The sequence below is a fragment of the Massilia atriviolacea genome (genome assembly GCF_003953935.1).
Classification (GTDB): domain Bacteria; phylum Pseudomonadota; class Gammaproteobacteria; order Burkholderiales; family Burkholderiaceae_D; genus Telluria_A; species Telluria_A atriviolacea.
Window position 1 is genome coordinate 109507 of sequence record NZ_RXLQ01000008.1, and the last position, 112663, is coordinate 222169.

Genomic DNA, 112663 nt, shown 5'->3' on the forward strand with positions numbered 1-112663 from the left:
GCGCAAGCGGCACTAATCGACGAGGAGGGGGCATGGATCCGCATCTGACAGAAACATGCATCGACAGCGAAGTGGCCTACGAGGGCAGCTTCCTCAAGGTCTCGCGCGACCATGTGAGCCTGCCCAACGGCGCTGTCGCCACCCGCGAGTACATCCGCCATCCGGGCGCCGTGGTCATCCTGCCGATCCTCGACGATGGCCGCGTGCTGCTCGAACGCCAGTTCCGCTATCCGATGGGGCGCGTCTTCATCGAATTCCCGGCCGGGAAAATCGATCAGGGCGAGGCGCCGCTGGCCTGCGCCAGGCGCGAGCTGCAGGAAGAAACCGGCTACACGGCGACCGACTGGCGTTTTGTCACCACCATCCACAACGCGATCGCCTATTCGGACGAACACCTCGAGCTGTTCGTCGCGCGCGGTCTGACCGCCGGTCCGGCGCGCCTGGACGAGGAGGAATTCCTCGAGACCTTCAGCGCCACCGTGCCCGAACTGCTGGAGATGGTGCGCAGCGGCCAGGTGACGGACGTGAAAACCGTCATCGGCGCCTTCTGGCTCGAAAAACTGGCCGCCGGAAGCTGGACCCCGGGCTGAGCGGCGATGAAATTCCTGGCGTTCGCGCTGGCCATGGTCTGCTCCCACAGCTGCTGGGCCGCGCGCACGCCGTTCCAGGTGCGCTGCGAAGATTCGATCACCAGGGCGGTCTCCGTATTGACGTCGACCCAGAACGGCTACTCCATCAATAACAGCATTTCCTTGCACGGCCTGACGGCCATGAAGCCGGGCGGCGGACCCTACGCCGGGCGCCCAAACTCGTTCGTGCTGGGACTGACCCGCACCGAGTCGCGCATGTCGATCGGCCTGAACGGTCCGATGCTGTCCGATCCGGTCAGCGGCTACGAGTGCGTGGCGCCGAAAATCACGGTCTCGCTGTACTACAGCCCCATCGTGGTGTATGTCGGGCGCGAGTTTCCACCCGGTTCTTGTGCTTATCAGGAGATTCTTGCGCATGAGATGCGCCACCTCAAGACCTATCTCGACCATTTGCCGAAAGTGGAAGTCACGGTGCGCGCGGCCTTGTCGAAACGCTTCGACAACAAGCCGCTCTACGCGCCGGCGGGCCGCGCCCGCGCCTTGTTGCAGCAGGAAATCAATACTGGCTGGATGACGTACATAAAGAACGAGATGGCGAAAGTGGAGCTTCAGCAGGCCGCCATCGATACGCCGCAAGAGTATGCGCGCCTGAGCAAAGTTTGCAAAGGTGAGGTACAGTCCCTTATAAGACCGGCTAAACGAACACGATGACGACAGCCATGAAGCATTCCGCAGCGCGCTATTTCGCCCTGATCCCCGCCGCCGGCATTGGCGCGCGGATGGCATCCGGCTGCCCCAAGCAATACCTTCCCATCGGCGACAAGCCGATGCTGCGTCACACCCTCGATGCATTTTTGTCGAGCGGATCGATCGCCCATACCTACGTCGTGGTCAGCGCGCGCGACGCGTATATCGATGCCATCGTGCCTTGCGGCGCCGCCAGCGTATTGCGCTGCGGCGGCGCGAGCCGCCTGGAGTCGGTCCGCAACGCCCTGCGGGCGTTGGAGGGCGAGCTGCACGAGCACGATTGGGTGCTGGTGCACGACGCTGCGCGGCCTGGCCTGAATGCCGCGCTGATCGACAAGCTGATCGCCACGGTGGGCGACGATCCGGTCGGGGGCCTGCTGGCCCTGCCGGTGGTCGACACCGTCAAGCGCAGCGGCGCCCATGTGCACACTGTCGCGCGCGACGGTTTGTGGCTGGCGCAGACGCCGCAGATGTTTCGCTACAAGCTGCTGTGCGACGCACTCGCAGCGGCCACCGACGCCAGCGTCATTACCGATGACGCCAGTGCGGTCGAGGCCCTGGGCTTGTCGCCCAAGCTGGTCGAAGGACATCCCCGTAATCTAAAAGTGACGCTGCCGGCGGACATCCGCATCGCCGAGATGTACCTGGCCGCGCCTTAACCTGAAGTGAATGAGATCATGGCACTGGCTTCCTACAATCCCGCACCACCGTTCCGCATCGGAACAGGCTACGACTGCCACGCCCTCGTCGAGGGCCGCAAACTGATTATCGGCGGGGTCGCAATCCCGCACCGCATGGGCCTTCTCGGCCATTCGGACGCCGACGTCCTGCTGCACGCGATCATCGATTCGATGCTCGGCGCGGCCGGCCTCGGTGACATCGGCAAGCACTTCCCGGACACCGATCCGATGTTCGCCGGCGCCGATTCGCGCACCCTGCTGCGCGAAGTGGCGCACCGGGTGGTCGCCACCGGCTACACGATCGGCAATATCGACGCCACCATCATCGCCCAGGCGCCGAAGATGGCGCCGCACATCGCGCAGATGGTCTCGCGCATCGCCGAAGACATCGGCGTGTCGCCCCAGCAGGTCAACATCAAGGCCAAGACCAACGAAAAGCTGGGCTACCTGGGGCGCGAAGAAGGCATGGCCGCCGAGGCCATCTGCCTGCTGCTCAAGTCGGCCGCCGCGTAAGCGCCGCCTGCAAGGCCCGCCCGGTCCGGCGACCGGGAAGCTTGATCGCCGTCAGGCGGGCCTGAAAACCCGGCCCTACACTTGGACCTGATTCGTCAAGTTCAACGACAGGGAGAGCGATCATGACATCCGCATTCAGGGCCCTCGGCGCCGCCATGGCATTGGCCAGCGGCGAGGCGCCGGCGCAAGTGCTTGTCGACACCGTCCAGCAGGGCAGCGGCAACAGGACGCATGTCGAGCAGCGCGACAGCAGCGATGACGCGCAGGTCGGCGTGGCGCAGACCGGTAGCGACAACCTGATCGGCGACCCGGGCATGCGCCAGGGCGGCATCGTCCAGATTGCGACTGTCGGGCGGGTCGATGCGCGCCAGGAAGGCAGTGCCAACCAGGCCAGCATCGTGCAGGACCACGCCGACCGCAGCGACAACCTCCTGCTCCAGGCAGGCAAGGGCAATGCGGCCTCGTTCAGGCAGGACAGGGTGAACAGTTCGCGGCTGGACCTGCGGCAGCGCGGCAGTGCCAATGCTGCTTCGCTCAGGCAAAAAGACCTCCCCACTTTCTCGGTCGCGGCGCGCCAGGCCGGCTCGGATAACCGCATCGTGGTGGACCAGTTCTTCTCGGGCTACGGCGGACCCGAAATCGACCAGAACGGCAGCTTCAACACGGTATTGATCGAGCAGAGCGACGCCGCCTATTCCTTCGTCACGGTCGACCAGGCCGGCAAGCTGAACGCCGCCTGGGTGCGCCAGAACAGCACCATCTTCACCGTCGGCCAGTCCATCGTGCAGCGGGGCGAGCGCAACGTCGCCCGCGCCGATGAAAGCGGGCAGGTCAATGGCTCAACGATCGTCCAGACCGGGAACGAGAACCTTGCCTGCGCCACATCGACCCTGAACGGCAGCGTGTCCGAGATCATCCAGACCGGCAACGGCAACCGCGCCAGCGCCGTGCAGAACGGGGCGCTCCAATGGACGACCGGCAATTTCTCGCGCATCAGCCAGACCGGCAAGGCCTTCACGGCCAGCGTGCGGCAAGACGGCAGCGGCAACGTCTCCCTGATCACGCAGCACTGATATCGAACACCAGGCAGGTTGTCGTCGCAAAGGCGTACAGCTTGCCGTTCGCATCGGTGATGCGCGCCTCGGCCACGCCGACCTGTCCACCCACGCTGACCACGGTCGCCTCGGCCCGCACCGGCCCGGTCTTGTCGGTCATGGCGCGCAGATAGTTCACCTTCAGCTCCAGGGTCGTGTAGCCTTTTCCGGCCGGCAGCATCGTGTGGATCGCGCAGCCGAGCGCGGTATCGAGCATGGTGGCCGCGTAGCCGCCGTGCACCACGCCGCTCGGGTTGTAATGCGCCAGCGCCGGGGTTCCCTGGAAGACCGTGCGGCCGGGCTCCACCGAAATCGGCAGGATCCCCATCAGGTCGGCGATCGGCGCCGGGGGCAGGGCGCCGCTGCCGATTCCCTGCAAGAATTCCATGCCGCTACTGCTGCGCAAGATGGCGCGGTCCGCCACGCCCGGCGCGGCCAGCCCGGCGCGCATGGCGGCGGCCTCGTCCAGCCACTGCTGGCGTTTGTCTTGTGGTTCCATGATCGTCCTTTTTCTCGATGGTTAAAAAGTTGCGGCAGGTGCACACGGCCACCGAATTGTAATATACTTCAAACAATCAGTGTACCTGCACCTATTTCCGCAAAATCATAAAATGAGCGATCCGACCGACAAGCCGCTGGGCTGTACCTGCTTCAAGCTGCGCAAACTCACGCGCGCCATGTCGCGCGTGTACGACCACCACATGGCGGCCGTGGGCCTGAAGACCACCCAGTACAGCGTGCTGGCCAACGTGGCGCGCAAGGCGCTGCCGGTGGCCGAACTGGCCGAACGCCTCGGCATGGAACGCACCACGCTCACGCGCAACCTCAAGCCGCTGATGGACGCCGGCTGGGTCGCCTCGCGTCCCGGCGCCGACAGCCGCCAGCGCATCGTCACCATCACCGAGGCCGGCCAGCAAAAGCTGGCCGACTCCTTTCCCGTCTGGTGCGGCGCCCAGCGCGCCTTCGAACAACTGGTGGGTCGCGACGCCGTGCGCGCCCTGCACACCCAGCTTGACTCCACGCTTGCCCAACTAACGCCACTGATCGAGGACCTGCCCCATGCCCACCCAGAATGAGATGACGCCGCGCGCCGCGTGGCTGCTGATCCTCGCCGCCTCGGCGATCCTGATGATCACCATGGGCGCGCGCCTGACCACCGGCCTGTTCATGTCGCCGATTAACACCTCGACCGGGCTGGGCATCGCCTCGATCAGCTTCGCGATGGCGATCGGGCAGTTCGTGTGGGGCGCGGCGCAGCCGGTGTTCGGCGCGGTGGCCGACAAATGGGGCTCGGCCAAGGTGATCGTCGCGGGCGCCTTCATGCTGGCCGGCGGCATGGCGCTCACGCCCTTCGTGTCCTCGCAGTGGGGCCTGATCTTCGCCATGGGATTGCTGAGCGCGGCGGGAGCGGGGGCGGGCAGCTTCTCGATCCTGATCGGCGCCACCGCGCAGCGCCTGCCGGCCGCGCGGCGGCCGTTCGCGGCGGGCTTCATCAATGCCGGCGGCTCCTTCGGCCAGTTCGTGTTCGCCCCGCTGATGCAGGCGATGATCGGCAGCGCCGGCTGGGTGATGGCGATGCTGACCATGGCGGCCACCACCTTGCTGACGATTCCGCTGGCCTGGCCGCTGCGCAAGGGGGCCGGCCTGGCCAAGGCCGATCCGGCCGCGCCGGTCCCGCCCAGGCCGGCCGAAGCGCCCGGCATCGGCCTGGGCGCGCAGGTCAGGATCGCGCTGCGCGACCGCAGCTACCTGTGCCTGCACGCCGGATTTTTTACCTGCGGCTTCCATATCGCCTTCCTGGTCACGCACCTGCCGGGCGAGGTCGCCCTGTGCAACCTGTCGCCGGGGGTGTCGGCCACCGCGCTCGCCCTGATCGGCTTATTCAATATCGCCGGCAGCCTCTGCGCCGGCGCGCTGTCGACCCGCTACCGCATGAAGTCCCTGCTGGCCCTGATGTACGCCAGCCGCGCGCTGATCATCATCGTCTTTCTGCTGGCGCCGAAGACGCCGATGACCTTCTATGTGTTCGCCGGCGCGCTCGGCTTCACCTGGCTGGCGACCGTGCCGCCGACGGCGGGCCTGGTCGGCAAACTGTTCGGCATGCGCTACCTGTCCACGCTGTTCGGCCTGACGCTCCTGTCGCACCAGGTGGGCGGCTTCTTCGGCGCCTGGCTCGGCGGACTGTCCTTCGTGACCTATGGCGACTACGCCTGGATGTGGTACGCCGACATCGTGCTGGCGCTGGCGGCCGCCCTGGTCAACCTGCCGATCCGCGAGGCGCATGTCGTGCGCGGGCCGGCACTGGCAGTGAAGGCATAAGTATGGCGCGCGATACCTGGGCTTACCGCGACGTGGCGGTCGAATCGTTCGAAGATGCGCGCAGCGGGGCCTTGCGCATCCGCCCGATGGCGGGGCAGGCCTTTGCTCCCAGCCTGCGCGTGCAGTGCGCACGCGCACTGGCGGACCCGGCAATCCATCCGGCCGGCACGCGCTTCCTGCTGTCGGCCAAGCTGACCGACCGCCTGGGCGGCACGCCGTTTCTGTATGCCTACCATGGCGATCCGGTGGTGGTGCTCACTGCCGCGCAGGCGAAGAAATTCCTGGCCGAGTTCAGGCGCGGCAGGATTTAGCGCGCCAGATAGTCCCGGTAAAAGTCGATAAAGGCGCGCACCCGCGCCGGCGCCTGGCGCCCCGGCGGCAGCACGGCGTACATGCCGCCGCGCGGCAGCGTCCATTGCGGCAGCAGCTCGACCACGCTGCCGGCTTCGAAACCGGCGCGCAGGGTTTGCCCCTCCATCACCGTCACCCCCGCCCCATGCTCGATCAGCGCGAGCAGGGCGGCGGGCGAATCGACCTGCAGGCGCGAAGTCGTCTGCACCACGGCCTCCAGGCCATCGGCGCCGGTAAACGTCCAGGTCAGCGGGGTGCGCATCAGCGACAGCGCCACCCAGTCGTGCCGCGCCAGGTCCTGCGGCGCGAGCGGATGGCCGCGCCGCTGCAGGTATCCCGGCGACGCCACCACATGCTGCGTAAATTCGCCCAGCTTGATCGCGCGCTGGGTCGAGTCGCGCAGCCAGCCCATGCGAAACGACAGGTCGATGCCTTCGGCCACCATGTCGGCCACCTTGTCGCCGGTGCGCACGTCGGCCGTGATGCGCGGGTGCAGCGCCATGAAGGCCACCAGCGCCGGCCCGATGGAATGCTGTACCTGCAGCGCCGTGGTGGAGATGCGCAGCATGCCGGACAGCTCGCCCGCATCGCTGCCGGCCTGCGCCAGCGCGTCGGACAGTGAGCGCAGCAAGGGCTGGCACTGGGCATGCAGCGCGCGTCCGGCCTCGGTGGGCGCCACCTGGCGCGTGGTGCGGGTAAACAGCGACACCCCCAGCTGGCGTTCCAGGCGCGCGATCTGCACGCTGATCCTGGCCTTGGCCACGCCCAGCCGCTCGGCCGCCGCCGTAAAGCTGCCCGCCTCGGCGACGGCGTCGAAGATGGTCAGGCTGTTCAGGTCGATCTGGTCCAAGGGCGCCATGGCGATGGTGAAGGATGGGTAACAAGCCATTATCGTCCATGAGGCCGCCCCTGTCAGCGGGATTGATAAGAAATCGATAACAATGAAATGCATCAAACACTGTTTATCCGATCAATTCCAGATGGCATGATGCTTTCCATACCAACCCACCAGCAGGAGCATTGCAATGAACATCGTGTTGATCGGCGCTACCGGATTCATCGGCACAGCCTTATTGAATGAAGCGCTCAATCGCGGCCATGCGGTCGCCGCCCTCGCGACGCGGCCCGACAAACTGGCTGCGCGCGCAGGCCTGACAGCGCACAAGGCGGACGTGATGGACGTCGCCGCGCTGAGCGCGCAACTGGCCGGCGCCGACGCCGTGCTGTCGGCCTTCAGCGGCCACGCCCAGGGCGACGTGCAGGCGTATTACCTGGCCGGCGTGCGCAACATCATCGCCGCAACGAAGCAAGCGCGCGTCCCGCGCCTGCTGGTCGTCGGCGGCGCCGGCTCGCTCGACGTCGCCCCGGGCGTGCAACTGCTCGACACCCCGGGCTTTCCGCAAGCCTACCGCGCCAGCGCGGAAGGCGCGCGCCAGGCGCTCGGCCTGCTGCGCGCCGAAGCGTCGCTCGACTGGACCATGCTCAGCCCGGCGGCGATGATCTCGCCGGGCCAGCGCACCGGCGTGTTCCGCCTCGGCGGCGACCAGCTGCTGGCCGATGGCGCCGGCAACAGCGCGATCTCGGTGGAAGACTACGCGCTCGCCCTGATCGACGAACTGGAAAAGCCGGCGCACCGCCGCCAGCGCTTCACGATCGCTTACTGACCGGCCTGCGGGGGTGATCGGAAAAGCGCGCGTGCCACTGTAAAAATTGTTAAGATTTACAAATCACGCATCGCCCACCAACCGACTACCCCCGAAAGGACCCCCATGGCTTCACGAAAAATCGCCGTCATCATTGGCAGCCTGCGCAAGGAATCATTCAACCGCAAGGTCGCCAAGACCCTGATGCTGCTGGCCCCGCCGACCCTGGAGATGGAGATCGTCGAGATCGGCCAGCTGCCGCTCTATAACCAGGACGAGGACGCCGCACCGCCGCCGGTCTACACCGAGTTCCGCGACAAGCTCAAGGAATTCGACGGCGTCCTGTTCTGCACGCCCGAATACAACCGCTCGGTGCCGGCCGCGCTGAAAAACGCGATCGACGTCGGCTCGCGCCCGTACGGCCAGAGCGCCTGGGGCAGCAAGCCGTGCGCGATCGTCAGCGTGACCCCCGGCGCGCTCGGCGCGTTCGGCGCCAATCACCACCTGCGCCAGTCGCTGGTGTTCCTGAACATGCCCGCCATGCAGCAGCCGGAAGGCTACCTGTCGAATATCGCCAGCCAGTACGACGGCGACAACCTGACCAACGACAGCACCAGGGCCTTCCTGCAAAAGTTCGTCGACGCTTTCGCGGTCTGGGTCGAGCGCCACGCCGATTGAGTCCGCAGGGGGGGCGTTTCCCTGCGCCCCCATCCGTGCTACCCTGCCGCACCATGCGTAAAAACTCCACCCCCGCGCCGTCGGACATCGCGCCGCAGACCCCGCCGGTGTTCGGCAAACCCGATGCCGGCCTGCGCCGGCGCATCTACACCATCATTTTCGAAGCCGATACCAGCGCCGGCCGCCATTTCGACGTGCTGCTGGTGGCGCTCATCCTGCTCAGCATCGCGGTGGTGATCCTGGACAGCGTGCCGGCGGTGTCGAGCAACTTCAAGCGCCCGCTGACCGTGATGGAATGGACCTTCACGCTGCTGTTTACGGCCGAATACATCGCGCGCCTGTACTGCGTGCGCCATCCGTGGCGCTACGCGACCAGTTTTTTCGGGGTGATCGACCTGATCTCGGTGCTGCCGACCTACTTTGCGCTGCTGGTGCCGGAAGCGTCGGCCTTCCTCGACATCCGCATCCTGCGCCTGCTGCGCATCTTCCGCATCTTCAAACTGACGCTGTACATCGCCGAGTACATCCGGCTCGGACGCGCCCTGCGCGCGAGCGGGCGCAAGATCCTCGTGTTCCTGTCGGTGGTGCTGATGGCGGTGCTGATCCTGGGCACCGTGATGTACGTGGTCGAAGGGCCGGAGCACGGTTTCACCAGCATCCCGATGGCGATGTACTGGGCTACCGTGACCATGACCACGGTCGGCTACGGCGACCTGACCCCGCAGACGACCCTGGGCCGCTTCATTGCCTCGTTCATGATGCTGCTGGGGTGGGGCGTGCTGGCGGTGCCGACCGGGATCGTGACGGCGGAGATGACCTCGCAGCGCATGAACTGGAAGCCGACCACCCGCACCTGCCCGTCGTGCCTGAGCGAAGGACACGAGCCGGAGGCGAAGTTCTGCAAGGATTGCGGCGATTCGCTGCCGGCCTACGCGGTCGACAATACCGGCTGAAGCGCCGCACCATGCCGGCGCGGCGCCCGGGTTTTACGCCGGGGCGTTTGTCGCGGGCGCGTCCTTTTCGATCCAGTAGTTGAACTGGCCGAAGGTCGGCAGCCGGTCCGCCTCGCGCGGGTCGAAGAAATCCTCGATCATCTGGCGGTAGGCGCCGCGCCGCGAAAACTGCGCGTGCGTGGCGCTGTAGCGCGCCACGGCGGCGTGAAAGGTGCGGCGGATGCCGTCGTCGGCGTTCAGTCCCGGCGGGCTGCCGGCCTTGCGCGGGCGTCCGCGCTTGACGCCGGCGCTGGAGCCGCGCGTCTTGCCCGGCGCGCCCGAGTTCTGATAATCCGGCAGCAGCGTGTCCGGATGCTGGCCGCGCTCCCAGTAGCGCCGCAGGTAGCGGTAGATGGACGGATGCGACACGCCGTGCAGCGCGCTTTGCGCCATCACCATGCGGCCCCGATGGCGCGCCTGGTAGATGGCCGGTTCGTCGGCCACCAGCGCCTGCACCACGCTCCACGCGCGGTCGCGCACCTGGCGGTGGCGCGCCGGCAGCAGGGAGGCATCGGCGCGCGCCGCATACGGATCGGCCAGCAGCAGCTGCGCGCGCCGCGCACCGAGGTCGGCATGCAGCGCATTGAGCGGCGCGGCCTCGGGATGGGCGCCCTTCGCGCCGACATCGAAGGTGTAGGCCAGGCTGGCGGCGCTGTCGATCCAGAGGATGCGGACCGTGCGCTCCTGCGCCGGATAATAGAGCAAATCGTTTTTAAGCAGCATGTGAAACGCTCCCATGTATGGTGATAAACGCTTGGAAGCAAGTTTTGCGCCATGTCCGCGCAGGCTGCCCAGCCCGTGCCGCGTCCTGCGGGAGGGCTGGCGCCGGCATGATTTTGGTGCGATGCAGCACAAATGCACCGTTTCAAGACAGAAAGCGGATGAGCGCGTTGCCGACTCGAACACGTTTGATATATATCAAACCCGCAAGGTCCTGGTCCCCTAGCCTAGTGACTCGTGCCGAAGACTGCAAAGCGCACCGTCTTTGATTCGCCGCAAACAGTCTTCACAGAATTGCGCCGCGCTTCGCGTGCGGCGCAAACCGTTCTTCCCGACTCACTACTTCATAGAGGACTACATGTTTCCATATTCCCAATCGGTCACTCCCGCCGTGCGCAGCCACCTGGACGCGCAGGTTTCCTTCCTCAACGATATGTCGAAGTCCCTGTTCAATTCGTTCCAGCAACTCGTTGCCTTGAATATCCAGCTGACCCAGACCTTGCTGGAAGAAACCGCCATGACCAGCCAGCAAATGATGACGGCCGACCGCCAGACCGACCTGATCAGCGCGGCCGCCTCGCGCGCCCAGCCCGCCACCGAAAAACTGCGTGCCTATCAACAGCATATTTCGCGCGTGGCGGCCGATGCGCAGGTCGAACTGGCCCGCGTCACCGAGCAGCACGTACAGGAAACCACGCGCACGGCGCGCGCCCTGGCCGATGAAGTGGCCCGCGTCGCCTCGGAAGAAACCGAGCGCAGCATGCACAAGCAACAGGAGAGCATGCGCAAATTCAGCGATCCGTTCATGCAACAGGGCGCGGCATGGCGCGGCGGCAACGGCAGCACCGAAGTGCGCGGCAGCACCAGCATGCAGAGCGGCCAGAACGGCAGCGTCCAGGGCGGTTCGGCCGGCAGCAGCCAGAGCGACCAGGGCGCCAGCATGCAGGGCACGGGGCAGGGCGCGAGCGCCACGTCGGCCGGGCAGTCGTCCAGCGGCGCCGCTACGGGCAAATCTGGCGGCGCCGGCAAGAATGCCTGAATAGCAGGGCAGCGCTGACATCCGCGGGAGGGGAGGGGCCGACCGGCATCGCGCCGGCCGGCCCTGGACGCGGACGGCCTTCAGCTGATCGCAGGACGCGCAGCGTGCCGGGCGGCGGCGTCCGCTTTGACAGGGGCGATGCCGAACAGCGGCCGCAGCAGCGCCGAGCGCCGCGCCAGGTTGGCCATGGCAAAGCTGAGGCACAAGGTGAGCACGATCAGCACCGGCGCTTCGAGCCAGGGGGCCAGCCTGGCCGGCTGGATCGCATGCGCGATGATCACGATCAAGCTCTGGTGCAGGATATAGACGGGGAACACCGCTTGCGCCAGGTAGCGCCGGTGGGCGCTGTCGCGGTTGAGGTGGCGGTGCGCAAAGCCCAGCGCGGCCACCATCGCGCTCCAGGCGAACAGGCAGTACACGATGCGCTGCAGGTGCATCAGCGGTATCTGTACCTGCGCCGCCAGCATCGTGTCCGGCAGGGCGTAGTAGACGGTCAATGCGGCCCAGCCGGCCGCTGCCAGTCCCAGTCCGTGCCAGCGCAATTGCTCCAGGCGCGGCCAGATGCGCGGCGTGCGCGCCAGCATGGCGCCGAGCAGGAACAGGAACAGGTACACCGCGTGGTTGAACCAGTCGTCCACCAGCGCATGCGTGGTCGGAAAGCGCGACAGCATGCTCATGCGCGCGACCGACAGCAGCGCGACCGGCAACACGACGATCTTCCAGCCCACGAGTACGCTGGCGACGCGCCCCGCCAGCTTGTCGAAACGCTCGCCGAGCGCCAGCGCCAGGCCGCCGAGCAGCAGGGTGTAGACCCACAGGTAAGCGACGAACCAGAGGTGGTTCCAGGTCGGCATGACCAGGCAGTCGCCGCCCTTGCAAAAGCCAGCGTAGCGGCCCAGGTACAGCCGCATGAAATCGCCATAAGCGCCCTGGTAGGCGAGCTTCTCCACCACTTCGAGGTAAGCCTGCGGCGGCACGATCACCAGCATGCCGAAGATCAGCGGCACCAGCAGGCGCACGCTGCGCCGGCCCATGAAGCGGGCGGCGCCCGCTTTCGCCAGCATCAGGCTCGACGCCACGCCCGAGACCAGGAACAGCAGGCCGAGGCGCCACGGGGACGAAAGCAGCATCAGCGGTTCGATGGTGTTGCTGGCGAACGGGCTTTTGACGTGCCAGTCCCATGTCACGTAATACATGCCGACGTGATAAAGAATCAGGACGAAAAAGGCGATGATGCGGACCCAGTCGAGGAACCAGAGTCGGGTGGGGGAGGTCGTCATGGCGCGCTGTGCAAGTGGAAAACCCCAGCCTGCATGATGGCGGGCCGGCGCGCCAGCGCAATGGGGCGAAGCGGGATGGCGCCGGGGTGAAACGGCCTTACAGGCGTTCCATCAGTGCCGCCCGGTACTGGCGGCTGCACGGCACCCGCGCGCCGTCGCGCAGCACCAGTTCGCAGTCGCCCTTGTCGAGCGCCTCGACCCGCTCGATCCATGCCAGCTGCACCGCCGCGCGCCGGTGGCAGCGCATGAAGCCCGGCCCCAGCTTCTCCAGCAGGCCGGCCAGGGTCTGGCGCATCAGCGGTGCGCCCGCCGTGTGCAGCACCACGTAATTGTCGGCCGTTTCGATCCACCCGATCCGGTCGACGCGGATCACGCGCGTGACGCCGCGTTCGGCGACCAGCAATTGCCGCAGCGGTTCCTGGCCCGCGAACGGCGGCAGGGCTTGCGCGCTGCGGGCGTCGACGCGCTCGCGCAGGCGCTGCAAGGCGCGCCGCAGGCGGGCCTGGTCGTAGGGCTTGAGCAGGTAGTCGATGGCGTTGGCGTCGAAGGCCTTGAGCGCGTACTGGTCGAAGGCGGTCGCGAACACGATCAGCGGCGCCGGCGCGGGCAGCGAGGCGGCCAGTTCGAGGCCGCTCACCTCGGGCATCTGGATATCCAAAAACAGCGCATCCGGCGCGAACGCGGCGATCTGCTGCATCGCATCGACCCCGTCGCGCGCTTCGGCAATGGCGCTGATGCCGCTCTCCTGCGCCAGCAGGCGGCGCAGCTTGTCGCGCGCGGGGCGCTCGTCGTCGACGATCAGGATGCGCATGGCACGCTCATGGTGGCGCGCACGCCGGCGGGATCGCGTGGCGACAGCGTCACGCCGGCGCGCTCCCCATACAGCGCCGCCATGCGCTCGCGCAGGTTGGACAGGCCGATGCCGGCCGGCGCATGCGGCGCCAGCGTGCCGATGTCGTCATCGAGCGTCACCACCAGCAGCCCATCGCGGCGGCGCGCCGAGATGACGATCTGCGCCGTCTCGCGGCGCTGCTCCACGGTGTGCTTGAAGATGTTTTCCAGCAGCGGCTGGATGCTCATCACCGGCAGCGGGCAGGCCAGCGCATCGTCGTCGATCTGCCATGCGATGGCCACGCGCCCGGCGTAGCGTTCTTCCATCACGCGCGCGTAGCCGCGCACCAGCCGCAGTTCGGTCGACAGCGGTGCGACCTGCAGTTCGCCCACGTCGAGCGTGGCGCGCAGCACGTCGGCCAGTTCGACCAGGGTGGCGTCGGCGCGCGCGACGTCGCTGTGCATCAGGGATGAAATGGTGTTGAGCGCATTGAACAGGAAGTGCGGCTGCATCTGCTGGCGCAGGCGTTGCAGGTGGGCCTGGCGCAGCAGGGCATTGGCCTGTTCGGCGCGCAGTTTTTGTTCCAGCAGCTGCTGGTACGAGAGGATGCCGAACACGATCACCACGAACAGGCCGACGAACACCGACAGCTTGAGCGACTCGTACAAGAAGGTCGGTCCCCACGCCTCGTGCTCGTAGGCCAGGCCGGCCAGCCCGTACACGCCATGGCGGATGCCGAACGCGATCGGCACGAACGCCATCCAGTACATCGGCAAGAACAGGGCCTGCAGGCCGAACCAGCGCCATGGCGTCGCCAGCAGATGGTCGTGGCGGCGCGTGAGATGGCGCTGGAGCGCCAGCAGGATTGTCGCGGCCAGCATCGACGAGCTCTCCCAGAGCACCGGCTGCCACAGCCTGTCGCCGCCGTCGCGCAGGTAATCCTCGACGGCCACCGAGACCATGAGGGCCCAGAACAGCAGCCAGGCGACGCCGATGACGATGGTGGTGCGTTGCAGTCGCATGAGTGAACGGGGGGCTGGTCGAAGCTGCGATGATTGCGTATTCTCTCCATCATGTCAAAATCAGTTGAACGAAACGGGAGAATCAGGATGCAGACACCGCTGGCGCAGGACGACACCCCGCGCGCATTTGCCTCGCAAGCCGCCTGGGCGCAGTGGCTGGCCGAACACCACGCCGGCTCGCGCGGCCTGTGGCTGCGGCATGCGAAGAAAGGCGCGCCCGAGCCCAGCGTGTCCTACCAGGAGGCGCTGGAAGTGGCGCTGTGTTTCGGCTGGATCGACGGCCAGAAGAAGGCCCATGACCAGCACTACTGGCTGCAACGCTGGACCCCGCGTTCCGCGCGCAGCATCTGGTCGCAGGTAAACCGCGACAAGGCGTTGCGCTACATCGCCGAGGGCAAGATGCAGGCGGCCGGCCTGGCCGAAGTCGAACGCGCGCGACAGGATGGCCGCTGGGACGCCGCCTACGCGCCGGCCAGCTCCGCCCAGATACCGCCCGAGCTGGAGGCCGCCTTCGACCTGCACCCCGGCGCGCGCGAATTCTTCGCCACCCTCAATTCGCAGAACCGCTACGCCATGCTGTTTCGCATCCAGACCGCCAAAAAGCCCGAAACGCGCGCGCGCCACGTGGCCAATTTCGCGGCCATGCTGGCGCGCGGCGAGATGCTGCATCCGCCGATGGCCAAGAAGTCCTGAGGCGCCATCAATCCTCGTCGTCGGCGCCGTCGCCCTTGATCTTTTTTGCGCGCTGCGCGTCGAGCCTGGCCTTCATGGCGCCGACGTCGCTCATGAATTCGTCGACGCTGTGGTCGGGACTGATGCGGGTCGACGGCGGCATCAGCACCGACATGAACAATTCGTCGGCCACGCGGCCGTAGCGCAGCTGGTTGCTGATCAGGACCAGGCCCGAGCCGATCATGGCCATGATCAGGCAGGCCAGGGTGAAGCGCCGCGACTGGTGCGGCTTGACCGTTCCCAGGTGAAAGAAGATCACGCCGGCCGCGATGGCGATCGCCACGTGCGCGCTGTAGGCGGTCAGCGCTTCGAGCGAAAAGGCGTAGGCGATGCTGCTGGCCACCAGTTTGTAGGCCAGCACCGCCGCCAGGCCGCAGCCGACAATGAACAGGTGGCGCCCCAGCCGCGCGTGGCGCCCGAACAGGCGGTTGGCGAAGGCCCAGGCGCCGCCCCACACCAGTCCCGCGCCGATCCCGAACGCCAGCGGCAGCAGGTAGCGGATCAGCTGGAAGGCCTGGGTGTCGGACAGCCAGGTGGTGATCAGCGCAAAGGCGCCGATCAGCAGCATGCCGACGATGCCGGGAATGGCGCCCTCCCAGCCGTGCATGGTGCGGTCGACCATCTCCGGCCCCACCGGAAAATCGGCCCCGCGCACGCGCAGGCTGGTGTGGCCGATGCGGATCACGGTGTCGCCGGTCATCACCAGGCTGGTCTTGCGCTTGCCCAGGTGGACCACGCCGTTCTTCGTGCCCAGGTCGCGCAGCACGGCCTGGCCGTCCTCGCCCGCTTCCAGCACCGCGTGGCGCGGCGCGGCGAAGGCGTCGTCGAGAATGAAGTCGTTGTCGTAGCCGCGCCCGAAGCGGATCGGGAGCGCGTCGACCTGGTGCCGGTGCAGCACGTCGCCATTGCGCGCCAGCGTTTCGATGAAGTAGGGCGCGTTCATTTGGCGTTCCCGCGCGCCAGCGCTTCGAGGAAGGCGCGCGTGGTGCGCAGGCCGTTCTCGTACGAGACGCCCGACACGTCCAGCCGGCTTTGCAAGGTGGCGCGCGCATCGTCGGTGCTGGCCGTGAGCAGGGTAAAGTTATACAAGCCCGCGAACTTGCGGTAGGCGCGCACGCAGGTCACCGCGCGCAGCGGCAGCGACTTGGTCTTGACGAATTTTTCGGTGCACATCGGACCGGTCATGCGCGTGTCCTTGGCGCTGCCCAGGTTGTCGGTCTTGAACAGGGTCGACGCCAGCACGGCAAAGCGCACCGGGTCCAGGATGGCCGAGCGCACGTACTGGTGCGTCATCGACACGTGCCCGGTCTGCTGCGTGTCCGAGACAAAAATGGCCGACTCCATCGCGCAGGCCATGGTGTCGGCATTGAAGGTCGCTTCCGCCTTGACGTTCGAGCGTCCCCAGCAGCGTACCTGTTCCGACTCGCGCACCGGCACCTGGTACGGCCCCATGGTCTTGAGCGAGAGCGGCGCATCGAGCAGGCGGTCGATCATGGCGCGCTGGTGCGCCAGCAACTGCTCGCCGATCAGGGGATTGAAATCCTTGGGCGTGCTGGTCTGTTTCTTCACCTTGTTCAGCAATTCCTGGGCGTAGCGCACCGGCACCAGAAAGCTGATCAGTTCGCCGTCACGGCGCTTCGACACGTTGACGCCGGCCACGTCGCCGCCCACGGTCACGCTGGGTCCGCCGCTCATGCCCGAGTTGATCGGGCCGGTGAACATCAGCTGGTCGTAGAAGCTGCGCGAAATGATGCCGTTGTAGGAGCCTTCCGAAATGGCGAAGCCGAGGTCGAGAGGATTGCCCAGCGAATACAGATACTGGCCCTGGGTCAGCTTCGCCAGTTTCTCGGGGATATTAAAAAAACCGCTGCCGTTGCGGTTGATGCGCACCACGGCCAGGTCGTGCAGCACGTCCACGGCCAGCAGCTCGACCGGGCCGCTCTTGCCGTCGGTATCGATGTATTCGGCGACGTAGACGTCCGGATCGATCGCCATCTGCGACACCACGTGATAATTGGTCAGCACCAGGTTGCTGGTGCCCACCATGAAGCCCGAGCCCACGGTCGACTGGCTGCGCCCGTTCTTGAGCAGCATGCGGATTTGCAACAGGTCGGCCTTGGCCGCGGAATACACTTTTTGCGCCGCCGAGGAGGGCGGCGGCAGGGCGGCATTGTCGTCGACCTCGGGGACTGCCGCAGGATCGGCCGGCGGCTGGGCGCCGGGCGGGATCACGGCCGGGGCAGTGGGCGGGACGACGGCGGGAATGGCAAGCGATGCGGGCGGACGGGCAGGCGCCGCAGGTTTGGCGGGCGGCGCCGCCGCGATGGCATGCGCCGCAAAGCAATAGGCGATGACTGCAGTATTGACAAATTTCATGCAAACCTTCGGTGGCAAGAACGGTTTCCGCTATCTTGCCACCAGCTTAGCGCATTTGCGCGCTTTGCGGCTGCTACAGTTCGCCGTCCTGCGCGACCGGCTCGGCCAGCGGGGTCATCATGTGGCCGAGTTTGGCTTCCTTGGTGTTCAGGTAGCCGTTATTGAAGGCGTTGCGGTTCACCAGCAGGGGCACGCGCTCGCTGACCGTGACGCCGAGTTTTTCCATGGCGGCGATCTTGCGCGGGTTGTTGGTCATCAGGCGCAGGGAATGGATGCCGAAATGGGCCAGCATCGGCTGGCACAGCTCGTAATTGCGGGCGTCGGCGTGGAAGCCCAGGGCCAGGTTGGCCTCGACCGTATCGGCGCCGGCTTCCTGCAGGCGGTAGGCGCGCATCTTGTTGACCAGGCCGATGCCGCGCCCTTCCTGGCGCAGGTACAGCAGGATCCCGCGCCCTTCTTCGGCGATGCGCTTGAGTGCGCCTTCGAGCTGGGCGCCGCAGTCGCAGCGTTGCGAGAACAGCACGTCGCCGGTCAGGCATTCCGAATGGACGCGCGCCAGCACCGGTTCGCCGTCGCCGATGTCGCCCAGGGTCATCGCCAGGTGCTCCTTGCCCGTTGCGTGCTCGACAAAGGCGTGCAGCGTGAACTGCGCCCAGGGGGTGGGCAGCGCGCAGGAAGTGGTGTAATCGAGCAGTTCTTCAGTGACTGGGGCGGGCATGGCGTTGTTCTCAAATCTATTGCTGTAGCCGCAAGTGTAGCGGAAAACGGGTGGGGCCGTTGGGGGAGGGGCTCTAAACCCCGTTCCCGGGCCGGCGCCCGGGAACGGTCTTGAGCACCCTGATTTAGTAAGGCAAATCGAACACCAGCACCTCGGCCGCCTCGGCGTTCTCGATCCTGACCGCGCTTTCCTGCGTCATTTTCAGGGCATCGCCGCCGTTCAGGCGCACGCCGTTGACCGTCAGCGCACCCCGGATCAGGTGCACATACGCCGTGCGTCCCTCGGCCAGCTTGTGCTCGATCGCCTCGGCGCCGTTCAGGATCCCCGCATAGATCGCGGCATCCTGGTGAATCAGCACCGAACCCTGGCGGCCGTCGCTGGAGGCGATCAGGCGCAATTGCCCGATTTTGCTTTCCGGCGTGAAGTGCTTTTCCTCATAGCTCGGCGCAATGCCGGTGACGTTCGGCTGGATCCAGATCTGCAGGAAATGCACGGGTTCCGTCGCCGAGCCGTTGAACTCGCTGTGGCGCACGCCGCTGCCGGCGCTCATCCGCTGCACATCGCCGTAATGCAGGACCGAGCCGGTGCCCATGCTGTCCTTGTGTTCGAGCGCCCCTTCCAGCACGTAGGAAATAATCTCCATATCGCGGTGGCCGTGGGTGCCGAAACCTTGCGACGGCGCCACTTTGTCTTCGTTAATCACCAGCAGGGGACCGAAGCCCGTGTGTTTCGGATCGTGATAGTGACCGAAAGAAAACGTATGTTTCGATTGCAGCCAGCCATGATTTGCATTGCCACGTTCTGCGCCTTGACGAATTTCCAACATGATATGCTCCGTTTCTTTTAAGTTAATGTGCAATAATTTCGAATCCACTTTCTCGGTGGATATCTGTTTCGCTGCACCGATGAAGCTAGTGTACGCCGCGCCAGGCGAATCAAAAAACGGAAAGATTTGTCCGCTATGATCGAAAAATTCGAATGTTAAAACTGAGCCTGGAAGCCCTGCTGATCATCGACGCCATCGACCGCCGCGGTTCCTTCTCCAAGGCGGGGCAGGAGTTGCACCGCGTGCCCTCGACCATTTCCTACACGGTCGGCAAGCTGGAAGACGACCTGGGCGTGCAGGTGTTCGAACGCAAGGGGCCGCGCATCCTGCTGACCCCGGCCGGACGCGAACTGCTGACCGAAGGGCGCTACCTGCTCAAGGCCGCGCACGACCTGGAACACCGGGTGCGCCGGGTGGCCTCCGGCTGGGAGACCGAACTGGGCATCGGCATCGATTCCATGTTTTCGGCGCAGGCGCTGAGCGGCGACATCCGCGCCTTCTATCAGGTGGCCGAGCAGACCCGCCTGCGCGTGGTGCAGGAAACCCTGTCCGGCCCATGGGAAGCCTTGCTCGACCGCCGGGTCGACCTGCTGGTCGGCGTGGCCGGGGACGGCCCGGCCGGCGGCGGCTACGTGGCGCGCCCGATCGGGACCATGCTGTTCGTCTTCGCGGTCGCGCCGCAGCACCCGCTGGCCGGCCTGCCGGAGCCGCTCTCGCGCAACCAGCTGCAAAACCACCGCGCCATCGTGGTGGCCGACTCGGCCCGCAACATGCCGGCGCGCACGGTCGGCCTGCTGCTGGGCCAGGACGCGCTGACCGTGCCGACCATGCAAGCCAAGTTCGACCTGCAACTGGCCGGCCTCGGCTTCGGCTTCCTGCCCGAATCCTGCGCCCGCCCCGCCATCGAACGCGGCCTGCTGGTCGAAAAACAGGTCGAGGAAGTGCGCAGCGCCGAAACCTTTTATGTGGCCTGGCGCGTGGGCGAGGAGGGCGCCGCCCTGCGCTGGTGGCGCGAGCGCATGCAGCGCGCCGGCCTGTTCGCGCAACTGTCCGGTTTTCTGCCGGGCGTTTGCGCAACAGCGGCTTAGGACAGGGCGTATTTTTTCCGTGAATCACGATGGTTGTTGATCTAAACCTTGGTGGGACTGAATTACCCGGGGGTAACATGAAATTCATTGCCACCCAACCACTCGATCCCCATGAGCTGTTCGAGCCCGGCCCCCCTGCTTGTTTTCCGCGTCCTGGCCGACCGCCGCGGCCTGCCGTCGGGCTTGCTGATCGAGATCGGCGCGCGCAACGGCGACGCCAGCCCGGCGCCGTCCGTCGTGGCCGACCTGGGCGCCCTGTGCCGTGACTTTCCCTGCCTGTACCGCGCCGCCGCCGACCCGCAGTGGAAGGCGGCGCTGGCCGGCCACGGCTGGACCGAACTGGCCGAGCGCAGCCTGTTCCGCGCCGCCGAGCGCTTCACCAGCCTGCCGCTGCCGCCCGAGGCGCGCTGGATCGACGGCGACTGGTGCCTGGCCGCGCCGGCCAAGGTGCCGGCCAGCCAGGCCGCGCCGCGCACCTTTGCCCTGCAACTGGTGCAACTGGTCGCCGCCGACGCCGACACCCACGAGATCGAAGCGCTGCTGCGGCTCGACCCGACCATGTCCTACCAGCTGCTGCGCCTGGTCAATTCGCTCGGGATGGGCGCGGTGCGGCGCATCACCAGCTTCGGCCAGGCGCTCCTGATCCTCGGACGCCAGCAACTGCGGCGCTGGCTCAACCTGATGCTGTTCGCCGCCCGCCAGGGCGACATCCGCTCGCCCATGCTGCTGGCGCGCGTGGCGGTGCGCGCGCGCGCGCTGGAACTGCTGGCGCGCACGCGCGGCCTGGACAAGCTCACCCAGGAGCAAGCCTTCATGACCGGCATGTTCTCCCTGCTCGGCATCCTGTTCGGCATGCCGCTCGCCAGCTTGCTGGCGCCGCTGTCGATCAGCGAGGCGGTGCAGGGCGCGCTGCTGCAGCACGACGGCGAACTGGGCGCGCTGCTGGAGCTGGTGGAACTGGCCGAACGGGGCGAGCCCGATGCGCTGGCGCCGCGCCTGGCGGCACTGCAGATTGCGCCGGCCGACTTCAACGGCGCCATCCTGGAAGCGCAGCGCTGGATGCTGGGGGCGCTGCGCGACAGCGGCGCGAGCGGCCATGGCTGAATCGGCGCTCGACCGCAGCCTGGACCTGGTGCGCACCGCGCGCGCCATGGAAGGCAACGCCCTGGCCGAGATGCTGGTGCGGCTCGAAGCCGAACTGCTGCTGGCCAAACAGGCGCAGCTGCCCCTGGCGCGGCGCCTGCTGCGGCACCACGCCGACACCTACGAGCAGTCCGACGAGGCCGTGATCGTGCTCGATCTGTCGGGCTACCTCACCAGCTGGAACCGCGGCGCCGAAGCGGTGTTCGGCTACACCAGCGAGGAAGCGATCGGCCAGCACGTGCTGTTCCTGTATGCGGACGATGCCGGCGTGGACGATCCCGGCATCGCCGAACTGTTCCTCGAACACGGCAGCTGCCTGGTCGAAGTGCGGCGCCGCCGCAAGAGCGGCGACGTGATCTGGGTGCGGCTGGCGCTCTCGCTGATCAACGACGGCGACGGCGAGGCGATCGGCATGCTGGTGCACCTGTCGCCGCTGGCCGAACACCTGAGCGAGGAAGACAAGATCCGCCTGTACGCGCGCATCATCGAAGACAGCGAGCAGGGCGTGCTCATTACCGACGCCAGCGAGCGGATCGTGTCGATCAACAGTTCGTTCACCCGCATCACCGGCTACTCCGCCGCCGAATCGATCGGCCAGACGCCCGACCTGCTGCGCTCCGGCGTGCACGACGCCGACTTCCGCGCCAAGGTGCGCGCCGCCATGCAGGGCAACGGCCCGTTTCGCGGCGAGATCGTCGGCAAGCGCAAGAACGGCGAGCTGTTTCCGCAATCGGTCACCATCAGCGTGGTGCGCAATGGCGAGGGCCGCATCACGCATACCTTCTCGCTGTTTTCCGATATCAGCGTGCACAAGGACGCCGAGGCGCGCATGCAGCGCATGACCAATTACGACGGCCTGACCGGCCTGCCGAACCGCTCCCTGTTCAACCACCTGGTGGGGCAGATGCTGACCGAAGCGCGGCGCGGCAGCGAGTACGGCGCGCTGATGGTGGTCGAAGTCAACCGCATCGGCGCCATCAGCGACACGCTCGGGCACGACGTCGCCAGCGATGTCATTTGCATGGTCGGGCGCCAGTTCCGCAGCGTGCTGCGCGAGCCGGACATCCTGGCCCGCATCGACGGCAGCAAGTTTGCCGTGGCGCTGCCGTCCATCGGCCAGCGCGAGCACGCCGGCATCGTCGCGCAAAAGCTGCTCGCGACCCTGGCCGCGCCGCTGCGGGTGGCCGGCCACGGCTTGCAGGTGAGCGCCAATATCGGCATCGCGCTGTACCTCGACGACAGCATGGATACCGCCTCGCTGCTGCGTTTTGCGGAGGTGGCGCTGGCCAAGGCGGGCGAATTCGGCGCCGGCGGCTTCCTGTTCTACCGCGACGAGATGGACCAGCGCGCGCGCGAACGCCTGCGCCTGGAGACCGAATTGCGCACCGCCCTGGCCGAGAACCAGTTCGCGCTGCATTACCAGCCCAAGGTCAGCCTGCGCAGCGGGCGCATCGTGGGCGCGGAAGCGCTGATCCGCTGGCGCCATCCGGAGCGCGGCCTGGTGTCGCCGGGCGTGTTCATTGCGCTGGCCGAAGAAACGGGCCTGATTGTCGATATCGGCAACTGGGTCATGAACGAAGCCTGCCGCCAGATCCGCGCCTGGAACGACGCGGGCCTGGCGATGCCGCCGGTTGCCGTCAATGTCTCGGCGCGCCAGTTCGACCGCAGCCTGCCGGGCCGCATGAGCGAGGTGCTGGACCGGCACGGCGTCGAGCCGGCTCAGATCATGCTCGAGATTACGGAGAGCCTGCTGGTGCGCGGCAGCGACGGCGTGATCGCCATCATGAACGAGCTGGTGGCCATGGGCCTGGCGCTGGCGCTGGACGACTTCGGCACCGGTTATTCGAGCCTGGCCTACCTGAAAAAATTCCCGATCAGCACACTCAAGATCGACCGCTCCTTCGTGATCGGCCTGCCGTACGAAGACAACGACTGCGCCATCGCGCGCGCGATCGTCACCATGGCCCAGCAACTGCGCCAGGAAATCGTGGCCGAGGGCGTGGAGACGCCCGAGCAGATGGCCTTCCTGCGCGACCTCGGCTGCGACCAGCTGCAAGGCTATCTGTTCAGCCCGGCTGTCAGCGGCGACGCGTTCGCCCGCATGCAGCGCGAAGGCGCGCGCCTGATCGTGCACCGTTAGCGCCGGCGCAATCGCGCGCACGCCTGTCCGGCATCAAACACGGCGCGTATTTTTCGCGCATGCTTTCTTCACAGGTCAACCATCCTTTGAAGAGCTCGCTGTGACTACCACCTCCCTTACCGTCCCGCAGGTCAGCGTGCTGATGCCGACCTACGGCCAGTCCCATTTCATCGGCCGCGCGCTCGACAGCCTGCTGGCCCAGTCGCTCGGCGCCTGGGAAGCCATCGTCATCGACGACGGCTCGCCCGACGACACGCGCGGCGCCGTCGACGCCTTCCTGCCCGATCCGCGCGTGCGCTACCAGCGCCTGCCGCACAATACGGGCCTGGGCAACGCCCTCAACTGCGCGCTCGACCTGGCGCGCGCGCCGCTGGTCGCCTGCCTGCCCAGCGACGACCTGTTCTACCGCGACCACCTGGCGTCCCTGCGCGCGGCGCTGCAGGATGCGCCGCATGCCGTGCTGGCGTTTTCCGGCATGCGCCACCATTACAACCGCGAGACCGAGGGCCAGCTTGCCGGCGTCGCGCTGCAGCTGGTCCAGTGCATGTTCCGGCGCAGCGGCCTGCGCTGGACCGCGCGCGACGAGATCGAATCCGACGACCTCGACCGCCTGTTCTGGGGCCGCCTGCGCGCGCGCGGGGCGTTCACCGGCACCGGGCTGGTCAGCTGCGAATGGACCAGCCACCCGGCCCAGCGTCACAAGCTGATGCAGGAGCCGGTGGGCGGCATCAATCCTTTCCGCCAGCATTACGGGGTGAGCGCAGCGCTGCGCTTCCACACCACGGTGGGCAACGCCATCGACGAGGTGGCGCAGTATCGCGACCTGCGCGAGCGCGCGCCCACGCCGCCGGCGGCGGACGGCCTGGACATCCTGCTGGCCGGCGAACTGGCCTACAACGCCGAGCGCGTGCTGGCGCTGGAAGAGCGCGGCCACACGCTGCACGGGCTGTGGATGCGCGCGCCGTACTGGTACAACACGGTCGGGCCGCTGCCGTTCGGGCATGTGCGCGAGCTGCCGTTCGCGCAGTGGCGCGAGGCGGTCCGGGCGCTGCGGCCGGACATCATCCACGCCCAGCTGAACTGGCAGGCGGTGCCGTTCTGCCATGAGCTGATGCTGGCCACGCCGGGCCTGCCCTTCGTGTGGCACTTCAAGGAAGGTCCCTTCATCTGCCTCGAAAAAGGCAGCTGGCCGCAGCTGGTGGAGCTGTTCGAATACGCCGACGGCTGCATCTTCAGCAGCCCCGAGCTGCGCGACTGGTTCGACACCGTGCTGCCGGGATTGTCGTCGTCGAAGCCTTGCCACGTGCTCGATGGCGACCTGCCCAGGGCCGGCTGGTTCGGCGATGCGCGCGCGCCCCTGCTGTCCGCCGGCGGCGATGGCGACATCCATACGGTGGTGCCGGGCCGCCCCATCGGCCTGCATCCCCACACGGTGGGCGAGCTGGCCGCGCAGGGCATCCATGTGCATTTTTATGGCGACTTTACCCACGGCCAGTGGCGCCAATGGATCGGGGACGCGCTGCGCCTGGCGCCGCATCACCTGCACCTGCACGCCAACGTCGAGCAGGCGCGCTGGGTCGAGGAGTTTTCGCGCTACGACGCCGGCTGGCTGCACGCCTTTGCCAGCACTAACCAGGGCGAACTGCGGCGCGCCAACTGGGACGACCTGAATTATCCGGCGCGCATGGCGACCCTGGCCGCCGCCGGCCTGCCCATGATCCAGCGCAGGAACGAGGGCGCCATCGTCGCCGCGCAAGCCTTGTCGCACCGCCTGGGCACCGGCCTGTTCTACGAGGCGATCGCCGATCTGGGACCGTTGCTGCGCGACCGGCCGGCGATGGACGCGCTGCGCGAACGGGTGTGGGCGCAGCGCGCGCAATTCACCTTCGACGCCCATGTGCCGGAACTGGTCGCGTTCTTCCGGCGCGTGATCGCGCAAGCGGGGCAGGGCGGCGGCCAGGCGGGACGGCCGCCGCCGGGATCGTAAGGCAAGCGCTCAACGCCGCTGGCGCAGCGGATCGAGCAGGCTGCGCAGGTCGTTGTGATCGAGTTCGTACATCAGCGCCAGCAGTTCGCCGATCTCGCCGCGCGGAAAACCCTCGCGCGCGAACCAGCCCAGGTAGTGGCCGGGCAGGTCGGCGATGACGCGGCCCTTGTATTTGCCGTAAGGCATCTCACGGGTCAGCAGCAGCTGGAGGTGTTCTGGTTTCATGATGGCGCTACTGTAGCAAAAACCATGGCCCCGGTCAGTCGCGCCGTCGCGCCGGTGCACGGCTTGACTTTGCGATTTAACGTAACTATCATTGTTACGTTAAGAATCGGCCATCCGGCCGCTTCGCCCTGCCAAAGGAAGAACACAATGAACAAGCAGATGGATACCGACTTCATCGTCGTCGGCGGCAGCTTCGCCGGCATGGCCGCCGCCATGCAGCTGGCGCGCGCCAACCGCCCGGTGCGCGTGATCGACGCCGGCCAGCCGCGCAACCGCTTCGCCGCCGCCGCCCACGGCTTCGTCGGCCACGACGGGCGCGCCCCGCATGCCATCATGGCCGACGCCCGCCGCCAGCTGCTCGCCTATCCCAGCGCCAGGGTGATCGATGCCACGGTCGAGAGCGCGGTGCGCATCGACGGCGGCTTCGACCTCGTTCTGGCGGGAGGAGAGCGCATGAGCGCGAGGCGCCTGATCCTGGCGAGCGGCGTGGTCGACCAGTTCCCGCCGATTCCCGGCGTGCGCGAACGCTGGGGCACCTCGATCCTGCATTGTCCTTACTGCCACGGCTACGAATTTTTGGGGCGCCGGCTCGCGGTGATCGGCATGATGCCGATGTCGGCCCACATGGCGCAGCTGATCGCCGAATGGTCGCCGCATGTCACCTACTGCGCCAACGGCATCGCGCTCGACCCGGAGCAGGAGAAGGTCCTCGCGGCGCGCGGCATCCGCATCGAACACAGTAAGGTCGCCGCGCTCGGCGGGGTGGCGCCGGCGCTGGACGGCATCGTCCTCGACGACGGCACGCGCGTGCCGGCCGACGCCGCGTTCCTGGCCACCCAGGTCTCCGCGAGTCCGCTCGCGCAGCAGCTCGGCTGCGCATTCGACGAAGGCCCCCTCGGCCTCTACGTGCGCACCAACGAGTTCCAGGAGACCACCGTCGCCGGCGTGTTTGCCGCCGGCGACGTGGCGCGCATGCCGCACAACGCCACCTGGGCCGCCGCCGACGGCGTGACGGCCGGCGCGGCGGCGCATCGCTCGCTGGTCTTTGCCTGACGCGCTTCGCCGTGCTATCGTCTGGCAGATCACAAGGAGCTGAAATTGACCTGCCTGCGCCACCTGTCCTGCCTTTTCGCGCTCACCATGCTGGCCGCCTGCGCGGGGCCGGGCGGCCCGGGTTCGCCGGCGGCGCAGGTCGAGCGCCTCGACATCGTCAGCCGCGCGCCCGCCTTCGACGGCAAGGTCTTCGACGAGGCCGGCGCGTACGAGAAAATCGTCGCCATCGCGCGCCTGCGCATCGACCCGCATCATCCGGCCAACCGCGCCATCGTCGACCTGGACAAGGCCCCGGCCAGCGGCGGCTGGGTCAGGTACGACACCGACGTCATCCTGCTGCGCCCGCGCGACGCGGCCAGGGCCTCGCGCGTGCTGGTGGTCGACATCCCCAACCGGGGCGGCAAGCTGGCCCTCGACATGTTCAACGACGCCGGCGCGCGCGACGCCGGCAACGGCTTCCTGATGCGGCGCGGGCACACGCTGGCGTGGATCGGCTGGCAGGGCAATATCGGCCTGGCGGCCAATGGCGATGTGGCCGGCACCGCGTTTCCGACCGCGCTTGAGGATGGCCGGCCGATCACCGGGGCCAGCGTGGAAGAACGCGTGTTCGACGACATCAAGCCGCTCGGCACCATCGACCTGGCGTATGCCGCTGCCTCCGCCAGCGCCGAGGGCACGGCGCTGAGCGTGCGCGCGCACGCCAGCGCGGCGCCGCTGATCCTGCCGGCCAGCGCGTGGCGCTACACCAGCCCGACGCAGATCGAGATCGCGCGCCCGCGCGGCGTCGACGCCGGCGCGATCTACCAGTTCCAGTACCAGGCGCGCGACCCGGTCGTCATGGGCCTGGGCATGGCGGCCCTGCGCGACGTCACCAGCCACCTCAAATCGGGCCTGGCCGACGGCGCCGGGCAGCCCAATCCGCTGGCCGATATCAAGCCGGACGTCGCGCTGGCGCTGGGCGTGTCGCAGCCGGGGCGTTTTCTGCGCGACTTGATCTGGGAGGGCTTCAATGCCGATCCGCGCGGCGGCAAGGTGTTCGACGGCGCCATGCCGCTCATCGCCGGCAGCCGCAAGAGTTTTGTCAACCGCCGCTTCGGCCGGCCGGAACGCTATTCCACCCAGCACCTGAACCACTGGACCTACGGCGACCAGTTCCCGTTCAGCTACGCGGTCACCAAAGACCCGGTGGGCGGCACGACCGACGGCATCTTCGCGCGCTGCCAGGCCAGCGCCACCTGCCCGAAGCTGATGCACGTCGACAGCAGCCTGGAATTCTGGCAGGGCCGCGCCTCGCTGGTGGCGACCGACGGCGCCGGCAAGGATATCGCGCTGCCGGCCGGCGTGCGCGCCTACCTGATGTCCTCGACCCAGCACATGGCGGCCGAGCGGGCCACGGTCGGCATCTGCAAATGGGCCAGCAACACGGCGCAGCAGGGGCCGACCGTGCGCGTGCTGCTCGATCATCTGGTGGCATGGACGCGTAACGGCAGGGAGCCGCCGGCCAGCCGCTTTCCGCAGATCGGCAATGCCATGCTGACGCTGCCGCAGCGCGACGCGGTCGGTTTCCCCGACCTGCGCGCGCTCGGCGTCGGCTATCCGGAAGGCTTGAACGAGCTGACGGTGGTCGATTACGCCAGCCTGCCGCCCAGGCCGGCGCCGGACAAGCGCTACCAGGTGCTGGTGCCCATGGCCGACGTGGACGGGCACGATATCGCGGGCGTTCGCCTGCCCGATGTGGAGGTGCCGCTGGCGACCTACGCCGGCTGGAACCTGCGCCGGCGCGGCTTTGCGGAGGACCAGCTGTGCGGCCTGAACGGGCTGTCGGTGCCGTTTGCGGCGACCCCGCGCGCCGGCGATCCGCGCCGCGCGCTGTCGCAGCGCTACAGGACGCGGCTGGAATACGCCAAGGCGGTGGCGATCGCCGCGCGGGCCTTGCGCGACGACGGCCTGCTGCTCGACGAAGACGTCACCCGCTTCATCGAGCGCGCCAAAGCCGAGCAGCGGCTTGGGCCCTGAACCCTCCGGATGCATCCGCTACGACCGCCGCCAAGTTCAATGAGTTCCCCCTGTTCGCCGCTTTTTGCCGGCCTTGGTCACCAAAGCCGATCTGGCTGCAGGCCGAACTGAGCGACGAGATGAGCAAGCTGCGTGTCGGGGTCCACGGCGGTTTGACGAGGACGATGAGGTGGTGCCTCGCAATCGCCTTCGCCGTGGTCCTTGGCGTCGCAGGTCACAGTATCTATCCGAGCAGGCAGATCGCCGACCTGGCTGCCCGCCTGCCGCCGGCCGGCGTGCCCGCCGCCATGGCCCCGGACCGGCAAACGCCGGCGCAGGTCGCTTCCACGCGGCGAGCGGGCGCCACGACGGCGCCGCGCTAAGCGATCTCTTAGCGTTCAGTCGCGCTGCCGGGCCTTGGCATTGTGCGCCTTGACGATCACCTTCCACTTGTTACGCGCCGCGATGCGGTCCAGCGGCGTCAGCTGGCTGCGGCGTGCATCGCGCAGCAGCTTGCGGTAGTTCAGCAAGCGGTCCGGATCGACCGCCCCGCGCACCGCGCAGCCGGGTTCCTCTTCATGCGCGCAATCGCGGAACTGGCAATGCCGCGCCAGCTCGCCGATGTCGTCGAAGCTCGCCGCCAGCGCATCTTCATCGGCATCCGGCTGCCACGAGCGCAGGCCGGGCGTGTCGATGATGCAGGCGCCGCTGGGACACCGGTGCAGCGAGCGCGCGGTGGTGGTATGGCGGCCGCGATTGTCGCCACGGCGCACGCCGCCGGTTTCCTGCCGGCTTGAAGTCAGCGCATTGGTCAGGGTCGACTTGCCCGCGCCGGAGGTCCCCAGCAGGATCAGGGTCTGCCCCGGCGCCAGCCACGGCGCCAGGATGCGCGCCGGCTCCTCGCCCAGGGCGTTGAGCGCGAACGCCTGCACCCGGCGCGGCAGGCGCTCAGCCAGCTGGCGCATGCGCTCTTCCACGTCCAGCCCGATATCGGCCTTGGTCAGCACCACCACCGGCTCCACGCCGGACGATTCGGCCAGCGCCAGGTAGCGCTCCAGGCGGCGCAGGTTGAAGTCGTGGTCCAGGCCCATGACCAGCAGCGCCGTATCGACATTGCTGGCCAGGGACTGGCGCCGTCCATCGCTGGTGCGGCGCGCAATGTGCGTGACCGGATCGAGGCGCGCCGACAGCCATTGCTGGTCGTGCGCGTGGGTCTCCATCAGCACCCAGTCGCCGACGGCAAGGGCGGCGTCGCCGGCCTGCAGCGATTGCACAAGCCGGTTTAACGAGCGCGCGCGCGATTCGGCGGCGCCGTCGTGGATGACGGCCCAGTCGCGATGGATTTCGGTGACGCGTACGAGGCGCGTGCCTTCGGGGGCGTCGTCGATGGCGGCGAGTTGGCTGGCGACCGATTGCGTCAGCCCGATACAGCGCAGTGATTCAAAATCGATGTGGATCATGATGAGGGTGTGTTCCCGGATTCGTTCGCCCGCGACGCGCGCGGGCACAAGCCGCGCGCAACAGCACGCAGGCAAAAGGAAAACGGAGGTCGGCGCGCGATCCGGCGCGCATCAACACAGCTCATCCCGGACGCGGTCCGGAAAATACAGCGGGCAGGCGGGTTGTGGCGGGATCAGGCGGCCGACAGGAGGGCAATATCATTCGTATGCATGGTGTAGTCTCCTGTGGAAGTCGATAGAAGCTGGCAGTGTGCCAGCGGCGGGCAGGCGCGTCAAGCGCGCGGACAATGCTATATTGCCCGCACCCGGTCCACTTGGAGTGACGCGATGAACCACCCCTCCCGCCTGCACGACTTCGTGCGCGCCTTCACCCGCCTGGTCGACACGGCGGCGCAGGACGAAGCGCGCATACTCGAATACGGCAAGCCGCTCCTCGCCGATCTCATCGGCCATGACGACTGGCTGCCCGCCGCATGCGCCAGGCCGCATCCCGACCGTTACCAGCAATACCTGCTGCACTGCGACCCGCAGGAGCGCTTTTCGGTGCTCAGCTTCGTCTGGGGACCGGGCCAGGCCACGCCGGTGCACGACCACACGGTGTGGGGCATGGTCGGCGTGCTGCGCGGCGCCGAACAGTGCGAGGAATTCGCGCCGCCGGCGGGCGCGGGACCGTTGGCGCGGCTCGGTACGCACCACCTGCCGGCGGGCGCGATCGACGTGCTCTCGCCGCGCGTGGGCGACATCCACCGCGTCGCCAACGCGCAGGCGGGCGCGGTCTCGGTCAGCATCCACGTGTACGGTGCGGACATCGGCCGCATCGCCCGCCATGTGTACGACCCCGCCACCGGGGCGGCCAGCCGGTTTGTGTCCGGTTACAGCGAGGTCGCCACACCCGAGGCCGGACAGTCGTTGCCCGGATCGGGTTGTTGCGTATAATCCAAGATCAGCTTGGCAAAACCATCATTAGAGAACAGATCATATGGCTTCATCCTCAGACAACATCAGCATGGCGGTGTTTTGCGACTTCGAGAACGTCGCACTCGGCGTGCGTGACGCGAACTACGAAAAATTCGACATCAAGCCGGTCCTCGAACGGCTTCTGCTCAAGGGCAGCATCGTCGTCAAGAAAGCGTACTGCGACTGGGAGCGCTACAAGGGCTTCAAGGCCACCATGCATGAAGCGAACTTCGAACTGATCGAGATTCCCCACGTGCGCCAGTCCGGCAAGAACTCGGCCGACATCCGCCTCGTGGTCGATGCGCTCGACCTGTGCTACACCAAATCGCACGTCAATACCTTCGTCATCATCAGCGGCGACTCCGACTTTTCGCCGCTGGTGTCCAAGCTGCGCGAAAATGCCAAGCAGGTGATCGGCGTGGGCGTCAAGCAGTCCACCTCGGACCTGCTGGTGGCGAACTGCGACGAATTCATTTTCTACGACGACCTGGTGCGCGAAGTCAAGCGCGCGGCCGCCAAGCGCGACGAGCGCAAGGTGCAGCCGCAGCCGAAGCGTTCGCCCGACGAAGGCAACCGCCGCAAGGAAGAACTCGAAGCGCGCAAGGTCCAGGCCATCGACCTGGTGGTCGAGATGTTCGATGCGCTGGTTTCCGAACGCGGCGACAGCGGCAAGATCTGGGCGTCGCTGCTGAAGGATACCTTGAAGCGCCGCCGTCCCGATTTCAACGAGACTTACTACGGCTTCCGCACCTTCGGCAATCTGCTGGAAGAAGCGCAGAACCGTGGCATGCTCGAATTCGGCCGTGACGAAAAATCCGGCGCCTATGTTTACCGCAGCAGCAATGCCGCAAACAATAATCACCAGCCGCAGGCGGTGGAGGCGCAGGCGCCCGCCGTGCAGGACGCGCCTGTAGCGACCGAGGCAGGCGACGACGCCGCAAGCAAGCCGGAATCGCCGCGTCGCGGACGCGGTCGCGGTGGACGCAACCGCAACGACAGCGATAGCGACAACGTCAACGTCAACGTCAACGACAACGTCAACGACAACGTCAACGACGACGTCAAGGTGGACGTCGACGCGGCCGCGCAGGAACGCGTGGATAGCGTGGACACCGTGGAGACGGCGCAAGCGGTCGATGCCGAGCCGGTAGCGAGCGTGCCTGCCTGGTACGACCCGCAGCCGGAAGCGCCGGAAGCGGCGCCGGTCGTTCCCGAGTCGTCGCGCCGTCGTGGCCGTGGTGGACGCAGCCGCAATGAGCCGGCGCAAGCCGTGCAAGCGGCGGAGCCGGCGGCAGCTGCCCCCGCATGGTACGACCCGGTACCGCAGGTCGACGAAGCGGTGCAGCCAGTGGAAGCGGAAGCGGAAGCGGCGCCGGAGCCGGCGGTGCAGGAAAAGCGTCGCCCCGCGCGCAAGCCCGCTGCGAAAAAGGCGGCCAAGCAGGCCGACCTCGCTCCTGCAGCCGAGCCGGCGTCCGAGCCGCAGGCGGAACCTGAACCGGTGGTGCAGGAACTGCCGGCGGAGCAGGGCAACGAGGAAGCGCCTGCCAAGCCAGCCAAGAAGGCGATCCCGCGCAGCCGCCGTCCGGCCAAGCCGAAGGCGCCAGCGAAAAGCAAATAGTAGCCATGGAGCGCAGGGGCGCCATGCCCTTGCGCCGGCACGATGGAGGCGGTGCGCCGTCCATCCTCCATCGACCGGCATCCACGGCTCCCCGGGCAAGCCAATGGCGCCGCCGCTTGCACATGCCGCGCGCTGCACGTCATCGCAAAATGGTGCAAACTTCACCTTGTATCCACGTCCGCCGGAAAAGGAAGACTGCCATGCGTATGCTTACCGCCCTTGCGCTGTCCCTGGCCGTCCTTGCGCCCGCCGCGCAGGCCGCGCCGCCGCCGGCCACCCATCCCATTCTCGGCATCTGGAAGCTCACCTTGCCCGATGGTAGCTGCTCCGAAACCTACCGCTTTCGCGGCGACGGCACCACGCTGGTGACCAGCGCCGACGAAGTGTCCGAGAGCCGCTTCGACATTCCCGCCAAGCCGAGCGCCAGGGGCTTCTACAAGCTGGTCGACCACTACGTCAAGGGCAACGGCAAGGAGGACTGCTCCGGCGCCGTCATGAAGCCGAACGCCTCGGTCACCCACTTCGTCCACTTCCACCCGTCCGGCACCTTGTTCGTGATGTGCGCCGCCGAGTCGTTCGAGGCCTGCATCGGCCCGTTCCGGCGGGTGGCGGGGCAGGGGATCTGAGTGCTGCGCATCGGCGTCATCTCCGACACGCACGGCTTGCTGCGAGCCGAGGCGCTCGGGTTCCTGGCCGGGAGCGACTTCATCGTGCACGGCGGAGACATCGGCAACGCCGCCATCCTGGCCGCACTGGCGGCGCTTGCGCCCCTGACTGTCGTGCGCGGCAATAACGACAAGGGCGACTGGGCCGCCGGCGTGCCGGCGAGCGCCATGCTGGACGCGGGCGGCGTGGGCATCTACGCGCTGCACGACATTGCCGATCTCGATGCGGCGACGCTGCCGGCCGATGTGCAGGTGGTCGTGAGCGGCCACTCGCACCGCCCGCTGGCCGAACAGCGCGGCGCGTTGCTGTACCTGAACCCGGGCAGCGCCGGACCGCGCCGATTCAGCCTGCCCATCACGGCGGCCGAACTGCTGGTCGACGCGGGCCGGGTAAAGGCCAACATCGTCGAGCTGATTCCCCGCGCTCAGATAGGCGCTTAGACACCGGCTTTTCCGCCCGGGTGTATATTGCTGCCCGTTCGCCCCTCCCACGGAATGTCATGTCACCCGCTTTACTCCTTTGCATCCTCGTCGCCTACTTTGCCCTGTTGCTGGGCGTCGCCTGGGCCACCTCCCGCAACGCCACCAACGACAGTTTCTATATCGGTAACAAAAGCAGCAACTGGAAGCTGGTCGCCTTCGGCATGGTCGGCACCACCTTGTCCGGCGTGACCTTCATCAGCGTGCCCGGCGCGGTCGGGCGCGACGGCTTCGGCTACATGCAGCTCCTGATCGGCTACGTGATCGGCTACGTCGCCGTGGCTTTCATCCTGCTGCCGCTGTACTACCGCCTGAAACTGACCTCGATCTACGACTACCTGAACCAGCGCCTGGGCCGGCGCGCCTACCAGAGCGGCGCTTCCTTCTTTATCATTTCGCGCCTGCTGGGCGCCACCGCGCGGCTATACCTGGTGGTAAACATCCTGCAGGCCATCATCCTCGACAGCTTCGGGGTGCCGTTCTGGGTCACCACCGTGGTCATCCTCGGCATGATCCTGCTGTACACCTACCAGGGCGGGGTAAAAACCATCGTCTGGACCGATACCCTGCAAACGAGCTGCATGCTGTTCGGCCTGCTCGCCTGCATCGCCATCCTGCTCGGCCAGATGGACCTGTCGGTCGGCCAGAGCCTGGCCCGGATGCACGAGCAGGGCTTGTCGCGCGTGTTTACCAGCGCCGTCGACAGCCCCAATTTCTACCTCAAGCAGATCGTCGCCGGCGTCTTCATCGTCATCGCCATGACCGGCATGGACCAGGAGATGATGCAAAAGACAATCTCCGTCAAGACCCTGGCCGACTCCCAGAAAAATCTCCTGAGCCTCACCGTGATCCTGTTCGTGGTGCTGTCGCTGTTCATGTTCCTGGGCGGCCTGCTGCACCTGTACGCGCCCATTGCCGGCGTCGGCGCCAGCGGCGACAAGCTGTTCCCCGCCGTCGTCATGGGCCACCTGCCGGTGGCGCTGCAGATCGTTTTCCTGATCGCGCTGATCTCGGCCCTGTTCCCCAGCGCCGACGGCGCCATTACCGCGCTCACTTCCACCGTCTGCATCGACCTGCTGGGCCTCAAGCGCCGCCAGGACCTGCCGGAGCCGGACAAGGTGCGCTGGCGCCAGCGCGTGCACCTCGGCTTCGCGGCCCTGTTCCTGCTGCTGGTGATGGCCTTCAAATGGATCGACAGCGCCAGCATGATCGGCGTGATCCTCAAGGTGGCCAGCTACACCTACGGTCCGCTGCTCGGCCTGTTCGCCTTCGGCATGCTGACAAAACGCCGCCTGCGCGACCGCTGGGTGCCGCTGGTGGCCGCTGGCGGACCGCTGATCTGCGCCATCCTTGAATATAATCAAACATTGCTGTTGGGAAGTTATCGCCTGGGGCTTGAGTTGCTCATGATTAATGGCATAGTCGTGTTTGGCGGCTTGTGGGCCATTTCCAGGCCACCGCCGTCCCGCATTTCCGAACGGGACGCGGCAATTTCGCTTACAGTAGACGCTTAGCCTTTCACTTACCTCATTTTCGCCGGAGTACCGATGTCATTTAAACCTTTGTCCGCCCTTCGCCGGGGTTTCGGCATGTTCTGGAGCGTGCTCGACAGCACGCGGCGGGGCGTGCTCAACCTGCTTTTCCTGATGATCGTGGTCCTCCTGCTGATGGCGGTCTTCGGCGGCGGCGTCAAGCCGATGGCGACCAAGACGGCGCTGGTCGTCGAGCTCAAGGGCGACCTGGTCGAGCAGCACAGCGGCAACGTGCGCGACGCGCTGATGGCCAACGTGGGCGGCGGCGAGGTGCGCAAGTCGGTCCAGCTGCGCGACGTGCTGACCGTGCTCGATAGCGCCGCCAAGGACCCGCAGATCGGCAGCGTGCTGCTCCTGCTGGACCAGATGGACGGCGCCGGACTGGCCATGCTGAACGAAGTCGGGCTGGCCGTCGACCGCGTCAAGGCGGCCGGCAAGCCCGTCATCGCCTGGGGCAGCAGCTTCGACCAGCGCCAGTACCGCATCGCCTCGCACGCCACCCAGATATATATGCATCCGATGGGCGCGGTCCACATCGAAGGTTTCGGCCGCTATCGCAATTACTACCGCGACGCGCTCGACAAGGTCGGCGTGACGGTCAACCTGATGAAGGTCGGTACCTACAAGAGCTTCGCCGAGCCCTACATCGGCAACGGCCCGTCGCCGGCGGCCGCCGAAGCCGACGCCTATCTGTACAACGCCCTGTGGGCCGGCTACACCGGCGACGTCGAAAAGAACCGCAAGCTGCCGGCCGGCTGGATCGCCCAGCGCATCGAAGCGCTGCCGGCCCTGATGGAAGAAGCCGGCGGCGACACCGGCAAGCTGTCCCTGTCGAGCAAACTGGTGGACGGCCTGAAGACGCGCGACGAAGTGCGCGCCATGATGATCAAGCGCGGCGCCCCCGATGACGAAGGAAAGAGCTTCCGCCAGGTCGGCTTCGACGAATACCTGGCGCGCCTGCGTCCGCAGATGTTCGGCGACGGCATCGGCGTGATCGTGGCCGCCGGCGAAATCAGCGACGGCAATGCGCCGGGCGGCTCGATCGGCGGCCTGTCCACCGCAAACCTGATCCGCAAGGCGCGCGAAGACAAGCAGATCAAGGCTATCGTGCTGCGCGTCGATTCCCCTGGCGGCAGCGCCTTCGGTTCGGAACTGATCCGGCGCGAGCTGGAGCTGACGCGCGCCGCCGGCAAGCCGGTGGTGGTGTCGATGGGCAGCGTGGCGGCATCGGGCGGTTACTGGATCTCGATGGCGTCGGACGAAGTCTTCGCCGACCGCGCCACCATCACGGGTTCGATCGGCGTGTTCGCGATCCTGCCGACCGCCGAAAAAGTGGTCGACAAGCTGGGCATCCACACCGCCGGCGTGACCACCACCTGGCTGGCCGACGCCTACAACCCGATGCGTCCGCTCGATCCGCGCTTCACCCAGGTGATCCAGAGCAGCATCAACCATATCTACAGCGACTTCACCACCAAGGCCGCGGCGGCGCGCAAGACCACCCAGCCGAAGATCGACGAAGTGGGGCAGGGCCGCGTCTGGACCGGCGTGCAGGCCAAGGAGCGCGGCCTGGTCGACACCATCGGCAGCTACACCGACGCGCTCAAGTCGGCCGCCAGGCGCGCCAAGCTGGCCGAGGGCTATCGCGTGGCCTACATCGAGCGCGATATCCCGCCGTTCGAGCGCTTCCTGACCATGTTCGGCGCCACCGCCGCGCAAGCGGTCAACATCGAAGTCAAACTGGGCCTGCTGCCGACCGGCGTGCCGGCCAGCGCCATGGGCGAAGTAAGCAAGGAGCTGGGCTGGCTGTCCGAGATGAGCAACGGCCGCAAGCCGTTCGCGGCCGTCACCCACTGCATGTGCAGCGCGCCCTGAGTTTTTGCATGCTGTACGCGGATGGGCAGCCCCTGCCCGTCCGCCGCAAGGCCATCGATTTGTAGCGACTTTGTAACGCCATGTAGCGTGTTACAAAGTCGCCCGCATCGCCCCCTCTCCCTATGACAACGCAGCCGCCGCCGAGGCCCCGTGCCCGGCGGCGGCGCGCGCACGTCCGTACGGCGCACAAAACGCCCGCTCATGGCGCCCGAACCTGGCCCGTTCGAAACATGCAAAAACCCGTCTCCGTGCTAGAGTTCCTTCAATAATCGTTGCAATCAAGACAAGGAAAAGCATGAACCCATCACCCTCCCAGCCACGGCGCAGCCGCCGTGCCAAGATCATCGGCAGCGTGATCGCCGTGGCGGCCATGGCCGGACTCGGCGGCCTGGCGTGGTACCTGACGCAGCAGCCCGCGTCCGGTCCCGGCGGCGCACCGGGCGCGCCAGGCGCGGCCGGCCGCGGCGGTCCCGATGGCGCCGCTGGCGGCGCCCCCGGCGGCGGCGGGCGTGGGGGACGCGGCGGCCCGGCCACCACGGTCGGCGTGGCGAGCGCCGAACGCACCGACATCCCGGTCATCCTGGACGCCCTCGGCACCGTCACGGCGGCCGCCACGGCCACGGTGCGCCCGCAGGTGTCGGGCATCCTGCAAAAGGTCCACTTCAGCGAAGGGCAGCTGGTCAAGGCCGGCCAGGTGATGGCCACCATCGACCCGCGCCCGTTCGAAATGGCGCTGATGCAGGCCAGCGGCACGCGCCAGCGCAACGAAGCCCAGCTCGAAAGCGCCAAGGTCACGCTGGAGCGCTACCGCACCCTGCTCACGCAGGATTCGATCGCGCGCCAGGAAGTCGACACCCAGGCCGCGCTGGTCAAGCAGTTGCAGGGTACCGCCATGAGCGACCGCGCCGCCGAGGGCGTGGCGCGCCTGAACCTGGGCTACACCCAGGTCAAGGCGCCGATCACGGGCCGGGTGGGCCTGCGCGTGATCGACATGGGGAACCTGGTCGGCAGCGGCGACGCCAACGGCATCGCCGTCATCACCCAGCTCTCGCCGATCGACGTCGAATTCGCGGTGCCGCAGGACCGCGTGCCCGACCTGCAGGAGCGCATCCGCGACAGCGCCAGCCTGGCCGCCACCGCGTTCGACCGCACCCGCACCACCTCGCTCGCCAAAGGCGAATTCAAGGCGCTCGACAACCAGGTCGACGTGCAGACCGGCACCGTGCGCGCCAAGGCGCGCTTCGCCAACGACGACCAGGCGCTGTTTCCGAGCCAGTTCGTCAACCTGCGCCTGGAACTGCGCACCATCAAGGACGCCGTGGTGGTGCCGGTGACCGCGCTGCGCCACGGCAGCAGCGGCGACTTCGTGTACGTGCTCAATGCCGCCGAGCGCACCGTGGCCGTGCGGCCCGTCACGCGCGGCCAGGCGACCGTGGACAAGGTGCAAGTGAAAAGCGGCCTCAAAGCGGGCGAGCAGGTGATCACCGAAGGGGCCGACCGCCTCAAGGACGGCGCCAGAGTGACGCTGCCGACCGACAAGCCGGCCGCCGGCGCGGGCGGCCAGCGCCGCCGCCAGCGCGAAGGAGCGCCGCAATGATGCTGGCGAGCGATGCGAAGGGGGCGCCATGAATCCGTCCGGCCCATTCATCGCCCGCCCGGTCGCCACCTCGCTGCTGATGCTGGCGATCGTGCTGGCCGGCTTGGTCGGCTTCAAGTTCCTGCCGCTGTCGGCGCTGCCGCAGGTCGACTTCCCGACCATCCAGGTGCAGACCCTGTATCCGGGCGCCAGTCCCGAAGTCATGGCGCGCACCGTCACGGCGCCGCTGGAACGCCGCTTCGGCCAGATGTCCGGCTTGCAGCGCATGAGTTCCACCAGCGCGTCGGGCGTCTCCATCGTCACCCTGCAGTTCGGCCTCGGGCAAACGCTCGACGTGGCCGAGCAGGAAGTGCAGGCGGCGATTAACGCCGGCGGCTCGCTGCTGCCGGCCGACCTGCCGGCGCCGCCGGTGTACGCCAAGGTCAACCCGGCCGACGCGCCGGTGCTCACTCTCGCCATTACCTCCGACACGGTGCCGCTGACCGAGGTGCAGAACCTGGTCAACACGCGCCTGGCGCTGAAAATCAGCCAGGTCTCGGGCGTGGGCCTGGTCACCCTGAGCGGCGGCCAGCGGCCCGCCGTGCGCATCCAGGCCGATACCGGCGCGCTGGCGACCTACGGACTGGGGCTCGACACCCTGCGCAGCGCCATCTCGGGCGCCAACGCCAACAGCGCCAAGGGCAACTTCGACGGCCCCACGCGCTCGTACGCGATCAACGCCAACGACCAGCTGCTGACGGTGCCCGATTACGAAAAACTGATCGTCGCCTACCGCAACGGCGCCCCGGTGCGCCTGTCGGACGTGGCCAAGGTGGTCGACAGCGCCGAAAACGTCAAGCTGGGCGCCTGGGCCAACATGAAGCCGGCCATCATCCTCAACGTCCAGCGCCAGCCCGGCGCCAACGTCATCGCCACGGTGGACGCGATCAAGGAACGCCTGCCCGAGCTGCAGGCCAGCCTGCCCGGCGCGCTGCGGCTCGACGTGCTGTCGGACCGCACCACCGGCATCCGCGCCTCCGTCCTCCACGTCGAATTCGAACTGCTGCTGGCCGTGGCGCTGGTGGTGCTGGTGATCTTCGCGTTCCTGCACAGCGTGCGCGCGACCGTGATTGCCAGCCTGGCCGTGCCGATCTCGCTGATCGGCACCTGCGGCGCCATGTACCTGCTCGGCTACAGCCTGAATAACCTGTCCCTGATGGCGCTGACGATCGCCACCGGCTTCGTGGTCGACGACGCCATCGTCATGATCGAAAACATCGCGCGCTATATCGAAGAAGGCGAAACGCCGATGGCGGCCGCCATCAAGGGCGCGGCGCAAATCGGCTTTACCATCATTTCGCTGACGGTGTCGCTGATCGCCGTGCTCATTCCCCTGCTGTTCATGGGCGACGTGGTGGGGCGCCTGTTCCGCGAATTTGCGATCACGCTGGCGATTACCATTCTGATTTCCGGGGTGGTGTCCCTGACCCTGGTGCCGATGATGTCGGCGCGCTGGCTGCGCAGCCATGAAGACGAAAAACCGGGCCGCATGGCGCAGCGCACCCAGGCGTTCTTCGACCGGGTGATCGTGCGCTACGACCATGCGCTGAACTGGGTGCTGGCGCGCCAGGGATTGACCCTGCTGGTGGCCCTGGCCACGCTGGTGCTGACGGCGCTGCTGTACATCCTCATTCCCAAGGGCCTGTTCCCGACCCAGGATACCGGCCAGCTGCAGGCGCGCGTGGAAATGCGCCAGTCGATTTCGTACGACCGCATGGCCGAACTGCAGCAGGCGGCCGGCAAGGCGATCCTGGCCGATCCCGATGTGGAGTCGCTCAGTTCCAACGTCGGCGTCGACGCGGCCAACAACACCATGCTGCACACCGGCCGCATGCTGATCAACCTGAAACGCGACAAGGACTCGAGCCAGGCCGAGGTCATGGACCGCCTGCGCCGCCGGGTGGCCGACGTGGCCGGCATCACCCTGTACCTGCAACCGACCCAGGACCTGACCATCGACGCCGAAAGCGGCCCGACCCTGTACCGCGTCTCGCTCGAAGGGGCCGACAGCGCCACCGTCGGCCAATGGGCGGGCGCGCTGGTCAGGCAGCTCCAGCAGAACAGGCAGGTGAGCAACGTGACCACCGACGCCGGCGCCACCGGCACCTCGGCGTTCGTCAGCATCGACCGCGATACGGCCTCGCGCCTGTCGGTCACCGCCGCCTCCATCGACGACGCCCTGTACAGCGCCTACGGCCAGCGCATCGTCTCGACCATCTTCACCGAGACCAACCAGTACCGCGTGATCCTGGAAGCCCAGCGCGACGCGCAGATGTCGCTCGCCGCGCTGGGCCAGTTGCCGATCAAGACCGGCTCCGGCAAGACCACGCCGCTGTCGGCGGTGGCGACCATCACCGAGCAGCCGGCGCCGCTGCAGATCACCCACGTGGCGCAGTACCCGGCCACCACCATCGGCTTCGACACCGCGCCGGGCGTCTCGCTCGGGCAGTCGGTCGAGGCGATCCGCGCCGCGGCGCTCGAGATCAGGCTGCCGGCGGCGGTCAGCATGACCTTCCTCGGTGCGGCCGGCGCCTACCAGGCGTCGCTGTCGAACCAGCTGTGGCTGATCCTGGCGGCCGTGGTGTGCGTGTACATCGTGCTGGGGGTGCTGTACGAAAGCTATGTGCATCCGCTGACGATCCTGTCCACCCTGCCGTCGGCCGGCGTGGGCGCGCTGCTGGCGCTGATGATCAGCGGCCAGGACCTGGGCGTGATCGGCATCATCGGCATCATCCTCCTGATCGGCATCGTCAAGAAGAACGCGATCATGATGATCGACTTCGCCATCGAGGCCGAACGCGAGAAGGGCATGGCCCCGCGCGAGGCGATCCGGCAGGCCGCGCTGCTGCGCTTCCGGCCGATCCTGATGACCACCCTGGCCGCGCTGTTCGCGGCGGTGCCGCTGATGCTCGGCTGGGGCGAGGGCGCCGAATTGCGCCGTCCGCTCGGCCTGGCCATCTTCGGTGGCCTGATCGTCAGCCAGTTGCTCACGCTGTTTACGACGCCGGTGATTTACCTCGGCTTCGACAGCCTTGCGCGGCGCTGGTCGCGCAAGGATGCCGCTGCCCTTCCTGCGGGCGAGGGGACCAAGTGAACCTGTCCGAACCGTTCGTCCGGCGCCCCATCGCCACCGTCCTGCTCACGCTCGGCATCGCGCTGGCCGGCATCGGCGCATTCTTCGTGCTGCCGGTCTCGCCGCTGCCGCAGGTGGATTATCCGACCATCTCGGTGAGCGCCTCGCTGCCGGGGGCCAGCCCGGACACCATGTCCACCAGCGTGGCCACGCCGCTGGAGCGGCGCCTGGGCGTCATCTCCGGCGTGAACGAAATGACTTCGTCGAGCGGCAGCGGCTCGACCCGCGTCAGCCTGCAGTTCGACCTGAACCGCAAGATCGATGCCGCCGCGCGCGAAGTGCAGGCGGCGATCAGCGCCGCGCGCGCCGACCTGCCGTCCACGCTCAAGAGCAATCCGACCTACCGCAAGGCCAATCCGTCCGACGCGCCGGTCATCATCCTGGCGCTCACTTCCAGAACCAAGTCGCCCGGCCAGATCTTCGAGTCGGTATCGAACCTGGTGCAGCAGAAGCTGGCGCAGGTGCAGGGCGTGGGCGACGTGGAGATCGGCGGCGGCTCGCTGCCCGCCGTGCGCGTCGAGCTGCTGCCGTATGCGCTGAACCGCTACGGCGTCTCGACCGAGGACGTGCGCGCCGCGATCCAGTCGACCAATGCCAACCGGCCCAAAGGCGCGATCGAAGGCAACGGCATGCGCCTGCAGATCTACTCGCAGGCCAGTACCGCCACCGGCGGGCGCAGCGCGGCCGACTACCGCAGCCTGGTGGTCGCCTGGCGCAACGGCGCCGCCGTGCGCCTGGACGACGTGGCCGAAGTGGTCGACGGCGTCGAAAACGTCAATACGCTCGGCCTGTTCAACGGCCAGCCGGCGGTGATCGTGCTGATTACGCGCCAGCCCGGCGCCAACGTCATCGAAACGGTGGACGGCGTGCGCGCGCTGGTGCCGACCTTGCAGGCGCAGCTGCCGCAGGACGTCAAGCTGGAAGTGGCGTCCGACAGCACCAACTCGATCCGCTCCTCGCTGGCCGAAATCGAACTGACCCTGATGATCTCGATCTTGCTGGTGGTGCTGGTGGTCAGCCTGTTCCTGCGCAGCGTGCGCGCCACCATCATCCCGGCGGTGGCCACGGTGGTGTCGCTGCTCGGCACCTTCGGCGTGATGTACATGCTCGGTTTCAGCCTGAACAACCTGTCGCTGATGGCGCTGACCGTGGCCACCGGCTTCGTCGTCGACGACGCCATCGTCGTGCTGGAAAATACCGCCCGCCACATCGAGAGCGGCATGGACCGCATGCAGGCGGCGCTGCTGGGTGCGCGCGAAGTGGGTTTTACCGTGTTGTCCATCAGCCTGTCGCTGGTGGCGGTGTTCATTCCGCTGCTTTTCATGGGCGGGCAGGTGGGGCGCCTGTTCCGCGAGTTCGCCGTGACCCTGTCGGCGGCGGTGATGATTTCGCTGCTCATTTCGCTGACCACCACGCCGATGATGTGCGCCTGGCTGCTGAAACCGACCGATCATGAGCGCCAGCCGGGCCGCCTTGCGCGCTGGGCCGAACAGGGCTTCGAACGCGTGCACAAGGCGTACCAGCATTCGCTCGACTGGGCGCTGGAGAGCATCGCGCTGGTGATGCTGATCTTCGTGTTCGTGATCGGCTTGAACGTGTACCTGTTTTCCGCCGCGCCGAAAGGCTTCTTCCCGCAGCAGGACACGGGCCAGATCAGCGGCGGCCTGCGCGCCGACCAGAGCATCTCGTTCCAGGCCATGCAGGCCAAGTTGAAGCAACTGGTCGACATCATCCGGCGCGATCCGGCGGTGGCCACGGTGGTCGGCTTTACCGGCGGCGGCCGGGCGGGGGGAGGGTTCATGTTCATCAACCTGAAACCGGTGTCCGAACGCAGCGAGGGCGGGCAGGCCGTGATTGCGCGCCTGCGCCCGCAGCTGGCCAGGGTGACCGGCGTGTCGATGTTCCTCAATCCCGTGCAGGACCTGCGCATGGGCGGGCGCCAGTCCAACTCGACCTATCAATACACCTTAAAGAGCGACAACCGCGCCGACCTGAAACTATGGGCCGGCAAGCTGGCCGATGCCATGAAGCGCCAGCCGGCGCTGGTCGACGTGGACACCGACCAGGCCGAGAACGGCGTCGAGATGTTCGTCCAGATCGACAAGGACAGCGCCGCGCGCCTCGGCATCAACCCGCGCGACGTCGACAATGCGCTGTACAACGCCTTCGGCCAGCGCCAGGTGACGACCATCTACGATGAGCTCAATCAGTACAGCGTCATCATGGGTGTGGCCAGGCAGTACCAGCAATCGCCCGAGGCCCTGAACGACGTGTATGTGCCGTCGCGCGGCACTACCAGCGCCGGTGGCGCGGCCACGCCGGCCAACACCACCGCCTCGCGCGACCCGTCCAGCGGCCAGGCCCTGAGCAGCGAGGCCACCACCATGGTGCCGCTGTCGGCGATCGCCAGCTTTGCGGAAAGTTCGACGCCGACCTCGGTCAACCACCAGGATGGCGAACTGGCGACGACGGTGTCGTTCAACCTGGCGCAGGGCAGCAACCTGGCCGCCGGGCAGGCCGCCGTCAGGCAGGCCGAGGCCGACATCGGCATGCCGAACAATGTGCGCGGCAGCTTCCAGGGCACGGCGCGCGCCGCCGACGAGTCGAACAAGGAACAGCCGATGCTGATCGCCGCCGCCATCGTGGTCATCTACATCGTGCTCGGCATCCTGTACGAAAGCCTGGTGCACCCGATCACCGTGCTTTCGACCCTGCCGTCGGCGGGCGTCGGCGCGGTGCTGGCCCTGCTGCTGTTCAAGATGGAGTTTTCGATCATCGCCCTGATCGGGGTGTTTTTGCTGATCGGGATCGTGAAGAAGAATGCGATCCTGATCATCGACTTTGCGCTCGAAGCGGAGCGTACGCGCGGCCTGTCGCCGCTGGAAGCCGTGCGCGAAGCCTGCCTGCTGCGCTTCCGCCCGATCCTGATGACGACCCTGGCGGCTGCCTTGGGCGCCTTGCCGCTGGCGATCGGCTTCGGCGAGGGCTCGGAGCTGCGCCGCCCGCTCGGCATCGCCATCATCGGCGGCCTGATCGCCAGCCAGGTCCTGACCCTGCTGACCACCCCGGTCGTGTATGTCGTGATGGACAGGCTGCGCCGCCGCGGCCCCGCCGAACGCCTGCTCGGCCATCATGCCGACCATGCCGCCTCACCTAATCCACCATGAGAATGCCCATGCGCGCCATTTTGTGTCTTCGTCCGCTTTTTCCTCTTCTGCCGCTGGCCGCCTTCCTCCTCGGCGGCTGCGCCGTCGGCCCGGCGTACGTCTTGCCCGCCACGCCCGAACCGGCCGCGTTCAAGGAAGCCGAGGGCTGGTCGCCCGCCGCCCCGGCCGATGCGCTCGACCGCGGCCCGTGGTGGACCCTGTTCAACGATCCCGTGTTGAACGAACTGGCCGCCCAGGTCGAGGTATCGAACCAGAACGTGGCCGCCGCCGTGGCCTCGTACGCGCAAGCGCGGGCGCTGGTGCAGCAGCAGCGCGCCTCGCTGTTTCCGAGCGTGTCGCTCAGTGCCAGCGGCGAGCGTTCCGGCACGCGCAATGCGGGCGCCGACAACAACTACCGCCTCAACATCGGCTCGAGCTGGGAGCCCGACCTGTGGGGCCGCCTGCGCGCCAATGTCACGGCGGCCAGCGCCAATGCCCAGGCCAGCGCCGCCGACCTGGCCTCCGCGCGCCTGTCGGCCCAGGGCGAGCTGGCGGCAAACTATGTTGTGGTGCGCCAGACCGACGCCCAGGCGGCGCTGCTGGCCACCACCATCGAGGGCTACCAGCGCGTGCTGCAGATTACGCAGAACCGCTTCGACGCCGGCATCGCCACCAAATCCGACGTGCTGCAGGCGCAGACGCAACTGTCCAACGCCCGGATCGACGCCTTGTCGCTCGAGCGCCAGCGGGCCCAGTTCGAACACGCCATCGCCATCTTGCTGGGCAAGGCCCCGGCCGAATTCACCCTGGCGCCGGCGCCATGGCTGGCGGTCGTGCCGGAGATTCCGGCCGGCGTGCCGTCGGCGCTGCTGCAGCGCCGGCCCGACATCGCCGCCGCCGAACGGCGCGTGGCGTCGGCCAATGAGCAGATCGGCATCGCGCGGTCGGCCTACTATCCGAACATCGGCCTGAGCGCGTCGGTGGGCAATGGCGGCAGCCGCGTGTCGGACCTGTTCAGCGCGTCGAACGCCTTGTGGTCGTTCGGCCTGAACGCGGCGCAAAGCCTGTTCAACGCCGGCGCCACGCGCGCCAGCGTGGCGGGCGCCGAAGCGAGCCAGCAGGCGGCGGTGGCGCGCTACCGCCAGACGGTGCTGGACGCCTTCGGCGATGTGGAAAACCAGCTCTCCGCCACGCGCATCCTGGCGCAGCAGCTGGCGCTGCGCCGCCAGGCGTCCGAATCGGCCGACCAGGTCGAGGCGCAGATCCTCAACCGCTACAAGGCGGGGCAGGTGGGTTACAGCGAAGTGGTGCAGGCCCAGGTCAGCGCGCTGTCGGCGCGGCGCGCGCTGGTGCAGGCGCAGGGCGACCGCCAGAGCACCGCGATCTCGTTGATTCAGGCATTGGGCGGCGGCTGGCAGGCGCAGTAAAATACACGGATGAAGACCACACCCTCCCAACCGAGCAGCACCGAGCCCGCCTGCTTCGAAGTACGGCGCTCCACCATCCACGGCAACGGCGTGTTCGCCACGCGCGATATCGATCCGGGCGAGCAGATTGTCGAATACACGGGCGAGCGCATCACGGCCGACGAATCGGCGGAGCGCGCCGAAGCCGGCGGCGGGCCGGTCAACCACACGTTTTTCTTTTCGCTGGCCGACGGCATGGTCATCGATGGCGGCCGTGGCGGCAACGACTCGCGCTTCATCAACCATTCCTGCGAGCCCAATTGCGAGGCGCAGGAAGACGAGGGCAGGGTGTTCATCTACGCGCTGCATCCGATCATGCGCGACGAAGAGCTCAAATATAACTACGCGCTGATCTACGAAGAGCGCCACACGCCCGCTGTCAAGAAAGCCTTCGAATGCCGCTGCGGCGCGCCGACGTGCAGCGGCACCATGCTCGCGCCCAAGAAGCGCAAGCGCGCCAGGGCCGGTTAACCCCCGGACCGCCCGGGCGTTTCGCCCGGCGGGTCGGGCCCGCCGTCAATACGGCGCCGATAAAATCATTTCCAGCGCTTTGCATCGGCGATATACTCCCCGCTTGCTTTTATCTTCTGGGGTATATCTTGTTGAAATCCATCGCCTTACCCGTCGCCCTGCTCGGCGTATTTGCCACCGCAAATGCCGATGAAGGTCAGTGGCAGCCATACCAGCTTGCGCAGCTGTCGTCGGAACTCAAACGCATCGGCATCACCATCCCTGCCGAGAAGCTGGCCGACCTGTCCAAGCACCCCATGAGCGCCATCGTGTCGCTGGGCGGCTGCTCGGCCTCGTTCGTGTCCGGCGATGGACTGGTGGTCACCAACCACCACTGCGCCTACGGCGCCATCCAGCGCAATTCGACGCCTGACAAGAACTACATCGTCAACGGCTTCCTCGCCAAGACGCGCGACGCCGAACTGCCTGGCGGCCCGAACACGCTGGTCTACGTCACCGAAAAAGTCGAAAACGTCACCGACCGCGTGCTCAAGGGCCTGTCGCCGACCATGTCGGGGCGCGAACGCAATGAAGAAGTCCAGAACCGCATCAAGGTCCTGACCGCCGAATGCGAGACCGACAAGGCGTACCGCTGCTCGGTACCGAGCTTTCACCGCGGCCTCGAGTACTACCGCATCCGCCAGCTGATGATCCGCGACGTGCGCCTGGTGTACGCGCCGGCGGACATGATCGGCAATTTTGGCGGCGACGTCGACAACTTCGAGTGGCCGCGCCAGACCGGCGACTACTCCTTCCTGCGCGCCTACGTCGGCAAGGATGGCCGCCCGGCCGATCCGTCGCCGGATAACGTACCGTACAAATCGAAGGACTTCCTGGTGCTGTCGGCCGAGGGCCTGAAGAACGGCGATCCGATCCTGCTGGCCGGCTATCCGGGCCGCACCAGCCGCTACAAGCTGCCGTCCGAGATCCGCTTCGCGCGCGACGCCAACTTCCCGGTGCGCGTGGCCGAGATGCAGGCCGACCTGGCCGTGATCGCCGCCGCCACCAAGGGCAACGCCGCCCACGACGTGCGCTACGCCAGCGTGGTCAAGGGCATCAACAACGTGCTCAAGAAAACCCAGGGCCTGCTCGACGGCTTCGCGCGCAAGGACATCGCCGCCATCAAGGACGTGCAGGACGCCGAGTTCCGCGCGTGGTTCAGCAAGCCGGGCAACCAGAAAGACGTGTCGCCGACCTTGCTGGCCGACCTGGACGCCGCCATCGCGGCCGACATGGCCCTGTCGGAACAGGAATTCGCCTTGTCGGTGGCCGCCAACAGCGACCTGCTGAAAACCGCGCGCACCGTCTACCGCCTGGCGCTGGAGGCGCCCAAGCCCGACGCCAAGCGCGAAACCGGCTACCAGGAGCGCGACCTGTCGTTCATCAAGGCGCGCCTGACACGCCTTGAACAGTCCTACGTGGGCAGCGTGGACGAGGCGCGCTTCGGCGCCGGCCTGCAGCGCTACCAGAAGCTGGCTGCGAAGATGCATCCGCAAGGACTGGACGCGCTGCTGCCGGCGCCCGACGCCATCGGGGCGCTGTACAAACAGTCGGAACTGGGCGAGACTGCCAAGCGCCTGGCCTGGATCGGCAAGGATGCTGCGGCGTTTGCGAAGTCGGACGACGCCTTCATCAAGCTGGCCGTCAAGCTGCACGACGTGACCATGGCGCTGGAAAACCGCCGCAAGGAAATCGACGGCAACCTCGAACGCATCATCCCGCAATACATGTCGGCCGTGATCGCGTGGAAGAAATCGCAAGGCAAGCCGGTGTACGCCGACGCCAATTCGACCCTGCGCGTGACCTTCGGCACGGTGGCGCCTTATTCGCCGCGCGACGGCGTCGTCAAGGGCCCGTTCACGACGGTCGAAGGCATCGTCGAGAAGCACACTGCGGCCGATCCGTTCAACGCGCCGAAGCCGCTGCTCGACGCGGTCAAGGAAAAGCGCTTCGGCGTCTTCAAGGACCCGGTGCTGAACACGGTGCCGGTCAACTTCCTCTCCAGCGCCGATACCACCGGCGGCAATTCCGGTTCGGCGGTGATGAACAAGCGCGGCGAACTGGTTGGCCTGAACTTCGATTCGACCTATGAATCGGTGACCAAGGACTGGTACTTCGACAGCGACATCACGCGCGCCATCCATGTGGACATCCGCTACATGCTGTGGGTGATGAAGGAAGTCGACCATGCCGACAACCTGCTCAAGGAAATGACGATCAAGTATCCCCGCAAGTAAGCAGGCAAGCAAGCCCGATGGGCGGGGACGCCGTCCCCGCCTTTTGGAAAGCGGCGCATACGCTACAATTGCGCCACTTTCCGCCACTCCCTCCGTATGAACGATTCCTTTGTCCTGCTTGGCCTGGCCACCACACCGCTCGAACTGACGGCGCTGGTCCTGTCGGTCGTCACCGTTGTACTCAATATCCGCCAGACCCACTGGGCGTGGCTGTTCGCGATCGCATCCTCGGCCGTGTACGGCGTCGTCTTTCTCAACGCGCGCCTGTACGGCGACATGGGCTTGCAGGGCGTGTTCATCGCCGTGTCGGTATGGGGCTGGTATCAGTGGCTGTATGGCGGCGAACAGCACGCGCCCTTGACGGCCACCTGGTCGAGCCGCGCCGGCTGGGTTGCCGGCATCGTCGGCTGGCTGCTGCTGTTCGCCGCCATCGGCTACCTGCTTCGCACGCTGACCGATACCGACGTGCCGCACATCGACGGTTTCCTCACGGCGGGCAGCCTGCTCGGGCAGCTGCTTTTATCGCGCAAGAAGGTGGAAAACTGGATCGTGTGGATCGTGGTCGACGTGCTGTACGTGGGCCTGTATATCCACAAGGACCTGTACGCGACGGCCATCCTGTACGCGGCGTTCGTGGTCATGGCGGTATTCGGATGGCGCGCCTGGGCGCGCGCCGCTGGCGGCAAGCCATGACGCCGGTTTTGCGGGTCGCCATCCTGGGCGCAGAATCGTCGGGCAAGTCGACCCTGGCGGCGGCGCTGGCGTCGCACTTCGCTACCGTGTGGGTGCCCGAGTACCTGCGCGAATTTGTCGACACCACGGCTCGCGTGCCGCGCGAGGAAGACCAGTACGGAATCGCGCTGACCCAGATGGAACGCGAAGACGCGGCGGCGCGGCAGGCCACGCGCTTTCTGTTTTGCGATACCACGCCGCTGATGACGGCCATTTACAGCCGCTGGTACTGGAACCGGGTCGATGCGCAGCTGTCGGCGCTGGAGCAGCGCCATGACTATGCGATGACGCTGGTGACGGCGCCGGACGGGCCGTGGGAAGCGGATGGATTGCAGCGCGAATCGGAGGCGGTGCGCCAGACGATTCATGAGCAGGTGATTGAGCGGCTCGACGAGCGCGGGATCGGGTATGCGCTGGTAACGGGGAGTCTGGAAGAGCGGATGGGGCAGGCGATACGGCTGCTTAACCCTGACCGCTAACAGAGAGACCGTCTTTCCCGGTCTCGGCGGCTCCCTTGGCGGGAATCCAAGGCATCTCTGCGTAGCGACCATGCCTTGGATTCCCGCCTGCGCGGGAAAGACGGTCTTAAGGCTAGTGGCGTTCCAGCTTCCCGCAACGGTTTACGTGTTAGCGCTTAAAAATCGAACTGCGCCGACACCCTTGCCGTGCGCGGAGCGCCCGGCAGCAGATACCCGCCCAGCTCCTGGGTCACATCGCGCCAGTAGAACTTGTCGGCCACGTTGTCCACCGTGGCCCGCACCGTGGTGGTCATCCCGGCGATGCGCGTTGCGTACGCGCCACCCAGATTGAACACGCTATAGCCCGGCACCAGCGTCCTGTTCTCGATATCGAAGGCCTTCTTGCCGGTGTATTGCCACATGCCGTTCACCTTCAAGCCGGCGACCGCAGGCACCGCATACTCCAGTACCGTCGCGCTCTTGAACTTCGGTACGTTGGTCACGCGCTTGCCGTCGAGCGAGGCGTTGCCTGTGCCTTCCTGCTGCGTGTCGAGCGCCATCAGCGAGACGCTGTACTTCAGGTCCCGGGCGGCCTTGCCCTGCGCGGCGAGCTCCAGGCCATTGTGTTTCTGTTCGCCGTTGCGCACGAAGGTGTTGGCCGCGTTGGTGTATTCCAGCCCCTTGACGATGCTGAACACGGATGCCGACAGGTTCAGGGCATCGTTCACCATGGCCTTGACTCCGAACTCCAGCTGCTTCGAGCGGCTTGGCGCCAGCGAGGAAAATTCATTGGCGGTGCGCTTGGGCGCCACGCCGCCGTGCTCCATCCCGTGCGCCAGCGAACCGTAGACGGTCCAGTCGGGCGTCGGGTTGTACACCAGCGCGACGTTCGGCAGCAGGAAGCTGGCGTCGGTGCTGGCATTGCGCTTGATGCCGGCGTAGCGCAAGCCCGTGTGCAGCTTGAACTGCGCGCCCAGCGACAGGATATCCTGCACCACGAAGCCGCGTTCATGGTCGTTGCGGCGTTCGGTCAGCGGACCGGTCACGCGGCTGGCGTCGACCGGCGGCACGACCAGGTTGTTGTAGATATTGCTGAAGCCGACGTAGTCGTACACATATTCGCCCGCCTTGTCGCTGCGTTCCAGGTAGGTCGCGCCGAAGGTCAGCTCGTGGCCGATGGCGCCGGTGGCGAATTTACCCTGCAACAGCGCTTGCGCGCCGAGCGGCGACTTGCGCTCGCCGACGCTCTGGTAATCGTAGACGTCGTAGTCGCCATTCGAGCAGTAGCCCGGATAGAAGCCCTCGCCCTCGTTGCCGCAGCCGTAAGGGAAGGCGGTAAAGTCGTCGCGCTTGAATTCGTGCTTGTTGGCGGAAACCGTGGTGCGCCAGGCGTCGTTGATCTGATACTCGAAACGCAGGCCGATATTGCTGGTGCGCGTGTCGACCGGCTTGGTCCACGGCTGCTTGTTCAACAGCGTCCTGGCCGAGATATTGGTCGGCAGCGCGACGCCGCGAATGAGCTGGTAGCCGGGCGCGGTGATCTGCGATTTCTTCTGGTAGTCCATGTCGAGCTGCAGCAGCGCCTGCGGCGAAATCTGCCAGTCGAACGCGCCGGAGACGAACGAACGCTCGCCATCGGCCCCCTTGACGTAGGAACGCAGGCGCTCGCCGGCGGCGTTGACGCGGTAGCCGAAGCGCTTGTCCTCGAAGCGGCCGCCCAGGTCGAGCGCGCCGTACACGGTGCCGCGTTCGCGCGCTTCCACGGTGACCGAGCGCAGTGGCGCGGCGGTCGGGCGCTTGAGCGCGTAGTTGACGATGCCGCCCGGCGCCGTCACGCCAGCCTGCAGGCCCGACAAGCCCTTGAGGATTTCGATGCGCTCCTTGTTTTCGAGCGGGATCTGGGTGTCGCCCGAGATGGCGATGCCGTCCTTGCGGTAGCTGGCGCCGTTATCGAGCATGAAGCCGCGGATCGAGAATTGCTCGGCGTAGCCGATGGCATTGTACGAATCGCTGACGCTGGCGTCGAATTTCATGGCGTCGGTGCTGTTGCGGATGCTGTAGTCCTGCATCTGCTCGCGGCCGATGGAGACCACCGTGGCCGGCGTGTACAGCAGCGGCGTGTCGGAAAAGCCGGCCACGCCGGCGCGGTCGGCGGCGATCTGCTTGGCGCCTGTGACGACGACTTCGGGCATCGATTGCGAGCTGCTTTGCGCGTGTGCGGAAAAGGCGAACGCCTGGACGATGGCCAGGGCGATGACGGACTGCTTGAATTTTGGCGATGACATAGTGTGCTCGTATTACGCGCCGGCGTGCGGGGCGTTGCTTGAAAAAGCCGGAGCCAACGGGGGGAGCAAACAAAGGAGGGAACTACTTTGCGCTTTCCTTCGCTGGCATTATCCAGATCAGGTACGGAGGGTATCTCTCACCCGGAAAAAAATCCCAGGACCCCTAGCGAATGTCGATTTTATCACAGCCGGCGCGGGTGCAGAAGGCCCGCGCCGGCCGTGCGCGCTGCGCCTTACAGGCTCAGTTCCAGCACCTTGCGGCTGACGTCGAGCGTGACGTCGCGCTGCTCGCCCAGCTTGACCATGCGGTGCGCTTCGAGCGCCTTCAGCACGCCGTCGACCTCGGCGGCGCCCAGGCCGTAGTCGCCCAGGCGCGTCTTGACGCCCATCTGCTCGAAGAATTCTTCGGTGCGCGTGATGGCCGCTTCGATGCGGGTGTCTTCGTCGCCGCCGGACAGATTCCATACGCGTTCGGCAAACTGCAGCAGCTTGGCGCGCTTGGCGTCCTTGCGTACCCGCAGCATGCTCGGCAGGACGATGGCTAGCGTCTGCGCGTGATCGAGATTGTGCAGCGCGGTCAGTTCGTGGCCGATCATGTGGGTCGCCCAGTCCTGCGGCACGCCGGCGCCGATCAGGCCGTTCAGGGCCAGGGTGGCGGTCCACATGATGTTGGCGCGCACGTCGTAGTCGTCCGGGTTGGCGAGCGCCTGCGGACCTTCTTCGATCAGCGTGAGCAGCAGGCCTTCGGCGAAGCGGTCCTGCACCTTGGCCCCGACCGGGTAGGTCATGTACTGTTCCATCACGTGGGCAAAGGCGTCCACCACGCCGTTGCCGACCTGGCGCGGCGGCAGCGAATAGGTCTTGGCCGGATCGAGCACGGCGAACCTGGGGAAGCACTTGCGGCTCATGAAGGAGTACTTCTCCTGCGTCGATTTGCGGGTAACGACGCCGCCGCTGTTCATTTCGGAGCCGGTGGCCGGCAGGGTCAGCACCGCGCCGAAGGGCATCGCGGCGGCGATGTTCGATCCGCGCTTTTCCAGGATGGTCCACGGATCGTCGTCGAGCAGGGCGCCGGCGGCGATGAACTTGGTGCCGTCGATGACCGAGCCGCCGCCCACGGCGAGCAGGAAGTCGATCTTCTCGGCCTTGACCTGGGCGATGGCGCGCATCAGGGTTTCGTAGCTGGGGTTCGGTTCGATGCCGGCGAATTCGGTCACCGTGAAGCCGGCCAGCGCGGCCATGACCTCGTCGTAGACGCCGTTCTTCCTGATGCTGCCGCCGCCGTAGACCAGCAGCACGCGCGCGGACGCGGGAATGTGTTTGGCAATCGCGGCGATCTGGCCCTGGCCGAACAGGATCTGGGTCGGATTGTAGAAGTCGAAGTTAAGCAAGATGGATCCTCGTGTTGGCTCGATATGATGCAGATTATCGCTCAAGCACGGGATTCTTGCGGGGAGCGGCCAACAAGCGGCCGATCCGGGCCGGCTACGTTTCCGCCACCGCCTTCAGGTTCGCCAGCCCCTTCTCGAAGTCCTTGCCGATGAGCCGGTCCATGCTGATAAACACGCTCATGATTTTCGAGATGAAGGGCATCGGGCCGGACATGGTCCAGCTTACCTCGGTTTGCCCGTCCCTGGGCGCGAGCGTGAATTCGGTGATGTTGGACGATTCGAAGGGCTTGATGAAGTCGAGCTTGATCACGACTTTGGACGGCGGCGTCAGTTCGGTGATTTCCATCTTGCCGGCGCCCACGTCGTCATTGCCGCTCCAGGCGTACAGCGCGCCTTTGCCGCTCGGCGCGCCGCTGTGCACGCGCTGCATGGCCGGATCGAGCCGTTCCCATGGCGACCAGCTCTGCCATTGGCGGAAATCGCCGACCAGCCCCAGGATTTTCTCCGGCGGCGCCTTGATGGCCAGCGAGCGGCTGACGGAAAAGCTGTCCGGCTGCATCGCCGCCATGCCCAGGATGCCGATGAAAAACAGCACCAGCACCAGCGCGATTTTTTTGATCATGTGCGTTCCCCTTGTCGGCAATGTTGGAAGATTAGCACGGCGTGCGCGGCCTGTTCAAGCGGATCGGCGATAATCGGAGCACAAGCGATCCATGCCCGGGAGGCGCGATGACGTATGAACTTTACTACTGGCCGACGATCCAGGGACGCGGCGAATTCGTGCGCCTGGCGCTGGAGGAAGCGGGCGCGGCCTATGTGGACGTGGGACGCCAGAAGAACGGCGCCGACAGGGTCGCGGCCGCGCTTGCCGCCCAGGCGAGGCCGGCATTCGCGCCGCCGTTCCTCAAGGCCGGCGCCGTCACCATCGGGCAGACGGCCAATATCCTGCTGTATCTCGGCGCGCGCCACGGCCTTGCGCCGCGTGCCGAAGCCGGCCGCCTGTGGGCCCACCAGTTGCAGCTGACCATTGCCGACCTCGTCAACGAGGCGCACGACACCCACCATCCCATGGGCGTGTCGCTGTACTACGACGACCAGAAAAAAGAGGCAAAACGGCGCGCCGCCGATTTTGTCGGGAACCGGATCCCGAAATTCCTGTCTTACTTCGAGGGCGTGCTGCAGCAGCCCAGGCGCCGCGGCGGCTTTTTGGTGGGCACGCGCCTGTCGTACGTGGATCTGTCGATGTTCCAGGTCATGGAGGGCTTGCGCTATGCGTTTCCCAAGGCGATGACACGGCTCGAAGGCGGCTATCCGGGGCTGCTGGCCTTGCACGGCCGCGTGGCCCAGCGCCCGAAGATGGCCGCCTACCTGGCGTCGACGCGCCGGATCGCCTTTAACGAAGACGGGATTTTCCGGCATTACCCGGAGCTGGACCGCTGACCGCTGTCGGCGGACGGCTGATTCCCTGCGCCTAATGCGCCACCACCGCGCGGCTTGGGCCCGCCACATGCACCAGCCCGTCGCGGCGGTCGAGCCAGCCTGCGAGCGTGGTCAGTCCCAGCGCACCCACCACGACAATGGCGCCGATCCACGGCGTGGCCATCAGTCCCAGGTGAGCCACGATCAGCCCGCCGCCCCAGGCGCCGAGCGCGATGCCGACGTTGAAAGCGGCAATGTTCAGGCCCGACGCCACGTCGACCGCCTGCGGCGCGTCGCGTTCGGCGCGCTGCACCACGTACACTTGCAGCCCCGGTACGTTGCCGAAGGCAACAGCGCCCCACAGCAGCACCGTGCCCAGCGCCAGCCACATGTTCGATGCGCTAAAGGTCAGCAGCAGCAGGACGGCGGCCAGCAGCGCAAACACGATCTGCAAGGCCTTGATCGGGCCCTTTTTGTCGGCCAGTCTGCCGCCCCAGATATTGCCGAACGCAACCGACACGCCGTAGACCAGCATCACCAGGCTCACGCTCGACGCCGAAAAGCCGGATACTTCCTGCAGGATCGGCGCCAGGTAAGTGAAGGCGATGAAGGTGCCGCCATAGCCCAGGGTCGTCATGGCATACACCAGCAGCAGGCGCGGCTTCCTGAGCACCGCCAGTTGGGTCGGCAGGCTGGCCGGCGGACGCATGGCGATGGTCGAGGGCACCAGGATATAGCTGCCGATAAACGCGATCACGCCCAGCAGCGACACCGCCAGGAAGGTCGATTGCCAGCCGAAACGCTGGCCGATCCAGGTTCCCAGCGGCACGCCGGTGACCAGCGCCACGGTCAGGCCGGTAAACATCAGGGCGATCGCGCTGGCGGCCTTTTCCTTGCTGACCAGGCTGGTGGCAATGGTCGAGCCGATGGAAAAGAAGACGCCATGCGCCAGCCCGGTCAGCACGCGCGCGGCCATCAGCGCGTAGTAGCCTGGCGCCATCCAGGCAACCAGGTTGCCGATGGTAAACAAGGCCATCAAGCCCAGCAGCAACTGCTTGCGCGGCACGCGGCCGGTGAGGGCGGTCAGGACCGGCGCGCCGATGGCCACGCCGAGCGCGTACAGGCTCACCAGCAAGCCGGCCGAGGGCACCGACACGCCGAGGCTGGCGGCGATGGTGGGAATCAGGCCGACGATGACGAATTCGGTGGTCCCGATGGCGAACGCGCTGAGTGTCAGCGCCCAGAGTGCGAGTGGCATGGATTCTCCTGTAGAGGCGGTGTACGATGCCCCGCAGTCTGCGCGCAAAGCGCGGGAAGAAAAATGCCTCGTAGCACACTACACTTTTGACTCGGAGTCACTAATCGAGCCCAAATCCCGCCGCACGCCTTCCCGTACAATGCTTGTTTTGACTGTGGAGAAAGACATGATCGACGTCGACGCGCTCAGTGCGTTTGCCGCAGTCATCGATACCGGTTCCTTTTCCGCCGCCGCCGAACGGCTTGGCCAGACGCCGTCCGGCATCAGCCGCGCCATCGCCCGGCTCGAATCGCAGCTCGGCATGACCCTGATGCACCGCACCACCCGGCGCCAGGACCTGACCGAAGAGGGCGACTGGCTGCTCGGCCGCGCGCGCAAGATCCTGGCCGAACTGGAAGAGACCGAAGCGCAAGTCGCGGCGCGCCGCTCCCGGCCGTCCGGCCTGGTGCGCGTCAACGCCGCCACGCCCGCGCTCGACCATCTGGTGGCGCCGCTGGTGCCGGCGTTTCTCGACGCCTACCCGCTGATCCGGCTCGAACTGGCCAGCGGCGAAACCCTGGTCGACCTGATCGAGGAGCGGGCCGATGTGGCGATCCGCATCGGGCAGCTGGCCGATTCGAGCCTCAACGCGCGCCGCCTCGGCAGCAGTGCGCTGCGCCTGCTGGCCGCGCCTTCCTACCTGGCCCGGCATGGCGCGCCCGCCACGGTGCAGGCACTGGGAGCGCATCGCCTGCTCGGCTTTACCGCGCCGGCTACACTCAACACCTGGCCGCTGGCCGATGCTGCCGGGGAGGGGGTGACGGTGACGCCGGCGGTGGCGGCGTCGAGCGGAGAAACCTTGCGCCATCTGGGGCTGGCGGGCGCCGGTATCGCCTGCCTGGCCGATTTCCTGACGCGCGCCGATGTCGCGGCGGGCCGGCTGGTGCCGGTGCTCGAAGCGCACACCCTGCCATGGTCGCAGCCGGTATGGGCCGTGTTTTACAAGCAGGGGGCGCTGGCGCCGAGGGTGGCGGCGCTGGTCGACTTCCTGGCGGAGCGGCTCGGCGCGACGCTGCTCACGCGCTGAACCGGCCCGTGCGGGCGCGATCCCGGCGCTCGCACGCGCAGCGAGTTCCTTACAGGCTGATGGTGACCTTGCGCGGCGCCTGGTACATTTCCTGGGTCATCAGGTCGACGCCGCAGGGCAGCGCTTCGATCCAGTCGAGGAAGCGCGCGATCATGGCGCGGCCCTTGAACGGCGCGCCATGCTGCGGCACCATCCATTCCGGATCGAGCTTGCGCACCATCTCGACCCAGTAGCGGCAGACTTTGTTCGACACCATGTAGCGCGAGTGAAAGCCGCGCATATAGGGCAGGTGCTTGTCGAAATCCTGCACCGCTTCCATCGCCACGCCCTCCGGCAGCATGGAGGCGCCCATGTCGCCGGAAAACAGGATGCGGCTGACCGGATCGTAAAACTGGAAGTTGCCTTCCGCATGCAAAAAGTGCGCGGGCAGGATCTGGAATTCGGTGTCGCCCAAGGGCAAGAGGCTGCCCTCGTCCGGAATGGCGATGATGCGGCCTTCTGTTTTGCCCTGCGCGCAAAAGTGCGGCACGAAGCGCGACCAGATGGACGAGATCAGCAGTTTGGTGTCGGAACCGGCCAGCCAGCGCGGCAGCGAGGCGATAATGTCGGGGTCGGCGTGCGAAGCGAACACATAGCGCAGCTGTTTGGGCGGGAAGTACTTGCTCATCCCAATGTACAGATCGTTGTAGGTCAGCACCCCACCCGGGTCGAGCAGGATGCCGGTGCCATCCTGGACAATCAAAAACTGGTTCGACTGGACCGAGGCTCCCTCGCCCTCATCGACCAGATCGGAGAACATCAGGCAGATGTGCTTGCCATTATTGAACAGTTCGATCGCCATGATGACCCTACCTTTGAAAGGGTTTATTGTAGACCTCTAATTGGTTCCTGGCAATGTTTCCAGTTCAAACTTTCGAGTCGTGCTGCCTTGCGTGTGGTTTTGCGGTACGCTGATGCGAATGACATCAGGAGCAGCCGCATGAGCATACCGTATTCCCCGGCGCAGCCGGAACGCAGCGAGATCGACGCCACCCCGGGCGTGCTGGTGCTGGACTTCGGCACCGACTGGTGCGGCCATTGCCGCGCAGCAGCGCCGCTGATCGAACAGGCGCTGGCCAGCGCGCCGGACGCGCGCCATATCAAGGTCGAAGACGGCAGCGGCCGCAAGCTGGGACGCTCGTTCAAGGTCAAGCTGTGGCCGACCGTGGTGGTGATCAAGGATGGCAAGGAAGTCGCGCGCGTGGTGCGTCCGGACGACGCGGCCGAGGTGCGCAGGGCGCTGGAAAGCTAGTGCCCGGAGTCGGAAATTGCGTGAATGAATACGGCAACAATCGCACGCATTTCCGGCTCAACTCACTAGCGCGACATGGCAAAAGCGCGCCGTTTCGGCCGATTTTTGCCGGATCAATGGTTCAATTGCGGTTCGAACGTTCGCGCAATGTTGTTTTATGTGTTACGGTTGAGGGAGGGTGGTGCAAAAAATGCATCATCCCGGGCCCACGATTGGACATCATGATCTTTGCCGCCGACACCGAAGAGTGCTCCCTGCTCGTCTTTCCCGACGCGCTGACTGCGTCCGTCTATTGCGATGCGGTCGATGTCGAGGCGACCGTCTGGCGTTTCTGGGACGATGAAGGCGCGCCGCTGATGCCGGCCTTCCTCGTGCCCAACGAGCGCCATCTGTTCACCACCACCACGGGGGTGTACAGCCTGGTGCCGGTGAAGGAGGGCCAGTACGAGTTCCTCTGGGATGCATTACGGCATATCCGCCAGGTGATCGGCGAAATGCCGTTTACCGATGTGCGCGCGGTGCGCGACTATCTGGTCGTGCAATGCGGCGGGCAAGCGTCGCCCGCCTGAGTCGAGCATGGCGCCCGGCGCGCCAGCGGCATCAATGCCGATTCGGATTGTTCGGCCGGTCGTCGCGGCGATTCGGCACGCCGTCGCCGTCATTGTCGCGCTGACCGCGCACCCAGCTGCCGCGCCGCATTTCCCAGCGTCCATCGCGCTCCTGCCACGCCGGGGCGGTGTAATGGTAACCCTTGCGGTCGCGAATCCAGGCGCCGCGCACCCACACGTGATGGTTATTGCGCCAGTCCCAGTGTCCCGGCGCCCATACATACCCGCGACGCGGCGGCGGCGTGCGTTCGGCACGCGGCTCGGGCGGCGCTTCGCGCACAATGATCACTGCCGAGATGGCGGGAGCGGCGACGCCGCCGAGCGCGCCGCCGATCAGGGCGGCAAGTAACAGTTTCTTCATCATATTTTTCTCCGGGTTACGGTTAGTGTCCGACCGTTATACCCCTTGCATAAAGGCATGTATGTGCGGCGACGCTCATAGCGTTTCCTTTGCAAAACGTTGACATTTGCGTGGGCCGCGCCTATCGTCATCGCCACCATCACCACACGAGAGCGAGTCCCATGTTCCTGCGCACTACCGCCATCGCCCTTGCCAGCGTGCTGGCGCTGCCTTGCCATGCAGCAACCGCCAGCGACGCGCGCGACGCCTTTTTCGCCAACCTCGGCAAACTCTGCGGCGCGGTCTACGAAGGCGCCTCGGTGGCGCCCGACGACGGCGGCGACGCCTTCGCCGGCAAGAAGCTGGTCGCCACCGTCAGCGCCTGCAGCGCCAGCGAGATCCGGATTCCCTTCGCCGTCGGCGACGATACCTCGCGCACCTGGATCGTCACCCGCACCCCGTCCGGCCTGACGCTGCAGCACGACCACCGCCACGCCGACGGTTCGCCGGATGCGCAGACCATGTACGGCGGCGCCGCCGGCACCGACGGCAGCGCCATCGCCCAGATGTTCCGCGCCGACGCCTACACCGCGCGCCTGATTCCCGCCGCCGCCACCAACGTCTGGACGCTCTCGGTCTCGCCCGACGGGCGCAAGCTCGCTTATGTGCTCGAACGCGACGGCAAGCCGCGTTTCAGGGCCGAGCTGCTGCAGACGCGCGTACCGAACCGATGACCGTTGCGCAGTTCGATGCCGTGATCGTCGGCAGCGGCTTCGGCGGCCTGTGCGCCGCCGTCAGGCTCAAGCAGGCCGGCATCGACAATTTTGTGATCCTCGAAAAAGACGCGCAGTTCGGCGGCACCTGGCAAGTCAATACCTATCCCGGCTGCGCGGTCGATATTCCCAGCCACGTGTACGCGTTTTCCTTCGCGCCCAACCCGAACTGGACGCGCCGCCTGGCCAGCCAGGCCGAACTGCTCGACTACACGCGCGCCATCGTGCGCGATTTCGGCCTGGCGCCGCACCTGCGCCTCGGCGTGGCGTACCAGGGCGCGCAGTTCGAGGAGGAGGGCGGCTGCTGGAGCTTGCGCACCAGCGCCGGCCCCTTGCGCGCCAGGTGCGTGGTGTCGGCCCTGGGGGCGATGAGCCGCGCGGCGATTCCGGCCTTGCCCGGCATCGAGCATTTTACCGGCACGGCGTTTCATTCGAGCCGCTGGAACCACGACGTCGACCTGCGCGGCAAGCGCGTGGCGGTGATCGGCAACGGCGCCAGCGCGATCCAGTTCATTCCGCGCATCGCCCCCATCGTCGCCCGGCTCGATGTGTACCAGCGCACCGCGCAGTGGATCGTGCCGCGCCACGACCGCGCCATCGGCCCGCGCGAGCGCGCGCTGTTGAAGAAGTTCGCGCCCATGCGGCTGCTGTACCGCGCCTTCAACTACACCCTGTACGAAATCAACGCGCCGCTGTACGTGCATGTTCCGCGCCTGTTTCGCCTCGCGCAGCTTGTCGGCCGGCGCCACCTGCGGCGCCAGGTGGCCGATCCGCAGCTGCGGCGCCAGCTCACGCCCGACTACACCATGGGCTGCAAGCGGGTGCTGGTCATGAGCGACTACTACCCGGCATTGACGCGGCCGAACGTGGGCCTGGTCACCAGCGCGGTGTCCGAGGTGCGCGCCGCCAGCATCGTCGCCGCGGACGGCAGCGAGCGCGCCGTCGATGTGCTGATCTATGCGACCGGTTTTCATGTGGGGCACGCGCCCGGCGCCATCGAGGTGCGCGGACGCGGCGGCAAGCGCCTGTTCGAGCACGACCAGGACTGCTACAAGGGCTGCACGGTGGCCGGCTTTCCGAACTACTTCACCGTCACCGGGCCGAATAGCGGCCTGGGTCACAATTCGATGATCTACATGATCGAGTCGAGCGTGAACTACGTGGTGGAGGCGATCAAGGCGATCCGCGCGCGCGGGCTGCACTCGGTCGAGGTCAAGGAAGAGGTGCAGCGCGACTTCGTCGCCAAGGTGCAGCGCAAGCTGCGCGGCACGATCTGGAACAGCGGCTGCAAAAGCTGGTACCTCGATGCGCGCGGGCGCAATTACGCGGCCTGGCCGGGCTTTACGTTTACCTATCGCTGGGCTACGCGCCGCTTCGATATCGGCAATTACGTGGTGCGCTAAGCCCGGTCAGCCCGCCAGCGGCATCACCAGCGCGATGCGCAGGCCGCCGCCTTCGCGGTTGCTGACCTGGAGTTCGGCGTTGTGGCGCGAGACCACCCGCTCCACGATCGCCAGTCCCAGTCCGGCGCCGTTGGCCTGCCCGCGCGCGCTGTCCATGCGCGTGAAGGGCTTGAGCAGCAGTTCGATATGGTCGTCCGGCACGCCCTGGCCGTGGTCCTGCACTTCGATCACGACGCGCTTGCCCAGGCCGTGCGGCTTGATGCGGCATGAGATATCGAGTTCGGTCACATCGCTGCCCGGCGTCTTGCCGTAGCGGCGCGCGTTTTCCACCAGGTTGTTGAAGACGCGCCGCAGGTCGGTGGCGTTGCCCATCACGTGCACGCCTTCTTCGATGTGGGTGCTGACGCGAATGTCGAGCATGCGCTGCGCTTCGCGCGCGGTGTCCTGCAGCAGCTCGCCGATGTCGATCGGGACGAAGGTGGCCGCCTCGGTCGGCTTGGCGTAGTCGAGGAACTGGCCGATGATGGCGTCCATCTGCCCGATATCGGACTGCATCCCTTCGCGCGCCTCGTTACTGAGCTTGGCCATTTCCAGTTCCAGCTGCATGCGCGTGAGCGGCGTGCGCAGGTCGTGCGAAATGCCTGCCAAAATGACCGCGCGGTCGGACTCGACCTGCTGCAGGTCTTCCACCATCTGGTTGAAGCTGCGATTGGCTTCGATGATCTCTTTCGAGCCTTTTTCGGGCAGGCGGTCCGGCTTCTTGCCCTGGGCGATGGCGCGCGCGGCGGCGGTCAGGCGCGCCAGCGGCAGGTTGACCAGGCTCGAAATGAGGGCCGCGCCGACCACCGACAGCGCCCCCACCACGGTGGCCCAGCCGAGCCACTGCACGCCGGTCAGGCCTTCCAGGCGTTCGCGTTCGAGCATCAGCCAGTAGCTGTCGTCGTCGATCTTGAAACTGATCCAGAAGCCGGCGGTGCCGTTCACGCGGCTCGAAAAGCGCGTGTCGGCGCCCAGCTTGGATTTGATGATGGCTTCGATTTCCGGCATCAGCGCGCTGTCCGGCGGCGGGTCGACCGCGTCCGAGCTTTCCAGCGTGAAGATGCGGATCCCCTCGTTGCTGACCAGTTCGAACAGCAGCTCGCGCCGCAGTTCGGGCGCCGAGTGGGTCAGGGCGGCCTTGGTGATGGTCACGACCGAAATCACCAGGTCGGCCGTCTGCTCGACCTGCGGGCCGCGCTGCACGGCGCTGATCATGCCGATCCACGAGGCCATCGACACCGTCGTCAGGATGCTGAGCAGGAGGAAGGTGCGCCAGAACAGGCCGCTCCTGAGCCAGCTCATGCGGGTGCCGTGCGGCGCTGTCGAGTCGCGTGCGAACACTAGCGTGGCTGGCCTTCAGGGATGAACACGTAGCCCAGGCCCCACACGGTCTGGATGTACAGCGGCGAGGAGGGATCGGGTTCGATCAGCTTGCGCAGGCGCGAGATCTGCACGTCCAGGCTGCGGTCGAACACTTCGTATTCGCGCCCGCGCGCCAGTTCCATCAGTTTTTCGCGCGACAGCGGCTGGCGCGCGTGGCGTGCGAACACCTTGAGCACCGAAAATTCGCCGGTGGTCAGCGGCACCGTCTCGCCGTTTTTCTTGAGCGTGCGCGTGCCCAGGTCGAGCACGAACTGGCCGAACTCGAACGATTGCGGGGTTTCCGATGGCGCGCCGGGAATCTCGTCCGGGCCCTTGCGGCGCAGGACGGCGCCGATGCGCGCCACCAGTTCGCGCGGATTGAAGGGCTTGGGCAGATAGTCGTCGGCGCCCATTTCGAGGCCGACGATGCGGTCCACGTCTTCGCCTTTGGCGGTGAGCATGATGATCGGGGTCTGGTCGCCCGCGCCGCGCAGGCGGCGGCAGATCGACAGGCCGTCTTCGCCGGGCAGCATCAGGTCCAGCACCAGCAGGTCGTAGCGCTCGCGCAGCCACAGCTTGTTCATGGCCGGCGCGCTCTCGGCGGTGACCACCGAAAAGCCCTGTTCGGTCAGGTAGCGGCGCAGCAAATCGCGCAGGCGCACGTCGTCGTCGACTACCATAATTTTGGCGGCATGGCCATTCGCGTTGGCCTGCGTTGTATTGTTGCCTGAGATAGGAGTGGCTGGTGTGTTCATTTGGCTGTCAGATTTGTCAGATTCATGTCGCTATGGTAACGTCTTATCGCCCGATAGAACGCCTTGCGCGTAGGTCATTACATACTGTTACAAACTTTACCCAATTCGGCTTATGCCCCGGTGCAAATGGTCATACACTGAGTTCAAGTAACAGGTCAAGCTTATATGTTTATCAGGCATCGCGGAAGAGGATCATCATGAATAACGCGCCCACTCAAACCAAGGCAGTCGTCAGCGCAGGTCGTCGCGGGCAGGCGTTCGTCCGTCGCGTGGCTGTGTGCTGCCTGTTCGCTTGCGCCAGTTTGTCCGTGGCCCAGGCCAATCCCGGCGACAAGGAGCGCGATGCCCAGCGCATCGCCGACATGCAGCGCCAGCAACAGCAGCGCCAGTTCGAAATGCGCGCCGAAGACAATCGCCGCCGCCTCGAATCGCAGCAAGCCCAGCAGGAGCAGAATGCCCAGAGCGCCGATGCGGCCCGGCGCGGCAGCCGCATGACGCCCGACGAGCGGCGCGACCTGCGGCGCCAGATCAACGAGGCAGGCTCCGACCTCTACAGGAACGCCCCGCGCCGCTGAGCGCTCCCGGGCGCGCCCGCCGGCGCCCGGGTTTCCCGCAGTACCCACCCATCCCCATCCCGTCTCCTCCCCGATCGTTACATTTGTTGAGTTTCACGCATCCACTTGTTTATTTGGATGAGACAAGCTGTTACGCTAGAAAAAACTTACCAAGAGCGAAAGATACTTGCCAGGTATATAAGCTCAACAGCGCAATGGAGTACCGTCTTGTCGATTGAACATCCTGGCGCACATCCAGCGCGTCCGCCCGCCAGCCCCGCGCCCGCGTTGCCCGACCTGGACCACTGCATCATCGAACGCCACGACGGCGTCTACGGCGACCCGAGCGTGCTCGGCACGACCTTCGGCGCCGCCATCGACCGCATCTTCGCCACCAGCTACCTGGCCGGCCTCGACTACCCCTTGCTGCTCAAGGCCATCTACGGCGCCGGCGAGCCCTTGCCGCGCTCGCCCGACGGCCATGTGATCATCCGCCTGGCCTCGGCCATCGTTCCTTTCAGTCCGGCGCGGCGGTCGCTCTACAAGTCGGTCAAGATCAACCGTGGCAGGGCCGAGTACTACTTCGAGCCGGTGTACCTGGCCGACCCCGGCGAGCCGGATGGCCCTGGCACGCCGGCGCGGCTCGACGTCGACGAATTCATCGCCGATATGTGGAGCAAGGGAATCCGCTTCGGGATCGACGTCGAGGCGGTGCGCCAGGCGATCGACGGCGGCAAGTCCGAGCGCGTGACGGTGGCCAGCCTGCTGGAGCCGCGCCCCGGGCGCGACGCCCATGTGATCGAAGTGACCAGCGACCTGCATCGCAGCGACGCGCCGCTGCAGCTGGCCAACGGCAAGCTCGATCTGATGGCCTTCCAGAACCGCTTTCCGCAGGTCGAGAAGGGCGTGCGGCTGCTCAAGAAGATCCCGTGCGTGGCCGGCAAGCCGGGGTTCGAGCTGTCCGGATTGCGCATCGAGCCGCCCGTGCCCAAGGATACCGAGGTGACGCCCATGGCCGGTCCCGGCACGGTGGTCGAGGTCACGGCCGAGGGCGAATTCCTGGTCGCGCAGCATGCCGGTTTTTTGAATGTGGACAGCAGGAGCGGCCAGATTTCGGTGGGCGACAAGATCGTCAGCCGCGACGGTGTGAGCGCGCGCACCACGGGCAACCTGAAGCTGACCGGCGACTTCGAGGAATTCGGCGAGGTGCAGGAAAAGCGCGTGGTCGAGGGCGAGGGCATCCTCATCCACGCCGACGTCTTCGGCAGCATCATCTCGCGCGGCGGCATGGTGCAGTTGAACCGCAACCTGGTCGGCGGCGCGGCCCACAACGCGCGCGGCGACATCCGCGTCAAGGGCGTGGCTTCGGGCTCGGTGATCCAGGCCAGCCAGGGCGAGGTGGTGCTCAACCGCGCCGAGAGCTGCGTCATTTCGGGCACGCGCGTGACCATCCTGCACGCGGTCAACTGCGAGATCATGGCCGAGGACGTCGTCATCAACCAGGCCGAGGGCTGCGCCATCGCGGCGCGCACGGTGACCGTCAACAGCGCCGGGCCGCGCCGCCAGAGCGAGATGAGCGTCTTCGCGCTGCAGCCCGACAGCGCGCGCCTGGACGAGGTGATCGCGGCGATGACGGCGCGCGTGGCGCAGTTTGCCGTCCTGGCGCAGCGGCGCAAGGACGAGATGGAGGCGATGACCAACGAGCCGGAAGTGCGCAAGTACGTCATGCTGGCCTCCAAGGTGCGCAAGAAGGAGCTGATCCTGACCGAGGAGCAGGTGCCGATGTTCCAGAAGATGGCGCTGGCGGCGGGACCGGCCTTGAAGGCGATCGCCAAGGTGTCGCTCGCGGTGAAGGCGGCCGAGACCGAGCAGCAGGCCGGCGCCGCGCTGGTGGAGGAACTGGTGCGGCAGCGCGTCGACAGCGCCGGCGTCAGCGCGGTGACCATCAAGCGCATCGAAGGCGAAACGGTGGTGCGCTCGATGAGCTACAACCCGGACGGCAGCAGCATCTACGATCTGCCGGCCAAGGACATCAAGCTCAGACTGCGCACCACGCGCGCCGAGGGCGACATGATTTTTGCGGGGGAGGAGGGGGCGCTCGACTGGAAGAGCGGCGGGTAATACCGTGGCCGTTCCCTTGCCGTCTTCCCCGCCCGCGCGGGGGAGACGGGTGGCGCAGCGCGCCGCAGCTTACTCGCTGACCCGGCCGCGCATGGCCTTGGTCTGCCCGCTCCTTGTCTTCGAATCGAGCCGGCGCCGCTGCGAACTCCTGGTCGGCCTGGTTGCGCGCCGCACCGTGGGCAGCACCGCCACGCTGTCGACCAGCTCCTGCAGGCGGCGCAGGGCGTCTTCCTTGTTCTGTTCCAGGCTGCGCGACTGCTGCGCCTTGAGCACCACCACGCCGGCCTGGTTGATGCGCTGGTCCGACAGGGCCAGCAGCCGCTCCTTGATCGCCTCCGGCAGCGAGGACGCGCCGACATCGAAGCGCAGGTGCACCGCGCACGAGACCTTGTTCACATTCTGCCCGCCCGGCCCCTGGGCGCGGATGGCGGAAAACGTCACCTCGCCCGGATCGACGGTCGCGCTCACGGGGCCGGCGCCGGCGCTGCGGGCGCCGCCGGCACATCGTCTTCGATGGCGTCGAGCGTGCGGTAGCAGGCCATGGCCTGCGCCGACAAGCCCTTGAACAGCACCGGATCGTCCTGCCCCAGGCGCGCGTTGTCGACCAGGATGCGCACCTTGCTCAGGTAATCGGACTGCGTCAGCAGCTGTCCCAGCGGCGACACCGGCACGCCCTTGCGCATGCCGGCCTGCTCGCCGATGGCCGTGACCACGCTCTCGGGGAAGTTCCATTCGCGCCCGATGCTGCAGGTGAGGATGCGGGCGTCGCGCACCAGGCGCGCGCAGAACATCTCCGAGCCCAGTTCCTTTTCGCCCTTGCTCATCTGGTCCATGATGCGCAGGGTGACGATCAGCCCCACGTTCTGCACCAGCCCCGCCAGAAACGCTTCGAAGGGATCGATGCCCATGGCCTCGGCCAGCATGCGGTTGGCCACCGCGCAGCGCTCGGACTGGTCCCAGATGCGCGGCGCCAGCAGGCGCGTGTACTGGCCCGAATTGAGGTCGATGATGGGGCGGAAGGCGACGCTGGTGATCAGGTGGCGCAAGCCCTCCTGGCCGATCAGCATGACCGCGTGTTCGACGCTGGTGATGGTGGTGCCGCTGCCCTTGAACGAGGTATTGGCCATGCGGATCACGGCAGCGACCAGCACCACGTCGTTGGAAATCGTGCGCGAGAGCTGCGCGCCCGAGAAGTTATCGCTGCGCAGGCTTTGCAGCAGCTGCGGCAGCAGGCCGGGAAGGCGCCGCACCAGCGCCGCGCCGGACTGCTGCGATGCCAGGATCGCCGTCAGTGCGTCGAGCACCTGGTTTTCGTGCGGCGTGGTATCGAGGCCGGTGACGTCGGCATTGTCGAACAGCCAGTTGAAATAGGTGCCGTTGACGCCGTCGCGCTGTTCGAACGACAGCTGCGCCGCGTTTGCGGGCGGCATGGCACTGGATGGCGCGGCGCTCGATGGCGCGGCGCTCGCTGGCGCGGCGCTCGCTGGCGCGGCCGGCGGCTGGCTGGCCTGCGTTGCGCCGGGCGCCTCGGGCGCCGAAAAAAGTCGCTTCACCCATTGATACATTGTCCATCCTTCAAGTTTGCAAACTTATCGCCCTGGAATATTGCCGCCTCATTGTAAAGACTTCCCGTTGCATTGCAAGCGCGTCCAGGGTCGCTGAAACCTTGATCGCGCTCAACGAGACCCTTGCACACGCGCACTACGATGGGGTTTCGCGACCTTGCCGCAGCCCCGCAGAGACGAAAGGACCACCATGCACACGATTTCAACGCAGTCTGCCGCCATCGGCAAGATGGAGTTCCTGAGTTTTCAACTGGGGGGCATGGAATACGGGGTCGACTGCCGCAAGGTCAAGGAACTGCGCACCTTCCAGTCGCTGGAGCGGTTCGCTTCGGAAGGGGCGATCGTCAAGGGCGTGGCGGTGTCGCGCGGGGTGATCATGCCGCTGGTGGACATGCGGGTGGCGTTCAACGAGCGGGCCGCCTCGCCCGGCCCGATGACCGACGTGATCATCCTGCAATTGTCGAGCTGCGTGATGGGCATGGTGGTCGACGGGGTGACCGACGTGGTGCACATGTACGCGGACCAGATCACGCCGATTCCGGGCATGACCCGCGACAGCGGCTGCGACTACCTGATGGGACTTGGCCAGACCGGCGGGCGGCGCCTGATCCTGGTCGATATCGACAAGCTGATGTCGATCCGGCGCGAGACGGCGGCGGGGGCGCAGAAGGCTGCGTGACAATGCGCTGTCGCCCCCCGCCTGCGCGGGGGCGACGGTTCCTGGTGCGGTGGTCCCTGGTGCGGCGGTTCCCGGTGCGACGGTATCAGGGGCGCGTGCCGGCTGCGGCGAGCATCAAACCGCCAGCCCTTCCAGCTGCTCCTGCAATTCCAGCCACTCCGCTTCCAGCTGCGCCAGGTCCTTCTTGTAGAACGACTGGTCCGCCAGCAGCGTCTTCAGCCTGGCCTTGTTGGCCGCCTCGTAGATGCTCGCTTCGCCCAGCTTTCCATCGACCTCCGCCTTTTGCTCGTTGCGCTTGGCGATCTGCTCTTCCAGGCGCTTGATCTTGCCTTCGATCGGTTTGCGCAATGCGGCGGTGCGCTGGCGCTGCTCGGCGTCCTGGCGCTTCTGGTCCTTCTTGTCGACCACCGGCGCGCTTGGCGGCGCCACCGCCGACGCCACCGGGAAGGCGGTCTTGTTGTCCTTGCCCGCCGCCGGCAGCACGGTGGTGCCCTTGCCAAGCTTGGTCTGGAACAGCCAGTCCTTGTAGTCGTCCAGGTCGCCGTCGAAGGGCTGCAGCTTGCCGTCGGCGACGATGATGAACTGGTCGGTGGTGGCGCGCAGCAGATGGCGATCGTGCGATACCACCACCAGCGTGCCTTCGAACTGCGCCAGCGCCATGGTCAGCGCTTCGCGCGTTTCCAGGTCCAGGTGATTGGTCGGTTCATCGAGCAGCAGCAGGTTCGGGCGCTGCCAGACGATCAGCGCCAGGGCCAGGCGCGCCTTTTCGCCGCCCGAGAACGGGCGGATCGGGCTGGTCACCATATTGCCCGGGAAGTTGAAGCCGCCCAGGAAGTTGCGCAGCTCCTGCTCGCGCACCGTCGGCGCGATTTTCGCCAGGTGCCACAGGGGCGACTCGTCGTGGCGCAGCATCTCCACCTGGTGCTGGGCGAAGTAGCCGATCGACAGGCCCTTGCCGAGCGTGGCCTCGCCCGTCAGCGGCGTCAGTTCGCCGGCGATGGTCTTGATCAGGGTCGACTTGCCGGCGCCGTTCACGCCAAGAAGGCCGATGCGCTGGCCGATCTGCAGCGAGAACTTGATGCCCGAGACGATGGTCTTGTCGCCCACCTTGTCGCCATGTTCGTCGAGCAGGTGGTAGCCGGCGTTCACGTCTTCCATCACCAGCAGCGGATTCGGAGCGGCCAGCGGCTCGCGGAATTCGAACGAGAATTCGGCGGCGGCGCGCAGCGGCGCCAGTTCTTCCATTTTTTCGAGCGCTTTCATGCGGCTCTGGGCCTGGCGCGCTTTCGAGGCCTGCGCCTTGAAGCGGTTGACGAACGATTCGAGGTGGGCGCGCTGGCGCTGCTGCTTGGCGAGCGCGCCGGCGGCCAGGATCATCTGGGCCGCGCGCTGGCGCTCGAAGCCGGAGTAGTTGCCCGAGTAGCGTTTCAGCTTGCGCTCGTCGATGTGCACGATGACGTTGACGATTTCGTCGAGGAAGTCGCGATCGTGCGAAATGATGATCAGGGTGCCGGCGTAGCGTTTGAGCCAGTCTTCCAGCCAGATGATCGCGTCCAGGTCCAGGTGGTTGGTCGGTTCGTCGAGCAGCAGCAGGTCGGAAGGGCACATCAGCGCCTGCGCCAGGTTCAGGCGCATGCGCCAGCCGCCCGAGAAGCTGGCGATCGGCTGCTGCATCTGCGACAGCGAAAAGCCCAGGCCCAGCAGCAGCTGTTCGCCGCGCGACTGCACCGTGTAGGCGTCGGCGTCGGCCAGCGCGCTGTAGATCTCGCCGATGGCGATGCCGTTCTCGGTCGATTCCGGTTCCGATTCCAGGCGCGCCAGTTCGGCTTCGAGCTTGCGCAGGTGGACGTCGCCGTCGATCGCATAATCGAGCGCCGCGCGTTCCAGCGGCGGCGTTTCCTGGGCCACGTAAGCCATGCGCCATTTAGCGGGGAAATCGATCTCGCCCTGGTCCGGGTGCAGCTCGCCGCGCAGCATGCCGAACAAACTCGATTTGCCGGCGCCATTGGCGCCGATCAGGCCGATTTTATCGCCCGGGTTGAGGGTAAGGTCGACGCCATCGAGCAGCGGCTTGGTGCCGCGCATCAGGCTAACGTTCAGGAAACGGATCATGTTCTACTTTTTGTAATGGGTGGGGATTACTGTGCTTGCAACTGTTCTGCCGTGAGCAGGAACACCATGTCGTCGCCGGCGCTGGTGGTCACCCAGGTCAGGCCCAGATGGCCGAAGGCCGCTTCCGCGTACTCGCGCTCGTTGCCGATTTCGACCATCAGGATGCCGTTCGGCGTCAGGCGTTCGGCCGCGCCGGCGACGATCTTGCGCACCAGGTCCATGCCGTCGGCGCCGCCGTCGAGCGCAATCTGCGGCTCGCGCAGGTACTCCGGCGGCAGCGATGCCATCGAGGCCGAATTGACGTACGGCGGGTTGGAGACGATCAGGTCGTATTTCTTGAACGGGACGTTCTGGTACAGGTCCGAGGCGATCGGATTGACCCGGCCTTCGAGCTTGTATTCGCGGATATTCCGTTCGGCGACGGCCAGCGCATCGGCCGAGATGTCGACCGCGTCGACCACGCTGTCGGGGAAGGCGTCGGCCATCATGATCGCCAGGCAGCCCGACCCGGTGCACAGTTCGAGGATGTTTTCGACCGCGTACGGGTCTTCCACCCAGGGGCTGAACTGGTGCGGGATCAGTTCGTGGATGAAGGAACGCGGCACGATCACGCGCTCGTCGACGTAGAAGGCGTAGGTGCCCAGCCACGCTTCGTTGGTGATGTAGGCGGCCGGCACGCGTTCGCTCACGCGCCGTTCGATCACGCCGAGGACCTGCAGCACTTCCTCAGGCAGCAGGCGGGCGTCGAGGAAGGGATCGAGCTTGTCGAGCGGGAGCTTGAGGGTGTGCAGGATCAGGTAGGCCGCTTCGTCCAGCGCTTCGGCGCTGCCGTGGCCGAAAAACAGCCTGGCGCCGTTGAAACGGGTGATCGCATAGCGCAGCAGGTCGCGCGGCGTGGTAAATGTCGCTGTAAACAGGGTAGTGGTCATGGCTGTTCTCGGGTCAGGTGTTGTGCGGCGCAGGCGCCAGCAGCTTGTCGAGCGTGCGGCGATAGATGTTCTTGAGCGGATCGATGAAGCGCACGTCGATGTGCTCGTCGATCTTGTGGATGCTGGCATTCGGAGGGCCGAATTCTATCACCTGCGGGCAGATGCGGGCGATGAAGCGGCCGTCCGAGGTCCCGCCGGTGGTCGATAATTCGGTCCGCACCCCGGTCTCGGCCAGGATGGCGTGCGATAGCGCGTCGGACAGCGTGCCGCGCGGGGTCAGGAAGGGCAGGCCGGACAGGGTCCAGGCCAGGTCGTATTCGAGGCCGTGCCTGTCGAGGATCGCATGCACGCGCGCCTTCAGGTCTTCAAACGTGCTGGCCGTCGAAAAACGGAAGTTGAAGTCGATCGTCACGGCGCCCGGGATCACATTGTTGGCGCCCGTGCCGGCGTGGATGTTCGACATCTGCCAGGAGGTCGGCAGATAGTATTCGTTGCCCGCGTCCCACTGTTCGGCGGCCAGTTCGGCCAGCGCCGGGGCGCTCTGGTGGATCGGGTTGCGCGCCAGCTGCGGGTAGGCGATGTGGCCCTGGATGCCGTGGATCGTCAATTTGCCCGACAGCGAACCGCGCCGGCCGTTCTTGATCATGTCGCCCAGGGTGGCGGCCGATGTCGGCTCGCCCACCAGGCAGTAATCGATCTTCTCGCCGCGTTCTTCCAGCAGGCGGCAGACCACCACGGTGCCGTCGGTGGCCGGGCCTTCCTCGTCGCTGGTGATCAGGAAGGCGATCGAGCCGGCGTGGTCCGGGTGTTGGGCGATGAATTCTTCGCAGGCGACGACCATGGCCGCGATCGAGGTCTTCATGTCGGCCGCGCCGCGTCCATACAGCTTGCCGTCGCGCCGGGTCGGAATGAAGGGCTGCGACTGCCACTGTTCGACGGGGCCGGTCGGCACCACGTCGGTATGGCCGGCGAACACGAACACCGGCGAGGCGCTGCCCTTGCGCGCCCACAGATTGGTCACGCCGTTCGATTCGATGGTCTCGCACACGAAGCCGAGCGGCGAGAGCAGGTCGATCAGGTGCCGCTGGCAGCCTTTGTCGTCGGGCGTGATCGAGGAAAGCGCGATCAGTTTTTCGGTCAGCGCGAGGGTACGGGAAAAGGTCATTGGATTTCTTGGAGAGAGAAGATCTGGCGGTACTGCGCGTCCGAAAAGCCGACCGACAGCTTGCCGGCGCCGGCCAGCACAGGGCGTTTGATGACGGACGGCTGCTCCAGCATCAGCGCGAGCGCGCTGGCCTTGTCGACGATGGCCGCGCGCCGTTCGTCGGGCAGCTTGCGCCAGGTCGTGCCCTTGCGGTTGACCAGCACTTCCCAGTCCAGCTCTTCAAGCCAGGCGGCCACGGTGGCGCGTTCGAGTCCCTGCTTCTTGAAGTCGTGGAAGTCGAATGCCTGCTCGTGCTCAGCCAGCCAGGTGCGGGCTTTTTTGACGGTGTCGCAGTTGGGAATGCCGTACAGGGTTTTTTTCATGGTCGATCAGGAGCGCGGCCAGCCGCGCCCGGCATGCGGGCGTGGCGGCCTGAGTATTCTGGGGAACCCGGGAGGATACCACAGGCGCGCTGCGGCCAGCGGGGCGATGGCAGGGGAGGGCGCCGCGCGGCGCCGGCGCCAGCGCAAACGTGGTCACAGGACTACGTTTGCATTCTTATGCGAAATAAATGTTTTGTATCAGGCAAGCACAGCGCGGCGGATCGATTACCATTGAACGCATCTGCGCGGCATCAGCAGCCGCGCGATGGGGGATTCTGTTTGTAGCATTCACTTGCGCGATGGCAACGACATGTCCGAACCAGGCTGGTTTCCCGATGATGTGCGGTCAGGCAACGATGAGCGCTGTGCGCGAGAACGCAGTGCGGGCGCGATCGAGCGCGGAGGCAGGCGCAGGCAAAAAAAGCCGCGACATGGCGTCGCGGCGTCGTGTGCCAGGCCCGGATCAGCTGTTGAGCGTAAACTCGGTGAAGGACGAGGACGACGGTTCCTCGACCGGTTTCGGCGCCTCGGGCACGCCGGCGGCGCGCACGTCAGGACCGTTGTTAAGAAGCCACAACAGGTTGGTGGCCGAGTCGGCATTGGCCAGGCCTTCTTCCTGCGTGATCAGGCCGCTCTTGACCAGCTCGTACAAGGCCGATTCGAAGGTTTGCGAACCCGGCGACAGGCTGTTTTCCATCGCTTCCTTGATCTGGCCGATTTCGCCATTGTCGATCAGGTCGGCGATATAGCGCGTGTTGACCATGATTTCCACCGCCGCCTGGCGGGTGCCGCCGGCCGCCGAACGCACCAGGCGCTGCGACACGATGGCCTTGACCGCCGACGACAGATCCTGCAGCAGCGCCGGGCGGTTTTCGATCGGATAGAAACTGATGATGCGGTTCAGCGCGTTGTACGAGTTGTTTGCGTGCAAGGTCGCCAGCACCAGGTGACCGGACTGGGCGTAGGCCAGGGCCGCCGCCATGGTTTCCTTGTCGCGAATCTCGCCGATCAGGATGCAATCGGGCGCCTGGCGCATCGAATTGCGCAGGGCGATATAGAAACTGTTGGCGTCGCTGCCGATTTCGCGCTGGTTGACGATCGATTTCTTGTTCTTGAACAAATACTCGATCGGGTCTTCCAGGGTCAGGATGTGTCCCGCGCGCAACTCGTTGCGGTGATCCAGCATCGAGGCGATGGTGGTCGACTTGCCCGAACCGGTCGCGCCGACCAGCAGCAGCAGGCCGCGCTTTTCCATGATCAGGTCGGCCAGCACGTGCGGCAGGCCGAGGTCTTCCAGGGCCGGGATGACGGCCGGCACGAAACGGAACACGGCCGAGATCGTACCGCGCTGGCGGAAGGCCGACAGGCGGAAACGGCCCAGGTTGGCGACCGAAATACCCATGTTCAGCTCGTTTTCACGGGCCAGTTCGTCCATCTGCTCCTGGGTGCAGATTTCCGAGAGCAGGGCGGAAATGTTTTCCGGCTCCAGCTTTTGCTGGTTGATGGGAATCAGGTTGCCGTTGATTTTGATATGGACGGGAGAATTGACCGCGAAGAACATGTCCGACGCGTTTTTTTCTTTCATCAGATGGAACAAGCGGTCCATTGCCATTTTTTTTCTCCTGGTTTGGACTTTGACTGTATCAGATACCGCGAAGCAATTCGTTGATACCTGTTTTGGAACGTGTCTGGGCGTCCACACGCTTGACGATGACGGCGCAGTACAGGCTGTAGCTGCCGTCCGGCGACGGCAGGTTGCCCGACACCACCACGGAGCCGGCCGGCACGCGGCCGTACGTGACTTCGCCGGTGGCGCGGTCGTAGATCTTGGTCGACTGGCCGATGTACACGCCCATCGAGATGACCGAGTTTTCCTCGACGATGACGCCTTCGACGATCTCGGAACGGGCGCCGATGAAGCAGTTGTCTTCGATGATGGTCGGATTGGCCTGCATCGGTTCGAGCACGCCGCCGATGCCCACGCCGCCGGACAGGTGCACGTTCTTGCCGATCTGCGCGCACGAACCGACCGTGGCCCAGGTGTCGACCATGGCGCCTTCATCGACATACGCGCCGATGTTGACGTAGGACGGCATCAGCACCACGTTTTTGGCGATGAAGCTGCCGCGCCGCGCGACGGCCGGCGGCACCACGCGGAAACCGCCGCGCGCAAAGTCGTCGGCCGTGTAGTTCGCGAACTTGGTCGGCACCTTGTCGTAGAACTGCATGGTGCCGTCGGACGGCATGACGCTGTTGTTCTCCAGGCGGAAGGAAAGCAGCACCGCTTTCTTGATCCACTGGTTGACGACCCAGTCGGCACCGGTTTTTTGCGCCACGCGCATGCTGCCGTCGTCCAGGCCAGCGATCACGTGGGCCACTGCCTCGCGCAGTTCGGCCGTGCCGTTGGATGGATTGATCTCGGCGCGCTGTTCCCAGGCGGTGTCGATGATGTTTTGGAGTTGTTGGGTCATGATCGTATTTTTAGTAAGTGGTGTGGCGGATTTCAAAGCGACTTCAATGACTTGCAAAACTGGACGATGCGCTGGGCCGCCTCGACGCCTTCGTCGACTTCGGCCACCAGCGCCATGCGAATGCGGCCGCTGCCCGGGTTGATCCCGTGCGCGTCGCGCGCCAGGTAGCTGCCCGGCAGGACCGTCACATTATATTCCGCGTAAAGACGGCGCGCGAATTCGGTGTCCGACAGGCCGCTGCGGCGCACGTCGGCCCACAGGTAAAAGCCGGCGTCGGGCAGTTCGACGTCCATCACTTCCTTGAGCAGCGGGGTGACGAGGGCGAATTTTTCGCGGTACTTGACGCGGTTTTCCTGCACGTGGGTTTCGTCGCCCCAGGCAGCGATCGACGCCGCCTGCACCGGCGGCGCCATGGCGCCGCCGCAGTAGGTGCGGTACAGGAGGAATTTCCTGATCACGGCCGGGTCGCCCGCCACGAAGCCGGAGCGCATGCCCGGCACGTTGGAGCGCTTGGACAGGCTGGAAAACACGATCAGCCTGGCGTAGGGCGTCTCGCCGCCGCTGCGTCCCAGCTGGTGCGCCGCTTCCAGCGCGCCCAAAGGAGCCGCACTGGTATGGTAAATCTCGGAATAGCATTCGTCGGCCGCGATCACGAAGCCATACCGGTCGGACAGCGCGAACAACTGCTTCCAGTCCTCCAGCGACAGGGTGGCGCCGGTCGGATTGCCCGGGGTGCACAGGTACAGCAGCTGCACGCGCGGCCAGATATCGGCTGGCACGCTGGCGTAGTCGCAGCCGAAATTGCGGCCCGGTTCCGAGTTCACGAAGTAGGGCTCGGCCCCGGCCAGGTAGGCCGCGCCTTCGTAGATCTGGTAGAACGGGTTGGGGCAGACGATCAGCGGCGCCGGCCGGGACGCGTCGATGACGCAGTGGGCGATCCCGAACAGGGCCTCGCGCGAGCCGTTCACCGGCAGCACCTGGGTGGCCGGGTTCAGGGCCGGCACGCCGTAGCGCCGTTCCAGCCAGCCGGCGATGGCGCCGCGCAGGGCGTCGGTGCCGGCGGTGCTCGGGTAATTGGCCAGTCCCGCCACACCGTGCGCCAGCGCCTTCTGGATGAAGGCCGGCGTCGGGTGCTTCGGCTCGCCGATCCCCAGGCTGATCGCGGCGTACTCCGGGTTCGGGGTCACGCCCGCGAACAACTGGCGCAGTTTTTCAAAAGGGTAGGGGTGCAGTTTGTCGAGATGTGGATTCACGGCGTTGCCAGGTTTTGGCGCAGGAAGCGCAGGGTTAGCGTAGATCGGAACAGCGTCGTATTATAGGCGCAAATGGCTGCTATCGCGCCACGCTCCGGGATTTACCCCGGACCATTCCTTGAACGCGTGGGAGAAGGCGCTTTGCTCCTGGTAGCCCAGCAAAAACGCGATATCGACCAGCGACAGGCTGCCCTGGCGCAGGTAATCCATGGCCAGGGCGTAGCGCGCCTGGTCCAGCACCTGCTGGAAGCTGGCCCCGGCTTCGCTCAGTTTGCGCTGCAGGGTGCGCGGCGAGAGCGCCAGTTCCTCCGCAATCGTGGCCAGCCGCACCCGGTCGTGCGCCAGGTTGCGGATGATGGCCGCATGCACGCGCGCCACCACGCCATCGTCATCCCGGCTGCGTTCGCGCAGGAGCCGCTCGGCGTGCTGCTGCAGCACCGGGTACAGGCCCACGTCGGCATTCGGCACCGGCCAGCCGAGCAGCTGGGCGTCGAAACCTGCCGCGTTGACCGGCTCCCCGAAGCGCGGCAGCGCCCCGAACACGCGTGCGTACTCGGCGCCGTCGGCCTGCTGCGCGTGGGTAAAGCCCAGGTGCGGCAAGGGCAGCGCGGTCCCGGCCAGCCAGGTGGTGAAGGTGCGGATGCCGGCAAACACGCTTTCGACCAGGTGGCGGCTGCCGTCGGGGTAGTTGGAGACCCATTCGTACTGCGCCTGCGCGCCGTCCAGGTGCAGCACCGAGCGTCCCAGGTCGTGCGCCAGCTGCTCGTAGCGCAAGGTCTGCTGGAAGGCCTGGCCGAAGTCGCGGCAGGACAGCAAGATCAATCCATACACGCTGTAGGTGCCCAGCCTGACCCGTTCCCCCACATGCAGGCCGAAATGCGGGTCGTCCGCCAGCTCGGCGCCGGCCGCCAGCAGGCGCACGTAATCGGCCGCACCGAGCGAGTCGGGCAGGCGCTCGAGCGCGCCGGCGGGCAGGCCGGCCGCATCGGCCAGGGCGCCTGGCGCCACGCCGCGCGCCTGCGCCGCTTCGAGCAGGGGCTGCAGATAGGACCCGGTGACGCGGCGCGCGTCAGGCCGCAGCACTGGTGGAACTCCTGGCAAAGCCCCTGGCATGTTTGAACAAAGCGGTTGTCATGAAAGCGCAATACGTGAAGCCCGCCTTCGCATACGCTGGCGGCCGTGAGTGAATGGACAAGTATAACGGGAAAAAACGATGAAACGGTGGAACGGTTGGGGCGACGATGCCATTGAATTTGCGCTGAACGACGACGCGCTGGCATTTCTGGGCGAGCGCCTCGGCCCGGGAACGGCCGGCGCCGACACCAGCCATGCCGACGCCTGCGCGCGCATCGGCGCCAGCCGCCTGCCGCCGCATCCGCTGATCGACACCTCGGCCGCCGCGCGCCTGGCCAATGCGCTCGGCCAGAGCCTGCCCGACTGGCTGCGCCTGCGCTACGGGAAGATCGACACCGCCCCGGACGGCGTGGCCTACCCCGAAAGCGGGGAAGAAGTGCGCGACCTGCTCGACCTCGCGGCGCAGTGCGGCGCCATCGTCATTCCCTACGGCGGCGGCACCAGCGTGGCCGGCCATGTCGGGGTGGAGGCGGGGCCGAAGCCGGTCCTGACCATCAACATGACGCGCATGCGCGCCCTGATCGACCTGGATAAAGAGGCGCAGCTGGCCACCTTCGGGGCCGGGGTGCTGGGACCGGACCTGGAAGCGCAGCTGCGCGCCTTCGGCTACACGCTCGGCCACTTTCCGCAATCGTTCGAGTATTCGACCCTGGGCGGCTGGGTGGTCACGCGTTCCTCCGGCCAGCAATCGCTGCGCTACGGCCGCATCGAACAGCTGTTCGCCGGCGGGCGGGTGGAGGCGCCGGCCGGCACCTTCGAGCTGCCGACCTTTCCGGCGTCGGCGGCCGGGACCGACCTGCGCGAAATGGTGCTCGGCTCCGAGGGGCGCCTCGGCATCCTCACCGAAGCGACGGTGCGCATCAGCCGCCTGCCGCAGTACGAAGCCTTCCACGCCGTGTTCTTCCCGGACTGGGACGCGGCGGCCGCCGCCACGCGCGAACTGGCGCAGGCCAGGCTGCCGCTGTCGATGCTGCGCCTGTCCAACCCCCTGGAAACGCTGACCATGCTGACCCTGGCCGGCCACAAGCGCCTGATCGGCGCGCTGGAAACCTGGCTGCGCTGGCGCGGCTGCGCCGACGGCAAATGCATGCTGATGATCGGCGCCAGCGGCAGCGCGGCCAATGCCAGGCATGCGCTGCGCGCGGCGCTGGCGATCGCGCGCGCCGGCGGCGGCGTGCACGTGGGCCGCACCATGGGCGACAAATGGAAGCAGAACCGCTTCCGCAACGTCTACCTGCGCAACGCCGCCTGGCAGCAGGGCTACGCCATCGACACGGTCGAAACGGCGGTCGACTGGCCGGGCGTGACGCCCATGATGCATGCGCTGGAAGAAGCGGCGACCCAGGCCATGGCCTCGTGCGGCGAACGGGTGCACGCCTACACCCACCTGTCGCACCTGTACGAGCAGGGCGCCAGCGTGTATGCCACCTTCGTGTACCGGCTCTCGGGCAGCTACGATGAAGACCTGCGGCGCTGGCGCCGTTTGAAGGGTGCGGTGTCGGAAGCGATCATTGTCAACGGCGGCACCATCAGCCACCAGCACGGCGTGGGCGCCGACCATGCGCCTTACCTCGCATCCGAAAAGGGCTTGCTGGGCATGGGCGCCATGCGCACGCTGTTCCGCCACTTCGACCCGGACGGGCGCATGAATCCCGGCAAACTGGTGTCGCCGTGAGCGCCCACTGGCGTAGCGCACGGCAAAGCGGCGGGGAAGACACGCTCCCGCTGCTGCTGGCGCGCGAATGGGACCTGTTGATCGTCGGCGGCGGCATCACCGGCGCCGGCATCCTGCTGGAGGCCTCGCGCCGCGGGCTCAAGGCGCTGCTGGTGGAGCAGCGCGATTTTGCCTGGGGCACGTCGAGCCGTTCGTCGAAGCTGGTGCACGGCGGCCTGCGCTACCTGAAAGAAGGCCGCTTCGGCCTGACACGCGAATCGGTGCGCGAGCGCGATGCGCTGCTGGCCGGAGCGGCCGGACTGGTGGAACCGCAAAGCTTCGCCTTCGGCGACTACGTGGGCCGCAAGCCGGGCCGCAAGACCTTCTTGCTGGGCCTTGCGATCTACGACTTCATGGCCGGCAAGCGCGAACGCCACTACGTCGGCGATGGCGAATTCGCGATGATGACTCCGAACGCGGCGCGCGCCGGACTGCAGGGCGGCATGCTCTACACCGACGCCAAGACCGACGACGCGCGCCTGGTGCTGCGCGTGCTGCAGGAAGCCCAGGCCCACGGCGGCGTGGCGCTCAACTACATGGCGGCGCGCGAACTGCTGCGCAGCGGCGCGGGCGTCGACGGCGCAGTGCTGCAGGACGGGCGCGACGGCGCCACCCATGAAGTGCGCGCGCGCGTGGTCGTCAACGCCACCGGCGCCTGGGCCGACGGCCTGCGCGCGCAGGCCGGCGGCGCGCCCCGACTGCGCCCGCTGCGCGGCAGCCACCTGGTGCTGCCGGCCTGGCGCCTGCCGCTGGCGCAGGCGGTCAGCCTGATGCATCCGGCCGACGGCCGCCCGGTGTTCGCCTTTCCGTGGGAAGGCGTGACCCTGGTCGGCACCACCGACGTCGATCATGGCGACGGCCTGTCCGGCGAAGCGGCCATCACCCGCGCCGAATGCGACTACCTGATGGCGGCGCTGCATGCGCAGTTCCCGGCACTGGCCTTGAGCGAGGCCGACGTGATTGCCACCTACGCCGGGGTGCGCCCGGTGATCGACAGCGGCGCCGGCGACCCGTCCAAGGCCTCGCGCGACCACGCAGTCTGGCTGGAAAACGGACTGCTGAGCGTCACCGGCGGCAAGCTGACCACCTTCCGCGTGATTGCCCTCGACGCGCTGCGGCACGCCATGCCGGCGCTGCCCGGCTGGCGCGACGCGCTGGCGCCATGCGCCGTGTTCGCCCCCGCGCCGGCGCTGGTCGCCCCGCTGCGGGCGGCGCCGCTGCGCCGTCTGCGCGGCCGTTACGGCGCCCACGCGCAGGCATTGATCGACGCCGCCCGCCCGGGCGAGCTGGAAACCATCCCCGGCACCGAATCGCTGTGGGCCGAACTGCGCTGGGCCGCGCGCACGGAAGCGGTGCAGCACCTGGAAGACCTGCTGCTGCGCCGCACCCGCCTCGGCTTGCAGCTGCGCGGCGGGGGCGTGCGGCACATGGCGCGCATCCGCGCGATCTGCCAGCACGAGCTGGAATGGGACGACGCGCGCTGGGACGCGAGCGAAGCGGCGTATCTGGCATTATGGCAGGCACACTACGGCCTTCCGGGCAGGCAGCCATGAGCGGCAACACTATTCTCGCCATCGACAACGGCACCCAGAGCGTGCGCGCGATCCTGTTCGACCTGCAGGGCAATATCGTCGCCAGATCGCAGGTGCATTTCGAGAGCTACTTCTCCGACCATCCCGGCTGGGCCGAACACGACCCCGAAGACTACTGGCAGTCGCTGTGCCGCGCCTGCCAGCGGCTATGGGAGCAGCCGGGCGCCGACAAGGCGCGGGTGCAGGGCGTGGCCGTCACCACCCAGCGCGGCACGGTGATCAACGTGGGCGCCGACGGCGTGCCGCTGCGTCCCGCCATCACCTGGCTGGACCAGCGCCGCACCGACGTGGCGCCCAAGGTCGGCATGTGGTGGAACCTGGCCTTCCGGCTGGCGCGGGTGAAGGGCACGATCGACTATTTTCGCGGCGAGGCGGAGGTCAACTGGATCAAGGCGCACCAGCCGGACCTGTGGCAGCGCACGCACAAGGTGCTGCTCCTGTCCGGCTACCTGAACTACCGCCTGTGCGGGCGCTACGTCGATTCGACCGGCTCGCAGGTGGCGTACCTGCCGTTCGACTACAAGCGCCAGCGCTGGGCCGGGGCGCGCGACTGGAAGTGGCAGGCGCTCGCGATCACGCCGCAGATGCTGCCCGAACTGGTGGCCCCGGGCACGCCGATCGGCCGCATCGACGCCGCGGTGGCCGCGCTGACCGGCATCCCGGCCGGCACGCCGCTGCTGGCGGCGGCCGCCGACAAGGCCTGCGAAGTGATCGGCGCGGGCTGCCAGGCGCCGCATATCGGCTGCCTCAGTTACGGCACCACGGCCACCATCAACACCACCAGCCGCCGCTATGTCGAGGTGACGCCCTTCATCCCGCCCTATCCGGCCGCCATTCCCGACACCTACAGCACCGAAGTGCAGATCTTTCGCGGCTACTGGATGGTGAACTGGTTCAAGGAGCAGTTCGGCCACCACGAACGCGCGCGGGCGCTGGAAGAAGACGTGGCGCCCGAGCAGCTGTTCGACGAACTGGTGAACGCGGTGCCGCCCGGCGCCATGGGCTTGATGCTGCAGCCTTACTGGAGCCCGGGCATCCGCGTGCCGGGGCCGGAGGCGAAGGGCGCGATCATCGGCTTCGGCGACGTGCACACGCGCGCGCATGTGTACCGCGCGATCCTGGAAGGGCTGGCGTACGCGCTGCGCGAAGGGAAGGAGCGCACCGAAAAGCGCAGCGGCGTGCCGATCACCGAGTTGCGCGTGTCCGGCGGCGGTTCGCAGAGCGACGCGGCGATGCAGCTGACGGCCGATATTTTCGGGCTGCCGACCGCGCGCCCGCACGTGTACGAAACCTCGGGGCTGGGCGCGGCGATCGCGGCGGCGGTGGGGCTCGGCCTGTATCCGGACTTTGCGGCGGCCATCGCCGGGATGACGCGCATCGGGCGGGTGTTCGAGCCGGTCGAGGCGAACCGCGCGATGTACGACCGCCTGTACAGGCAGGTGTACCGCAAGATGTACGGGCGGCTGCAGCCGATGTATGCGCAGATCGCGGAGATTACGGGGTATCCGAAGCAGCCTTGAGGAGAGGCGGGTGCGAATTGTCCCAGCCATCGACGAACAGCATGTCGTCGAGCTTCCTGCGCGTCTCCCAGCCCTCCATCTCCAGCATCGGCATGGGGTAGAACTGCGCCACATGGCCGATGCAGACCACCGCCACCGGCTTGCCGCCGGCCGGAATCGACAGCAGCGCGGCCAGCTTGTCGGGATCGAACAGCGACACCCAGCCCATTCCCAGTCCTTCCGCGCGCGATGCCAGCCACATGTTCTGCAGCGCGCAGGCCACCGAGGCCAGGTCCATCTCGGGCAGGGTGCGGCGGCCGAACACGTACTCCTCGCGGCGGTCCATCAGCGCCGCCACCAGCAGCTCGCCGCACTCGCGGATACCCTCGACCTTGAGCCGCATGAACGCCGTCCCGCGCTCGCCCAGCGCCTCGGCCGTGGCCAGCCGTTCCTCGTCGACCAGCCTGACGATGGCCTCGCGCACGGCGTCGCTGCGGATGCGGATGAAGCGCCACGGCTGCATCATCCCCACGCTGGGCGCCTGGTGCGCCGCCGCGATCAGCCTTGCGAACAGCGCTTCATCGATCGCGCCCGGCACAAAATGGCGCACGTCGCGGCGCGCGGCGATGGCGCGGTAGACGGCATCGATGTCGTTCTGGCTGAATTGGTCGCTCAAGCTGGTCTCGCAGTTAGCTGGGGGCGCGGACTGCGCCGCCGGTGCCGCCATTATCGGCCAGCCTGCCTACTTGAGCAAACGCGTGATGAAAGTGCGGATCAGTTCCGTGCTCTCGCTCGCCGCGCTCATGTGCGGACAATGGCCGATATTGTCGATGAAGGCGAGCCAGCTGACCGGCAGGTGGCGGCGCATGTATTCGCCCACTTCGCGCGGAGCGATCATGTCGTCGCTGCTTTGCAGGATCAGGGTGGGCGTGTGCGAGCGCGGCACGTCGGCGCGGTGGTCGGAAAGGAAGGTGACGCGCGCGAAGTGCCTGGCGATTGCGGGATCGTTGCGGCAAAAGCTGGCGGTCAGTTCCTCCTGCAGCTCGGGCTGGTCGGGCGCGCCCATGATCAGCGGCGCCATGTTGGCGGCCCACTTCAGATAATTGTCGTGCATGAGGCGCAGCAGGGTGTCGATATCCTCGCGGTTGAAGCCGCCGATGTAATCGCCATCGTTGATGTAGCACGGCGAGGGGCCGATCATCACCTGGCCGGCGAACATGGCCGGCTCGCGGATCGCCGCCAGCATGCCGATGGTGGCGCTGACGGAATGGCCGATGAACACCGCCGGCTCGTTGGCATATTCGTGCAGGATGGCGAGCAGGTCTTCGGCATGGCGGTGCAGGGTGGCGTAGTCGAATTCGTTGTAGGCCGACAGGTCCGACTTGCCGCTGCCGACCAGGTCGTAGAGCACGATCTTGTAGTGCCCGGAAAAGGCCGGCACCAGCTTGCGCCACATGCTCTGGTCGCAGCCGAAACCGTGCCCGAAGACCAGGGTGGAGGAACCGCTTCCGTAAAAATTCACGTTGTTGCGTTGCTGAATATTCATGGCGCATCCACGAGTGAGTCCAGCCTTGGCTCCACACCTATCAGAGCGCGCTGTTGTCAGCTCATTGTATTCCTGTTATCACCGGGATTGTGTCTTTCGGGACGATTCTGTGGCTTTATGCCTCGCGGGTGGGAGGCTCCGCACACGCCTCGTATAATGGCGCCGCCCGCGAGCGGAAACCTTCCGATGGGCATTTTTTGGCGCACGCGACGATGATTCAAGCAAGCCCATCCATGGAACTGCGTCCGGTGGATGTTTTCCTCCTGATCGGCGCGCTGTTCGCGTGGTCGATTTCCCTGTTCCTGCCGGCCTTCGCCAGCGGCGACAGCATACCCCCGCCATTGGGCGGCGCGGTCCTGCTGTTCGGGATCTTGTTCGGCTGGTTCGTGCACGGATGGGCGGCGTATGCCAATCTCTTCTTCGTGTACGCCGCCTGGCGCCTGTGCCTGGGCAAGACGCCGCGCCTGTCCGTCGTGCTCATGCTGGCGTTTGCGGCAAGCCTGCCCCTGTTTAGCGGCATGCTGGACAAATCCGGAGGGCGCAGCGGGGCGGTCGCCAGCTGGGGATGGGGCGCCTTCATGTGGCTGTGGTCGCTCGCGCTGCTGGCCGGGGCGGCGGCGGCCAGGCGCAGGATCATCGGTGCACGGGGCGCGCTTGCGCTGGGTTTGCTCATGCTGTCGAGCGGTATGGCGGCGTCGGCGCTGCATGCGCATCAGTGGCGCGCCGCCGGCATCGAGGACCGGCGCATGCTGCTCGCACCCGGCATGATCTACACCAGCAACGAGCTGTGCTCCGTCGCGCTGACCTGGCCCGCGCCGTCGACAACGCCCGGCGGCGAGGCGGTGGTGCTCGACGTCGACGCGCAGCTGCTGCACGCGCCGCCCAGGGGGCCGTCGCTCGATCTCCCGGGCGGCTTCACCGAAGCGCATGCCGATGGGGCGGCATGGCGCGCCTATCCCGGCGCGGAAGGCGACCTCAAGGTCAGGCAGGCCGCGCAACCGGGCGCGCTGCTGTTGCAGGTCAAGGCGACTGGCGACGGCGCCGTGATCCGCTTGCTGCAAGGCCAGCCGCGGCGGCTGCTGTACGAGCAGCCCGTCAAGAGCGTGGCCGCAGGGCGCAGCCGCAGTTTTTGCCCGGTCGCCGGGCGCGCGCTGCATGGCGGGCTGCGCTCGGACTACGGCGAGGCGCTGCTGCGCGCCATGGGACAGCCGCCCCGCTTCAAGGCCGGTGTGGCGCTGGCGCATGCCGAAGTCGCGCGCGAGCGCTGCCCGATCGGGATTGTCGAGGGCCACCGCATCCGCAACCTGCGCTCGCTGGACGGGCGCGAGGTGATCCTGGCCGGATCGATGGAGCGCATGGCGGGCTTGTGTTCGGCGAACTATGTCGCGCTGGCGGGCGGCCCCACGCTGCCCGGCAATGGCCGGCTGCGCGCGGTGGTGCATGTCCTCGACAGGCGGACTCTCAGGCCGCTCGCCATGTTCGATGGCGTGGCCACGTGCCCGCCATCGGTGTGCGCGCCGGGGCGGGAGGCGACGGTCGACGCGGTTCGCCTGGAGGGCGAGCGCGTGCTGGTGGAAACCTCGCGCGGCGAGTACGCCGCCGCCCTGAAGCGGTTCTGATTGCGCGTGGCCCGCATGGCGCGGCGCAGGTGCGGCGAGAAGGCGCGCCCCGCCATCGGCAGGCCGCATGCAATGCAAAACGCCGTCCGCCGCTTGTCCGGGGGACGGCGCTCGCTTGCCGGGGCGAGGCTTACATCTGCGCGGCGATCAGCTTGCCGAGGATGGCCACGCCTTCACGGATACGCTCCGGCGGCACGGTCACGAAGGACAGGCGCAGGGTATTCGTTTCCGGCTCGTTGGCGTAGAACGGCGCACCCGGCACGAAGGCCACCTTGGCCGCGATGGCCTGGTCGAGCAGCTTCATGGCGTCGATCTGCTTGGGCAGGGTGACCCAGATGAACATGCCGCCTTCGGGCTTGGTCCAGGTGACGCCGGCCGGGAACTGCTCGGCGATGGCATCGAGCATCACCTGGCACTGGTTGGCGTACAGCGCGCGGATGGTCGGGATGTGCTGCTCCAGGAAGCCATCCTTGACCACTTCGTAGACCACCATCTGGGTCAGCTGCGCGGTGTGCAGGTCGGCGGCCTGCTTGGCCAGTTCCAGGCGGCGCACCAGCGGCAGCGGCGCGACCACATAGCCGAGGCGGATGCCGGGCGTGAGCACCTTCGAGAACGAGCCCATGTAGATGACGCCGTCCGGATTCATGTTCAGCATCTTCGGGAAGGGCTCGCCCTTGTAGCTCAGCGCGCCGTACGGATCGTCCTCGATCAGCGGCAGGCCGAGGCGGGCGCAGGTTTCGACCAGTTCCTGGCGGCGTTCGATGGACAGGCTGCGGCCGGTCGGGTTCTGGAAGTTCGGCAGCGCGTACAGCAGGCGCGCGCCGTCGGCCACGGCGGCGATCGAGGACGGCACCAGGCCATGCTCGTCTGTGGCGACCGACTTGAATTCGGGACGGTAGACCGAGAACGCCTGCAGCGCGCCCAGGTAGCTCGGGGTTTCGACCAGGACGCGGCTGCCTTCATCGATCAGCACCTTGCCCAGCAGGTCGAGCGCCTGCTGCGAGCCGGACGTCATCAGGACCTGTTCCGGCAGGATCTTGCAGGTGGCGGTCGACAGCGAATTGGCGATCCACTCGCGCAGCAGCGGGTAGCCGTCGGTCGGGCCGTACTGCAGCGCCACCTTGCCGTTATCGGACAGGACCTTGTCGAAAGCCGCCTTCATGTGTTCGACCGGGAAGGTGGCGGGCGAGGGCAGGCCGCCGGCGAAGGAGATGATCTCCGGACGCTGGGTGATCTTCAGGATTTCGCGGATGAAGGAACTCTGAAGCTGGCTGGCGCGCTCGGAAAAACGCCACTCGATGGGGTTTGGATTTTCGATTTTCATACTGGTCTCACAGTCAAGGCGGCGCGGTTCGCACCGGGCCGATTATAGAGCACGCTGGGTAAGCGGCTGGAAAGACGCCGCCGGATAAGCGGCGTCCGGGATGCGTTTTAAGCGACTTCGACGATCATTTCGATTTCGACGCAGGCGCCGCGCGGATTCTGGGCCACGCCGAAAGCCGAGCGCGCATGCTTGCCGGCATCGCCGAACACCTCGCCGAACAGCTCCGAGGCGCCGTTGGTGACGATGTGCTGGTCGGTGAAGCCTGGGGTCGAGTTGACCAGGCTCATCAGCTTGACGATGCGCTTGACCTTGCCGAGGTCGCCGCCGCAGGCTTCCTGGAGCGTGCCCATCAGATCGATCGCAATGGCGCGCGCGGCGGCGACGCCCTGCTCGGTGCTGATTTCCTTGCCGAGCTGGCCGGCGTTGACGGAGCCATCGGCGTTCTTCGCGATGTGTCCGGAAATAAACACCAGGTTGCCGGTCTGGACGTACATCACATACGCGGCGACGGGGGCGGCGGGCGGGCTGAGGGTGATATCAAGCGATTTCAGTTTGTCGTAGACGGTCATGGCGATTCCTCGAAGCGAATAGAAAGGGGCGGAAAGATCAAGGCAGTATTGTACGTCGGGCACGACCGGCTGCCCACCGGAATCGAAACTCCTACAACCGGGGTCAGAGCTTTAATTAGAAACGTTTCCTTGTACCACGTGGCCTGACGCCTGATTCGCCACTTTTCTCGTCAATCGGCGCAGAAAATTTGACCTTGCCAACGTTATGAGTGTTTTGCTGCCATTTTCATTCATTTTGGCGTGAAAAATACCGCAAAGCTCATGCTCTGAAGCAAAACGTTGCAAGTTAAAGCTCTGACCCCGGTTAGATGTTGCAAGTTAAAGCTCTGACCCCGGTGAGGGAACGTTAGCGCTTGATTTGCATGCGGCGCCCTGCCGCGACGACGGCGATCACGGCCAGCGCGAAGCCGATGTTGGCCATCTCCAGCGGTTCGCCCAGCAGCACCCAGGCGCCCGCCAGGGTCAGGAACGGTTGCAGCAGTTGCACTTGCCCCACCCGGGCAATGCCGCCGCGCGCCATGCCCCGGTACCAGAAGAAAAAACCGATGAACATCGAAAATACCGATACGTACCCGAAGCCGATCCATGCCCGCACCCCCGCCTCGGCCATCCGGTCCAGCTGCGGCCATGCCAGCCACAGCACCAGCGGCAATACCAGCGGCACCGAGAGCAGCAGCGCCCAGCTGATCACCTGTTGCCCGCCCATGCTCTGCGATAACTTGCCTCCCTCGGCGTAGCCCACCGCCGCCGCCGCCACCGCCCCGAACATCAGCAGGTCGGCCTGGTGGAAGCTGCCGCCGCTCTGGCGCAGAGCGAAGCCGATCACGATGCCGGAGCCCGCCAGCGCGGTCAGCCAGAAGCCGGGCGAGGGCCTTTCGTTGCCGCGCAGCGCGGAGGCGAGCGCCGTGGCCAGCGGCAGGATGCCGACCAGGACCGCGCCGTGCGATGCCGGCAAGCTGCGCAAGGCAATCGAGGTCAGCCATGGAAAGCCGATCACGCAGCCCAGCGACACCATCGCCAGCGGCCATAGCGCCGACCTGGGCGGCAGCGGCGCGCGCTTCCACAGCAGCCAGATCCCGGCCAGCAAGGCCGCCACCAGGGCCCGCCCCAGCGCGACAAACACCGGCTCCAGCCCGGCCACCGCCATCCGCGTGAACGGTAGCGTCAAACTGAACAGGGCCACTCCGGCCAGCCCCAGCAGCATCCCGGCGCTCTCGTCGGACATGGCCGGACGCGCCGTAGCGATTAATGTCGATGTCATGCGCATGGCCCCTGCAGGATGTGACGGAACAATTCTGCGTCGACATTGCCGCCGGTCAGCGGCAGGCCGATCTTCCTGCCGCGAATCAGCGCGCTGTCGCGGATCTGCATGGCCGCCGCCAGCGCCGCCGCGCCCGCGCCTTCGGCCAGGTTGTGGGTGCAGCGGTAGTACAGGCGCATGGCGCGCGCCACTTCGTCGTCGCTCACGGCCAGCACGTCGTCGGCGCATTCGAGCACCGCCGCCAGCGAGGCCGGATCGGGCACGCGGCACGCCAGCCCGTCGGCCACCACGGTCGACACCGCCGCCTCGATGCTGCGTCCGGCCCGGAACGAGAGCTGGTAGGCCGGCGCATGGCTCGACACCACGCCGATAATCCGCGTCTTCACGCCCAGCGCATGGCGCGCCGCAATCGCGCCGCAGATGCCGGAACCCTGGCCGATCGGCACCAGCACCAGGTCCAGCCCGGGCTGGGCGCGGAACAGTTCGAGCCAGCCGCTGGCCACGCCGGCCACCAGGTCCTGGTGATACGAGGGCACCAGGTGCAGTCCTTCGTCGCGCATCAAGGCCAGCGCATGCTCGCGGCTTTCCTGGAAGTCGGCGCCATGCTCGATCACGCGCGCGCCCAGGCCGCGCATGCAGGCGTTCTTTTCCACGCTGTTCGCGCGCGGGACCACCACCGTGACCTGCAGGCCGTGGCGCGCGCCGGCGAAGGCGATCGCCTGGCCGTGGTTGCCGCGCGTCGGCGAGATGATGCCGCGCACCTCGGGCGCGCGCCTGGCCAGCGCATCGAGGTACACCAGCGCGCCGCGCGTCTTGAAGGTGCCGAGCGGGGTGTGGTTTTCGTGCTTGACCCAGGCATCGGCGCCGAGCGCCTCGTCCAGCAGCGGCCAGCTGTATTGCGGCGTGGGCGGCATGGCGCGGTACACCAGCGCGGCGGCGGCATCGAGTTCGGCAAGGGAGGGCAAGTACATGGCAGGCTTTCAAAGGCGGGGCGATGGGTGTATCCTAGACGAGAACACCAGTACAGTACCTGTACACTTAACCATATAATTACGCATACTGTGACGGTGTCATGACCAATACAAGTCCAGGCAATCCCGCGATCGGCCTGCTCACGCGCGGTTCCGGCGAAACGCTGATCGACCAGATCGTGCGCTCGGTCGCCAGCCGCATCGACGACAAGCTGCTGCGCAGCGGCGCGCGCATGCCCTCGATCCGCCAGTTCGCGGCGACCCACGGCGTGTCCTGCTTCACGGTGGTGGCCAGCTACGACAAGCTGGTGGCCAGGGGCTATGTGGAATCGCGCCGCGGCGCCGGCTTCTTCGTGCGCGAGCGCTCGCCCCTCAACGCCGGCGAACGCTCGATGCCGGATGCGCCGCCGGCCGCGCTGGAAGCCAAGCCGCTCGACGTGGTCTGGCTGATCCGGAACATGTTCCGCCCGGCCCAGTCGCAGCGCGTGCCCGGCTCGGGCGTGCTGCCGTCCGAATGGCTGGACGGCCCGATGATCGCCAACGCCCTGCGCGCGGTGAGCCGCCAGAGCGGGGCGCTGCTGGTCAACTATGGCCTGCCGCAGGGCTTCCTGCCGCTGCGCCAGCAGCTCCAGCTGAAACTGGCGGAACTCGAAATCGACGCCGCCCCCGAGCAGTTCGTCACCACCGTCGGCGTGACCCAGGCCCTGGACCTGGTGGCGCGCGAGTTCACGCGTCCGGGCGACACCATTTTTGTCGACGATCCGGCCTGGTTCCTGATGTTCGGCGCCTTCGCGGCGATGGGCCTGAAGGTCGTCGGCATCGCGCGCCTGGCCGACGGTCCCGATATCGCGCAGCTGGCGGCCATGGCGGCCCTGCACAGGCCCAAGCTGTACGTGATCAATTCGGTGCTGCATAACCCGACCTCCACCTCGCTGTCGGCGGCCAAGGCCTTCCAGGTGCTGCGTCTGGCCGAGGAACACGGGTTCACCATCGTCGAAGACGATATCTACTGCGACCTGCATCCCGGCAGCGCGGTGCAGCCGGCCACGCGCATGGCGGCGCTGGACCAGCTCAAACGGGTGATTTACCTGGGCGGCTTTTCCAAGTCGCTGGCGGCCAACCTGCGGGTCGGCTTCATCGCCACGTCGCCGGAATGGGCGCAGCGCCTGTGCGACCGCAAGATGCTGGCCACCCTGACCACCAGCGATATCGGCGAGCGCGTGGTCTACAAGGTGCTTTCCGAAGGCCTGTACCGCAAGCACGCGGACCGCCTGCGCGGCCGCCTCGACGCGGTGCGCGCGCGCACCGTGCGCCAGATGGAAAAGGCCGGCCTGAGCATCGACACCGCCCCGCCGGCCGGCATGTTCGTCTGGACCGACACCGGCATCGACACCATTCCCCTGGCCGAACGCGCCCTGGCCGCCGGCCTGCTGCTGGCCCCGGGCGCGCTGTTTTCCCCCAGCCAGCTGCCCTCGACCCGCATGCGCATCAATGTGGCGACCGCGCAGGAACCGGGCGTGTGGGAATTCCTGGCCCGCGAACTGGGCCGCTGAGTTCGCGGGCCTTGAAATCGCCCGGAACACCCCCATTTCTGCCCAATCCGTTCAACCCGTCTTACACGAGGACTAAAAATGGCTGTTGCCGAAAAAGAAACCCTTGGTTTTCAAGCAGAAGTAAAACAGTTGCTGCAACTGATGATCCACTCCCTGTACTCGAACAAGGAGATCTTCCTGCGCGAGTTGATTTCGAACGCCTCCGACGCCGCCGACAAGCTGCGCTTCGAGGCGATCAATAACGACGCCTTGTACGGCAACGACCACGAACTGAAGATCCGCGTCGCCTTCGACAAGGCCGCCCGCACGGTCACCATTTCCGACAACGGCATCGGCATGAGCCGCGATGAAGTCATTTCGCACCTGGGCACCATCGCCAAGTCGGGCACCAAGGAGTTCTTCGGCAAGCTGTCCGGCGACCAGCAGGCCGACGCGGCCCTGATCGGCCAGTTCGGCGTGGGCTTTTACTCCGGTTTCATCGTGGCCGACCGCATCACGGTCGAAACGCGACGCGCCGGCGCCGACGCATCCGAAGGCGTGCGCTGGGAATCGGCGGGCGAGGGCGATTACAGCGTCGAAGCGATCGAGAAAGTTTCGCGCGGCACCGACATCATCCTGCACCTGCGCGAAGGCGAGGACGAGCTGCTGTCGAGCTGGAAGCTGAAAGCCATCATCCGCAAGTACTCGGACCACATCTCGCTGCCGATCGTGATGCAGAAGGACGAGTGGGACGCCGAGAAGAGCGAAACGGTGCTCAAGGACGAAGTCGAGACGGTCAACCAGGCCAGCGCCCTGTGGGCCCGCAACAAGAACGACATCACGCCCGAGCAGTACGAGGAATTCTACAAGCACGTCTCGCACGACTTCCAGGCGCCGCTGACCCACACCCACAACCGGGTCGAGGGCCGCAGCGAATACACCCAGCTGCTGTACGTGCCGAGCCACGCGCCGTTCGACCTGTGGGACCGCAACAAGCGCGGCGGCATCAAGCTGTACGTCAAGCGCGTGTTCATCATGGACGATGCCGAGCAGCTGATGCCGGCCTACCTGCGCTTCATCAAGGGCGTGATCGATTCGAACGACCTGCCGCTGAACGTCTCGCGCGAGATCCTGCAGGAGTCGCGCGACGTGAAGGTGATCCGCGAAGGCTCGACCAAGCGCGTGCTGGGCATGCTGGAAGAACTGGCCAACGCCGACGAGCAGGAAAAGAAGGACAAGTACACCACCTTCTGGAAGGAATTCGGCCAGGTGCTCAAGGAAGGCATCGGCGAAGACGCGGCCAACCTCGAACGCATCGCCAAGCTGCTGCGCTTCGCATCGACGGCCAGCGACAATGCCGACCAGGCCACCTCGCTGGCCGACTACATCGGCCGCATGAAGGAAGGCCAGGAGAAGATCTACTACGTCACCGGCGACAATTACACCGCTGCCAGGAACAGCCCGCACCTCGAAATCTTCCGCAAGAAGGGCGTGGAAGTGCTGTTGATGACCGACCGCGTCGACGAGTGGATGCTGTCGTTCCTGACCGAGTTCGATGGCAAGGAACTGGTGTCGGTGGCCAAGGGCGGCCTGGACCTGGGCGGCCTGGAAGACGAGGCCGAGAAGAAGGAACACGAAGAAACCGAAACCTCGTACAAGGAACTGGTCGAGCGCATGAAGACCGCGCTGGGCGAGAAGGCCAAGGACGTGCGCGTGACGTTCCGCCTGACCGATTCGCCGGCCTGCCTGGTGGCCGACGAGAACGAGCTGTCGGGTAACCTGCTGCGCATGCTGAAGGCGGCGGGGCAGAGTGCGCCGGAATCGAAGCCGATCCTGGAGATCAATCCGAACCACCCGCTGGTGACGCGCCTGAAGAACGAAGACGCGGCAAGCGCGCAGTTCGGCGACTGGGCGCACATCCTGTTCGACCAGGCGCTGCTGGCCGAAGGAGGTTCGCTCAGCGATCCGGCCACGTTCGTGAAGCGCTTGAACGACATGCTGCTGGCCGGGGCGAAGTAGTTCTGTATTGATCGTTGTATTTAACACCGTCGTTCCCGCCTGCGCGGGAACGACGGTTTGAGGGTAGCGCCAGTTGGCTTTAGCGTGAGCGTCCTACCCCTTTACCTGCCCGCACAACTCCCCCAGCAGCTTTTCCCCCTCCGGCCACTCCCCGTAGCCGCTATCCCCATTGATATGCCCCGCCTCGCCAATCTCGACGAAGCGGCTGCCCCACGCCTGGGCAAACGCGCGGGCGCGTTCGATCGACACGTAGGGATCGTTGGTGCTGGCCACCACGATGCTCGGAAACGGCAGCTTGTGCAGCTGCATCGGTGCAAACCCCACCGCCTCGGACGGAAACGAGGGCCCTTCGGCATCGGCCGGCGCCACCAGGAACGCGCCGCCGATACCGAGCGCCGACTCCGATCGCGCCCAATGCGCCACCAGCCCGCACGACAGGCTGTGCGCCACCAGGATCGGCGGCCCTTCGCTCATCGCAATCGCGGCGTCGAGTTCATCGACCCACTCGCGGCAATCGGGATTGTTCCAGTCGCGGTGGGCGACCCGCTTCCACTTGGGGTTGCGCTGTTCCCAGTGGGTTTGCCAGTGCGACGGGCCCGAATTCCAGATCCCCGCCAAAGTCAGTACATCGCAATCCATGCATCCTCCGTTGTCGCTCGTTCGATTGCGTCGATTGTACGACTAAAGGCGCGCCGCCGCGCTGGCCGGGCCGCTTAGCGCGCGCCCTTGCTCACCTTGATCCAGTTCAGGTTCCAGCCGCCCTGTTTCGCGTAGACGCCGAAGGAGTGGCTGCCGGCCGACAGGGTCACGGTGCGGTTGACCGAGGCCCAGTTCTGCCAGCCGCCCGTGGCCGGCAGCGCCACCGTGGCGTAGGTCGGCTTGCCGCCGGCTTCTTCGAAACTCAGTTCGCCCCCGCCCGGACTGGCGACCCGGAATTCGATGGTGTAGGTGCCGCTTTCCGGTATCGTCACCGGGGCGTTGGTGTACGACATCCAGTCGCCGGTATCGATATGGCTGGCGTTCCTGCCGCCGCCCGCGTCGCTGGTCTGTTCCGACTCCACGCCGCTCATGCTGGCGTGGTCTTCGGCCTGGATCAGCGCGATCTGCCCGCCCGAGCCGGCCGGGGCGATGCCGATCCAGTTCAGGTTAAAGCCGCCGGCCCTGGCCGCGATGCCGATCGACTGCTTGCCGGCCGGGAGCTGGACATCGTGCGAGATGGTGCGCCAGGTTTGCCAGCCGCCGGTGGCGTCCACCGTCCTGGTGCCGAACACCGGGCTGCCGCCGGCCCGTTCCAGGCTGATGCTGCCGCCGCCGCTGGCGCTGGCCACGCGGTACGAGACCGTGTACAGGCCGGCCGACGGCACGTCGACCGTGTAGTTCATCCAGTCTCCGCTGTCGATGTAGCCGACGTTCTGGCCGCCGCCCGCGTCGCTGGTGCTTTCCAGCTGCACGCCGCTCATCTGGCACCAGGCTTCGGCCTGGATGGTCGACGGCACCGTGGCCGTGGCGCAGCCGCCGTCCTGCGTCCCGGGCCAGTTGCGCACCGTCTCGCGCGCCTGCTTGCCCGATTCGGTCAGGTCCCAGTCGGCCCAGCCGCCGGTGGCGCTGGCGCCCGGCACCAGGCTGGCCGAGCCCTCGCGCGCATCGTCCAGCGCCCAGTTGGCGTTGCTCAGATTGTGCTTCTTCATGAAGTCGATCCAGGCGTTGGTTTCGGGGTAGTTCACCCCGCCGTTGCCGTCCGCGTTGACCGAGCCCCATTCGGTCACGAACAGGGCCAGGCCGTTGTTCATGGCGGTGGCGGCCTTGTCGCGCAAGAACTGGCCGTGGGTGCCGGCGTAGAAGTGCAGGGTGTAGGCGATGTTGGTATGGCCCGTGATCGGGTTGCGCGAAGCGACGTCGGCGTCCTGCGACCAGTGCGGCGAGCCGACGATGATCAGGTTGTCGGGATCGATCGCGCGGATCGCCGCGATCACCGCCTGCGCGTACGGCTTGACGTTGGCGTCCCAGGTGACGTCGTCCTTCGGTTCGTTGTAGATCTCGTAGATGACGTGCTTGTTGTTGCCGTAGGTGCGCGCCATCTCCTGGAAGAAGGCGATCGCTTCGTTCTGGTGGCGGAAGGCGTAGTGCGAATGCCAGTCGATGATGACGTACATGTCCTTGGCGATGGCGGCATCCACCACGGCCTTGACGCGCGCCTTGTTCGCGGCCGGGAACTGGATGTAGCCGCCATTGTCTTCCACGCCCATGGCGGCGCGCACCAGCCTGGCCTTCCAGTCGTCCTTGAGCCAGCCGACCGCGCCGGCGTTGTAGAAGCGTTCGCCGGGCCAGCCGGTGTTGGACCAGTACATGCTGCTGCCGCTGATGCTGCCCGGTTTGCCGCCGACCAGCACCTGGTTGCCGCTGACCGAGAGCGCCGGCACGTCGGCCAGCGCGGCGCCGGCGCACAGCGCCAGGGCCAGGGCGGCAGCCAGGCGGGTGATGGGGTTGCGCGAAGTGGGGCGCAATGCTGCTTTGCTGAGGGTGATGCTCATCGCTGGTGTCTCCTGAATCGATGTCGGTGAGCGAGGCGGCGACGGGCCGTGGCGGGATCGGGCTTGCTGCCATCGCGGTGCGGTCGGCGCGCGTGGCGCCGCTGCGGTCCCGGATTTATGTGTGAAATCGTTTTCAGGTGACCGTGGCCTATTTGACATCAGCGCCTTGCTGAAGTCAATGGAAAGGTTTCCGTCACGCGGCGTGGAAGAAACACTGACTTACGGCAAGTTCGGCCGGGCAGTGTCTCTTGCGCGGTTTACAGCGCGGTGCGCAGCGCGAACAGTTCGGGAAACAGCACCACGTCGAGCATCTTGCGCAGGTAGCTCACGCCGGCCGTGCCGCCGGTGCCGGTCTTGAAGCCGATGATGCGTTCGACCGTGGTCACGTGGCGGAAGCGCCAGAAGCGGAAGGCGGTCTCCATGTCGACCAGCTTTTCGGCCAGTTCGTACAGGGCCCAGTGGCGCGCCGGGTCCTGGTAGACCGCCAGCCAGGCCGCCTTGACCGATTGGTCGGCCTGCGTGGGCAGGGTCCAGTCGGCGTTCAGGCGTTCGGGCGCGATGGAAAAGCCGCTGCGCGCCAGCAGCAGCACCGCTTCGTCGTACACGGACGGCGCGCGCAGTTCGCGCTCGAGCACGGCGTGCGCGGCGGGTGCGCTTTGGTGCACGTTCAGCAGGGCGGCGTTCTTGTTCCCGAGCAGGAATTCGAGTTCGCGGTACTGGTGCGACTGGAAGCCCGAGGAGGCGCCCAGGAAGGGGCGGATGGCCGTGTATTCGGGCGGCGTCATGGTGGCCAGCACGTCCCAGGCATGCACCAGCTGGTCCATGATGCGCGCCACCCGCGCCAGCATCTTGAAGGCGGGCGGCAGTTCGCCGGCGCGCAGCTTGGTGCGCACCGCCTGCAGTTCGTGCAGCATCAGCTTGAGCCACAGTTCGCTGGTCTGGTGCTGCACGATGAACAGCATTTCATTGTGGTTGGGCGAGCGCGGATGCTGGGCGTTGAGGATCTGGTCGAGCCCCAGGTAGTCGCCATAGCTCATCGCTTCGCTGAAATCCATCTTGGCGCCGTGCCATTGGGCCGGGCATTTTGCTTCTTCGGACATAGTCTCTTTCAGGCTGCTGGATCAGGTGACTGCGCCGCGGCTGGCGGCGACATCGTAGGCGCGCTCGTCGAGGATCCGGCGCAGGATCTCGACCGCGTCCCACACGTCGGCAAAGCTGGTGTACAGCGGCGTGAAGCCGAAGCGCATGATGGCCGGCTCGCGGTAGTCGCCGATGACGCCGCGCGCGATCAGGGCCTGCATCACCGCGTAGCCGTGCGGATGGGTAAAGCTGACCTGGCTGCCGCGCCGTGCATGTTCGCGCGGGGTGGCCAGGCCGAGCGGGTGGCTGGCGCAGCGCTCTTCCACCAGGGCGATGAACAGGTCGGTCAGGGCCAGCGACTTGGCGCGGATGGCGTGCATGCCGGTCCGCTCGAACACCTCCAGCCCGCATTCGACCAGGGTGAGCGAGACGATCGGCTGGGTGCCGCACAGGGCGCGCCCGATGCCGGCGGTCGCTTCGAATTCCGGCGCCATGGCGAACGGCCGGGCATGGCCCCACCAGCCCGACAGCGGCTGGGTAAACGCCGCCTGGTGGCGCTCGGGCACCCAGATGAAGGCTGGCGCGCCGGGGCCGCCGTTGAGGTATTTATAGGTGCAGCCGACCGCCAGGTCGGCGCCGTCGCGGCGCAGGTCGACCGGCACGGCGCCGGCCGAGTGGGCCAGGTCCCACAGGATCAGCGCGCCCTGCTCGTGCGCGTGGCGGCTCATGGCGGCCATGTCGTGCTGGTAGCCGGTGCGGTAGTTCACGTGGGTGAGCATGACGACCGCGCAGTCGGGCCCGATGGCGTCCGCGAGTTGCTCGCTCGAGTCGACCAGGCGTACCTGGTAGCCGCGGTCGAGCCAGCTGGTCAGGCCCTGGGCCATGTACAGGTCGGTGGGGAAGTTGCCGCGCTCGGTGACGATCACCTTGCGCTCCGTCTTTGCGGATTGCATGTGCAGGGCCGCCGCCAGCGCCTTGAACAGGTTGAGCGAGGTGGTGTCGTTGACGACGACTTCGCCGGCGCCCGCGCCGATCAGCGGGGCCAGGCGGTCGCCCAGGCGCTTGGGCAGGTCGAACCAGCCGGCCGTGTTCCAGCTGGTGATCAGGTCGCGGCCCCATTCGCGGGCGATGACGTCCTGGGCGCGCGCCAGCGCGGCGCGCGGACGGGCGCCCAGCGAGTTGCCGTCGAGGTAGATCACGCCCTCGGGCAGGTCGAAGTGCTGGCGCAGCGGGGCGAGGGCGTCGCCGGCGTCCAGGGCAAGGCAGTCGTTACGGTTCATCGTTTACCTTCAATATACTTTAGGCTTCATGTAATTTGGGCCAATGCGGGAGTGTAACAAGATTCGGGCGCCAAGGGCAGCCGCTGCTCGCGGGCGTAAACCATTGCCGGAAAGGCGACGCGCCAGGTGCGTTCGTCGCTGAGCGGTGCCGATGCCGATTTCCTGCGCGAGTACGCACTGCGCGACGCCTTCGACACGGGTAACGGCGATGTCCGGTCCGCCACGTCGCAGGCGGCGCCCCAGGTGGCCGGCGCGGTCGCCATTTTGCTTTCTCCCGCTGCGGCGCCCGACGATACCCTTGCCAATACGGTGGCGCCTGACCAACACCTTCGCCAGCGTGAACGGGTCCCACGGCGGTGAGCGCCGTCCGCGGCGGCAGGTACATACGCCTCCGGCTTTCGCGCGGGGTCGCAGATTGTTGTATCTGTGACACGCATTCAATAAAGGCAAGAAAATATTTTTAAAATAAATGCAGAGCGTCCCTCAAGTTCCCCGTTTGGCCGCCGTTACCGAGTCAGACACGGGGGAGTTCGACGAGATTTCCAGTTGTTTGAATTTATTTTCAAATTATTTTAAAAAAACCCTCAAGTTCTTCAAAAGCTTGACGTAACCGGTACACGACGCCAGAAAATCCGCGTCGACGGGTCAGTTACCCAGCGCCCCACAATCAGCTTTTCCGCCCCGGTTTCATAGGGGCGCGACCATGATCCGGCAGGGTTCGTAGGACGAACACCTACGGACTTGCCTCATCTGTACCTCACCCAAAATACAGGCGCGCGCCTATTCTCGTATTGTTGCTGTACAGTCAGAATCTATCTCACTGGCAATACGAACACAGCGCCAGATTTCAACGGATTGAAGGAGACGGAAAATGACTGCGAACGACATGATGGCTGAAATTCGTGATGCGAACCTGAGCTACCTGATGCTCGCCCAGCAGATGATCCGCGCCGACAAAGTGACCGCGATCTTCCGTCTCGGGATTTCGGCGGACATCGCCGAACTGATCGAAAACATGAGCAATTCCCAGATCCTGAAGCTGGCCGGCGGCAACATGATGCTGGCGCGCTTCCGCTTCGACGATAGTGCTATTCTGTCGATGTTGACCAGCAACAGCAAAGACCGCGTCCTCGCCCAGTCCCACGCCGCCATCCTGATGGCCGGCCAGGCGGTCGAAGAAATCGTCTGAGCACCGTGTCTTTGTTGCCGCCGTCGCAGACAAAAACAGCATCGGGAGCCGTCATGTCCAAGAAAAGCGTGGTATCGGAAGCCCAGGAAATCCAGTTGGCCATGGAGCTGATCAACCTGGGCGCCCGCTTGCAGTTGCTGGAGACCGAAGTGGCGCTCTCGCGCGAACGCCTGCTCAAGCTGTACAAGGAACTCAAGGGCGTCTCGCCGCCGAAGGGCATGCTGCCTTTCTCGACCGACTGGTTCCTCACCTGGCAACCGAATATCCACGCCTCGCTGTTCATCAATATCCATAAATTCCTGGTCGACCACGCCGGTGCCACGGGCATCCAGGCGGTCATGAAGGCCTACAAGCTGTACCTCGAACAAATGCCGCCCGAACCCGGTGTCGAACCGCTGCTGTCGCTGACGCGCGCGTGGACACTGGTGCGTTTCTTCCAGAGCAAAATGCTGGCCATGGCCCCCTGCGACAAATGCCAGGGCAAGTTCGTGGTCGATTGCCTCGACCTGAACCACGCTTATCAATGCGGCCTGTGCAACATGCCTTCGCGCGCCGGCAAGACCAAGAAGGTGAAGGATGCCAGGGACGCCAAGGATGCCAGGGAGGCCAAGGAGGCCAGGCAGGCGAAGGATGCCGACAGCGCCGCGACAGCCCTGCTCAACGCGTGAGCCGGCGCAGCTCCCGGACCTCTCCCGAAGGGCAGGGCGCAAGCCTTGCCCTTCGCCGCATCTGGCGCGCCCCCGCCGTGCAGGCGCTGCTGCTGCAATGCCTGGCCTTTCCGCTCACCCTGCTCATCGTCTTCCTGCTGGCGCGCGCCGGCGCCGCCCTGTCCTACGCCGACGCGGCCCTGATCCAGGGCATCGCCGCCTGCGCGCTGACGCGCCTGCGCGGCCTGGCCGTGTGGTGGCTCGGCATTCAGCTGGTGTTTCCGCTGGCGCTGACGGGCGCGCTCAGGCTCGACATTCCTCCGCTGCTGTTCCTGGGCCTGTTCCTGTTCCTGCTGGCGCTGTACTGGTCGACCTTCCGCACCCAGGTGCCGTACTACCCGTCCGCCAAGTGGGTGTGGAATGAAGTCGACCAGCTGCTGCCCAAGGGCAAACCGCTGCTGGTGATCGATATCGGCAGCGGCCTGGGCGGCTTCACGATGGAGATGGCGCGCCGCCGTCCGGAGTCGCGTTTCGTCGGCATCGAGCTGGCCCCGCTGCCCTGGCTGGCGAGTTTTCTGCGCGCGCGTTTTACGGGAAGTCGTGCCCGTTTTGTGCGTGGCGATTACGACAATCTTGATTTAAGTAACTACGATGCGGTGTTCGCTTATCTGTCGCCGGCGGCAATGAGCGGTTTATGGAACAAGGCATCGAAAGAGATGCGTCCCGGTAGCATTTTGCTCAGTTATGAGTTTCTGATAACGGAAAAATCGCCGGATATTATTCTTATGCCTACAGGGCGTGGCGCGCCCCTCTACGGATGGCACTTTTAGGAGACAGACGGCAGGGTTTTCCTTGCCGCTCGGGCCGTCTCAGGCTATTGTAGTTCCGTATGTAAATTAAATGAATCGAGCCATTTAAAGAAACGACAGCATTCATTGCCATTCATATATTGGCGTTGTTTTCTTTAAAACGTCGGGCGCTGCCCGGGCTCTTTCCAACTTGGGAGTCAGCGCACTTGTTAGTCATACTCGGATACATCATCGTTTGCGGTTCGGTCTTCGGCGGCTTTGCCGCCTCCGGCGGCCACCTCGCGTCGCTGTTCCAGCCGCTCGAACTGGTGATGATCGGCGGTGCGGCTTTCGGCGCTTTCTTCGTCGGCAATAATAGCAAATCGATCAAGGCCACGCTCAAGGCCATTCCCGGGCTGTTCAAGGGGTCGCGGTATACCAAGGACCTGTACATGGAAATGATGTCGCTGCTGTTCGACGTCCTTTCCAAAGTGCGCAAGGAAGGCTTGATGTCGATCGAAGGCGATATCGAAAACCCGGAACAAAGCCCGGTGTTTTCCAAATACCCCGGCGTGCTGGCCGACCACCATATTGTCGAATTCATGACCGATTATCTGCGTTTGATGGTATCGGGAAATATGGACGCCTTCCAGATTGAAAATCTGATGGATAACGAAATTGAAACGCACCACCACGAAGGCGCGGTCCCGGCCCATTGCATCGCCAAGCTGGGCGACGGCTTGCCGGCCTTCGGCATCGTGGCGGCGGTGATGGGCGTGGTGCACACCATGGAGTCGGTCGGGATTCCGCCGGCCGAACTGGGGATCCTGATCGCCAAGGCGCTGGTCGGTACCTTCCTCGGCATCTTGCTGGCCTACGGCTTCGTCGGCCCGCTGGCCAGCCTGCTCGAACAAAAGCTGGAAGAGTCGACCAAGATGTTCCAGTGCGTGAAAGTGACCCTGCTGGCCAGCCTGAACGGCTACGCGCCGGCGCTGGCGGTGGAATTCGGGCGCAAGGTGCTGTATTCGACCGAGCGGCCGACCTTCGCCGAGCTGGAAGAGCACATCAAGAAATCGAAGAGCAAGTAAGCCCATCATGCGCAGCCACTTTTCCCCCTGCATGATGCCGACCAGACGGAGCGCCCATGTCCGATGAAGGCCTGCGCCCGATTATCGTCAAGCGCATCAAAAAGACCGCCGGCGGCCACCACGGCGGCGCCTGGAAGATCGCCTACGCCGACTTCGTGACGGCGATGATGGCCTTCTTCCTGCTGATGTGGCTGCTGGGCTCGACCAGCAAGGGCGATCTGAACGGCATCTCCGAATTCTTCCAGACCCCGCTGAAGGTGGCGCTGGCGGGCGGCTCGGGCAGCGGCGACAGTTCCTCGATCCTGCAGGGCGGCGGCCAGGACCTGTCGCGCCGCACCGGCCAGGTCAAGCGCGGCGACAACCCGGACAAGAAGACCTACGACCTGAAGGCGGCCAAGGCGGTGCTGGAAGCGGCCGAGGCGGAGCGCCTGAAGACCCTCAAGGCCAAGCTCGAAGCGACCATCGAAGCCAATCCGCTGCTCAAGAAGTACAAGAACCAGCTGCTGCTCGACATCACCAGCGAAGGCTTGCGGATCCAGATCGTGGACGAATTGAACCGGCCCATGTTCAACCTGGCCAAGGCCGAACTGCAGCCGTATACGCGCGACATCCTGCACGTGATCGGCATCGTGCTCAATGAGGTGCCGAACCGGATCGGCCTGTCGGGCCATACCGATTCGACGCCGTACATGAGCGACACCGGTTACAGCAACTGGGAATTGTCGGCCGACCGCGCGAATGCCTCGCGCCGCGAACTGGTCATCGGCGGCATGAGCGACGCCAAGATCCTGCGCGTGGTGGGGCTGGCCGCGGCGGCGCCGCTCGACCGCCAGGATCCGTTCAGCGCGGCCAACCGGCGCATCAGCATCATCGTCATGAACAAGCGCACGGAAGAAGCGGTCATGCGCGACGGCGCCTCGATGGACGTGCCGGAGCAGCCGGGCGCGGCGCCGGCTGCGCCAGCCGGACAGGCACCGGCGGCACCGAAGGCGGCGCCATGATGGCCAGGGAAGATAGGGGAGAGGGCGTATGACAAGAAAGAAAATACTGGGCTCGCACGTGAAGCGCTTGCTGTCGGGCGTGTCGGATCACGGCAAGAAGCACTTGACGGAAGTCGAAACCGATCTGCTCCAGACCCATCTGCTGCTGGAAGAGGCCATCGACAAGCTCACCAGCAGCTTCATGGCGATCCACACCGCCGTCGGGGCCCAGCAGGACACCATCAACCTGCTGCTGGCCGGCGGCACGCCGAGCGCGGAAGACAGCGCGCGCCTGGGCGCCATGTCGGGCGAGATCGGCGCGCATGTGAATACCGCGATCACCAGCATGCAGTTCCAGGACATGACCAGCCAGCTGATCGACCGCACGCTCAAGCGCGTGACCGGCCTGCGCGAATTTCTGGGCACGCTGGGCGCGCACAGCGCCGACATCGCGCCCGAAACGGGCAGCGAGGAAATCGTCGAACTGCTCGGCAAGGTCAGCATGGCGCTGGCGATCCAGTCGCTCGAATTACGCAGTGTACTAAGAAAAGCAGTCAATCAGCAGCATCTGGAAAGTGGTGACATAGAACTGTTTTAAGGTTCACTCTCGATGATCATGGGCGCTGTGCCCCCCCGATTTAAAAAAAGCAGGAGCAAAAATGGCTAAAACAATACTCGCAGTCGACGATTCCAGTTCGCTGCGCCAGATGGTGGCATTCAGTCTCAAGGCCGCGGGCTACCTCGTGGTGGAAGCGGTCGACGGCCAGGACGGGCTCGAAAAAGCCAAGCAGCAAACGGTCGACCTGGTGCTGACCGACCAGAACATGCCGCGCATGGACGGCCTGTCGCTGATCAAGCTGCTGCGCGGCCTGCCCGCGTACCAGAAGGTGCCGATCCTGATGCTGACCACCGAATCGTCCGACGAAATGAAAACCAAGGGTCGCGCCGCCGGCGCCAACGGCTGGCTGGTCAAGCCGTTCGACCCGCAGCGCCTGATCGAAGTCGTCAAAAAAGTCATCGGCTGATGAAACGGGTGGGAGCACGCGCAATGATGCATCGCGAAATTCACGGAGTCCGACCATGACCATCGACATAAGCCAGTTTTTCCAGGTCTTCTTCGATGAAGCCGAAGAACTGCTGGCCGAAAAAGAGCGTCTGCTGCTGGCCGTCGACGTCGCGTCGCCGGATCCGGAAGACCTGAACGCCATTTTCCGTACCGCCCACTCGATCAAGGGCGGTTCGTCGACGTTCGGCCTGAACGACATGACCGAGGTGACCCACTTCCTGGAGTCGCTGCTCGACCGCATCCGCAAGGGCGAAATGGCGCTCACCGCCGAACACGTCGACGCCTTCCTGGCGGCCAAGGACATCCTCAAGATGCAGCTCGACGGCCACCGCAACGGCGCCCACGTCGACCAGGACGCCGTGGCCAATGTGCGCATGATGCTGCAGGAGCTCTCGCAGGACGTGGTGCCGGTGGCGGCGCCGCCGGCGCCCTCGTTCGTGCAAAGTTCGATCAAGGCCAATGTCAGCACCGGCGGACGGCGCTTCCGCATCGAGATGCCGCATGTCGAACAGCGCGACGTCAATGCGCTGACGGCCGAACTGGGCCTGCTCGGGCGCGTGTCGGTCATGCCGCTGCCGGGCGACCGTCATGCGATCACCGTCACCACCCACGAGTCGCTGGACGACATCATTGCGATCTGCTCGTTCGTGCTCAACCCCGACGACCTGAAAATCTTCGAGGCGCCGGCGCTCACGCCCGAACAGCAGATCATCGAAGACCGCGAACGGGCCAAGGTCGAAGACGACATGGGGTACGGCTTCTTCGACCCGATCGACGCCCCGGCCCAGGAACAGAGCGACGAGGAGCGCGGCTACGGCTTCTTCCAGCCGATCGAACATATCCGCGCCACGGCCGGCATCGTGGCGCCCGCGAGCAGCCCTGCGGCCAGCGCCGCGCCGGCGCCGTCGGCGCGCGCCGAGCCACTGGAGATCGGCGAAACGGCCGAGAAAAAAGCCGTCGCCAAGAAGGACGACAAGCATGCCGCCGCCGGCGCGGAATCGTCCTCGATCCGGGTCTCGATCGAAAAGGTCGACCAGCTGATCAACCTGATCGGCGAACTGGTGATCACCCAGGCCATGATCGAGCAGCGCAGCGACGCGCTCGACCCGATGGTGCACGAACGCCTGCTCAATAGCGTCAGCCAGCTCACGCGCAATACGCGCGACCTGCAGGAAGCGGTCATGTCGATCCGCATGATGCCGATGGACTTTGTGTTTTCGCGCTTTCCGCGCATGGTGCGCGACCTGGCCGCCAAATTGGGCAAGAAGGTCGATTTCATCACCAACGGCGCCGCCACCGAACTGGACAAGGGCCTGATCGAGCGCATCGTCGACCCGCTCACCCACCTGGTGCGCAACAGTATCGACCACGGCATCGAAATGCCGGACGCGCGCGCCGCCGCCGGCAAGACCGAAGCGGGGCGCCTGTTCCTCTCGGCCGGCCACCAGGGCGGCAATATCGTGATCGAAGTGTCGGACGACGGCGCTGGCCTGAACCGCGAGCGGATCCTGGCCAAGGCGGCCCAGAACGGCCTGGCCGTGAACGACAACATGAGCGACGCCGAGGTCTGGCAGCTGATCTTCGCGCCGGGTTTCTCGACCGCCGAAATCGTCACCGACGTGTCCGGGCGCGGGGTCGGCATGGATGTCGTCAAGCGCAACATCATGGCCATGGGCGGCTCGGTCGACATCCGCTCGGCCAAGGGCTTCGGCACCACCATCTCGATTTCGCTGCCGCTCACGCTGGCCATCCTGGACGGCATGTCGATCCGCTGCGGCGAGGAAGTCTACATCCTGCCGCTCGGCTTCGTGGTCGAGTCGCTGCAGCCGTCGCCGGAAGACATCAAGGAAATTTCGGGGCGCGGCCCGGTGATCAAGGTGCGCGGCGAATACCTGCCCCTGATCCCGCTGTACCAGATGTTCGACATTCAGCCGCGCTTTACCAATCCGTGCGAAGGGATCGTCGTGATCCTCGAATCGGACGGGCGCAAGGCCGGACTGTTCGTGGACGACCTGGTCGGCCAGCAGCAGGTCGTGGTCAAGAACCTCGAATCGAATTACCGCAAGGTGACCGGGATTTCCGGCGCCACCATCCTGGGCGATGGCGGCGTCTCGCTGATCCTCGACGTCACGGCCCTGATGCGCTCATCGCGCCAGCTGGCCGACGACGCCATCTTCTCCTGACCATATTTTCACCACCAGATAGGGATTTATCATGTCAATGACCTCCAACTCCTCCAAGAACGGCGACGTCAAGGACGGCACCGGCAGCGAATTTTTGGCCTTCACGCTCGGCTCCGAAGAATACGGGATCGACATCCTGAAAGTGCAGGAAATCCGCGGCTACGAAGCGGTCACCCGCATCGCCAACGCGCCCGAATTCATCAAGGGCGTGATCAACCTGCGCGGCATCATCATTCCGGTGGTGGACATGCGCATCAAGTTCAACCTGGGCACCCCGGTGTACGACCAGTTCACGGTCGTCATCATCCTCAACATCGGCGGACGCATCATGGGCATGGTGGTCGACAGCGTGTCGGACGTGACCACGCTCACCCCCGAGCAGATCAAGCCGGCCCCGGAAATGGGCACCGCCTTCGGTTCCGACTACCTGGTCGGCCTGGGCACCGTGGACGAGCGCATGCTGATCCTGATCGACATCGACAAGCTGATGTCGTCGGGCGAGATGGGCCTGATCGAAAAACTGGCCGCTTAGAAACGGGCCGCCTAAAAACTGGCCCCTTAAGACCGACACCGGACCGCAGCCGTCCACGCATTGACCGCAACGCCGGAGCGAGCGGCTCGACAGAAGCCGCCGTCCCTGTCCCTACGTAGCATCGAGGAGAGAAAACATGAATCTGCGCGATTTTAAAATTGGTACGCGCCTGGCGTTCGGATTCGGCAGTATCCTGCTGATCCTGGTCGCGATGGCGTTGATGGCGAGTGTGCTCAACTCGCGCAACAAGAACAGCCTGATGACGGGCCTGGCCAGTTCCAGCGCCCAGAACCTGCACGCGGCCAGCATGAAGAGCGCCATGCTCGAAACCGGCATCGCCATGCGCAATATCGGCCTGCAGTCCGACGTCGCGCTGATGCAGAAGGAGCAGGACAAGGTCAAGGCCCAGAGCAAGCGCTATGAGGAAGCGCGCGCGCGCCTGCAGGCGACCGGCCTGGATGAAGCCGAGACCAAGCTGCTGGCCGACATCGCCGCGCTCGACAAGGAAGTCGACGCCGCCTTCAAGGAAGCCATCGGCCAGGTGCTGGCCTTTAACAGCGAAGGCGCGGCCAAGGTGATCGCCACCCGCATCGACCCGCTCAACCAGCGCACCCTGGACGTGCTCAATAAACTGGTCGACAAGCAGCAGGTCGAAGCCGACGACTTCCTGAAAAAATCGGTGGAGGCCGACCAGCGCGTGGGCATGATCATGTTCGTGGTGTGCGCCCTGGCCGTGGCGCTGGGCGTGGTGTGCGCGCTGGTGATTACCCGTTCGATCGCCATCCCGCTGCTGGGCGCCGTGAGCGTGGCCAAGAAGGTCGCCGCCGGCGAACTGACTTCCGAGATCCGGGTCGAAGGCCAGGACGAAACCAGCGAGCTGCTGCAGGCGCTCAAAGACATGAACGACAGCCTCTCGAAAACCGTGGGCGACGTGCGCTCGGGGACCGAGATGATCACGGTCGCCTCGCAGGAAATCGCGTCCGGCAACGCCGACCTGTCCTCGCGCACCGAATCGCAGGCCAGTTCGCTCGAAGAAACCGCCAGCTCGATGGAAGAACTGACCTCCACCGTCAAGCAGAATGCCGACAATGCGCGCCAGGCCAACCAGCTGGCCGTGTCGGCGTCGTCGGTGGCCGTCAAGGGCGGCGCCGTGGTGTCGCAGGTTGTCGATACAATGGGCTCGATCAAGGAAAGCTCGCGCAAGATCGTCGACATCATCGGCGTCATCGACGGCATCGCCTTCCAGACCAACATCCTGGCGCTGAACGCCGCGGTCGAGGCGGCGCGCGCCGGCGAACAGGGTCGCGGCTTCGCGGTGGTGGCGTCCGAAGTGCGCAACCTGGCGCAGCGCTCGGCCGGTGCGGCCAAGGAAATCAAGTCGCTGATCGGCGACTCGGTCGACAAGGTCGATGCCGGCAGCAAGCTGGTGGACGAAGCCGGCCAGACCATGGACCTGATCGTGACCTCGATCAAGCAGGTGGCCGACATCATGGGCGAGATCACCGCCGCCACCCAGGAACAGAGCAACGGCATCGAAGAAGTCAACCAGGCCATCACCCAGATGGACGAAATGACGCAGCAGAACGCGGCCCTGGTCGAGGAAGCCGCGGCGGCCGCCGAGAGCATGCAGGAACAGGCGCAGTTGCTGGCCGCCGCCGTGAGCATCTTCAAGCTCAGCGGCGACGAGCGCAAGGCGCACGTGGCGGCGCCGGTGCGCGCCGCGCCTGCCGCGCCGAAGAGCGTCTCGCGCGCGGTGGTGGCGGTGGCCAAGCCGGCGCCGGCGGCGCCGCCCAAGCCGAAGAAGGTGCCCGCCTCGGCCCCCGGCGACGACTGGGAAGAGTTTTAAGCGCGGCGGCCACCGGGCCGCATGCGCAGTCCAATGAAAAACACAGGGTGAAGCAGTGACGCAAACGAAAACCGACACCGTCAAGGAATTCAACTTCACCAAAAGTGATTTTGAGCGGGTGCGCGCGCTGATCTACCAGCGCGCCGGCATCTCGCTGGCCGACAGCAAGCAGGAAATGGTCTACAGCCGCCTGGCGCGGCGCCTGCGCGCGACCGGCATCGTCTCGTTCGGGCGCTACCTGGACGACCTGGAAGCGGGGCGCCTGGGCGAGGAATGGGAGTCGTTCACCAACGCCCTGACCACCAACCTGACCTCCTTTTTCCGCGAAGCGCACCATTTCCCGCTGCTGGCCGAGCATGTGAAGAAGGTGCGCGAGCACCCGATCCAGATCTGGTGCTCGGCCGCGTCGACCGGGGAAGAACCGTATTCGATCGCCATGACCGTGTGCGAAGCGTTCAACACGCTCACGCCGCCGGTGCAGATCATCGCCACCGACATCGACACCAATGTGCTGGCCACCGGCGCCCAGGGCGTGTACGCGATCGACCGCATCGACAAGATGGATCCGGAACGCGCCAGGCGCTTTTTCTTGCGCGGCAAGGGCGACCAGGCCGGCATGGTGCGGGTGCGCCAGGAACTGCGCCAGCTGATCACCTTCAAGCAGCTCAACCTGCTGGGCGACGGCTGGCCGCTCAAGGGCCCGTTCGACGTCATTTTCTGCCGTAACGTCATGATCTATTTCGACAAGGCGACCCAGCGCAAGATCCTGTCGCGCTTCGTGCCGCTGATGAAGCCCGATGCACTGCTGTTCGCCGGCCACTCCGAGAATTTTTTGTATGTCTCGGAGTCGCTCAAGCTGCGTGGGAAAACCGTGTACGAACTCGATGGTCGCCGCCCTTGACGCGACCCGCACCGAACTGAGAATTGAACATGGCTATCGAAATCAAAGAGCAATTCGCAACCAATGTGTATTACGACCGTACCTTCGACTGCGACGCGGCCAAGATCCTGCCGGGCGAGTACTACTACACGCCCAAGGACATGCTGATCGTGACGGTGCTCGGTTCGTGCGTGTCGGCCTGCATCCGCGACAAGGTCTCGGGCCTGGGCGGCATGAACCACTTCATGCTGCCGGACGGCGGCAGCGATCCGAACAGCCCGATCTCGGCCTCGATGCGCTACGGGACCTACGCCATGGAAGTGCTGATCAACGACCTGCTCAAGGCCGGCGCGCGGCGCGAGAACATGGAAGCGAAAGTGTTCGGCGGCGGCGCGGTGCTGCGCGGCTTCACCGCGATTAACGTGGGCGAACGCAATGCGGCCTTCGTGATGAACTTCCTGAAGACCGAAAAGATGCGCGTGGTGGCCGAAGACCTGAACGACATCTGGCCGCGTAAGGTGTACTTTTTCCCGCGCACCGGCAAGGTGCTGGTCAAGAAGCTGATGCAGACCCATAACGACACCCTGGCGCGGCGCGAACTCGATTACGCCAGCCGCCTCAAGGTCGAACCGGTGGGCGGCGAGATCGATCTGTTCTAACCTTCCGTCCTCAATACTGAAAGCCCAATATGAAGATCAAAGTGTTGATCGTGGACGACTCGGCGCTGATCCGCAGCGTCATGAGCGAGATCATCTCCAGCCAGCCGGACATGGAAGTGGTGGGCGTGGCGCCCGATCCGCTGGTGGCGCGCGAACTGATCAAGCAGACCAACCCGGACGTGCTCACGCTCGACGTCGAGATGCCCAAGATGGACGGCCTCGACTTCCTCGAAAAGCTGATGCGCCTGCGCCCGATGCCGGTGGTGATGGTGTCCTCGCTGACCGAGCGCGGCTCCGAAATCACCATGCGCGCGCTGGAACTGGGCGCGGTCGACTTCGTGACCAAGCCGAAGATCTCGATCCAGAGCGGCATGCGCGAGTACACCGACCTGATCTCGGACAAGATCCGCGCCGCCTCCAAGGCGCGCATCAAGCCGCGCACCGTCAGCGCCGACAAGGCGGCCGGCGCGCTGCCGGCCCTGCGCAATCCGCTCACCTCCTCGGAAAAACTGATCATCATCGGCGCCTCCACCGGCGGCACCGAAGCGATCCGCGAATTCCTGATGCAGATGCCGTCCGACTGCCCCGGCATCCTGATCGCCCAGCATATGCCGGAAGGGTTCACCACCTCGTTCGCGCGCCGTCTCGACACCCTGTGCAAGATCAGCGTGCGCGAAGCGGCCGGCGACGAGCGCGTCCTGCCCGGGCATGCCTACATCGCGCCCGGCCACTCGCACCTGCTGCTGGCGCGTTCGGGCGCGAACTACATCACGCGCATCGAGCAGACCGACCCGGTCAACCGGCACCGGCCGTCGGTCGACGTGCTGTTCCGCTCGGCGGCCCAGGCGGCCGGTAAAAATGCGGTGGGCGTGATCCTGACCGGCATGGGCAAGGACGGCGCGGCCGGCATGCTCGAAATGAAAACGGCGGGCGCCTACAACTTCGCCCAGGACGAGGCATCGTGCGTGGTGTTCGGCATGCCGCGCGAAGCGATCGCCATGGGCGGGACCCACGAAGTGGGGGCCTTGAGCGCACTGCCGGGCATGGTCCTTGGCTATCTGGCAACGCATGGCAGCCGTGCGTTGCGCGTTTGATCCGCTTTGGTCCGAATTACTGTCTTTTTGCTGCTCGTTTATTCGCTTCACGGCAACAAAACTGCTATCCTTTAGTCTGCTTCCGCCCCTTCGGGGAAGTCTGTCAATAACCAGAGTAAGAGAATCAACGGAGTAATTTAATGGCCGATCC

The 112663-nt window shown here is 66.2% G+C and carries 106 protein-coding genes and 1 riboswitch (2 of these 107 running past the window's edge); of the genes, 66 read left to right on the forward strand and 40 right to left on the reverse strand.

Features of this window, described 5'->3' with window-relative positions:
* From EJB06_RS16310 to EJB06_RS16335, 6 genes are all read left to right on the forward strand, one after another.
* Positions 1-16: the 3' portion of a DUF2818 family protein gene (locus tag EJB06_RS16310; protein ID WP_126075095.1), read on the forward strand. It extends 302 nt beyond the left edge of the window; the window shows 16 of its 318 coding nt (coding positions 303-318); its start codon lies off the left edge, out of view; its stop codon occupies positions 14-16.
* A 16-nt stretch (positions 17-32) separates the two neighbouring features.
* Positions 33-590, forward strand: coding sequence for an NUDIX domain-containing protein (locus EJB06_RS16315; RefSeq protein WP_126075096.1), 558 nt, complete (start codon positions 33-35; stop codon positions 588-590).
* A 6-nt stretch (positions 591-596) separates the two neighbouring features.
* Positions 597-1301 (forward strand): hypothetical protein, encoded by a 705-nt coding sequence (locus EJB06_RS16320; protein ID WP_126075097.1) that lies wholly within the window; start codon positions 597-599, stop codon positions 1299-1301.
* 8 nt (positions 1302-1309) lie between these two features.
* Positions 1310-1996: a 2-C-methyl-D-erythritol 4-phosphate cytidylyltransferase gene (gene ispD, locus EJB06_RS16325; protein WP_126075098.1), complete on the forward strand. Its 687-nt coding sequence runs from the start codon at positions 1310-1312 to the stop codon at positions 1994-1996.
* 18 nt (positions 1997-2014) lie between these two features.
* On the forward strand, positions 2015-2530 hold the full coding sequence (gene ispF, locus EJB06_RS16330; protein WP_126075099.1) for a 2-C-methyl-D-erythritol 2,4-cyclodiphosphate synthase: 516 nt from the start codon (positions 2015-2017) through the stop codon (positions 2528-2530).
* 122 nt (positions 2531-2652) lie between these two features.
* Positions 2653-3603 carry a hypothetical protein gene (locus EJB06_RS16335; RefSeq protein WP_126075100.1) on the forward strand — a complete coding sequence of 317 codons (951 nt, stop codon included), beginning with the start codon at positions 2653-2655 and terminating at the stop codon, positions 3601-3603.
* Here the strand turns inward: EJB06_RS16335 and EJB06_RS16340 are convergent.
* Complete coding sequence (locus EJB06_RS16340) at positions 3590-4123, reverse strand: PaaI family thioesterase (RefSeq protein WP_126075101.1); 534 nt, start codon at positions 4121-4123, stop codon at positions 3590-3592. The two genes, EJB06_RS16335 and EJB06_RS16340, sit on opposite strands and share 14 nt — an antisense overlap.
* Positions 4124-4235: 112 nt before the next feature.
* Here EJB06_RS16340 and EJB06_RS16345 point away from each other — a divergent pair, with 112 nt between their 5' ends.
* The 3 genes from EJB06_RS16345 to EJB06_RS16355 are packed head-to-tail and all read left to right on the forward strand — an operon-like array spanning position 4236 to position 6254.
* On the forward strand, positions 4236-4700 hold the full coding sequence (locus tag EJB06_RS16345) for a MarR family winged helix-turn-helix transcriptional regulator (protein WP_229427117.1): 465 nt from the start codon (positions 4236-4238) through the stop codon (positions 4698-4700).
* Positions 4684-5943, forward strand: a complete 1260-nt coding sequence (locus EJB06_RS16350; protein ID WP_126075102.1) for an MFS transporter — start codon at positions 4684-4686, stop codon at positions 5941-5943. The genes EJB06_RS16345 and EJB06_RS16350 overlap by 17 nt, the downstream gene beginning before the upstream one ends.
* Before the next feature lie 2 nt (positions 5944-5945).
* Entirely contained in the window at positions 5946-6254 is a 309-nt protein-coding gene (locus EJB06_RS16355) for a hypothetical protein (RefSeq protein ID WP_126075103.1), read from the forward strand.
* Here EJB06_RS16355 and EJB06_RS16360 read toward each other — a convergent pair.
* Entirely contained in the window at positions 6251-7183 is a 933-nt protein-coding gene (locus tag EJB06_RS16360; protein WP_198420848.1) for a LysR family transcriptional regulator, read from the reverse strand. The genes EJB06_RS16355 and EJB06_RS16360 overlap by 4 nt on opposite strands.
* Before the next feature lie 136 nt (positions 7184-7319).
* Between EJB06_RS16360 and EJB06_RS16365 the strand changes: the two genes are divergently transcribed.
* From EJB06_RS16365 to EJB06_RS16375, 3 genes are all read left to right on the forward strand, one after another.
* On the forward strand, positions 7320-7958 hold the full coding sequence (locus EJB06_RS16365; protein ID WP_126075104.1) for an NAD(P)-dependent oxidoreductase: 639 nt from the start codon (positions 7320-7322) through the stop codon (positions 7956-7958).
* A gap of 105 nt (positions 7959-8063) precedes the next feature.
* Positions 8064-8615: an NADPH-dependent FMN reductase gene (locus tag EJB06_RS16370; protein WP_126075105.1), complete on the forward strand. Its 552-nt coding sequence runs from the start codon at positions 8064-8066 to the stop codon at positions 8613-8615.
* Positions 8616-8668: 53 nt separating this feature from the next.
* A complete protein-coding gene (locus EJB06_RS16375) occupies positions 8669-9568 on the forward strand; it encodes an ion transporter (RefSeq protein WP_126075106.1) in 900 nt (299 codons plus the stop codon).
* A gap of 33 nt (positions 9569-9601) precedes the next feature.
* On the opposite strand, the gene EJB06_RS16380 is transcribed toward EJB06_RS16375, so the two are convergent.
* Complete coding sequence (locus tag EJB06_RS16380) at positions 9602-10330, reverse strand: hypothetical protein (RefSeq protein ID WP_126075107.1); 729 nt, start codon at positions 10328-10330, stop codon at positions 9602-9604.
* A 355-nt stretch (positions 10331-10685) separates the two neighbouring features.
* Here EJB06_RS16380 and phaP point away from each other — a divergent pair, with 355 nt between their 5' ends.
* A complete protein-coding gene (gene phaP, locus EJB06_RS16385; RefSeq protein WP_126075108.1) occupies positions 10686-11366 on the forward strand; it encodes a TIGR01841 family phasin in 681 nt (226 codons plus the stop codon).
* A gap of 80 nt (positions 11367-11446) precedes the next feature.
* On the opposite strand, the gene EJB06_RS16390 is transcribed toward phaP, so the two are convergent.
* The 3 genes from EJB06_RS16390 to EJB06_RS16400 all read right to left on the reverse strand — a co-directional run bounded on the left by EJB06_RS16390 (position 11447) and on the right by EJB06_RS16400 (position 14500).
* On the reverse strand, positions 11447-12646 hold the full coding sequence (locus EJB06_RS16390) for an acyltransferase family protein (protein WP_126075109.1): 1200 nt from the start codon (positions 12644-12646) through the stop codon (positions 11447-11449).
* A gap of 97 nt (positions 12647-12743) precedes the next feature.
* Complete coding sequence (locus EJB06_RS16395; protein WP_126075110.1) at positions 12744-13457, reverse strand: LytR/AlgR family response regulator transcription factor; 714 nt, start codon at positions 13455-13457, stop codon at positions 12744-12746.
* Positions 13445-14500: a sensor histidine kinase gene (locus tag EJB06_RS16400; RefSeq protein ID WP_126075111.1), complete on the reverse strand. Its 1056-nt coding sequence runs from the start codon at positions 14498-14500 to the stop codon at positions 13445-13447. The genes EJB06_RS16395 and EJB06_RS16400 overlap by 13 nt, the downstream gene beginning before the upstream one ends.
* An 87-nt stretch (positions 14501-14587) precedes the next feature.
* Between EJB06_RS16400 and EJB06_RS16405 the strand changes: the two genes are divergently transcribed.
* Positions 14588-15193, forward strand: coding sequence for a YdeI/OmpD-associated family protein (locus EJB06_RS16405; RefSeq protein ID WP_126075112.1), 606 nt, complete (start codon positions 14588-14590; stop codon positions 15191-15193).
* A 7-nt stretch (positions 15194-15200) separates the two neighbouring features.
* On the opposite strand, the gene EJB06_RS16410 is transcribed toward EJB06_RS16405, so the two are convergent.
* From EJB06_RS16410 to EJB06_RS16425, 4 genes are all read right to left on the reverse strand, one after another.
* The gene (locus tag EJB06_RS16410; RefSeq protein ID WP_126075113.1) at positions 15201-16175 is read right to left on the reverse strand and encodes an FHA domain-containing protein; all 975 of its coding nucleotides are present in this window, start codon (positions 16173-16175) and stop codon (positions 15201-15203) included.
* Positions 16172-17608 (reverse strand): S1C family serine protease, encoded by a 1437-nt coding sequence (locus EJB06_RS16415; RefSeq protein ID WP_126075114.1) that lies wholly within the window; start codon positions 17606-17608, stop codon positions 16172-16174. Before EJB06_RS16415 ends, EJB06_RS16410 begins: the two co-directional genes overlap by 4 nt.
* 73 nt (positions 17609-17681) lie before the next feature.
* Complete coding sequence (gene ribA, locus EJB06_RS16420) at positions 17682-18326, reverse strand: GTP cyclohydrolase II (RefSeq protein WP_126075115.1); 645 nt, start codon at positions 18324-18326, stop codon at positions 17682-17684.
* Between the two features lie 124 nt (positions 18327-18450).
* Positions 18451-19152 (reverse strand): pirin family protein, encoded by a 702-nt coding sequence (locus EJB06_RS16425; protein WP_126075116.1) that lies wholly within the window; start codon positions 19150-19152, stop codon positions 18451-18453.
* A 152-nt stretch (positions 19153-19304) separates the two neighbouring features.
* Here EJB06_RS16425 and EJB06_RS16430 point away from each other — a divergent pair, with 152 nt between their 5' ends.
* The 4 genes from EJB06_RS16430 to EJB06_RS16445 all read left to right on the forward strand — a co-directional run bounded on the left by EJB06_RS16430 (position 19305) and on the right by EJB06_RS16445 (position 25510).
* Positions 19305-20240 (forward strand): LysR substrate-binding domain-containing protein, encoded by a 936-nt coding sequence (locus tag EJB06_RS16430; protein WP_126075117.1) that lies wholly within the window; start codon positions 19305-19307, stop codon positions 20238-20240.
* A 111-nt stretch (positions 20241-20351) separates the two neighbouring features.
* Positions 20352-21344, forward strand: a complete 993-nt coding sequence (locus EJB06_RS16435) for an EAL and HDOD domain-containing protein (RefSeq protein ID WP_126075118.1) — start codon at positions 20352-20354, stop codon at positions 21342-21344.
* Positions 21337-23523: a putative bifunctional diguanylate cyclase/phosphodiesterase gene (locus EJB06_RS16440; protein ID WP_126075119.1), complete on the forward strand. Its 2187-nt coding sequence runs from the start codon at positions 21337-21339 to the stop codon at positions 23521-23523. Before EJB06_RS16435 ends, EJB06_RS16440 begins: the two co-directional genes overlap by 8 nt.
* Before the next feature lie 100 nt (positions 23524-23623).
* Positions 23624-25510 (forward strand): glycosyltransferase, encoded by a 1887-nt coding sequence (locus EJB06_RS16445; RefSeq protein WP_229427118.1) that lies wholly within the window; start codon positions 23624-23626, stop codon positions 25508-25510.
* 9 nt (positions 25511-25519) lie between these two features.
* On the opposite strand, the gene EJB06_RS16450 is transcribed toward EJB06_RS16445, so the two are convergent.
* A complete protein-coding gene (locus EJB06_RS16450) occupies positions 25520-25735 on the reverse strand; it encodes a DUF3820 family protein (RefSeq protein ID WP_126075120.1) in 216 nt (71 codons plus the stop codon).
* 147 nt (positions 25736-25882) lie between these two features.
* Here EJB06_RS16450 and EJB06_RS16455 point away from each other — a divergent pair, with 147 nt between their 5' ends.
* The 3 genes from EJB06_RS16455 (at position 25883) to EJB06_RS16465 (ending at position 29166) form a co-directional block, all read left to right on the forward strand.
* Positions 25883-26788, forward strand: a complete 906-nt coding sequence (locus tag EJB06_RS16455; RefSeq protein WP_229427119.1) for an NAD(P)/FAD-dependent oxidoreductase — start codon at positions 25883-25885, stop codon at positions 26786-26788.
* Positions 26789-26833: 45 nt separating this feature from the next.
* Positions 26834-28804: an alpha/beta hydrolase domain-containing protein gene (locus tag EJB06_RS16460; RefSeq protein ID WP_126075121.1), complete on the forward strand. Its 1971-nt coding sequence runs from the start codon at positions 26834-26836 to the stop codon at positions 28802-28804.
* A gap of 164 nt (positions 28805-28968) precedes the next feature.
* The gene (locus tag EJB06_RS16465) at positions 28969-29166 is read left to right on the forward strand and encodes a hypothetical protein (RefSeq protein ID WP_126075122.1); all 198 of its coding nucleotides are present in this window, start codon (positions 28969-28971) and stop codon (positions 29164-29166) included.
* Between the two features lie 15 nt (positions 29167-29181).
* On the opposite strand, the gene rsgA is transcribed toward EJB06_RS16465, so the two are convergent.
* Positions 29182-30243, reverse strand: a complete 1062-nt coding sequence (gene rsgA / locus EJB06_RS16470; RefSeq protein WP_126075123.1) for a ribosome small subunit-dependent GTPase A — start codon at positions 30241-30243, stop codon at positions 29182-29184.
* Positions 30244-30570: 327 nt separating this feature from the next.
* On the opposite strand from rsgA, the gene EJB06_RS16475 reads away from it, so the two are divergent.
* The 14 genes from EJB06_RS16475 to EJB06_RS16540 all read left to right on the forward strand — a co-directional run bounded on the left by EJB06_RS16475 (position 30571) and on the right by EJB06_RS16540 (position 50709).
* A complete protein-coding gene (locus EJB06_RS16475) occupies positions 30571-31179 on the forward strand; it encodes a cysteine dioxygenase family protein (RefSeq protein WP_126075124.1) in 609 nt (202 codons plus the stop codon).
* A gap of 43 nt (positions 31180-31222) precedes the next feature.
* Entirely contained in the window at positions 31223-32818 is a 1596-nt protein-coding gene (locus EJB06_RS16480; RefSeq protein WP_126075125.1) for an NYN domain-containing protein, read from the forward strand.
* 200 nt (positions 32819-33018) lie between these two features.
* A complete protein-coding gene (locus EJB06_RS16485; RefSeq protein ID WP_229427120.1) occupies positions 33019-33444 on the forward strand; it encodes a hypothetical protein in 426 nt (141 codons plus the stop codon).
* Positions 33445-33924, forward strand: coding sequence for a metallophosphoesterase family protein (locus EJB06_RS16490; RefSeq protein WP_126075126.1), 480 nt, complete (start codon positions 33445-33447; stop codon positions 33922-33924).
* Between the two features lie 59 nt (positions 33925-33983).
* Positions 33984-35477, forward strand: a complete 1494-nt coding sequence (locus tag EJB06_RS16495; RefSeq protein ID WP_126075127.1) for a sodium:solute symporter — start codon at positions 33984-33986, stop codon at positions 35475-35477.
* Positions 35478-35510: 33 nt separating this feature from the next.
* Positions 35511-37370 carry a signal peptide peptidase SppA gene (sppA, locus tag EJB06_RS16500; RefSeq protein WP_126075128.1) on the forward strand — a complete coding sequence of 620 codons (1860 nt, stop codon included), beginning with the start codon at positions 35511-35513 and terminating at the stop codon, positions 37368-37370.
* A gap of 295 nt (positions 37371-37665) precedes the next feature.
* Positions 37666-38967 (forward strand): efflux RND transporter periplasmic adaptor subunit, encoded by a 1302-nt coding sequence (locus EJB06_RS16505; protein ID WP_126075129.1) that lies wholly within the window; start codon positions 37666-37668, stop codon positions 38965-38967.
* Between the two features lie 28 nt (positions 38968-38995).
* Positions 38996-42100 (forward strand): efflux RND transporter permease subunit, encoded by a 3105-nt coding sequence (locus tag EJB06_RS16510; protein WP_126075130.1) that lies wholly within the window; start codon positions 38996-38998, stop codon positions 42098-42100.
* On the forward strand, positions 42097-45306 hold the full coding sequence (locus EJB06_RS16515) for an efflux RND transporter permease subunit (protein WP_126075131.1): 3210 nt from the start codon (positions 42097-42099) through the stop codon (positions 45304-45306). The genes EJB06_RS16510 and EJB06_RS16515 overlap by 4 nt, the downstream gene beginning before the upstream one ends.
* Positions 45307-45314: 8 nt before the next feature.
* Complete coding sequence (locus EJB06_RS16520; RefSeq protein ID WP_126075132.1) at positions 45315-46712, forward strand: efflux transporter outer membrane subunit; 1398 nt, start codon at positions 45315-45317, stop codon at positions 46710-46712.
* A gap of 9 nt (positions 46713-46721) precedes the next feature.
* The gene (locus EJB06_RS16525; protein WP_126075133.1) at positions 46722-47222 is read left to right on the forward strand and encodes an SET domain-containing protein; all 501 of its coding nucleotides are present in this window, start codon (positions 46722-46724) and stop codon (positions 47220-47222) included.
* A 128-nt stretch (positions 47223-47350) separates the two neighbouring features.
* Positions 47351-49498 (forward strand): S46 family peptidase, encoded by a 2148-nt coding sequence (locus EJB06_RS16530; RefSeq protein ID WP_126075134.1) that lies wholly within the window; start codon positions 47351-47353, stop codon positions 49496-49498.
* Positions 49499-49594: 96 nt separating this feature from the next.
* The gene (gene pnuC / locus EJB06_RS16535) at positions 49595-50191 is read left to right on the forward strand and encodes a nicotinamide riboside transporter PnuC (protein ID WP_126075135.1); all 597 of its coding nucleotides are present in this window, start codon (positions 49595-49597) and stop codon (positions 50189-50191) included.
* Complete coding sequence (locus tag EJB06_RS16540; protein ID WP_126075136.1) at positions 50188-50709, forward strand: AAA family ATPase; 522 nt, start codon at positions 50188-50190, stop codon at positions 50707-50709. The genes pnuC and EJB06_RS16540 overlap by 4 nt, the downstream gene beginning before the upstream one ends.
* 155 nt (positions 50710-50864) lie before the next feature.
* On the opposite strand, the gene EJB06_RS16545 is transcribed toward EJB06_RS16540, so the two are convergent.
* From EJB06_RS16545 to EJB06_RS16555, 3 genes are all read right to left on the reverse strand, one after another.
* Positions 50865-52973 (reverse strand): TonB-dependent siderophore receptor, encoded by a 2109-nt coding sequence (locus EJB06_RS16545; protein ID WP_126075137.1) that lies wholly within the window; start codon positions 52971-52973, stop codon positions 50865-50867.
* Positions 52974-53050: 77 nt separating this feature from the next.
* A riboswitch (TPP riboswitch) is annotated at positions 53051-53148 on the reverse strand.
* 58 nt (positions 53149-53206) lie between these two features.
* Complete coding sequence (locus EJB06_RS16550; protein ID WP_126075138.1) at positions 53207-54364, reverse strand: iron-containing alcohol dehydrogenase; 1158 nt, start codon at positions 54362-54364, stop codon at positions 53207-53209.
* A gap of 94 nt (positions 54365-54458) precedes the next feature.
* A complete protein-coding gene (locus EJB06_RS16555; protein ID WP_126075139.1) occupies positions 54459-54986 on the reverse strand; it encodes an SRPBCC family protein in 528 nt (175 codons plus the stop codon).
* Positions 54987-55093: 107 nt separating this feature from the next.
* Here EJB06_RS16555 and EJB06_RS16560 point away from each other — a divergent pair, with 107 nt between their 5' ends.
* Positions 55094-55804: a glutathione S-transferase gene (locus EJB06_RS16560; RefSeq protein ID WP_126075140.1), complete on the forward strand. Its 711-nt coding sequence runs from the start codon at positions 55094-55096 to the stop codon at positions 55802-55804.
* A gap of 31 nt (positions 55805-55835) precedes the next feature.
* On the opposite strand, the gene EJB06_RS16565 is transcribed toward EJB06_RS16560, so the two are convergent.
* The gene (locus tag EJB06_RS16565; protein WP_126075141.1) at positions 55836-57041 is read right to left on the reverse strand and encodes an MFS transporter; all 1206 of its coding nucleotides are present in this window, start codon (positions 57039-57041) and stop codon (positions 55836-55838) included.
* Between the two features lie 166 nt (positions 57042-57207).
* Here EJB06_RS16565 and EJB06_RS16570 point away from each other — a divergent pair, with 166 nt between their 5' ends.
* Complete coding sequence (locus tag EJB06_RS16570; RefSeq protein WP_126075142.1) at positions 57208-58107, forward strand: LysR family transcriptional regulator; 900 nt, start codon at positions 57208-57210, stop codon at positions 58105-58107.
* A gap of 49 nt (positions 58108-58156) precedes the next feature.
* Here the strand turns inward: EJB06_RS16570 and EJB06_RS16575 are convergent, their stop codons facing one another.
* A complete protein-coding gene (locus tag EJB06_RS16575; protein WP_126075143.1) occupies positions 58157-58948 on the reverse strand; it encodes an oxygen-binding di-iron domain-containing protein in 792 nt (263 codons plus the stop codon).
* A gap of 138 nt (positions 58949-59086) precedes the next feature.
* Between EJB06_RS16575 and EJB06_RS16580 the strand changes: the two genes are divergently transcribed.
* Both EJB06_RS16580 and EJB06_RS16585 read left to right on the forward strand, forming a co-directional pair.
* The gene (locus EJB06_RS16580) at positions 59087-59398 is read left to right on the forward strand and encodes a thioredoxin family protein (RefSeq protein ID WP_126075144.1); all 312 of its coding nucleotides are present in this window, start codon (positions 59087-59089) and stop codon (positions 59396-59398) included.
* A 20-nt stretch (positions 59399-59418) separates the two neighbouring features.
* The gene (locus tag EJB06_RS16585; RefSeq protein WP_126075145.1) at positions 59419-59967 is read left to right on the forward strand and encodes a hypothetical protein; all 549 of its coding nucleotides are present in this window, start codon (positions 59419-59421) and stop codon (positions 59965-59967) included.
* Between the two features lie 31 nt (positions 59968-59998).
* Here EJB06_RS16585 and EJB06_RS16590 read toward each other — a convergent pair whose 3' ends face one another.
* Positions 59999-60370, reverse strand: coding sequence for a YXWGXW repeat-containing protein (locus tag EJB06_RS16590; RefSeq protein ID WP_370660133.1), 372 nt, complete (start codon positions 60368-60370; stop codon positions 59999-60001).
* 158 nt (positions 60371-60528) lie between these two features.
* Between EJB06_RS16590 and EJB06_RS16595 the strand changes: the two genes are divergently transcribed.
* Together EJB06_RS16595 and EJB06_RS16600 are read left to right on the forward strand one after the other, a co-directional pair.
* Entirely contained in the window at positions 60529-61080 is a 552-nt protein-coding gene (locus EJB06_RS16595; protein WP_126075146.1) for a TolB-like translocation protein, read from the forward strand.
* Complete coding sequence (locus EJB06_RS16600) at positions 61077-62522, forward strand: flavin-containing monooxygenase (protein WP_126075147.1); 1446 nt, start codon at positions 61077-61079, stop codon at positions 62520-62522. Before EJB06_RS16595 ends, EJB06_RS16600 begins: the two co-directional genes overlap by 4 nt.
* A 6-nt stretch (positions 62523-62528) precedes the next feature.
* On the opposite strand, the gene EJB06_RS16605 is transcribed toward EJB06_RS16600, so the two are convergent.
* Together EJB06_RS16605 and ompR are read right to left on the reverse strand one after the other, a co-directional pair.
* Positions 62529-63863, reverse strand: a complete 1335-nt coding sequence (locus EJB06_RS16605) for a sensor histidine kinase family protein (protein WP_126075148.1) — start codon at positions 63861-63863, stop codon at positions 62529-62531.
* A 38-nt stretch (positions 63864-63901) separates the two neighbouring features.
* Positions 63902-64603: an osmolarity response regulator transcription factor OmpR gene (ompR, locus tag EJB06_RS16610; RefSeq protein WP_229423363.1), complete on the reverse strand. Its 702-nt coding sequence runs from the start codon at positions 64601-64603 to the stop codon at positions 63902-63904.
* Between the two features lie 272 nt (positions 64604-64875).
* Between ompR and EJB06_RS16615 the strand changes: the two genes are divergently transcribed.
* Complete coding sequence (locus EJB06_RS16615) at positions 64876-65253, forward strand: hypothetical protein (protein ID WP_229427121.1); 378 nt, start codon at positions 64876-64878, stop codon at positions 65251-65253.
* Positions 65254-65460: 207 nt separating this feature from the next.
* Positions 65461-67353 (forward strand): flagellar assembly protein A, encoded by a 1893-nt coding sequence (locus EJB06_RS16620; RefSeq protein ID WP_229427122.1) that lies wholly within the window; start codon positions 65461-65463, stop codon positions 67351-67353.
* A gap of 69 nt (positions 67354-67422) precedes the next feature.
* Here the strand turns inward: EJB06_RS16620 and arfB are convergent, their stop codons facing one another.
* On the reverse strand, positions 67423-67821 hold the full coding sequence (gene arfB / locus EJB06_RS16625) for an alternative ribosome rescue aminoacyl-tRNA hydrolase ArfB (protein ID WP_126075151.1): 399 nt from the start codon (positions 67819-67821) through the stop codon (positions 67423-67425).
* The gene (locus EJB06_RS16630; RefSeq protein ID WP_229427123.1) at positions 67818-68783 is read right to left on the reverse strand and encodes an HDOD domain-containing protein; all 966 of its coding nucleotides are present in this window, start codon (positions 68781-68783) and stop codon (positions 67818-67820) included. The genes arfB and EJB06_RS16630 overlap by 4 nt, the downstream gene beginning before the upstream one ends.
* On the opposite strand from EJB06_RS16630, the gene EJB06_RS32895 reads away from it, so the two are divergent.
* Positions 68782-68913: a hypothetical protein gene (locus EJB06_RS32895; RefSeq protein ID WP_267876905.1), complete on the forward strand. Its 132-nt coding sequence runs from the start codon at positions 68782-68784 to the stop codon at positions 68911-68913. The two genes, EJB06_RS16630 and EJB06_RS32895, sit on opposite strands and share 2 nt — an antisense overlap.
* A 195-nt stretch (positions 68914-69108) precedes the next feature.
* On the forward strand, positions 69109-69597 hold the full coding sequence (locus tag EJB06_RS16635) for a chemotaxis protein CheW (RefSeq protein ID WP_126075153.1): 489 nt from the start codon (positions 69109-69111) through the stop codon (positions 69595-69597).
* A 114-nt stretch (positions 69598-69711) separates the two neighbouring features.
* Here EJB06_RS16635 and EJB06_RS16645 read toward each other — a convergent pair whose 3' ends face one another.
* From EJB06_RS16645 to EJB06_RS16680, 8 genes are all read right to left on the reverse strand, one after another.
* Positions 69712-71709: an ATP-binding cassette domain-containing protein gene (locus EJB06_RS16645; protein WP_126075154.1), complete on the reverse strand. Its 1998-nt coding sequence runs from the start codon at positions 71707-71709 to the stop codon at positions 69712-69714.
* A 26-nt stretch (positions 71710-71735) separates the two neighbouring features.
* Complete coding sequence (gene prmB / locus EJB06_RS16650) at positions 71736-72638, reverse strand: 50S ribosomal protein L3 N(5)-glutamine methyltransferase (protein ID WP_198420849.1); 903 nt, start codon at positions 72636-72638, stop codon at positions 71736-71738.
* A 13-nt stretch (positions 72639-72651) separates the two neighbouring features.
* Positions 72652-73803 (reverse strand): succinyl-diaminopimelate desuccinylase, encoded by a 1152-nt coding sequence (dapE, locus tag EJB06_RS16655; protein ID WP_126075155.1) that lies wholly within the window; start codon positions 73801-73803, stop codon positions 72652-72654.
* The gene (locus EJB06_RS16660; protein WP_126075156.1) at positions 73800-74165 is read right to left on the reverse strand and encodes an ArsC family reductase; all 366 of its coding nucleotides are present in this window, start codon (positions 74163-74165) and stop codon (positions 73800-73802) included. The genes dapE and EJB06_RS16660 overlap by 4 nt, the downstream gene beginning before the upstream one ends.
* Positions 74166-74628: 463 nt before the next feature.
* Positions 74629-75777, reverse strand: a complete 1149-nt coding sequence (locus EJB06_RS16665) for a PilT/PilU family type 4a pilus ATPase (RefSeq protein WP_126075157.1) — start codon at positions 75775-75777, stop codon at positions 74629-74631.
* 31 nt (positions 75778-75808) lie between these two features.
* Positions 75809-76636, reverse strand: coding sequence for a 2,3,4,5-tetrahydropyridine-2,6-dicarboxylate N-succinyltransferase (gene dapD, locus EJB06_RS16670; protein ID WP_126075158.1), 828 nt, complete (start codon positions 76634-76636; stop codon positions 75809-75811).
* A gap of 32 nt (positions 76637-76668) precedes the next feature.
* Positions 76669-77889, reverse strand: a complete 1221-nt coding sequence (gene dapC, locus EJB06_RS16675) for a succinyldiaminopimelate transaminase (RefSeq protein WP_126075159.1) — start codon at positions 77887-77889, stop codon at positions 76669-76671.
* A gap of 60 nt (positions 77890-77949) precedes the next feature.
* Entirely contained in the window at positions 77950-79002 is a 1053-nt protein-coding gene (locus EJB06_RS16680; protein WP_126075160.1) for an AraC family transcriptional regulator, read from the reverse strand.
* Positions 79003-79102: 100 nt separating this feature from the next.
* Here EJB06_RS16680 and EJB06_RS16685 point away from each other — a divergent pair, with 100 nt between their 5' ends.
* The 3 genes from EJB06_RS16685 to EJB06_RS16695 are packed head-to-tail and all read left to right on the forward strand — an operon-like array spanning position 79103 to position 83849.
* Positions 79103-80698, forward strand: coding sequence for an FAD-binding oxidoreductase (locus EJB06_RS16685; RefSeq protein ID WP_126075161.1), 1596 nt, complete (start codon positions 79103-79105; stop codon positions 80696-80698).
* Entirely contained in the window at positions 80695-82290 is a 1596-nt protein-coding gene (locus EJB06_RS16690) for a glycerol-3-phosphate dehydrogenase/oxidase (protein WP_126075162.1), read from the forward strand. Before EJB06_RS16685 ends, EJB06_RS16690 begins: the two co-directional genes overlap by 4 nt.
* Complete coding sequence (locus tag EJB06_RS16695; RefSeq protein ID WP_126075163.1) at positions 82287-83849, forward strand: FGGY-family carbohydrate kinase; 1563 nt, start codon at positions 82287-82289, stop codon at positions 83847-83849. Before EJB06_RS16690 ends, EJB06_RS16695 begins: the two co-directional genes overlap by 4 nt.
* Here EJB06_RS16695 and bluB read toward each other — a convergent pair.
* Entirely contained in the window at positions 83824-84555 is a 732-nt protein-coding gene (gene bluB / locus EJB06_RS16700; RefSeq protein ID WP_126075164.1) for a 5,6-dimethylbenzimidazole synthase, read from the reverse strand. The genes EJB06_RS16695 and bluB overlap by 26 nt on opposite strands.
* Before the next feature lie 15 nt (positions 84556-84570).
* On the reverse strand, positions 84571-85374 hold the full coding sequence (locus EJB06_RS16705) for an alpha/beta fold hydrolase (protein ID WP_126075165.1): 804 nt from the start codon (positions 85372-85374) through the stop codon (positions 84571-84573).
* 233 nt (positions 85375-85607) lie between these two features.
* Between EJB06_RS16705 and EJB06_RS16710 the strand changes: the two genes are divergently transcribed.
* On the forward strand, positions 85608-86993 hold the full coding sequence (locus EJB06_RS16710; RefSeq protein WP_126075166.1) for a hypothetical protein: 1386 nt from the start codon (positions 85608-85610) through the stop codon (positions 86991-86993).
* A gap of 130 nt (positions 86994-87123) precedes the next feature.
* Here EJB06_RS16710 and EJB06_RS16715 read toward each other — a convergent pair whose 3' ends face one another.
* The 4 genes from EJB06_RS16715 to EJB06_RS16730 all read right to left on the reverse strand — a co-directional run bounded on the left by EJB06_RS16715 (position 87124) and on the right by EJB06_RS16730 (position 91118).
* Positions 87124-88317 (reverse strand): aminotransferase-like domain-containing protein, encoded by a 1194-nt coding sequence (locus EJB06_RS16715; protein WP_126075167.1) that lies wholly within the window; start codon positions 88315-88317, stop codon positions 87124-87126.
* Between the two features lie 107 nt (positions 88318-88424).
* Positions 88425-88886: a RidA family protein gene (locus EJB06_RS16720; RefSeq protein ID WP_126075168.1), complete on the reverse strand. Its 462-nt coding sequence runs from the start codon at positions 88884-88886 to the stop codon at positions 88425-88427.
* Positions 88887-89232: 346 nt separating this feature from the next.
* Entirely contained in the window at positions 89233-90147 is a 915-nt protein-coding gene (locus EJB06_RS16725; RefSeq protein ID WP_229427126.1) for a DMT family transporter, read from the reverse strand.
* The gene (locus tag EJB06_RS16730; RefSeq protein WP_126075169.1) at positions 90144-91118 is read right to left on the reverse strand and encodes a threonine dehydratase; all 975 of its coding nucleotides are present in this window, start codon (positions 91116-91118) and stop codon (positions 90144-90146) included. The genes EJB06_RS16725 and EJB06_RS16730 overlap by 4 nt, the downstream gene beginning before the upstream one ends.
* A gap of 101 nt (positions 91119-91219) precedes the next feature.
* Here EJB06_RS16730 and EJB06_RS16735 point away from each other — a divergent pair, with 101 nt between their 5' ends.
* Positions 91220-92671: an aminotransferase-like domain-containing protein gene (locus tag EJB06_RS16735; RefSeq protein ID WP_126075170.1), complete on the forward strand. Its 1452-nt coding sequence runs from the start codon at positions 91220-91222 to the stop codon at positions 92669-92671.
* A gap of 78 nt (positions 92672-92749) precedes the next feature.
* Positions 92750-94669 (forward strand): molecular chaperone HtpG, encoded by a 1920-nt coding sequence (gene htpG, locus EJB06_RS16740; RefSeq protein WP_126075171.1) that lies wholly within the window; start codon positions 92750-92752, stop codon positions 94667-94669.
* Positions 94670-94762: 93 nt separating this feature from the next.
* Here the strand turns inward: htpG and EJB06_RS16745 are convergent, their stop codons facing one another.
* The 4 genes from EJB06_RS16745 to kynU all read right to left on the reverse strand — a co-directional run bounded on the left by EJB06_RS16745 (position 94763) and on the right by kynU (position 99560).
* Positions 94763-95308 (reverse strand): RBBP9/YdeN family alpha/beta hydrolase, encoded by a 546-nt coding sequence (locus EJB06_RS16745; RefSeq protein ID WP_126075172.1) that lies wholly within the window; start codon positions 95306-95308, stop codon positions 94763-94765.
* Between the two features lie 74 nt (positions 95309-95382).
* A complete protein-coding gene (locus tag EJB06_RS16750; RefSeq protein ID WP_126075173.1) occupies positions 95383-97200 on the reverse strand; it encodes a cellulase family glycosylhydrolase in 1818 nt (605 codons plus the stop codon).
* Positions 97201-97457: 257 nt separating this feature from the next.
* Positions 97458-98300 carry a tryptophan 2,3-dioxygenase gene (gene kynA, locus EJB06_RS16755; protein ID WP_126075174.1) on the reverse strand — a complete coding sequence of 281 codons (843 nt, stop codon included), beginning with the start codon at positions 98298-98300 and terminating at the stop codon, positions 97458-97460.
* Positions 98301-98321: 21 nt separating this feature from the next.
* Positions 98322-99560 (reverse strand): kynureninase, encoded by a 1239-nt coding sequence (gene kynU / locus EJB06_RS16760; protein ID WP_126075175.1) that lies wholly within the window; start codon positions 99558-99560, stop codon positions 98322-98324.
* Positions 99561-99686: 126 nt separating this feature from the next.
* On the opposite strand from kynU, the gene EJB06_RS16765 reads away from it, so the two are divergent.
* The 15 genes from EJB06_RS16765 to cheY form a co-directional block, all read left to right on the forward strand.
* The gene (locus EJB06_RS16765) at positions 99687-99920 is read left to right on the forward strand and encodes a hypothetical protein (protein WP_126075176.1); all 234 of its coding nucleotides are present in this window, start codon (positions 99687-99689) and stop codon (positions 99918-99920) included.
* Positions 99921-100431: 511 nt separating this feature from the next.
* Complete coding sequence (gene flhD, locus EJB06_RS16770; protein ID WP_126075177.1) at positions 100432-100749, forward strand: flagellar transcriptional regulator FlhD; 318 nt, start codon at positions 100432-100434, stop codon at positions 100747-100749.
* A 53-nt stretch (positions 100750-100802) separates the two neighbouring features.
* Positions 100803-101417 (forward strand): flagellar transcriptional regulator FlhC, encoded by a 615-nt coding sequence (flhC, locus tag EJB06_RS16775; protein WP_126075178.1) that lies wholly within the window; start codon positions 100803-100805, stop codon positions 101415-101417.
* Positions 101418-101494: 77 nt separating this feature from the next.
* Positions 101495-102226, forward strand: coding sequence for a class I SAM-dependent methyltransferase (locus tag EJB06_RS16780; RefSeq protein ID WP_198420852.1), 732 nt, complete (start codon positions 101495-101497; stop codon positions 102224-102226).
* Between the two features lie 185 nt (positions 102227-102411).
* A complete protein-coding gene (gene motA, locus EJB06_RS16785) occupies positions 102412-103272 on the forward strand; it encodes a flagellar motor stator protein MotA (protein WP_126075180.1) in 861 nt (286 codons plus the stop codon).
* 56 nt (positions 103273-103328) lie between these two features.
* Positions 103329-104273, forward strand: a complete 945-nt coding sequence (gene motB / locus EJB06_RS16790; RefSeq protein ID WP_126075181.1) for a flagellar motor protein MotB — start codon at positions 103329-103331, stop codon at positions 104271-104273.
* Positions 104274-104301: 28 nt separating this feature from the next.
* Positions 104302-104850 (forward strand): chemotaxis protein, encoded by a 549-nt coding sequence (locus tag EJB06_RS16795; protein WP_126075182.1) that lies wholly within the window; start codon positions 104302-104304, stop codon positions 104848-104850.
* Positions 104851-104911: 61 nt separating this feature from the next.
* Positions 104912-105277, forward strand: coding sequence for a response regulator (locus tag EJB06_RS16800; RefSeq protein ID WP_054267173.1), 366 nt, complete (start codon positions 104912-104914; stop codon positions 105275-105277).
* 55 nt (positions 105278-105332) lie between these two features.
* Positions 105333-107501, forward strand: a complete 2169-nt coding sequence (gene cheA / locus EJB06_RS16805) for a chemotaxis protein CheA (protein ID WP_126075183.1) — start codon at positions 105333-105335, stop codon at positions 107499-107501.
* A gap of 31 nt (positions 107502-107532) precedes the next feature.
* Positions 107533-108033, forward strand: a complete 501-nt coding sequence (locus EJB06_RS16810; RefSeq protein ID WP_370660134.1) for a chemotaxis protein CheW — start codon at positions 107533-107535, stop codon at positions 108031-108033.
* A 136-nt stretch (positions 108034-108169) separates the two neighbouring features.
* Positions 108170-109879 (forward strand): methyl-accepting chemotaxis protein, encoded by a 1710-nt coding sequence (locus EJB06_RS16815; protein WP_126075184.1) that lies wholly within the window; start codon positions 108170-108172, stop codon positions 109877-109879.
* Between the two features lie 55 nt (positions 109880-109934).
* Entirely contained in the window at positions 109935-110780 is an 846-nt protein-coding gene (locus EJB06_RS16820) for a CheR family methyltransferase (RefSeq protein ID WP_126075185.1), read from the forward strand.
* Between the two features lie 29 nt (positions 110781-110809).
* Positions 110810-111418 carry a chemoreceptor glutamine deamidase CheD gene (gene cheD, locus EJB06_RS16825; RefSeq protein ID WP_198420850.1) on the forward strand — a complete coding sequence of 203 codons (609 nt, stop codon included), beginning with the start codon at positions 110810-110812 and terminating at the stop codon, positions 111416-111418.
* A gap of 29 nt (positions 111419-111447) precedes the next feature.
* Positions 111448-112512 carry a protein-glutamate methylesterase/protein-glutamine glutaminase gene (locus EJB06_RS16830; RefSeq protein ID WP_126075186.1) on the forward strand — a complete coding sequence of 355 codons (1065 nt, stop codon included), beginning with the start codon at positions 111448-111450 and terminating at the stop codon, positions 112510-112512.
* A gap of 140 nt (positions 112513-112652) precedes the next feature.
* Positions 112653-112663, forward strand: the start of a protein-coding gene (gene cheY, locus EJB06_RS16835) for a chemotaxis response regulator CheY (RefSeq protein ID WP_054267179.1). 388 nt of this gene lie beyond the right edge of the window; 11 of the gene's 399 nt are visible here — the first part of the coding sequence; the start codon lies at positions 112653-112655; the stop codon falls past the right edge of the window.

Excerpts from the sequence above, each read along its gene's own strand:
- ispD (WP_126075098.1), top strand. The coding sequence starts at position 1,310 with ATGAAGCATTCCGCAGCGCGCTATTTCGCCCTGATCCCCGCCGCCGGC.
- EJB06_RS16830 (WP_126075186.1), top strand. The coding sequence starts at position 111,448 with ATGAAGATCAAAGTGTTGATCGTGGACGACTCGGCGCTGATCCGCAGC.
- pnuC (WP_126075135.1), top strand. The coding sequence starts at position 49,595 with ATGAACGATTCCTTTGTCCTGCTTGGCCTGGCCACCACACCGCTCGAA.
- flhD (WP_126075177.1), top strand. The coding sequence starts at position 100,432 with ATGACTGCGAACGACATGATGGCTGAAATTCGTGATGCGAACCTGAGC.
- EJB06_RS16395 (WP_126075110.1), bottom strand. The coding sequence starts at position 13,457 with ATGCGCATCCTGATCGTCGACGACGAGCGCCCCGCGCGCGACAAGCTG.
- EJB06_RS16340 (WP_126075101.1), bottom strand. The coding sequence starts at position 4,123 with ATGGAACCACAAGACAAACGCCAGCAGTGGCTGGACGAGGCCGCCGCC.
- EJB06_RS16685 (WP_126075161.1), top strand. The coding sequence starts at position 79,103 with ATGAAACGGTGGAACGGTTGGGGCGACGATGCCATTGAATTTGCGCTG.
- kynU (WP_126075175.1), bottom strand. The coding sequence starts at position 99,560 with ATGAACCGTAACGACTGCCTTGCCCTGGACGCCGGCGACGCCCTCGCC.
- phaP (WP_126075108.1), top strand. The coding sequence starts at position 10,686 with ATGTTTCCATATTCCCAATCGGTCACTCCCGCCGTGCGCAGCCACCTG.
- EJB06_RS16495 (WP_126075127.1), top strand. The coding sequence starts at position 33,984 with ATGTCACCCGCTTTACTCCTTTGCATCCTCGTCGCCTACTTTGCCCTG.
- motB (WP_126075181.1), top strand. The coding sequence starts at position 103,329 with ATGTCCGATGAAGGCCTGCGCCCGATTATCGTCAAGCGCATCAAAAAG.
- ompR (WP_229423363.1), bottom strand. The coding sequence starts at position 64,603 with ATGGTAGTCGACGACGACGTGCGCCTGCGCGATTTGCTGCGCCGCTAC.
- cheD (WP_198420850.1), top strand. The coding sequence starts at position 110,810 with ATGGCTATCGAAATCAAAGAGCAATTCGCAACCAATGTGTATTACGAC.
- EJB06_RS16525 (WP_126075133.1), top strand. The coding sequence starts at position 46,722 with ATGAAGACCACACCCTCCCAACCGAGCAGCACCGAGCCCGCCTGCTTC.
- ribA (WP_126075115.1), bottom strand. The coding sequence starts at position 18,326 with ATGCCCGCCCCAGTCACTGAAGAACTGCTCGATTACACCACTTCCTGC.
- EJB06_RS16390 (WP_126075109.1), bottom strand. The coding sequence starts at position 12,646 with ATGACGACCTCCCCCACCCGACTCTGGTTCCTCGACTGGGTCCGCATC.
- EJB06_RS16660 (WP_126075156.1), bottom strand. The coding sequence starts at position 74,165 with ATGAAAAAAACCCTGTACGGCATTCCCAACTGCGACACCGTCAAAAAA.
- EJB06_RS16475 (WP_126075124.1), top strand. The coding sequence starts at position 30,571 with ATGAACCACCCCTCCCGCCTGCACGACTTCGTGCGCGCCTTCACCCGC.
- bluB (WP_126075164.1), bottom strand. The coding sequence starts at position 84,555 with ATGGCGGCACCGGCGGCGCAGTCCGCGCCCCCAGCTAACTGCGAGACC.
- EJB06_RS16315 (WP_126075096.1), top strand. The coding sequence starts at position 33 with ATGGATCCGCATCTGACAGAAACATGCATCGACAGCGAAGTGGCCTAC.
- EJB06_RS16705 (WP_126075165.1), bottom strand. The coding sequence starts at position 85,374 with ATGAATATTCAGCAACGCAACAACGTGAATTTTTACGGAAGCGGTTCC.
- EJB06_RS16415 (WP_126075114.1), bottom strand. The coding sequence starts at position 17,608 with ATGAAATTTGTCAATACTGCAGTCATCGCCTATTGCTTTGCGGCGCAT.
- EJB06_RS16540 (WP_126075136.1), top strand. The coding sequence starts at position 50,188 with ATGACGCCGGTTTTGCGGGTCGCCATCCTGGGCGCAGAATCGTCGGGC.
- EJB06_RS16355 (WP_126075103.1), top strand. The coding sequence starts at position 5,946 with ATGGCGCGCGATACCTGGGCTTACCGCGACGTGGCGGTCGAATCGTTC.
- EJB06_RS32895 (WP_267876905.1), top strand. The coding sequence starts at position 68,782 with ATGGCACTGGATGGCGCGGCGCTCGATGGCGCGGCGCTCGCTGGCGCG.
- EJB06_RS16480 (WP_126075125.1), top strand. The coding sequence starts at position 31,223 with ATGGCTTCATCCTCAGACAACATCAGCATGGCGGTGTTTTGCGACTTC.
- EJB06_RS16425 (WP_126075116.1), bottom strand. The coding sequence starts at position 19,152 with ATGTTGGAAATTCGTCAAGGCGCAGAACGTGGCAATGCAAATCATGGC.
- EJB06_RS16505 (WP_126075129.1), top strand. The coding sequence starts at position 37,666 with ATGAACCCATCACCCTCCCAGCCACGGCGCAGCCGCCGTGCCAAGATC.
- EJB06_RS16735 (WP_126075170.1), top strand. The coding sequence starts at position 91,220 with ATGACCAATACAAGTCCAGGCAATCCCGCGATCGGCCTGCTCACGCGC.
- EJB06_RS16605 (WP_126075148.1), bottom strand. The coding sequence starts at position 63,863 with ATGAGCTGGCTCAGGAGCGGCCTGTTCTGGCGCACCTTCCTCCTGCTC.
- EJB06_RS16645 (WP_126075154.1), bottom strand. The coding sequence starts at position 71,709 with ATGATCCGTTTCCTGAACGTTAGCCTGATGCGCGGCACCAAGCCGCTG.
- prmB (WP_198420849.1), bottom strand. The coding sequence starts at position 72,638 with ATGACCACTACCCTGTTTACAGCGACATTTACCACGCCGCGCGACCTG.
- flhC (WP_126075178.1), top strand. The coding sequence starts at position 100,803 with ATGTCCAAGAAAAGCGTGGTATCGGAAGCCCAGGAAATCCAGTTGGCC.
- EJB06_RS16810 (WP_370660134.1), top strand. The coding sequence starts at position 107,533 with ATGTCAATGACCTCCAACTCCTCCAAGAACGGCGACGTCAAGGACGGC.
- ispF (WP_126075099.1), top strand. The coding sequence starts at position 2,015 with ATGGCACTGGCTTCCTACAATCCCGCACCACCGTTCCGCATCGGAACA.
- EJB06_RS16335 (WP_126075100.1), top strand. The coding sequence starts at position 2,653 with ATGACATCCGCATTCAGGGCCCTCGGCGCCGCCATGGCATTGGCCAGC.
- EJB06_RS16555 (WP_126075139.1), bottom strand. The coding sequence starts at position 54,986 with ATGATCAAAAAAATCGCGCTGGTGCTGGTGCTGTTTTTCATCGGCATC.
- EJB06_RS16465 (WP_126075122.1), top strand. The coding sequence starts at position 28,969 with ATGAGGTGGTGCCTCGCAATCGCCTTCGCCGTGGTCCTTGGCGTCGCA.
- EJB06_RS16435 (WP_126075118.1), top strand. The coding sequence starts at position 20,352 with ATGAGCTGTTCGAGCCCGGCCCCCCTGCTTGTTTTCCGCGTCCTGGCC.
- EJB06_RS16680 (WP_126075160.1), bottom strand. The coding sequence starts at position 79,002 with ATGCCAGGGGCTTTGCCAGGAGTTCCACCAGTGCTGCGGCCTGACGCG.
- EJB06_RS16800 (WP_054267173.1), top strand. The coding sequence starts at position 104,912 with ATGGCTAAAACAATACTCGCAGTCGACGATTCCAGTTCGCTGCGCCAG.
- EJB06_RS16695 (WP_126075163.1), top strand. The coding sequence starts at position 82,287 with ATGAGCGGCAACACTATTCTCGCCATCGACAACGGCACCCAGAGCGTG.
- EJB06_RS16450 (WP_126075120.1), bottom strand. The coding sequence starts at position 25,735 with ATGAAACCAGAACACCTCCAGCTGCTGCTGACCCGTGAGATGCCTTAC.
- EJB06_RS16590 (WP_370660133.1), bottom strand. The coding sequence starts at position 60,370 with ATGATGAAGAAACTGTTACTTGCCGCCCTGATCGGCGGCGCGCTCGGC.
- EJB06_RS16560 (WP_126075140.1), top strand. The coding sequence starts at position 55,094 with ATGACGTATGAACTTTACTACTGGCCGACGATCCAGGGACGCGGCGAA.
- EJB06_RS16635 (WP_126075153.1), top strand. The coding sequence starts at position 69,109 with ATGCACACGATTTCAACGCAGTCTGCCGCCATCGGCAAGATGGAGTTC.
- EJB06_RS16565 (WP_126075141.1), bottom strand. The coding sequence starts at position 57,041 with ATGCCACTCGCACTCTGGGCGCTGACACTCAGCGCGTTCGCCATCGGG.
- EJB06_RS16600 (WP_126075147.1), top strand. The coding sequence starts at position 61,077 with ATGACCGTTGCGCAGTTCGATGCCGTGATCGTCGGCAGCGGCTTCGGC.
- EJB06_RS16665 (WP_126075157.1), bottom strand. The coding sequence starts at position 75,777 with ATGGCAATGGACCGCTTGTTCCATCTGATGAAAGAAAAAAACGCGTCG.
- EJB06_RS16795 (WP_126075182.1), top strand. The coding sequence starts at position 104,302 with ATGACAAGAAAGAAAATACTGGGCTCGCACGTGAAGCGCTTGCTGTCG.
- EJB06_RS16570 (WP_126075142.1), top strand. The coding sequence starts at position 57,208 with ATGATCGACGTCGACGCGCTCAGTGCGTTTGCCGCAGTCATCGATACC.
- EJB06_RS16630 (WP_229427123.1), bottom strand. The coding sequence starts at position 68,783 with ATGCCGCCCGCAAACGCGGCGCAGCTGTCGTTCGAACAGCGCGACGGC.
- EJB06_RS16410 (WP_126075113.1), bottom strand. The coding sequence starts at position 16,175 with ATGAACGCGCCCTACTTCATCGAAACGCTGGCGCGCAATGGCGACGTG.
- dapD (WP_126075158.1), bottom strand. The coding sequence starts at position 76,636 with ATGACCCAACAACTCCAAAACATCATCGACACCGCCTGGGAACAGCGC.
- EJB06_RS16575 (WP_126075143.1), bottom strand. The coding sequence starts at position 58,948 with ATGGCGATCGAACTGTTCAATAATGGCAAGCACATCTGCCTGATGTTC.
- EJB06_RS16750 (WP_126075173.1), bottom strand. The coding sequence starts at position 97,200 with ATGAGCATCACCCTCAGCAAAGCAGCATTGCGCCCCACTTCGCGCAAC.
- EJB06_RS16350 (WP_126075102.1), top strand. The coding sequence starts at position 4,684 with ATGCCCACCCAGAATGAGATGACGCCGCGCGCCGCGTGGCTGCTGATC.
- EJB06_RS16745 (WP_126075172.1), bottom strand. The coding sequence starts at position 95,308 with ATGGATTGCGATGTACTGACTTTGGCGGGGATCTGGAATTCGGGCCCG.
- EJB06_RS16400 (WP_126075111.1), bottom strand. The coding sequence starts at position 14,500 with ATGCGACTGCAACGCACCACCATCGTCATCGGCGTCGCCTGGCTGCTG.
- EJB06_RS16720 (WP_126075168.1), bottom strand. The coding sequence starts at position 88,886 with ATGACCGTCTACGACAAACTGAAATCGCTTGATATCACCCTCAGCCCG.
- htpG (WP_126075171.1), top strand. The coding sequence starts at position 92,750 with ATGGCTGTTGCCGAAAAAGAAACCCTTGGTTTTCAAGCAGAAGTAAAA.
- EJB06_RS16580 (WP_126075144.1), top strand. The coding sequence starts at position 59,087 with ATGAGCATACCGTATTCCCCGGCGCAGCCGGAACGCAGCGAGATCGAC.
- EJB06_RS16375 (WP_126075106.1), top strand. The coding sequence starts at position 8,669 with ATGCGTAAAAACTCCACCCCCGCGCCGTCGGACATCGCGCCGCAGACC.
- EJB06_RS16365 (WP_126075104.1), top strand. The coding sequence starts at position 7,320 with ATGAACATCGTGTTGATCGGCGCTACCGGATTCATCGGCACAGCCTTA.
- EJB06_RS16370 (WP_126075105.1), top strand. The coding sequence starts at position 8,064 with ATGGCTTCACGAAAAATCGCCGTCATCATTGGCAGCCTGCGCAAGGAA.
- EJB06_RS16815 (WP_126075184.1), top strand. The coding sequence starts at position 108,170 with ATGAATCTGCGCGATTTTAAAATTGGTACGCGCCTGGCGTTCGGATTC.
- EJB06_RS16485 (WP_229427120.1), top strand. The coding sequence starts at position 33,019 with ATGCGTATGCTTACCGCCCTTGCGCTGTCCCTGGCCGTCCTTGCGCCC.
- EJB06_RS16725 (WP_229427126.1), bottom strand. The coding sequence starts at position 90,147 with ATGACATCGACATTAATCGCTACGGCGCGTCCGGCCATGTCCGACGAG.
- EJB06_RS16510 (WP_126075130.1), top strand. The coding sequence starts at position 38,996 with ATGAATCCGTCCGGCCCATTCATCGCCCGCCCGGTCGCCACCTCGCTG.
- EJB06_RS16360 (WP_198420848.1), bottom strand. The coding sequence starts at position 7,183 with ATGGCTTGTTACCCATCCTTCACCATCGCCATGGCGCCCTTGGACCAG.
- EJB06_RS16545 (WP_126075137.1), bottom strand. The coding sequence starts at position 52,973 with ATGTCATCGCCAAAATTCAAGCAGTCCGTCATCGCCCTGGCCATCGTC.
- EJB06_RS16710 (WP_126075166.1), top strand. The coding sequence starts at position 85,608 with ATGGAACTGCGTCCGGTGGATGTTTTCCTCCTGATCGGCGCGCTGTTC.
- EJB06_RS16730 (WP_126075169.1), bottom strand. The coding sequence starts at position 91,118 with ATGTACTTGCCCTCCCTTGCCGAACTCGATGCCGCCGCCGCGCTGGTG.
- EJB06_RS16715 (WP_126075167.1), bottom strand. The coding sequence starts at position 88,317 with ATGAAAATCGAAAATCCAAACCCCATCGAGTGGCGTTTTTCCGAGCGC.
- rsgA (WP_126075123.1), bottom strand. The coding sequence starts at position 30,243 with ATGATCCACATCGATTTTGAATCACTGCGCTGTATCGGGCTGACGCAA.
- kynA (WP_126075174.1), bottom strand. The coding sequence starts at position 98,300 with ATGTCCGAAGAAGCAAAATGCCCGGCCCAATGGCACGGCGCCAAGATG.
- cheA (WP_126075183.1), top strand. The coding sequence starts at position 105,333 with ATGACCATCGACATAAGCCAGTTTTTCCAGGTCTTCTTCGATGAAGCC.
- EJB06_RS16615 (WP_229427121.1), top strand. The coding sequence starts at position 64,876 with ATGAATAACGCGCCCACTCAAACCAAGGCAGTCGTCAGCGCAGGTCGT.
- sppA (WP_126075128.1), top strand. The coding sequence starts at position 35,511 with ATGTCATTTAAACCTTTGTCCGCCCTTCGCCGGGGTTTCGGCATGTTC.
- dapE (WP_126075155.1), bottom strand. The coding sequence starts at position 73,803 with ATGACCTTTTCCCGTACCCTCGCGCTGACCGAAAAACTGATCGCGCTT.
- EJB06_RS16430 (WP_126075117.1), top strand. The coding sequence starts at position 19,305 with ATGTTAAAACTGAGCCTGGAAGCCCTGCTGATCATCGACGCCATCGAC.
- EJB06_RS16345 (WP_229427117.1), top strand. The coding sequence starts at position 4,236 with ATGAGCGATCCGACCGACAAGCCGCTGGGCTGTACCTGCTTCAAGCTG.
- EJB06_RS16405 (WP_126075112.1), top strand. The coding sequence starts at position 14,588 with ATGCAGACACCGCTGGCGCAGGACGACACCCCGCGCGCATTTGCCTCG.
- EJB06_RS16595 (WP_126075146.1), top strand. The coding sequence starts at position 60,529 with ATGTTCCTGCGCACTACCGCCATCGCCCTTGCCAGCGTGCTGGCGCTG.
- EJB06_RS16520 (WP_126075132.1), top strand. The coding sequence starts at position 45,315 with ATGCGCGCCATTTTGTGTCTTCGTCCGCTTTTTCCTCTTCTGCCGCTG.
- EJB06_RS16380 (WP_126075107.1), bottom strand. The coding sequence starts at position 10,330 with ATGCTGCTTAAAAACGATTTGCTCTATTATCCGGCGCAGGAGCGCACG.
- EJB06_RS16455 (WP_229427119.1), top strand. The coding sequence starts at position 25,883 with ATGAACAAGCAGATGGATACCGACTTCATCGTCGTCGGCGGCAGCTTC.
- EJB06_RS16320 (WP_126075097.1), top strand. The coding sequence starts at position 597 with ATGAAATTCCTGGCGTTCGCGCTGGCCATGGTCTGCTCCCACAGCTGC.
- EJB06_RS16440 (WP_126075119.1), top strand. The coding sequence starts at position 21,337 with ATGGCTGAATCGGCGCTCGACCGCAGCCTGGACCTGGTGCGCACCGCG.